Here is a 111,598-nt window from a genome sequence, read left to right as displayed (position 1 = left end):
ACCAGCCGCACGCGAACCTGCTTCCCGACAATATCCAGATCGAGGACGAGGTGCGCCGCTACCAGGCCCTGTTCCAGGGGCCGCAGCAGGCCGCGCGCCTCAAGCGCTTGCGCCGCGCCGCGCTCGAGGTGATGGACGAGCTGGCCGAGTTCCGGCCCTACCTCACTGGCGCGGTGCTCAACGGCACTGCCGGCGAGTATGACGACATCCGCCTGCAACTGTTCGCCGACAGCGCCAAGGAAGTCGAGATCTTCCTATTAAATAGAAACGTCAATATAGAGATCTCCGAAATGCCCCACTTCAAGGGCGCCCGGCATGACCCGGTTGAAACGGTGAGCTTCCTGTGGCATAACGAGGCCGTGCACGCGGAGCTATACGAAATGAATGACCTGCGCGGTGCGCTCAAGCCGCGCTCGGACGGGCGGCTGCAGCGCGTGGACGCGGCCGGCCTGCGCGCCCTGATGACGACTGACGAAACACTGGAACAAGACGAATGAGCAAGAAGAATGTACTCGGGTACGCGCTGATCGCCCTCGCCTTCGGCGCGATGGGCGCGCTCGTGGGGTTCAACCAGAAAGACGGGGCCGGGCCGATCACCACCGCCTACGCCGCGACCGACGGCCGGCCGCACACCGCGGTCACCAACCTGTTCGCGCAATCGTTCAACGACGCCGGCGGCAAGCCGCAGGCATTGTCGCAATGGCAAGGAAAGCCCTTGCTGGTCAATTTCTGGGCGCCATGGTGTGCACCCTGCGTGCGCGAGATGCCCGAGCTGGACGCCCTGGCCCGGGAAATGAAGGCCAAGCAGGTGAACGTGATCGGGATCGGCATCGACAGCCCGGCCAATATCGCGGCTTTTGCGGGGCGTTTGAAGATTTCTTATCCGCTGTACGTGGCAGGCATGGGCGGCACCGACCTGGCGCGCGAGTTCGGCAACGAAGCGGGCGGGTTGCCGTACACGGTGCTGATCGGGGCCGACGGGCAAGTCAAGAAAACCTACCTTGGTTCGCTCAAGTTCGACCAGCTGCGGGCCGACCTGGCCAAGCTCTGATTTGTAGGGTGGGCGGGTCTCCCGCCCACGCGTACAAGCGGCGCGGGCACTGACTGAACGCGTGGGCGGGGAACCCGCCCACCCTACGGGAAACGCCGCATTTCGTTCCGCACGAACGGTCGTTCACTTATTTATCTGCCTATACAAAGCATTACAATATCGCTTGCCAATAGGAGATGTTGGCGTCAAAATGCCTGACTTTCGGGCAACCAGACCTTCAACATGGCGAAAAAGCTCCTGCTGCTCAACGGCCCCAACCTGAATCTCTTGGGGACACGAGAGCCTGCGGTGTACGGCACCACGACGCTCGCCGACATCGAGCAAGCCGCACAAGCCCAGGCAGCCGCGGCCGGCGCAACGCTCGCTTGCTTCCAGAGTAACCATGAAGGGGCGCTGATTGACCGCGTCCATGCCGCGCGCCTCGAAGGGGTCGATGCGATCATCATCAACCCGGGCGGACTGACCCACACCAGCGTGGCCTTGCGTGATGCGCTGGCCGGGGTCGCCATCCCGTTCGTGGAAGTCCATCTCTCTAATATTTACCAGCGAGAGGAGTTCCGCCACCATTCGTACCTGTCTGCCATCGCGCGCGGCACGATCTGCGGGCTGGGCGCCGATGGATATAGGTTTGCCATCGACTTCGCGCTTAAATAGCGTTAATCTACGTCAACTTCACGCATTCTGTGTGCTTCGCGGCGCCGCCGTAGGGCATACTCAACAACACCAATAATTCCAAGGGGTTTCACATGGATCTACGAAAACTCAAGACTTTGATCGATCTCGTCGCAGAGTCCGACATCGCTGAACTCGAAGTGACCGAGGGCGAAAGCAAAGTTCGCATCGTCAAATCCTCCGGGATCCCGCAGAACCAGGTCCTGATGATGCCGCCGGCCGGCGTGCAGCAATACAGTGCCCCGGCAGCTGCACCGCAGGTGGCCGCCCCTGCCGCCGCACCCGCAGCCGCAGCCCCGGCCGCCGAAACCGGCCACGTGGTCAAGTCGCCGATGGTCGGCACCTTCTACCGTTCGTCCGCCCCGGGCGCCCCGGCCTTCGTCGAGGTCGGCGCCACCGTGAAGGAAGGCGACACCCTGTGCATCATCGAAGCGATGAAGCTGCTGAACGAAATCGACGCCGACATCTCCGGCACCGTCACCAAGATCCTGGTGGAGAATGGCCAGCCGGTCGAATTCGGCCAGCCGCTGTTCGTGATCGGCTAATACGCCCGCAAGCGGCGCGGGCCCGCCCAGGCCCTTTCGACTGTCGTACCCGGCCGCGCAAGGCCGGCCTTCACAGAACTACCTGAACCATGTTTGAAAAAATCCTCATCGCCAATCGTGGTGAAATCGCGCTGCGTATCCAGCGCGCGTGCCGCGAATTGGGCATCAAGACCGTCGTCGTGCACTCCGAGGCGGACAAGGACGCCAAATACGTGAAGCTGGCGGACGAGTCGGTGTGCATCGGCCCGGCGCAGTCGGCACTGAGCTACCTGAACATGCCGGCGATCATCAGCGCGGCCGAAGTGACCGACGCCGAGGCGATCCACCCGGGCTACGGCTTCCTGTCGGAGAACGCCGACTTTGCCGAGCGCGTCGAGAAATCGGGCTTCGTGTTCATCGGCCCGCGTTCCGACTCGATCCGGCTGATGGGCGACAAGGTCTCGGCCAAGCAGGCGATGATCAAGGCCGGCGTGCCCTGCGTGCCCGGCTCGGATGGCGCCCTGAGCGACGACCCGAAGGAAATCATCCAGACCGCGCGCAAGATCGGCTACCCGGTCATCATCAAGGCGGCCGGCGGCGGTGGTGGGCGCGGCATGCGCGTGGTGCACACCGAGGCGGCACTGCTGAACGCGGTGGCGATGACCAAGGCAGAGGCCGGCACGGCATTCGGCAACCCCGAGGTCTACATGGAAAAGTTCCTGGAGAATCCGCGCCACGTGGAAATCCAGGTGCTGGCTGACGAACACCGGAACGCCGTCTGGCTGGGCGAGCGCGACTGCTCGATGCAGCGCCGCCACCAGAAGGTGATCGAGGAAGCGCCCGCACCCGGCATCAACCGCAAGCTGATCGAGAAGATCGGCGACCGCTGCGCCGAAGCCTGCCGCAAGATCGGCTACCGCGGCGCGGGCACCTTCGAGTTCCTGTACGAGAATGGCGAGTTCTACTTCATCGAGATGAACACCCGCGTGCAGGTCGAGCACCCGGTGACCGAAATGATCACCGGCATCGACATCGTGCAGGAGCAGATCCGCATCGCCTGCGGCGAAAAGCTGCGCTTCAAGCAGCGCGACATCATGCTGTCGGGCCACGCGATCGAGTGCCGCATCAACGCCGAAGACCCGTTCAAGTTCATCCCGTCGCCGGGCCGCATCATCAACTGGCACGCGCCGGGCGGCCCTGGCATCCGCGTCGATTCGCACGCCTACAACGGTTACTACGTGCCGCCGCACTACGATTCGATGGTCGGCAAGGTGATCGCCTATGGCGCCACCCGCGAGCAGGCGATCCGCCGCATGCAGATTGCGCTTTCGGAAATGGTGGTTGAGGGTATCATGACGAATATCCCGCTGCACCGCGAGCTGATGGTGGACGCGCGCTTCATCGAAGGCGGCACCAACATCCACTACCTCGAGCACAAGCTGGCCCACAAGCCGGACCTGGAGAAGGAAGGCGCCCTCGGCGCCAAATCGGAGACCAAGGCAGAAGCATGAGCTGGACCGAAGTAGTCATCGAGATCGATCGTGAACATGCCGAGGCGCTGTCCGACGCCTTGATGGAGGCTGGCGCGCTGTCGGTCTCGGTGGAGGACGCGGACGAAGGCACGGCGCAGGAAAAGCCGCTGTTCGGCGAGCCGGGATTGACCCCGTCCGAAGCCGCGTGGGACCGCTCGCGCGTGGTGGCCCTGACCGACGTGGATGCCGACCAGGGCGCCATCGTGGCCGAGGCGGCCGACGCCATCAACCTGGCCAAGGCGCCCGCCTTCACCACCCGCGCGGTGGACGACGCCGACTGGGTGCGCCTGACGCAGTCGCAGTTCGAGCCTATCCACATCGGCAAGAACATCTGGGTGGTGCCAAGCTGGCACGACGCCCCGGACCCGAGCGCGCTCGTGCTCGAACTCGACCCGGGCCTGGCGTTTGGCACCGGCAGCCACCCCACCACCCGCCTGTGCATGGAATGGCTGGAAGCGCATCCGGCGCCGGGCAAGACCGTGCTCGATTACGGCTGCGGCTCCGGCATCCTGGCGATGGTCGCCAAGAAGCTGGGCGCGGGCGAAGTGAACGGCGTGGACATCGACCCGCAGGCGATCGAGTCGGCGCACGCGAACGCCGAGCGCAACGGCTGCGCGATCGACTACTTCCTGCCGGACCAATTCGCTGCATCGAGCCATGCGCAGCAACGCTACGACACCGTCGTGGCCAACATCCTGTCGAGCCCATTGAAGCTGATGGCGCCGATGCTGTCCGGCCGCGTGGCGCCGGGCGGATCGCTGGTTCTCTCGGGCGTGCTGGAACGCCAGGCCGAGGAAGTGGCCGCGGCGTACGCTCCTTTCATCAAGCTGGGCGTCTGGGCCTCGCAGGACGGCTGGGTCGCCCTTCATGGGCAGCTCGGCAGCGACACAGCACCGCCGCCGCGCATGCCCCGCGCGGAGTAAAGGCCCATGGCGCTTGCCACTCGATGCCCCCACTGTAAGACTACTTTCCGGGTCGCCCAGGACCAGTTGAAACTGCGTGGGGGCATAGTGCGCTGTGGCGCCTGCCACGAAATCTTCGACGGCAACGCCAGCCTGGTCGATCTGGATGCCAAACCGGCCGTCGAACCAGAAGTAACCGCCGAAGCCCCTGCGGACGAGCAGGAGGTGCCGGTCTACACCATCGAACTGGACAAGACCCTCGACCCGCTGGGCATCCTGCCCGAACCCGAACCCGAGAACGAGCCGGAGCCGGAGCCGCAGCCGCAGGCCGTACCGCACGAGCCGCACGACGAAGTGGTGGAGAGCACCGAGGAAGCCGAGGGCTTCGCGTCGGGCGACTCTGAATTCTTTGAAGCCGAAACCCCAGTTGCCAACACCGTGGCCGACACCACCTGGCACGAACCGGAGAGCGCCACCGTCGAGGGCGGTGCAGACGAACAGGCACAGGTTCCCGTCGAGCCGGCATTCGCGGCCGAGAGCACGCTCGCCGAGCCCGCATTCGAAGCGCACGCGCCGCAAGCCACAGGCCGCGTCGAGCCCACCTTCGACCTGCCGGTCGAAGAAGAACTGGTGGCTGCCGCCCTGCCCGATCACCACGACGAGCCTACGCTGCAGGCCCACGCCGACATGGCGCATCATTTCGCCGGCACCGAGCACGCGCCGCTGCCGATGCGCGAGTCGGCCGCCGACACCCACGTCCCGCCGCCCGCTCCCGCTGCCAAGCCGGCGCGTGCGCGCCTGGGCAATCGCCGTTCCAAGCTCAGCCCAACCAAGATCCCGCCGCCCAAGCTGCGCGTGCCCGAGATCGACGAGCCCGATTTCGTCAAGCGCGGCCGCCAGCAGGAGCAATCGGGCAAGCGGCGCCGCATCCTGATGGCTGTCGGCTCGGTGGTGCTCGCGCTGCTGCTGGTGGCGCAGGCGATGACGGTCTTGCGCAACGACCTCGCCGCGCGCGTGCCGGCGATGAAACCGGCGCTGGCCGCCGTGTGCGCGGCGCTGCGCTGCCGCGTGGAGCTGCCGGCGCGGATCGACAACCTGGCCATCGAAACAGGCGAACTGCAAACGCTCGCCCCCGACACCTACGTGCTCACCACCCTGCTGCACAACCAGGGCGGCAGCGCACAGGCGTGGCCCGCCATTGAACTGGCGCTCACCGACGCCAACGACAAACCGCTGGTGCGCCGTGTGTTCGCGCCCGCGGAATACCTGCCACACGGCGTTGCGGCGACGGCCGGCTTCGGCCCGCACGCGGAGCAGCCGGTCAAGCTCTACTTCAAGCTTGACCAGCTCAAGCCCTCCGGCTACCACATCGCCGTTTTCTACCCATAAGGCTTCACATGACCAAGACCTCGCTGATCTGCGGATCGCTCGCATTCGACAAGATCATGCAGTACCACGGCCGCTTCGGCGAAACCCTGCTGGCCGACCAGCTGCACCGCGTGAACGTATCGTTCCTGGTGCCCACGCTGCGCACCGAGTACGGCGGCTGCGCGGCCAACATCGCCTACAACCTCAAGCTGCTGGGCGGCGACCCGCTCATCATGGCGACCATCGGCCAGGACGGCGGCGAGTACCTGCAGCGCTTCGACAAGCTGGGGATCTCCACGCGCGCGATCCGCACCATCGGCCACGCCTACACCGCGCAGTGCTTCGTCACCGCGGACCTGGACAACAACCAGATCAACGCCTTCCACCCGGGCGCCATGCAGTTCGCGCACGAGAACAACGTGGCCGACTGCGGACCGCTGGCGGTGGCGATCATCGCCCCGGACGGACGCGAGGGCATGCTCAAGCACGCGCGCGACTGCGCGGCGCTGGGCGTGCCGTTCATGTTCGACCCGGGCCAGCAGCTGCCGATGTTCTCCGGCGAGGAGCTGATCACCTTCATCGACCAGGCCACCTACCTGGCCGCGAACGACTACGAGTTCGAGATGGTGATGGACCGCACCGGCCTGACGCTGGGCGACATCGCCAAGCGGCTGGACGCGCTGATCATCACGCGCGGCGACAAGGGTTCGGAGATCCACGCCGGCGGCGAGCGCCACGACATCCCGGCGGTGCCGGCGGAAAAGGTGGTGGACCCGACCGGCTGCGGCGACGCCTACCGCGCCGGCCTCTTGTACGGGATCACCAACGGCTTCGACTGGCCCACGACCGGGCGCCTGGCAAGCCTGCTCGGCTCGATCAAGATCGCGCACCAGGGCGGCCAGAACCACAGCTTCACGGCAGAAGAGATCGCGACGACGTTCGAGCGCGCATTCGGCTACCGCTTCTGAATCTACCGTCGTCCCGGCGCACGCCGGGACGACGTGCTCGGGTAATCGGCCTAAGCAGGCAGCAACACCTTTGCCACGTCGGCAGGCGTCAGCGATGTGGAACGGACCTCCACCAGCTTGCGCTTGTTGGTCTGACCATGGGTGATGGTGACGGCGCTCTTGGGCACCTTCAGCGCGCCGGCGAGGAACTTGATGAGCGCCTCGTTGGCCTTCCCTTCGATCGGCTGCGCCGCCAGCTTGAGCTTGAGCGCGTCGTCCAGCACGCCGATCACCTCGGTCTTTTTCGCATTCGGGGTGATCTGCACCGCGATGCGCACCCCGCCGGCGATGGCGGAGCACCACTTCGATTCGATCGTCAAAAGAACAGGCGCCCCAACACAATCTGTACCACCTGCAGCAAGAGCAGCGCGACGAGTACCGACAGGTCGATACCGCCGATCAGCGGCACCACGCGGCGGATCGGGCGCAGCAAGGGGTAGTTCAGCGCGCTAATGAAGGGCGCCAGCGGGGCGTTCGGGTTCACCCAGCTGAACACCGCATCGATGATGAGCAGCGCCATGAAGCCGTAGATGATCCAGTTGAGGAACCGGAACACGGCCATCAGGAAGACCACCTCGCCGCTCGCGCCCTGGAGCAGCAGGACCGAGGTCGCCAGCACCACCACCAGGAACGCGCCGATCAGGCTGGCCCAGTCGTAGCCGCCCATGCCTGGCACGATGCGGCGCAAGGGGCGCACCAGCCAGTCCGACAGCGTGAACGTGAACTGCGCAACCGGGGCCGGCGGGCGCACGCGCGTGACCTGCATCCAGAAACGCAGCAGCAGCACGCCACCGAGCACACTGGCTGCCGCATCGACGATCAACTGAAGAATACTGAGCACGGCCACTCCTTGAAAAACGTGTTGTGCGAACGATGGTCGGAGAACTATACGCACAAAAAAAAACCGCCGTGTGAACTGATCACACAGCGGTATTGTGCCTGATCCAGGCAGAGCTGGCTATTACGGGCGACTGCTGGTCGGGAACGGCCATGCTGCGGCCGGAGCCAGCACGGTCTTGGCCGGAGCGGCGGTCGGCGCCGGAGCTGCTGCTGCCGGTGCTGCCGGTGCTGCCGGTTTTGCTTCAGCGGCCGGTGCTGCCGGTTTGGCTGCCGGAGCTGCCTTCTTGGCGGCCGGCTTCTTCGCTGCCGGCTTCTTGGCGGCTGCCGGTTTGGCTGCGACTGCCGGCTTGGCTGCTGCCGGTTTTGCTGCAGCTGCCGGTTTGGCGGCGGCTTTCTTCGCTACCGGCTTGGTAGCTGCTGCCTTTGCTGCCGGCTTGGCAGCGACTTTCTTGGCGGCCGGCTTGGCGGCCGGTTTCGCTGCAGCCTTTTTAGCGGCCGGCTTGGCCGCGGCTTTTTTTGCTGCAGGCTTCGCAGCGGCTTTCTTGGCGGCCGGTTTAGCTGCCGGCTTGGCGGCGGCTTTCTTGGCTACCGGCTTGGCAGCAGCTTTCTTGGCTGCCGGCTTGGCCGCGGCTTTGGTGGCGGCTGCTTTTTTAGCTGCCGGTTTTGCGGCGGCTTTCTTTGCGGCCGGCTTTGCTGCGGCTTTCTTGGCTACCGGCTTGGCGGCGGCTTTCTTGGCTGCCGGCTTCGCGGCGGCTTTCTTGGCTACCGGTTTTGCGGCTGCCTTGCTTGCGGTTGCTTTCTTGGCTGCCGGTTTTGCGGCGGCTTTCTTTGCTACCGGCTTGGCTGCTGCTTTCTTTGCTGCCGGTTTAGCGGCGGCTTTGGTTGCGGCTGCCTTTTTAGCTACCGGCTTGGCTGCTGCTTTCTTTGCTGCCGGTTTTGCAGCTGCTTTGGTGGCGGTTGCTTTTTTGGCGACCGGCTTGGCTGCTGCCTTCTTGGCTGCCGGCTTGGCGGCGGCTTTGGTGGCGGTTGCTTTCTTCGCTGCCGGTTTAGCGGCTGCTTTTGCTGCCGGCTTGGCGGCGGCCTTGGCTGCCGGTTTGGCGGCGGCGGCTTTCTTGACCGGCTTCTCGGCGGCGGCCTTGGCGGCCGGTTTAGCGGCGGCTTTTGCGGCCGGCTTCTTTGCTGCGGGTTTCTTAGCGGCTGTTGCCATTTTTGTTCTCCTTCATCTGCGATGAGAAAATACGCTACAAGGTTTAAACCCGTCCGGCCTCCCGGCCAGGCGAATTATTCATCGGCACAAACGCTACACGTTGTTTATGCTAATGAATTCGGCACCAGCTGAACTGCTGCAACTCCTCACGATTGCAGCACTTCAGCCGTCGCCGCCAGCCTTTCGACCGGCGACACTGGTACTTCAAGTTACGCTGTCCACATCGCAGCCCGCAGACGGGCACGAAAAGAAAAAGCCGCCATGCCTGAACTAATCAGGCAGTGCGGCTTGTTCTTTTCATTAAGCTTACGTGCATACTGATGAGGTCAGCGTCCCATTTTTTGATCGGTTTTTTGTCCAGATCCCGCGCAAAATTTTTTGCGTGTTCACCTTTTGACAAATTCAATCACGTAAAGTACACGAAAACCTTGTCAGTGCGCAACTGGCGCACATAATTTTCAGTCACTTTTGCAATCGGATCATCGCGCGTGCGGCGGGTTTTGAATCCGGCAGCGGTGTTGAAGGCACCAGATACCACCCGCCAAACGGACAGATGCGCGTGCGACCGGAAACGAAGCAGTATCGATAAACACTGGATGTTTGCAAAATTGGCTCATCAATAAGGCCGCGAAAATCTCACCGGCACCGGCAGATGAAAAACGATCGGTGCGCGCTGCGGCAGTGTGCGCAGATTTGCATGCTCAATGTCGCAAACACGCGACTACTTTGAAGCGCACGCGCGCGAAAACATGGTGGCCGCATCGATGCGCAGAGGCTTCGCTAGCCGATCCGCCGCACCGACTCGCGCACCTCAAGGCTCAGCTGGGGAAGATCGATGTCCGGCTTTTCGTGCCGGATCATCGCGAGGATCGCCTGGCCGAGGCAGCGGCCGACTTCAAACAAAGGCTGGCGCACGGTGGTGAGCGGCGGCGTGGTGCACATCGAACTGTGCAAGTCGTCGAAGCCGACAATCGAGATATCTTCCGGCACGCGGATGCCGCGCCGGTACAGCGCCAGCCGCGCGCCGTAGGCGGTCAGGTCGTTGCCGGCAAAAATAGCCGTGAAGCGTTCGCCCGATTCCAGCAAGCGCTCGACCGCCAGCAAGCCGCCAGTCTCGAGAAAATCGCCCGCCTCGATCAACCTGGGGTTGCGCTGGATTTTGTGTTTGGCCAGCGTATCGCGATAGCCTTTCAGCCGCGCCTGCGCATCCTCGTGGTCCGGAGGGCCGGCGATAAATGCGATGTTCCGGTGCCCCTGCATGATCAGGTATTCAACCGCATCGCACACCGCCTTGTAGTTGTCCAGGCTGAAGCCATAGGCGTGCTTGCCCTCCAGCTGGCGGCCGAACGCCACAATGGGCACCCGGTTCGACAGCTTGAGGATCTGGCTGTCCTTGAGCCTGCCGGACAGGATGACCACGCCATCGACCCGCCGCGCGATCAGCAACTCCATGCGCTCGGCTTCCTCCTGCGCGCGCCAGTGGCCGGACACGATCAGGGGCGCGTACCCGGCGCCCTGCAACGCATCGTCGATACCGGCCATGGCGTCGGCAAAGTACCCCGACATCAGCGACTGGGTGAGCACGCCGATGGTGCGCGTGCTGCCGCTCTTGAGGTTTTGGGCCAGCACGTTGGGCTTGTAGTTGAGGCGCTCGATCACGCTTTCGATGGCCTTGCGCTTTTCATCGGACACCTTGGCCGTGCCGTTCAGGAAGCGGGAAACCGTGGCCGCTGACACGCCGGCGACGCGTGCGACCTCATGAACCGTGACCATTGGCGTGCTGCTGGAGTCTTTCATCATTGGGCGTGCGTTGGATTGACGTGGGCGGCGCTTGCCGCGGCCGCCCGAGTATAACAGCGAGAAACCGATTTCAGAAACGCTTTCACGTCACCGGCACGCGCCGAGCGTGTACCAGTCCGGCCTGCGCTAGCCCATCACGCCGCAACACTCCCTCTACAAAAGGCGAATTGACTGGCGCCTGTGGCTCGTCAAACCACCGTTCAAAATTTCGTTTGACTTTCCTTTCGATCAACAATAACATGAAATCGATTTCATAAACATCATGAAATCGGCAGCACCGGACACTAAGACAGGGAAACCCTGCACCGTACATAACCACAATAGTTAGGAGACAGTATGAAAAAATCTGCCCTTCGGGGTGTGCGTGCCAGCTCGCCTATCCAGCTTGCGATCCTGGTCCTGCTCACCGGCATGAACGCATCGCATGCACAGACGACCCCGTCCGACAGCGCGCCGGAAGCCCCGGCGGCGGACGGCGCCAAGATGGCCGAAGTGATCATCACCGCCACCAAGCGTTCGACCTCGCTGCAAAAGACGCCGGTCGCGGTCACCGCCCTGAACGCGGCCAGCCTCGAAGACAACCACGTGCAGACCCTGATCGACGTGGTGAACCTGGTGCCGGGCTTCCAGGCCACCGGACAGGGCGACCACGGCGTGATCACCATGACCATGCGCGGCGTGGGCAACGACAGCGCCAAGACCGAGTACGCCGACCCGGAGGTGGCCACCTTTGTCGATGGCATCTACTCCCCGCGCCCGGAAGGCGCCACCAGCCTGCTGTTCGACCTTGACGCGATCGAGGTGCTGCGCGGCCCGCAAGGCACGCTGTGGGGCCGCAACTCGACGGTCGGCGCGGTCAACATGCAGACCGCCAAACCGGTGCTGGGCCAGACCAGCGGCACGGTGGAAGCCGGCGTTGGCGACTACGGCCGGCTCGGCGCGCGCGGCGCCGTCAATGTGCCGCTCGGCGACACGGCAGCCATGCGCATCGCGTTCGTGCACGAACAGCACGACGGCTACGTGGACTACCAGAAGCTGCCGGTTCCCTCGCAGGAAAGCCAGCGTGCGGCCTGGCTGGCCAGCGGCGGCAGCGCCTCGGCCTTCCTGCCGATCAACCCGAACCAGTTCGTCGTGGGCGGGCCGAAATACTACGCGCAGGACCAGAGCGCGGTGCGCCTGTCGCTGCTGTGGCAGCCATCGCGGTCGTGGAAGTGGAACGTGGCCTACGAGCGCTTTGCCGACCGTGGCACCCCGGCGATGAACTTGATGCAGGCCCCGCGCGCCGGCCAGGACCGCTGGTCGGCCCTGATCGACACCGCTCCCTCGCTGCATCGCGACACCAGCTCGCTGCGCAGCCGTGTCGAATACACCGTCAACGATGCGATGGCGCTGTCGTACATTGCCGGCTATTCGAAGTTCGACGGCTCCTCCACCTTCGACCAGGACGGCGGCGTGAGCGTGCCGACCAGCTTTGGCACCGGCGCCACCTACCAGGCCAACAACACCGTCTCGTCGCACTACACCAACTACAGCCACGAGCTGGAGCTGCAATCGACCGGCAAGCGCGAGCTGGACTGGCAACTTGGCCTGTACTACGCGGCGGAAGAAAACAGCATCCGCTTCGATATCCCGGTCTTCAACGGCACCCAGCAGGGCACGGTTGCGTGGCAGGGCTCGTTCATCCAACCGAAAGAGACGGTGAAATCCTCGGCCGCGTTCGGCCAGGCCACCTGGAACATCGGCGACAGCCTGCACCTGACCGGCGGCGCACGCTACACCCACGACCGTCGCACCAACGAGGGCGGCAACGGCTACACCTGGAACTACGACGCCAGCGTGCCACAGGTGCCGGTCTCGCCGTCGATCGACCCGCGCCTGCCCGGCCAGGGCTACAGCCCGGGCGTGCCGTCCAACGACGGGGTCTATACCGGCCAGAAGGTGACCGGCCTGGCGCGGCTGGCCTATGACATCGACCGAAACAACATGGTCTATGCCAGCGTCTCGACCGGCTACAAGTCGGGCGGCCTGCAAGACGGCGGCAAGACCTATGGCGCCGAGACCCTGACCAACTACGAGATCGGCACCAAGAGCTCGCTGCTGGGCGGCGCCCTGCAGATCAATAACGCCCTGTTCTACGAGAAGTTCAAGGACTTCCAGTTCAGCGCGCCGGTGACCAACCCGGACGGCACCCGTGGCCTGGCCACCAACAACGCCGAGGGCGCAAAAATCTACGGTCTGGAATCGGAAATCACCGCCCGCTTCGGCCGCGACGACCGCCTGCAGATGGCGCTGGCCTACACGCCCCACGCCAAGCTCGGCCACCTGATCGGCGGCTCGAACGACTACGCCCTGCCCAAGTGCGCCGTGCCCGGCATTAGTACCTGCCTGGACGTGACCGGCAACGAGATGCCGCACACGCCCAAATTCGCGGCGCAGGTGCAGTACCAGCACGTGTTCCGCCTGGCCGACGGCGCCATGCTGACGCCGCGCCTGAGCACCCACTACGAAACGGCATCGTGGCTGTCGGTGTTCAACCTGGGTGAAGGCGACCGCCAGAAAGCCTACACCCGCAGCGACATTGGCCTGCGCTACGCGCACGACAAGTGGTGGATCGATGCCTTCGTGCGCAATGTGGGCGACGTCAACGTCAAGACCAGCGCCATGAACGGCTTCGGCGCCTGGGTCGCACAGTACCTGCCGCCGCGCACCATCGGCATCAACGCCGGCCTGGAGTTCTGAGCCGCCGGCCACGGTCCCCGGCCGGTGCCGGGGACCGCGCCAACCTTCGACATCATCCAACACCTGCACCATGACCGATCCAATTCAATTCCCGCCCGATTTCACCTGGGGGGTCGCCACCAGCGCCTTCCAGATCGAGGGCGCGGCGACACTCGACGGCAAAGGCCCGTCGATCTGGGACACCTTCTGCCGCAACCCGGCCAACATCAAGGACGCCAGCAACGGCGACATCGCCTGCGACCACTATCACCGCTACCGGGATGACGTGGCGCTGATGGCGTCGCTGGGCGTGGACGCCTACCGCTTCTCGATGGCCTGGACGCGCGTGCAGCCCGAGGGCAAGGGTGCATGGAACGAGCGGGGATTCGACTTCTATGCGCGCCTGCTCGACGCGCTCGATGAGCATGGCATCGCCCCGCACCTGACGCTGTATCACTGGGACCTGCCGCAAGCGCTGCAGGACGAAGGCGGCTGGCTCTCGCGCGACACCGCGCACCGGTTTGCGGACTATGCGTGGGAGGTGGCTCGCCGCTTTGGCTCGCGCGTGAAAACCATCGCCACCCACAACGAGCCGTGGTGCACCGCCAACCTTGGACACGGCAACGCCCAGTTCGCGCCCGGCGTGGCCGACCGCAAGTCGGCAATCCAGGTATCGCACCATCTGCTGCTGTCGCACGGGCTGGCCATGCAGGCCATGCGCGCGGTGGGCGCGCCCGCCCGCCTGGGGATCGTTTTGAACCAGTGGACCGCCGACCCTGCCACGGACTCGCAGGCCGACCGCGACCTGGCGAACCTGGAATATGCCCGCTCGGTGCAGTGGTTCATGGACCCGATCTTCAAGGGCCGCTATCCCGAGCTGGCCCTGCGCGCGCACGGCGCCGACGCGCCGGTGGTCCACGAGGGCGACTTCAAGGCCATCCGCGAGCCGCTCGACTTTTTGGGCGTGAACTATTACACCCGCGCCTACTGCAGTGCCGAAGAGCCGCCGCGCCAGCCCGACAGCGCGCTTGGCGCCACCGACATGGGCTGGGAGATTTACCCCCAGGGCCTGACCGAACTGCTGCTCAAGCTCAAAGCCGAATACGACCTGCCGCCGATCTACATCACCGAAAACGGCATGGCCAATGCCGACCGCCTCGAGCACGGCCAGGTGGATGACCGGGCCCGCATCGACTACGTTGCGCGCCACCTGGCCGCGCTGCGTGCGGCGATGGCGCAAGGTGTGCAGGTGGATGGCTACTTCTTATGGAGCCTGCTCGACAACTTCGAATGGAATTCGGGCTACGCCAAACGCTTCGGCATCGTGTATGTAGATTATGCTACCCAGCAGCGCACGCGCAAAGCCAGCGCCCTGTGGTACCGCGACTTCATTGCGGCGCAGCGCCAGGGCCGGCTCGCCGCCTCGACTATGTGACAAGGAAGACTGCCATGGAAGCTGATCGCTACCGCAATGGTGCGCGCCTGCTGGCCGACATCGGCGGCACCAACGCGCGCTTTGCCATCGAACGCGCGGCCGGGAGCATCGAGGCCATCGCCACCCTGCCGTGCTCCGGCCATGCAAGCCTGGCCGACGCCGCCCGCGCCTACCTGTCCCGGCACCCGGGCCTGGACGTGCGGCACGCGGCCATCGCCATCGCCAATCCGGTCGAAGGCGACTTCGTCAAGATGACCAACCACGACTGGCAGTTCTCGATCGCCGAGACACGCGATGCCCTCGGGCTGGATACGCTCTTGGTGGTGAACGACTTCGCCGCGCTGGCAGCGGCCGTGCCGGGGCTGGGCGCTGCCGACGTCATGGCCGTGGGCCCGGGCCAGGTGCGCGGCGATGGCGTCATCGGCCTGCTCGGCGCCGGCACCGGGCTTGGCATGGCGGGCCTGATCCCCTCAAACGACGGCTGGACCGTGCTGCAGAGCGAGGGCGGCCACGTCGCGTTTTCGCCGTCGGACGAGCGCGAACAGGCGATCCTCGATTTCTGCTGGACGCGCTTTTCCCATGTGTCCGCCGAACGCCTGATGTCCGGTCCCGGCCTGTCGCTGATTCTCGAGGCGCTGGCCGCATGGCGCGGGCTGCCCGTGCCGGCACCGCTGGCGCCGGCGGACATCGTCGAGCGCGGCCTGACGGGCACCGATCCCTTGTGCACCGAGGTACTCGAATGCTTCTGCGGCATGCTGGGCACCGCGGCAGCCAACCTAGCGGTGACGCTGTGCGCGCGCGGCGGCATCTACATTGGCGGTGGCATCGTTCCGCGGCTGGGCGACTGGTTCGCCCGCTCACCCTTCCGCCAGCGCTTCGAGGCCAAGGGACGGTTCAGCACCTTCACAAGCAGAATTCCCACGCTGGTAATCACCGCGCCCTACCCCGCCCTGGCGGGCGCTGCCACCATGCTGGACCGGCATCTGGCCAGTTCCCATGCACCGGCACGTTTGCACTACGCCCAACCCAATACGGAGCCGCGCCATGCCGCCATCTAGCACCGCTCGCTCTCCCCTGCTGTGGGTGCCCACCGGGTACTTCACGATGGCGCTGGGGTACACCATGCTGTGCAGCGTGACGGCCATCATGTTCAAGAACATGGGCATGGACAACGGCAGGGCTGCCGCGTATTCGAGCATGCTGATCCTTGCCTACACGATCAAGCCGCTGTTCGCGCCGCTCGTCGAGATGTACCGCACCAAGAAGTTCTTCGTGTTGTGCACCCAGGTGCTGATGGGGCTGGGCTTTGCCGGCGCCGCACTGGCCATGTCGCTGCCGGACTTCATGGTGGTGCTCATGCCCATGTTCTGGCTGATGTCCTTCATCGGCGCGACCCAGGACATCGCCAGCGACGGCGTCTACGTCACCTCGCTCGACACCCGCACGCAGTCGCTGTACTGCGGGGTGCAGAGCCTGTCGTGGAATATCGGGCCGATCGTCGCCTCGGGCTTTCTGGTCTACCTGAGCGGCAAGCTGCACACAACGGTGTTCGGCCACGATGCGGCGACCTTCGGGCCGCAGTGGATGCAGGCGTGGCAGGTCGTGTTCTTCATCGTGGCCGGCATCACGCTGCTGATGGCCTTCTGGCACCTGCGCTTCATGCCGGAAGGCGCGCGCGCAGAAAACACACCCACCAGCGTGGGCGGCGCGTGGACGATCCTGCGCGACGCCTTCGTCACCTTCTTCCGCAAGCCGGGCGTGTGGCGAATGGTGGCATTCGCCTTCCTGTTCCGGCTCAGTATCGGGCTGCTGGAGAAGATCGGGCCGTTCTTCATGGTCGATTCGGCCGCCAGGGGCGGGCTTGGGCTGTCCAACGAACGGCTGGGGATCATCTACGGCACCTATGGCCTGGCGGCGGTGCTGCTTGGCTCGGTGTTGGGCGGGCTGTTCGTGGCAAGGCGCGGCCTGCAGCGCACGCTGTTCCTGCTGTGCTGCGCGGTGAACATCCCGAACGTCACCTTCCTCGTCATGAGCATCTACCTGCCGGCGAATCTGCTTGCGATCGGCGCGGGCGTCATCATCGAAAAGTTCTTCTTCGGCTTCGGCTCGGTCGGCTTCATGATCTACCTGATGCAGCAGCTCGCGCCAGGCAGGTACGCCACCACGCACTATGCGTTTGGCACGGGGCTCATGGGCCTGTGCGGCATGGTCACCGGCGTGGTCAGCGGCCACCTGCAGGAGGCGCTTGGGTATGTGAGCTACTTCGCTCTGGTGATGGTGGCGACCATTCCATCGTTCCTGGCGTGCTGGTTTGCGCCGTTCCCGCATGGCGAGGGAGAGCAGCTGGAGGAGAGCGCCGGCAAGGAGCAAGCAGTGCAGCAGGCCTGACCGCCGTCAGGGCTCAGGGAAAGGCTCGTGCTCTGGATCCCATCCTTGGGTGTCCACGCCCACCCCGACGTCGATGAGAAACTTGTAAGGCGGCTCGCGCGTCCAGCAGCCCTCGGCGCATTTGAGCCTGAAGGTCATGCCGTACCGCTTTGGAATGCGCAAGCTCGCCTCTTGCGCATATCCCGGCTCAAACATCCGCGCATACAGTCGCTTCTTCCCTTCAGGAGTCAGGTCGAACCAGTCGCTGTCGTCGCCTTTGTAAGGTTCCCAGCCGCCTGCCTTGAACTGGTTCTGCAGGTTCTCCAGCACAGCGATAGCTTCGTCGAAGGGCAACTTTTTCAGCATGGGTGAGGTGGAGAGCGTGGCGGCGACATTGTGGTCGAACCCAAGTGCGGCAAAGTTGGTTGGCGGCAGCGTGAATCCATGTTGAGGGTCGGCGAACCGAATGATGACGGCCGGTTCTGTCACCCACGTCTCGCCAAATTGCCCGCCGCCGGGATCGTCGGCAGGCAAATTGGATCGTTCCATCACAGGATAGGTTGAGTTCCTCGCCACCTCCTCGAAGCTCTGCCCAAGGCGGAAAGACAGGACTGTCGGCTCCGGGGTGCGGTAATGCCAGTAGGCCGCAACCACCGCGAGCCCGGCCAACACGAAAAGTGAGCGGTAATGTCCCCTCACGCTACGCCCCCGCCAGCCGCTATCGTTCGAATGGATTCCTCCACCCGGAAACGTTGGGAACCGTTCAAGAGTTTGTTGAACTCGTCAGCGGCGCGACGTACGAACCGCATGCGTTGCTCTGCTACCCATAACTTTGCGTGCTTGTCCCTTGAGAAGGGCAAGGTGAACCCTTCCTTGGCTTTGCACTGCGCCGACAGGGTCAGCTCCACCTTCTCGGCGTCGCCGGTCGGAATGCCGGTCACCACGGCGTACTGGTTGGCGTCAAGCAGCTGCTGCATGACGCGATCGTTATACATAATCGCCTGAAGAATGTTCACCTGTTCATGCCGAGCCAATGAATTGACACTGTCAGCCAAGTTGCCAGCTTCAACGCGGCCAAAGCCATCACGGATTTCCTGGAACGGCGTACCGAACGGCAAGACGCTCCTGTCCACGTTCCAGTACACCGGATACTTCTTGTTCTGCCGCTTGGGCAGGTAATCGCTGAATTCCTTCCAGCCCCGCTCCATGAAAAAGCGATGCAACGGGTAGATGTCGAGGAACAGATGTTCGTTCCCGAAGCCGAGCCTGTCATGCGCGTAAGCCGCCCCCGCCTCGGTTCCAGCCTGCACACCAGCGGCAGCCTCTGCCCCGGGAAATGCGGCGGCAAACGATAGTTCAAGATTCTCCCGCTCGCGGCGGTTTTTGACGATCGTCTGCTTGGCGTGGAGGATCGTGCAGCCCACTTGTTTGGACGCGAACGCGGCCAGCCCGGCCCACTGGAAGCGATTGTCGGCCAGCCACAGCTTGGCATAGGCGGCGTTGATGCGCCTGTTCCGCTCCTGCCAGTGTCCGTCCATCGAACCGTTCACCCTGATCAGATCCTCCGCCTCAGTCTGGAAGGTGGCCCACAAATGCTCAGGAGTCAGGACGTAGGCGGCGACGGCCTTCTCAACCGTGGCGGCAGGGCCCACGTAGTGATGCGACCTGCATTCCTCGATGCGCTGGTAGTTGCCGTAAACTGGGACGCCGTAGAACTTGTGCTTGGGGAAAAAAGCATCAGGTTTGCCTGGAACGAATACGGTTGGCATACGGTGTTCCTCAAGGACGCAGACGGATGGCGCCAGTCATCACGCGCCTGCGATCTCGTCCTCGACCTGCCACCGAACAATTGCTGCACGTTCGGCAAGCGTGAGGGGTTTCGTCACGCCGTTCTGGTCAGTCGTCCCCTCGATGACCTTGTCCTTGAAGCTCAGCTTGTAGCGCCGGTTTCGGTAGGGTTCCTCTGTTTTCGGATCGAGCAAAACGAGCGGGACACCATCGGACTTGGTGGCCGCGCTGTTCCCGGCGTTGAGCTTCGCCACTGTCTCGGCCGCCGCACCCGCTTTGGCGGCGGCCCATTCCCCATCGATAATTTGTTTCAAAACGGTCTGGTTGGCGACCAGGCGAGGCGGTGGGTTGCACTTGCAGCGACAGATGTCGTCACTTAAGGCAACCTGCCTGCCATTCAAACTCTCGTTGATGCGCGGGCCATCTGGCTCGATGACGCCTTGGGCATTGCACCTCGGGCAGGACACGGAATCGCCCGCATAGGCGACCTTGATACCGTTGAGCGTCCGGTCTGACGCGGCAGAAGTGACCTTGCCGCCAGCCGTGGTGCTCGCGCCGAGCGTGATGTGATAGCGCTCCATCCGTATCCCTTTGTTCTCGGTTGGTAAGTCACTCATGACTATCAAGCCAATCTAACTAGGGATGAGGCTGGTGGCTTTGCGCGGCCGCAAGCCGGTTGAACACGGGTGTTATCCTAGGGCGAGCGCATCTTTCGGACAATGCGAGCGCCTCAATGGAAAAGAGCCTCCGAAGAGACTCTTCGTATCCAGCGGGACTCCGATTTAGTCCCAGTTCAGCGCGCCGCCGGTCTACTGCGGCTAGGCGACCGCAGGTTTCATCACGACACTAGATGACGGAGATGTGCTGCCAGACATCAAGCAAAAACGGGGCCCATCCACCGCGAGCGAAAAGCTGGGCGAGCAAGCGCCTCAAAAAAAGGCTGCCAAAGACGGGCTTGGGCCCGTCTAATGATTGCAGAGTAATCAGGGTCTGCTCGTAGATGATGCCATACGGTCCCATCATGCTGTCCTATCGCGAAGTCGATAGCGAGAATCGGGCAATGAGGCGCTACGGGGATGCGTGGTCCCGGCGATTGCATCAGGCCTCGCCAAAGCGCACCTCTCACCTCGGGCATTTTAGTGCTCGGCACATACCAATCATTTCCAGCGAAACGATCTTGTGCATGACCGCCTCGTTGGAAATGAAAATATGGATGAGGCTCCCTCGCCTCTTCCAAGGGGAAAAGATGACTGTCAACTCGCCAGTGGTCTTCCAGTTCGACGTAGCAGTTCTCACCTTCTAATATGCCAGCAACTTTCACCTGAAAGTCTGCTTGTCTCGGGATCGAGTTCGCTTCGAAGTCGCCGAGTTCAAATACGAAACAGATCATAGCGCTTTCAGCCTTGCATAGCGCAGGATGCATAGCCTTATTGCGTGGTGGAGGAATCTCGATCCCAGCTTCACCGCTACTAATGCGGTTGTTCGCATGCCATGAGGCCTGCGCAAATCCGCTAATCAGACGAAGGGAGTTCGACGTGGCCGCTGTGGCGTCGAGCACGTCAAGGACTTCCGCTAGCTCTTGAAAGTCATCTAGATAGTCTTTCCACATGGTCTCACGCCCGATGTTTCCTGCGCATCCGCTCCAGGTCTTTCTGATTGAGTCTGGCGTCGTTCCTGGCGCGAAGTGCCAGCCTCAGTGATGCCACGGGTGGATCAATCCATGCTGGGAAATCAGCTTGCGGCGTCAGCCTCACAGAATCGGTAGGGTCTACAGGAAGGAACTCCGCCGGTTCACTCTCGAGTCCGAGCCTGCAAAAGCGCCAAGGTCGAAATTCTGACGACGGCGCTGATCCCGCCAGCGGTTCTAGCCCTGGTGTTGTAGTCCGGTTAGCGAGCAAGTCCACTCGCTCGGCAACCGTCCTACTAGCGAGGGGCGTAATCGAATCGATATTCTTGAACCACCACTCCTCGAGCCCACGAGCCCACCATCGTTCGAACCGCGTTCGAGCGACCCCTCCGTACTTGGCGTCACCCAACTTCCCAAGTAGGGTTGCCCAGGCCGCTCCACTTTTTTCCACGTCAACGCCCAACCTTAACGCCAATAATTTCTCGTCGATGAGCAGGCCCGACGGTATTAAAAAAAGACGGCAGAACGCATTTGCCGCGACATGGCTTGAATGCATTGCTCCTGCCAGTACTTTTGCGACCAGGCCCTCATGACCCCAGCCACTAAACTTTACAGCGTCGATTCCAAAAATCGCATCTAACTCAGCGGACCATCCGCCCGGACTTGCCTCGAGCTTATCCAGCGCTTCATATACCTCCGTAAGCCCGAGCAAATGAAGGACAATCTGATCGCGCTTGTGTCGCACCTCATTTTTTAAGATCTTTAATTCGAACAGATCATCGCTGGATGGATCTCCGAGAACATTTCTGTGCACGGGCTCGGCTGCCGAAAACCGCACAATTGGGAACTCCTGTGCTAACCCTGCCTTTTGCTTTGTGCGAATGTCTTGGGCTATCCCTGGTCCGGTCCCTAGCTCATCGGCGATCGATGACAGATCAACATCCATAAGTACACCAGCTGGTTTTCTTCGCGCCAGCAATAGCTGCTGTCGCGCTTCAGTAGGACTCAACACCTCTATTTTGATTTGTCCGCTTCGCTCAAATTCCGCTGCGAATGCGCGCGCTTCTTCACGCCTATCGTCCACGAAAATCCAGACGCCGTCATTTGGCATTGTCGTTTTCCTCCGGAAGTAGCATTTCGAAGCAAGTAGAAAACCCTGTTGGGGGCTCGGTCACAACAATTTCGCCACCAGCATTATTGACAATCTGACTGACGATCCAAAGCCCCAAGCCGGTTCCCTTAGCGTGATCGACATCTGACGCCGAACCCGGAGGTGAAACACGGGTGGTGAAGAATGCATCGAATATCTTTTCGCGATTTTGCTCAGGAACCCCATCCCCGCTATCCATAAAACGTAGTCGAACCATCGAGTTTTCTTCGGCTCGATCCGCAATCACGGCAATAACCCGCTCGTCGCCGCGACGCTTGACTGCCTTGACTGCATTCGTATATAGATTGAGCAATATTGACGCGATCTCTGCTTCATGCATAGGTCGTGTGTAAAGCGGATCGTAATTGGGGACGACCACCCTTAAGTCAACTGACTGTGTCTTCGCTTGGAGACGGATCCCTTTTTCAAAATCCTCAACGACTTTAGCTAGACTAACCGGTTGGACATCCCTGCTAGATCGTGAACTAGCGAGAGTATTTAGATAAGATGTGAGCGCATCCAGCCTTGCTAGCATAGCTTGGGCGCGTACCGCCTTCTCTAAGAAATCCGAGTCATTTTGTTTCGCGTCGACTGCAGTTCTGAAGACTTCTTGGAAATCAAAGCGAAACGCATCAAATGTCATTCCGGTTTCATGACTAAACTCAGCAGTTGTCATGCCTAACGTCGCAAGCAGGCGTAACATTGCGGTTTCGTCTGCGAGCGCGGATCGGGCCTCCTCAACGCTCTGCTCGATTTCGTCGGCAATCGCCTTCACGGCTTCAATAGCTGGAGCGGTAACCGTTGGAACACTGAACAACGGCTCCGGCCCCGTATTTGTTGAGACGGGAGCACTACCTGACGAAAGCAGATTATCGACGGCCGACTTCAGCTTTTTGATTGGATCCTGGCTCTGAGTTGGCTTATCGCTCGCACGCGTCTTCTTACCCCTGGCATCAGAAATTGCCCCAACTGCGGTCACAATCACAGCAGATGCCAAATGTTTTAATTCAGCGAAAGCTGATGTTTCTAGCAGCCCCTCCCTGGATGTGTGCTCCTCAAACATTTGCCCGTCGGGATCACTCACCTCTACAACACCAAAAAAATTTCGGTTGCTGATTGGTGCCAGGAACGTGCGCTTCGCATACAACTCATCGAAACCCAGCCAGTCATTGTCGGGGTCCCCGTACGGTACGACTCTGAAGCCGTTTCGATAAAGCCTTACGCCGCCTAGACTTGCCAACTCGTCCCGAACCCGCGTGAACACCATCGTTGGTAATAGTTCAGCCAACAAAATGACGTAGTGCGTACGCATCCAAGTGTTTCTCAAATACTTGTATGGTCCAGGCTTTGGATCATCTGGCGTATAACTATTGATCTTCTGCCAATCGGTTGAGGGCGCAAACCTATTTTTCACCATCCTCCAGCTGGCAAATCCAAGGTCATCGACTTTGAACTCAATTACTGCATGCATATGGTCGAGAATTTCTGTCTGAAGATCCGCGACCACAGTCTCATCTTTCAGAAGAGAATTCTCTCTAGTAAACCTTACGACAAAGCCAGGGTCAACCGACGGCTTTTCTTCAACAGGTGCGACGGGATAAGGCTGCTGTAGTCTAAGGACGTTTCTCCAACAACGTTTGATCGCTGCTTCCGACCACTCGTCGAAAAGATGCTCAATGCGTATTGTCGTGCCCGGTTCAGAGACCTCGATTTCGCTGATGGTGACGGGGATAGCGGAGAGTTCTGCGCCCCTTGCAAAATCCGCCCAATTTACGTCAAGTCTCCAACCCACCGCTTCCGATGCGTGACGTGTGGTCAGCACTAACCTATCACCTAGCCTGTGTGCTGAGAAACGTCCGATACCCTTTCGTCCGGCACGGCGACGCTTATATCTCGGCGACAACGGCTCAGACACTTTTTTATCGCTCGCAAGTCGCAGAAACCCGAGAACAAGGTCTGTTTTTGTCATTCCGGACCCGTTATCAACGATTTCTAAAGTCGGCACTGGCTGTTCGGTCATGAACTTGACGACGACTTCGGTGGCATCGGCATCGTAACTATTTTTCACTAACTCAATTAATGCAGTCTCCTGCTTTGCCACTAGCTCGCGCCCCAACCGCGCAATTATGGCGGCGTCCGCGGCAAAAAAATGTTCGGTCGTTGTAGCCATACTAGCGGTCCTTTCCCTTCTTTCGCCTTGCAGCTCTGAGGGTGTCAAGTTCATATATAAGTGTGCGTTGCGCATCGCGCCATGATGCCCCGAATAACTGAGGCATAAATGCCTCGTCAACTGTCTGCGCGGCCTGAACGATGTCGTTATTCCTCAACATACCATCGACTTTTGAAAGCAAGGACTCGTTAAAGGATGGCGAGATAACTATCGGCAAATTCCGTGCTTCCCTGAGCTCGAACTTAAGCACGCCCCCGCTATACGCTCGTCCGATCTTCTCGGCTGCCACCTGTCCGAATGTTGAGATCGGCGAAAGTAACGCAGAATACTTCGCTTGCTCGGATGTCGACGGCTTAAACTCAAGTTTGTGGAGAGTGTTAGTGCACACAATTCCAGGCTCTAACCGTACTACTCGCGGACCAGCATCATTCATATAGGTGAAGACCGCATCGTACCGTGAAGCCACCTGGACCTTCCACCAAGGGGATCTCTTTTTAAACCATACGACCTTGGCACGGTCACTTTCCGGTATCTTGGAGAGGTGGTTTGAAACAGCACGTGTTAGCTTTCGAGGATAGAGCAACCAGGTCTTTTGGCCGTCAGATGCCATCTGGTTTAGATCCTCCAAGCTCAATGTTATACCTGAAATCTGCCGGCGCCGAGACACCGCCGGTCGCAAGTCGTCATATGGTATACCTGATTTCTTCCTATCGTGTTCAGATAGTAAAAAAACTTCATTCCTGCCTGTTACCGCGCCTATCGATATGGAAGATATCTCTCCCAAACTCTTGCAATTTTTCGCAATTTCTTCAAAAGCTTCGGATGGAGCGGTCGATGAAACCGTCGTCGAACCATCATTCCCGAGCGATCCTCGCTCGTAGCTCGAACAGCTGCTAACCAAATAATCTTCTGCGAGAACTACAGCGCCCGCTTCTTCAGCATGGCTGCTCCAACTAGGCTTGCTAGCCAGCTCATACACCCCCACAAAACCAAAGCATTTGCAAAGGCGTCTTAAGAAGGAATCGCCGTAGTTAGTGAAGAGAATCGACCGCGGCACAACGGAAGCTAGCCTTCCGCCAACCGTTAGAAAGGCGAGCGAATGAAGTAGGATGTACACCCAAAGGCCGGCAGGCCCTTTCGTCTGAAATCGCTTACGCAGGTAGTCTCGTTGCGCGTCTGCGAGCGCGTGGTTACGAGTGAATGGCGGATTCGCCAAGACCAAATCGAATTTTTTATGCGGGTTGGGGTGTACCGTCAAAAAATCTGCCTGTTGCACGATTAGCCCATCAAGCATCAGGAGATTTAGATTTCTGATCGCATGTGCATCAATGTCGTACGCTGTCGCTCTCCAAGGTAACGCGTGTCCTAGGTGCCTCGCTCGCGCATGAGCCGCGGTCAGAAGCGCCCCCCCTCCAGCCGTAGGTTCGAGGATGTTCTCACTTCCAGTGCGAACAGCCCAGGTAGCAACTGCCGTCGCGATTGCGTCCGGAGTATAGTAGGCGCCAAGCGCGCGAACCCTCTCTGCGGCACCTAAGTCCAGCTCAAGCACACTGAAATTGTCATCAATTTTCATTCGTCAACATTCATCGAACTTCCCTCAACAATTGTCCTTTACATCCCACTTGCAGAGCAATCGATCCGTCACCATTTTTTGATACAAGAACAACATCTCGTACTTGATACAGACTACGACGGCTCAGGACGGGTGGGTGAGAACTTGAAAAGGAAAGCCGAACAGCAAAAGCACAAAGGCCCGTCCTCGGGCCTTTGTGCTTATTAACTTCTGATGCTACGCTGAGAGCACGATCAATCCCAGTTCAACGCGCCGCCGGTCTGGTACTCGGTCACACGCGTCTCGAAGAAGTTGCGCTCCTTCTTCAGGTCGATCATCTCGCTCATCCACGGGAACGGGTTCTCTTCGTTCGGGAACAGCGGGTCCAGGCCGATCTGCACGGCGCGGCGGTTGGCGATGAAGCGCAGGTAGCTCTTGAACATCGGCGCGTTCAGGCCCAGCACGCCGCGCGGCATGGTGTCCTCGGCGTAGGCGTACTCGAGGTCCACGGCCTTCAGGAACAGCTGCTTGAGCTCTTCGCGGAACTCGGCGGTCCACAGCTGCGGGTTTTCCATCTTGATCGAGTTGATCAGGTCGATGCCGAAGTTGCAGTGCATCGACTCGTCGCGCAGGATGTACTGGTACTGCTCGGCCGCGCCGGTCATCTTGTTCTGGCGGCCCAGCGCCAGGATCTGGGTGAAGCCGACGTAGAAGAACAGGCCTTCCATCAGGCAGGCGAACACGATCACCGACTTGAGCAGCTTCTGGTCGTTCTCGATGGTGCCGGTCTTGAACTCGGGGTCGGTCAGCGTCTCGATGAACGGGATCAGGAACTGGTCCTTGTCGCGGATCGCCGGGATCTCGTTGTACGCGTTGAAGATCTCGCGCTCGTCCAGGCCCAGCGACTCAACGATGTACTGGTAGGCGTGGGTGTGGATCGCCTCTTCGAAGGCCTGGCGCAGCAGGTACTGGCGGCACTCGGGCGCGGTGATGTGGCGGTAGGTGCCCAGCACGATGTTGTTGGCGGCCAGCGAGTCGGCGGTCACGAAGAAGCCGAGGTTGCGCTTGACGATGCGGCGCTCGTCTTCGGTCAGGCCGTTCGGGTTCTTCCACAGCTCGATGTCGCGCTGCATGTTCACTTCCTGCGGCATCCAGTGGTTGGCGCAGCCGGCCAGGTATTTGTCCCACGCCCACTTGTACTTGAACGGGACCAGCTGGTTGACGTCGGTCTTGCCGTTGATGATGCGCTTGTCGTCGGCGTTCACGCGCTTGGCGATATCGGCCGCGCTGACGGCCACGTCGCCGGATGCCTGCGGTTGTTGTTCGGTGCTCGGTTCATCGTCCCAGGACAACGACATAATTCAGTTCCTTTCTTGTTAGCTTACGAACGTCGTCCCCGCGCAGGCGGGGACCCATGCTGAGCGTGCATTCACGCGGTCCATGGGTTCCCGCCTTCGCGGGAACGACGTGCTCAAATACGCAATCCTTACTGGCAGGCTTCGCACTCATCGAAGCCCGGGTCGCCCGGACGCAGGTAGCAGGCCGCGCCCTCGACCACGCCAGAGGCATCCGCTGCCGGTGCAGCCGGAGCTGCCGGTGCGCTTGGCGCCGCCGCTGCCGGCAGGCCGCCCGAGACCGGAACCGCGTTCAGCGCGCCGGTACGCACGGTGGACTTCTCCATGTGCGTGGCCGCAATGGTACGCAGGTAGTAGGTGGTCTTCAGGCCGCGCAGCCAGGCCAGCTTGTAGGTCTCGTCCAGCTTCTTGCCCGAAGCGCCTGCCATGTAGATGTTCAGCGACTGGGCCTGGTCGATCCACTTCTGGCGGCGCGATGCGGCTTCCACCAGCCACTTCGGCTCGATTTCGAACGCGGTGGCGTACAGGTCGCGCAGGTCGTCCGGCACGCGGTCGATCTTGGACAGGGTGCCGTCGAAGTACTTCAGGTCGGCGATCATCACCTCGTCCCACAGGCCACGCGCCTTCAGGTCGCGCACCAGGTGGGCGTTGATCTCGGTGAACTCGCCCGACAGGTTCGACTTCACGTACAGGTTCTGGAAGGTCGGCTCGATGCAAGCCGACACGCCGATGATGTTCGAGATCGTCGCGGTCGGAGCGATCGCCACGCAGTTCGAGTTGCGCATGCCGTACTTCTTGACGCGCTCGCGCACCATGTTCCAGTTCATGGTCTCGCTGGTGTCCTGCTCCAGGTACCCGCCGCGTTCTTCGGCCAGCAGCTTGATCGAGTCCTGCGGCAGGATGCCGCGGTCCCACAGCGAACCTTCGTACGACTGGTAGCGGCCGCGCTCTTCGGCCAGCTCGGTCGAGGCCAGGTAGGCGTAGTAGCAGACGGCTTCCATCGAACGGTCAGCAAACTCCACCGCTTTGTCCGATGCGAACGGCACGCGCATCATGTGCAGGCAGTCCTGGTGGCCCATGATACCCAGGCCGACCGGACGGTGGCGCAGGTTCGAGTTGCGGGCCTTGTCGACGGCGTAGTAGTTGATGTCGATGACGTTGTCCAGCATGCGCATCGCGGTGCGCACGGTCTTTTGCAGCTTGAGCAGGTCCAACCCGTCGCCCTTCATGTGGGCCGGCAGGTTGACCGAACCCAGGTTGCAGACCGCGATCTCGTCCGCGCTGGTGTTCAGCGTGATCTCGGTGCACAGGTTCGACGAGTGCACCACGCCCACGTGCTGCTGGGGCGAGCGGATGTTGCACGGGTCCTTGAACGTGATCCACGGGTGGCCGGTCTCGAACAGCATCGAGAGCATCTTGCGCCACAGGTCCATCGCCTGGATCTTCTTGAACACGCGGATTTCGCCGCGCGCGGCCTTGGCTTCGTAGGCGGTGTATGCGTCTTCGAAGGCCTTGCCGACCTTGTCGTGCAGGTCCGGGCACTCCGACGGCGTGAACAGGGTCCACTCGCCCTTTTCCATCACGCGCTTCATGAACAGGTCCGGAATCCAGTTCGCGGTGTTCATGTCGTGGGTGCGGCGGCGGTCGTCGCCGGTGTTCTTGCGCAGGTCGAGGAATTCCTCGATGTCCATGTGCCAGGTCTCAAGGTAGGCGCAGACCGCGCCCTTGCGCTTGCCGCCCTGGTTGACCGCCACGGCGGTGTCGTTGACCACTTTCAGGAACGGCACCACGCCTTGCGACTTGCCGTTGGTGCCCTTGATGCGCGAGCCCAGCGCGCGCACCGGGGTCCAGTCGTTGCCCAGGCCGCCGGCAAATTTCGACAGCAGCGCGTTTTCCTTGATCGCGTCGTAGATGCCTTCCAGGTCGTCCGACACGGTCGTCAGGTAGCACGACGACAGCTGCGAGCGGCGGGTACCCGAGTTGAACAGGGTCGGGGTCGAGCTCATGAAGTCGAAGGTCGACAGCAGGTTGTAGAACTCGATCGCGCGCGCTTCGCGGTCTTCCTCGCGCAGGGCCAGGCCCATCGCCACGCGCATGTAGAACGCCTGCGGCATCTCGATGCGCACGTCGCGGATATGCAGGAAGTAGCGGTCGTACAGGGTCTGCAGGCCAATGTAACCGAACTGCAGGTCACGGTCTGCCACCAGGGCCTTGGCCAGGCGCTCCAGGTCGAACTTGCCCAGCTCTTCGTCCAGCAGCTCGGCATCGATGCCCTTGGCGATGTACTTCGGGAAGTAGCTCACGTATTCGGCGGCTGCCTCGGCCTGCGCCACTTCCTTGCCGAAGATCTCCTTGCGGATCGAGTGCAGCAGGATGCGCGCGGTGACCTGGCTGTAAGCCGGGTCCTTTTCCATCAGCGCGCGCGCGGCCAGCACGGCCGACTTGTGCAACTCTTCGACCGGCACGCCGTCGTACAGGTTCTTCAGGGTCTCGGTCAGGATCGCCTCGGCGTCCACGTGCTTTTCCAGGCCGGCGCAGGCCGCGCCGATCAGGCCGGTGACCGCGTTCATGTCCAGCGGCTTCTTCACACCGCCGTCGATCACGTGGATCTGCGGCGCGGCGGGCGCGGCGGTGCCGGCCGCTTCCTTGGCCAGGCGGCGCTCTTCGATGCGCTTGGCGCGGTACAGCACGTACTCGCGCGCGACTTCATGCTCGCCCGAGCGCATCAGCGACAGTTCGACCTGGTCCTGCACGTCTTCGATGTGGAAGGTGCCGCCGTTCGGCTGGCGGCGCACCAGGGCGGCGACCACGTTGTGGGTGAGCTGCTCGACCAGGTCGCGCACGCGCGCCGACACCTGGCCCTGCTCGGGACCCACGGCCAGGAAGGCCTTGGTCATCGCGACCGAAATCTTGGACGGCTCGAACGCCACCACGGCGCCATTGCGGCGGATGATGCGGTAGTCGCCGCTGGCCACGAGCGCCGCGGCGCTGGTGCCCTGGACGTTCTGGGAATTGGTCGAAATGTCTTGTGTTTGCATTGAGCCTCCAGCAAGGGCAAGCAGGTCGCCTGCCGCCATTTGTTGTTCAGGTGAACCGCCCTGCTAGCCGCGGTCCGTCACAAATAAAAAAGCAAAAAAATAGCCAGCCAACCGCAAAAAGCATGGTTAGCAAAATGACACTACTGTGGATTTTTCCGGCAAGCTCGCGTCAAGTCCAGGCCGCCCATCCCGCTGTCAGAAACGTTTCCGGCGTCTAGTCCTTGTTGCTGCTCGTTCTACTATATCTAGTGAGGAGATTGATGTTGAGACTAATTGTAGTGCCTGACCGGTGGCCCCGCAAGAGAATAAATTCCTGAAGTTCAACTCTTTTTTTTCGTGCTCGGGCTTGACATTTATTAAGCCGGGCACGATGCCGAATCGGCGGTAAGTGAGCACTAACATTCCGCACGAGCCTACGTATGCATGGCTCCCCAAACAGCCCGTGGCCGCTTCGCTGCGCTGGCGAAAAGACAACATTTTCAGGCATGCATTCGGCGCGCAAAACGGGGCAGCGGGCGCGCGGCCAGGTCAGCCTTCCGGCGCCTGGATGCCCAGCTTCTGGATCTGGTAGCGCAGCTGGCGCACGCTGATGCCCAGGAGCGCCGCCGCCTGGGCGCGGTTGAACTGGGTCTGGGTCAGCGCGCGCACGATGATGTCGCGCTCGACCTGGGTCAGGTAGTCGGGCAAATTGCTCGGCAGCGGTGCGTCGTCGGGCGCCAGCGAGGGTGGCGGCGCCGGCGCTACCGTTCCCTGCCCGGGCTGCGGCGCCGGCCCGGCCGGGCGCGCGGCCTTGAGCGACAGGTCGCCCACTTCAATCACGCCATCGTCCGAAAACGCGAGCGCGCGCTCGAGCACATTCTCCAGTTCGCGCACGTTGCCAGGGAACGGGTACTCGCCCAGCGCCTCCAGCACGCCCGGGCCCAGGCTCACTTTCAGGCCGGGTGCCGAGAGCCGCGCGAGGATGGCTTCGCACAGGAGCGGCAGGTCTTCGATCCGCTCGCGCAGCGGCGGCAGGCGCAGTTCGATCACGTTCAGGCGGTAGAACAGGTCCTGCCTGAAGGTGCCCGTTTCGACGCAGCGCGCCAGATCCTGGTGGGTGGCGCTGATGATGCGCACGTCCACCGCCTCTTCGCTGGTGGCGCCGATCTTGCGCACCCGGCGCTCCTGGATCGCGCGCAGCAGTTTGACCTGCATCGGCAGCGGCAGGTCGGCCACCTCGTCGAGCATCAAGGTGCCGCCATTGGCGGCCTGGAAGAAGCCCTCGCGCTCTTCGGCGGCGCCAGTGAACGCGCCCTTGCGGTAGCCGAAGAACTCGGCCTCCATCAGCGTTTCGGGGATCGCGCCGCAGTTCACGGCCACGAAGGGTTTGGCGGCGCGCGTGCTTTGCGCGTGGATCTCGCGCGCGGCCAGCTCCTTGCCGCTGCCGGATTCGCCGGTGATCGAAATCGGCGCGTTGGAACGCGCAAGGCGGGCGATCTGCGCGCGCAGCGACTGCATCGCCGGCGACTCGCCGATCAGGCGCGAGCCTTGGGAGGCCTGCTGCGCGGCCGGCTCTTGCACCGGCTCGGACAGGCGCAGCGCGGAGCGCACCATGATGCGCAGGTCTTCCAGCACCACCGGCTTGGTCACGTAGTCGAACGCGCCGGCCTTGAGCGCGACCACCGCATTTTCGGCGCTGCCATAGGCGGTGACCACGGCGATGGGCGTGCATTTATAGGCGGCGGTCACTTCGCGCACCAGCTCCAGCCCCAGCCCGTCGGGCAGGCGCATGTCGGTCAGCACCAGCGCGTAGGCATGGCGGGCCAGCAGCGCGCGCGCTTCGCCCAGCGTTGCCGCACTGTCCACGTCCAGCCCCATCTTGAGCAGCGTAATCTCGAGCAGCTCGCGCAGGTCCGCTTCGTCGTCAACCACCAATATGCGGGGTGAACTCATTGAACTGCCTCTCCGTTGGCTGCGTTTGCGCGCCGGGCTGCCGGCAGCGCGAAGGTGATGACAAAACGGCCAGTGGCGCGGCGCGGACCGAGCGCGCTGTTTTCGAACCGGTATTCGTAGTCGAGCATGGCCTCGTTGTTCAGGCACAGCTCGCGCGCCAGGTACAGGCCGAGGCCCGTGCCCTTGCTCGAGGTGGTGTAGAACGGCTCGAACAGGTGGTCGCGCACCTCGGGCGTGATGCCGGGGCCGTCGTCCTGCACGTGAAGCTCGCGCCGCCCGACCGGATCGAGCGCGGTGGACAGCCGGATCGAGCCCGGCTTGCCGCTGGCGTAGCGCACCGCGTTGTTCAGCAGGTTGAGCAGCACTTCGCGCAGGTGCAGCGGGTCGAAACGCACGGCTGCGTCGCCGCTCTGGCCGATCGACACTATATCATCGGCGAGCCCGTGCGTTTCGGAGAATTCGGCCTTCAGCTCGGCCAGGAACGCGGCCAGCGGCACCGGCTCGCCGCTCGGCTGCGCCTTGCGCGACAGCTGCAGGATATCCTCGACCATGCGGTTCACGCGCGTGACGTTGTCGCCAATGATCTTCAAGAGGCGCACCTCGGCCGGGCCGGACAGATCCTCGGCCAAGAGCGCGGTCGCGTGGCCGATGGCCGACAGCGGGTTGCGCACCTCGTGCGCGATGCTGGCGGTCAGGCGCCCCATCGAGGCCAGCTTGAGCTGCTGGGCCTGGTTTTCGATCGCGGAGACGTCCTGCAGGAACACGACGCTGCGCCCCGCCGCCTGCTCGTCCGTATCCACGCGCGCAAAGCGCAGCTTCAGGTGCGAGGCCCGGCCCAGCCGGCCACGCGGGGCCGGGGCGCCCTCCTCGTTCCACGGCTTGACGTTGACGAACACGGCGTCCTGCGCTGCACCCGCCGGCGCGGTCAGCCATGCCGAGAACGCCTGCGCCAGCGGCTCGAGCGCGGCCACGTCGCCAAGCCGGAAATCGAGTGCGGCCTCGTCCAGCCCAAGCATGCGCCGCGCCGCCGGGTTGCCGGCAAAGACCCGGCCGTCGCGCCCCACCACCAGGATGCCGTCGCCGACGTCGGCAATCACGATCTGGTTGATCGCCTGCTGGATCTTCAGGTCGGCGCCGCGCTGGGCCGCCAGTTCCTCTTGCCGGATCAGGCGCGCCGCCAGCCGGCTCACCAGCAGCACCACGGCGAAAAAGCCGGCACCGTACATGCCGGCCTGGCGCACCCACGATTCGCCGTCCTGCGTGATGACCTGCCAGATCGAGTGGCCCAGCATGAACAGGGTCGCCACCGATGCCGAGAACAGCGCCAGCACCAGCGGCGCCAGGATCGCTGCGCCGGCAAGCGGGAACAGATACAGGATGCCCAGGCCGCTCTTGGCGCCACCGGCGGCAAGGTAGAGCACCGAGATGGCGGCCAGGTCGGCCGCGATCTGGACCGACAGCTGGGCCAGGAAGCGCTGCTTCCAGTAGCTGCCGACGGCGGTGAACGCCAGCGCCGCCGCAAGGTAGGCAATGCAGGTCTGGGCGTAGAGGGCGCCGTTGGCGTTGATGGCGCCGGAAGGCGCCAGGCCAAGGTAGGCCAGCAGCACCACCGCGATCACCACGCGGGTCACGCACAGGGTCTGCAGCGAGCGCCAGAAGGTGGCGCGCGATTCCGGGGACAGCGCCTGCCAGCGGCCCATCGGCAATCAGGAGGCGCTGTGGCGGGCGTGGGCCGGGCAGCAGTACTCGCGGCCGCCCGCGCGCACCGCTTCGGACGCCGGGAAGTACACCCCGCAATGGGCGCAGTTCACCATGGGTTCGGACTGTCCGGCCACGGGCCGCGCCGGCTCGGGCGAACGCGGCGCCTGCGGCGGCGGTGCGGCCTGGCGCAGCTTGGTACGGATGGCCATCACCACCAGGATGGCAAGCGCGAGCCAGAACAACAAGCGCGTCATGCCAGGCTCCTGTGCAGCACCACCTCGAGCACGAAACGGCTGCCGACGTAAGCCAGCGCCAGCGTGGCGAAACCGGCAAGGGTAAAGCGCAGCGCGGTCTTGCCGCGCCAACCGCGCCAGCGGCGGCCCGCCAGCAGCGACGCGAACAGGAGCCAGGACAGGAGCGCGAACACGCTCTTGTGGTCGAACCGCAGCGCGCGGCCGAACAGCTCTTCGGAGAACACGATCCCCGACAGCACCGTGAGGCTGAGCAGGATGAAGCCGATCCAGATCATCCGGAACAGCAGCTTTTCCATCGTCAGCAGCGCCGGCAGCTGGTCGAGCGCGCCGCCCAGCCAGCCGGAACTGCTGCTTCTCGTGTGCAGGCGCGATTCCTGCAGCGCCATCAGCACGGCGTGGAACGCGGCGATCGTCATGGTGCTGTAGGCCAGCACCGCCACCGCGATGTGCCAGCCGAAGGCGGCGGACTGTTGCTGCACCGGCATCACGCTACCGGGAAACAGCACCGGCAGCAGCGCCCCCGCAAACGCCGACGGCATCACCATGCGGCGCAGGCCGTCGAGCGAGAAATTGCGGTTTTCGAGCCAGTAGGCGGCCACCGAGATCCACATCGCCGCCGATAACATGATGGCAAAGCCGACGCGCAGGCCGCTGGGCGTGGCCATGTCCAGCCACATTGCGGCGCCGTGGACGAGCCAGGCGAGCGCGGTCACGCCTGAGACGAGCGCGCCGCGCCGCGACGGCAGCACGGTGCACAGCGCGTACAGCAGGGCCGCGGCAAAGAATAGAGAGGTCTGCATAGACGCCAAGTCTACACCAACATCGGCCGGTGCAGTCCAGCCGGCGGCAGGGCCAGCCTCACAACGCGCGCGCCGCGGAAATCACCTTGCGCAGGGCGCCGCCGATGGCCTTTTGCTCGGCCGCGGACAGGTGGGCGTCGAACAGCTCGTGGATCGCCGCCGAATAGGTCGTCCACATCTTCTTGCGCATGACCAGGCCAGCGGGCTCCAGCACCGCGTAGGCGCCGCGCTTGTCCTCGGGGTCGCTCTCGCGCCGCAGCAGGCCCGCCGTTTCCAGCCGGTCCACCAGCCGCGTCAGGTTGCTGCGCGTGAGGACCACGTAGTCGGCCAGTTCATGCATGCGCTGGCGGTGCTGCGGCGCGCGCTCGAGCGCCCATAGCACGTCGTACCAGGCCAGCGGCGGCAGGGCGGCATCGGCCAGGCGGCGTTCGATCATGCCGGTCAGGACCGCGTGCCCGGTGAGCAGCAGCGGCCAGGCGGAAGGGTTGTCGTCTTTCTTGGTCATGCGGTGATTTTAGTTGCAATTGCAACGACCAGCAACTACACTGCGATTTAGTTGCACTTGCAACGACTTTACGAAAGGACGAGATGATGCAAACCGCATACGCATTCACGCTGCTGCGCGTCGCCCTCGGGGTCATGTGGCTGGCCCACGCGCTGCTCAAGATCGTGGTGTTCACCCTGCCCGGCGCCGACCAGTTCTTTGTGGCGCACGGATTCCCGGCCCACTCCGCCTATGTGGTGGTGGCGGCCGAACTGGCCGGCGGGTTGATGATCCTGCTTGGTTTTCATGGCCGCGCCGCTTCGCTGGCGCTGCTGCCGGTGCTGGCCGGCGCGGCCAGCGTGCACCTGCCCAACGGCTGGGTGTTCACCGCCAACGGCGGCGGCTGGGAGTACCCGGCATTCCTGATGATCGCGTCGGTGGTGCACGCGCTGGGCGGCGACGGCGCGCTGGCGCTGCGGCCGGCGGGAGCGCAGCCATGACCGCCCGGCTGGAACTGGTGAGCCACAAGCTGTGCCCGTACGTGCAGCGCGCGGCGATCACCCTGGCCGAAAAAGGCGCCGCGTTCGAGCGCAGCTGGGTGGACCTGGGCAACCGGCCGGCCTGGTTCACCGCGATTTCGCCGCTGGGCAAGGTGCCGCTCTTGAAGGTGGATGGCGAGGTGCTGTTCGAGTCGGCGGTGATCTGCGACTACCTGGACGAGACGCTCGGGCCAAGGCTGCATCCGGCAGACCCGCTGCTGCGGGCGAAGCACCGGGCGTGGGTGGAGTTTGGGTCCAGCGTGCTGACGGCCATCGGGACGTTCTACAACGCGCCGGATGCGGCGGCATTCGAACGCGCGGCCGACAGCCTGGAAGGGAAATTCGCGACCATCGAGCAGGTGCTGGGCGACGGGCCGTGGTTCGCGGGCGCGCGCTTTTCGCTGGTGGACGCGGCGTTCGGGCCGGTGTTCCGGTATTTCGACGTGTTCGACCGGATCGGCCGGTTCGGCATCCTGGACGGCAAGCCGAAGGTGCAGGCGTGGCGCGCGGCGCTGGCCGCGCGGCCGTCCGTGGCGGGGGCGGTGACGCCGGAGTATCCGGAACTGCTGCTCGATTTCGTGCGCCGCCGCGGCTCGCACCTGGCGGCGCTGGCGGTAGATGTTACGTAGGGTGGGCTCTTGAGCCCACGCGGGAACGCTCGGCGAGCGCCAAGGGAAGTTTGCACGGCCGCGTATCACCGCGTGGGCACAATGTGCCCACCCTACGAATCACGACTAATCCACCGCCGCCATGCGCAGCTCGTCGCTGTGGTGGCGCTGCTGTTCTTCCATGACCAGCAAGCCCAGCTCGCGCTTGAGCGCATTGAACTCCGGCGCCGCCGGGTCGCGCGGGCGCGCCAGGTCCACCAGTATGTCGCGCTTGATCGTGCCCGGCCGGTAGGTCATCACCACGATGCGGTCGGCCAGGTAGATCGCTTCCTCGATCGAGTGGGTCACGAACAGGATCGTCTTCTTCAGTTCCGCCCAGATGCGCAGCAGCTCGTCCTGCAGGTTGCGCCGGGTGAGCGCGTCGAGCGCGCCGAACGGCTCGTCCATCAGCATGATCGGCGAGTCCAGCGCCAGCACGCGCGCGATCGCCACGCGCTGGCGCATGCCACCCGACAGGTCCTTGGGAAAGCGCTGGCGAAAGTCCGACAGCGACAGGAGCTTGAGCAGCTCGGTGACGCGGCGCTTGATCTCGTCGCGCGGCACGCCCTTGATCTCGAGCCCGAAGCCGATGTTCTGCTCCACGGTCATCCACGGGAACAGCGCGTATTCCTGGAACACCATGCCGCGGTCCGGCCCCGGCCCGGTGACCGGCTGGCCATCGGCGGTGATGCTGCCCGCAGTCGGCGGTGCAAAGCCGGCCACCGCATTGAGCAGCGTCGATTTGCCGCAGCCGGAAGGCCCGAGCAGGCAGGTGAACTGGCCGCGCGGGATGTCCAGGTTGATGTCCTTGAGCGCCACCACGTCGCGCCCGCCTGCGGTGAACACCTTCCCCACGTGCTCGATAACGATGTGCGATCCGCTCATCTCAGTGCTCCAGGCCGCGGTGCCAGCGCAGCAGATGGTTGTTCAGGCGCGTCATGCCCACGTCGATCGCCAGGCCCAACATACCAATGGTGATCATGCCGGCGATGATCTTGGCCGACCAGAAGTACTCGCGCCCTTCGAGGATGCGGTAGCCCAGGCCGTTGTTCACCGCGATCATCTCGGCCACGATCACCACGATGAAGGCGGTGCCGATGCCGATCCTTACCCCGGCCAGGATGTACGGCACCGACGCCGGCAGGATCACCCGCAAAAACAGCGTGGCGCCGCCCGCGCCCAGGTTGCGCGCGGCGCGCAGGTAGATCGAGTCGACCTGGCGCACGCCGGCGATGGTGTTCATCAGCACCGGGAAAAACGCGCCCAGCGCGATCAGGAACACGGCCGGCGGATTGCCCAGCCCGAACCACAGGATCGACAGCGGGATGTAGGCGATCGGCGGGATCGGGCGCAGCACCTGCACCAGCGGGTTGAACCAGGCATAGGCCGCCCGGCTCGCGCCCATCGCCAGGCCCAGCGGCAGTGCCAGCCCGGCCCCGACCAAAAAGCCCACCACCACCCGGTACATGCTGCCGAGCGAATCGACGATCAGCTCGCCGGAGAATGCCCAGGCCCACCAGCTGGCGCCCGGGTTCTCTTGCTGGAACTCGGCGAAGGGCTTGAGCGGCAGCAGGTAGGCCACCCACTTCTCGGCCACCTCCTGCGGCGAAGGCAGGATCTTCTCGTCCACCCAACCCTGCTTGACCACCCATTGCCACAGTGCGATCGCGACCAGCGGCACCACCAGCCCGAGCCCGATCTCCCGCCAGTTTCGCTTGCCCATCGGCGCCTCCGCCTTATTTGATGTTCAGGCTTTTCTTGGCCTCGTCCAGCAAATCGGTCTTGACCCATTCCTTGGCCACCGGCGGCTTGGCCATCTTGCCAACGCCCGTCTTGACCATCATGTCGGTCGTGGCCTGGATGTGCTCGGGCGTCACGTCATACGAGAACATCGAGTTGCCCAGCGCGTCCTTGTAGTCGTCGGCGCTGATCTGGCCCTTGAACACCACCTCGCGCACATACTTCTCGGCCAGCGCCGGGTTGTCGAGGAAGGTCTTGGTCGACTGCACGAAGCACTTCATGAACTTTTCGGCCACGGGGCGATGGGTGGTGTAGAACTTCTCCGTCATGACCATGGTGCGCACCGGTTCGCCGATCGGGGTGTCGTACGGCTTGAGCACTTCCACGCCGAAGCCCTTGTTGATCGCCTGCGACGACTGCGGCTCGGACTGCATCATGGCGTCGATGTTCTTGCCCAGCAGCGCCTGGTTCAGGTCGGCATAGGCCAGGTACACCAGCTGCACGTCCTTGCCCGGCACCGTGTCGGACGACAGGCCGGCCTTGTGCAGCTCGGCCATCAGCAGCACTTCCTGGATGCCGCCGCGCGTCACGCCCACCCTCTTGCCCTTCAGGTCGGCCACGCTCTTGATCGGCAGGCCCTGGCGCGCCACCAGCCGCGCGCCGCCCTTGGCAAAGCCCGCCACCACATAGATCGGGGCGCCGGCGGCGCGGCCGGAGATGGCGGCCTCGGAGGCGGTGGTGGCCACGTCCAGCTCGCCCGCGATCACGGCCTGCATGGCGTCCAGCCCTTTCGCAAAGACCTTCTCCTCCACCTTGATGCCGCACTTGGGCGCGATTTCCTTGATATACGAGACGGCGCCGTAATGCGCGAACTTGAGATTGCCGAGTCGCACCACCTCTTGGGCCTGCGCGCTTGTGGCGGCCAGCAGCGATGCGATGAGGAGGGTCTTGCCGAACACTTTTGCTTTCATGACTTCTCTTCTCCGTTAGGTCGTAAGGTCAATCGATGAGCTGCGGTATGGCCGGGCGGCTTGGCGTGCGCCGTCTTCTTAATACCCGCTGGAAAGGTATACCGCTGGGCAAGATGTTGTCAAACTATTCAACACAACAGTGTGCAAGGGTGCGCCGGGATGCCGCGGCCGGCGCCGCGCTCGTCGGTAAGAACGCCCGTCTTATCGGGTAAAATGACGGTTTCGTCCGGACTGCCCTGGCGGCAACGTCCGACTCAACCATCTGAATAGTAGATAGCCATGCTGGATAACCTTACCCAACGCCTTGCCAAGGTCGTCAAGACGATGCGCGGCGAGGCGCGCCTGACTGAATCGAACACCGCCGAGATGCTGCGCGAAGTGCGCCTGGCGCTGCTCGAGGCCGACGTGGCGCTGCCGGCCGTGCGCGAGTTCATCGGCAAGGTCAAGGAAAAAGCGCTGGGCGAGGAAGTGATCGGTTCGCTGTCGCCGGGCCAGGCGCTGGTGGGCGTGGTGCAGCGCGAGCTGGCCGCGCTGATGGGCGCCGACCTCGGCCCCGAAGCCTCGCAGCTGTCGTTCGCGCAGCAGCCGCCCGCGATCATCCTGATGGCCGGCCTGCAGGGCGCGGGTAAAACCACCACCACCGGCAAGCTGGCCAAGTACCTCAAGGAAGAAAAGAAGAAAAAGGTGCTGACGGTTTCGGCCGACGTGTACCGCCCTGCTGCAATCGCCCAGCTCGAGGCCGTGACCAAACAGGTCGGCGCCGACTTCTTCCCGACCACCACCACCGACAAGCCGGTGGACATCGCCAGGAACGCGCTGGACTGGGCGCGCAAGCACTACCACGACGTGCTGATCATCGACACTGCCGGCCGCCTGGGTATCGACGAAGCGATGATGAAAGAGATCGCCGAGGTGCACGCGGCGGTCAAGCCGATCGAGACCCTGTTCGTGGTCGACGCCATGCTCGGCCAGGACGCGATCAACACGGCCAAGGCCTTCAACGACGCGCTGCCGCTGACCGGCGTGGTGCTGACCAAGCTCGATGGCGACTCGCGCGGCGGTGCGGCGCTGTCGGTGCGCCACGTGACCGGCAAGCCGATCAAGTTTGCCGGCGTGTCCGAAAAGCTCGACGGCCTGGAGCCGTTCGATCCGGCGCGCATGGCCAACCGCATCCTGGGCATGGGCGACATCCTGGCCCTGGTCGAAGAAGCGCGCAAGGGCGTGGACATGAAGGCGGCCGCGGACCTGGCCACCAAGATCAAGTCCGGCGCCCGGTTCGACATGAACGACTTCAAGGCGCAGCTGGCGCAGATGAAGAAAATGGGCGGCATGGCCGGCCTGATCGACAAGCTGCCGGCGCAGTTCCAGCAGGCCGCCGGCAATGCCAACATGGACCAGGCCGAAAAGCAGGTGCGCCGGATGGTGGGTATCATCGATTCGATGACCCCGGCCGAACGCGCCAAGCCCGAGCTCATCAAGGCCAATCGCAAGCGCCGCATCGCAGCCGGCGCCGGGGTGCAGGTGCAGGACGTGAACCGCATGCTGTCGCAGTACGAGCAGATGAACGCGATGATGAAGAAGCTCAAGGGCGGTGGCCTGATGAAGATGATGCGCGGAATGAAGGGGATGATGCCGGGGCTGCGGTAAGCGCCGAACCAGCGTCATTACCGGCAGTCGCAAACCCAAGAACGTCGTTCCCGCACCAGGCGGGAACCCATAGACCGCGTGAACGCACGCTCAGCATGGGTCCCCGCCTCCGCGGGGACGACGTGTTGAAGCCAACTTGAAAGAGCCGTGGAAGGGCAGCCTTCCACGGCTTTTTTTCACGCATTCTCACTCTGGAAACCCGCTTTTTGCGACGAACCCCATACTCTAAGCTTGTTTAATCGAAAAAATTTCGAAAAAGACTTGCACGAACACTAAAACGACACCAATATAGGCCGGTGCGTCAATTGCGCATTTTTCTAATGTGTTCGTTTAGGAGGCTCGAAGATGGCAACAGCCAAAAAATCCGCCGCAGCGCCAGCCAAGAAAGCAGCAGCCAAGCCTGCGGCAAAACCGGCCGCCAAGCCGGCAGCAAAAAAAGCAGCTCCCGCCAAGGCAGCACCGAAAGCCGCAGCAGCCAAGAAACCCGCAGCAGCCCGCAAGCCGAACGCCGCTTTCATGAAAGCGATGACGCCGTCGGCCCAGCTGTCCGCCGTGGTCGGCTCGTCGCCGCTGCCGCGCACTGAAGTGACCAAGAAAGTCTGGGACTACATCAAGAAGCAGAACCTCCAGGACGCAGCGAACCGCCGCATGATCAATGCCGACGACAAGCTCAAGCCGGTCTTCGGCGGCAAGAGCCAGGTGTCGATGTTCGAAATGACCAAGCTCATTTCGGATCACCTGAAATAAGCAATCGCCCGGCTGTCCTAAGCCAACGAAACAGAAAAGCCCTGGCCGCGTGCCAGGGCTTTTTGTTTTCAAACGTTGGGCGGCCAACTGCGCGCTTATCACCCGCTTCTTATGAACCGTCATCCCGGCGCAGGCCGGGATCCATAGACCGCTTGCGCGGCCGCACCCGATGCACCGGCCGCGTGGCAATATGCTCAGTATGGGTCCCGGCTTTCGCCGGGACGACGTGCTAACACTAGCGGTATGGGTAGCTATATATCAGTCCAGCCGGACTTCGGGCAAACGATCCGGTATTTCAACCTGTATTGGACGCGTGGGCGGGAAACCCGCCCACCCTACGTTCAGCGCGTGGCGCTGAACTGCCACTTCTTCCACGCCGACAGCACCGCGTTGGGATACTCCGGCCGGCCGCGGCTGCCGTTGTAGCGGCCCAGCGCCAGGAACAGGTTGCCGCCTTCCATGTCGATGTACATGCGCAGGATCGAGCAGCCGTAGCGCAGGTTGGTCTGCATGTCGAACAGCGCGCGCCGGTTGTTGTCGCCGATGATGCGCGTCCAGAACGGCATCACCTGCATGTAGCCGCGCGCGCCGGCCAGCGAAATCGCATACTTGCGGTACGCCGACTCGACCTGGATCAGGCCCAGCACCAGCCCCGGATCGAGCCCGGCGCGGGTTGCCTCGTACCACGCGGATTCAAGGAATTCGCGCCGCGTCAGCTCGTCCGGCAGGCGCCGCTTGAGCCGGTCCGACATCTCCGCGTACCACGCCTGGTAGCGCGCGCGCGCGGCCTCGTCGCGAAACACCGGCTTGGGCGGCCGGTTGTCGTGGATCGCGCGCGTGAGGGCCACGCGCACCGAGTCGGCCAGCGCCTCTTCCTTCTGGTTGCCCGCATGCGCAGCCGAACCCATGCCCAGGCCCGCGACCAGCAGCAGGCGTCCAAGCCAGGCCGCTACCGCCCGGCCTTGTGCCCAGCCTGGCCTCACTTGCCCAGTTTGGCCTTGATGAAGCCGATCATCTCGGCTGCCGGCACGGCGGTGGCGGCCTCGTCGCGGCGGCCCTGGTATTCGAGGTTGCCCTCTTTCAGGCCACGCTCGCCGATCACCACGCGGTGCGGCACGCCGATCAGCTCCCAGTCCGCGAACATTGCGCCAGGACGCAGGCCGCGGTCGTCGAGGATGACGTCCACGCCGGCTGCCAGCAGCTCGGCCAGCAGGCGGTCGGCTTCCGCCTTGACCATCTCGCTGCGCTCGTACCCCATCGGCGCCAGCACCACCTCGAACGGCGCGATCGCGTCCGGCCAGATGATGCCCTTGTCGTCGTAGTTCTGCTCGATCGCCGCGCCCAGGATGCGGGTCACGCCGATGCCGTAGCAGCCCATCTGCAGCGGCGCCGGCTTGCCGGCTTCGTCCAGGTACACCGCCTCCATCTTGGCCGAGTAGGCGGTGCCGAGCTGGAAGACGTGACCCACTTCGATGCCGCGCTCGATCGCGAGCACGCCCTTGCCGTCCGGCGAAGCGTCGCCCTCGACCACGTTGCGCAGGTCGGCCACCATCGGCTCGGGGCAGTCGCGGCCCCAGTTGGCGCCGGTGAAGTGGTAACCCGCTTCGTTCGCGCCGCACACGAAGTCGGCCATGTTGGCCACGGTGCGGTCAGCCACGACCTTGACCGGCTGCCTGGTATTGATCGGACCCAGGTAGCCCGGCACGGCGCCGTAGGCGTCCACGATCTCGGCTTCGCTGGCAAAGCGGAAGGCCGACAGGCCCGGCACCTTGTTGACCTTGACCTCGTTGAGCTCGTGGTCGCCGCGCAGCAGCAGCAGCCAGTTTTCCTTGACCTGGCGGCCGTTCTCTTCCTTCTCGACGGTGAGCGCGAGGCTCTTGACGGTTTGCGACAGCTGCAGGCCCAGCATCTGGGCGACCTGCTCGCACTTGGTGGTGTCCGGGGTGGCCGCCTTGACCAGTTGCTGCGACGCGGCCGGACGCTCGCTCGACAGGGCCAGCGCTTCGGCCGCTTCCATGTTGGCGGCGTAGTCGGAGCTCGGGCAGTACACCAGCGCGTCCTCGCCGGTCTGGGCGATCACGTGGAACTCGTGCGAGTAGTTGCCGCCGATGGCGCCGGTGTCGGCCGCGACCGCGCGGAACTTCAGGCCAAAGCGGGTGAAGATCCGGGTGTAGGCGTCGAACATGGAGGCGTACGACTTTTGCATGCCTTCCACGTCCTTGTCGAACGAGTAGGCGTCTTTCATGACGAACTCGCGGCCGCGCATCAGGCCGAAGCGGGGGCGGCGCTCGTCGCGGAACTTGGTCTGGACCTGGTAGAAGTTGACCGGCAGCTGGCGGTAGCTCTTGAGCTCGCTGCGCACCACGTCGGTGACCACTTCTTCCGAGGTCGGCTGGATCGCGTAGTCGCGGCCGTGGCGGTCCTTGACGCGCATCATTTCCGGACCCATCTTGTCCCAGCGGCCGGTTTCCTGCCACAGCTCGGCCGGTTGCACGATCGGCATCGACAGTTCGATGGCGCCGGCCCGGTTCATTTCTTCACGGACGATCGCCTCGACCTTGCGGATCACCTTCAGGCCCATGGGCATGTAGGTGTAGATGCCCGAGCCGAGGCGCTTGATCATACCGGCGCGCATCATCAGCTTGTGGCTGACGATCTCGGCATCGGAGGGCGCTTCCTTGAGCGTGGAAATAAAAAAACGTGAGGCACGCATAACGATGAATTCTTTTTAAAAAGAGAGGGTTATAATCGACCTAATTTTAAAGGATTAGCTGGCTGATGCGTCCAATCTTTGCACAAATGGGTCCGATTCAAGCGCTGCGCGCCGTTCTCGCCCAGGGGAAGACCAGGGCAGACGTGGATTTATAGGTAAAAAACAAGAAGCTTCAGCCGCAGAAAGTTTCGAGGTGCACTATGCTCGATCGTGAAGGGTTCCGCCCCAACGTCGGCATCATCCTGCTCAACGCCAACAACGAGGTGTGGTGGGGCAAGCGCGTGCGCGAGCACTCGTGGCAGTTCCCGCAAGGGGGGATCAAATACGGCGAAACGCCGGAACAGGCCATGTTCCGTGAGCTGGAGGAAGAAATCGGCCTGCGCGCGGAACACGTCAAGATCGTGGGCCGTACGCGCGACTGGCTGCGCTATGAAGTGCCCGACCACTTCATCAAGCGCGAGATCCGCGGCCACTACCGCGGCCAGAAGCAGATCTGGTTCCTGCTGCGCATGGTCGCGCGCGACAACGAAGTCAACCTGCGCCTGACCGACCACCCCGAGTTCGACGCCTGGCGCTGGCATGACTACTGGGTGCCGCTGGACACGGTGATCGAATTCAAGCGCGACGTCTACCAGCGCGCGCTGCAGGAGCTGTCGCGCTTCCTGTCGCCGCAGCACGAAAGGCGGCACAACGCGCGCTACCTGCGCCAGCCGCGCGCGCCAGGCGCAAACGCCGCATCCGCCAAGCCGGCGGTGGAGGTGGAAACGGCCGCTTCCGGTCCGGAACTGGTGGCGTTGAACAAGAAGTAGTCGCAGGTACACAACAAAAAGGAGGCAGGGTGCATACCCTCGCCTCCTTTTGCTTTTTTGCTTGCCATATTTACAAGAGCGCGCGGTAGAATCGTTCTAATGTACACCTCTACTTTCTCGCGCGGCCTCGCTTTGCTGGCTGCCCTCCTGTGCGCCAGCGCCGCCAGCGCGGACGACAATCCCCCCAAGTGCCAGTACGTGATGGTGGGCGAACTGCCGTTGCGCTACAGCGGTCCCGGGTTGGCGCTCACCACCGAAGGCCGCGTCAATGGCACGCCGGCCACAGTGCTGATCAACACTGGCGGCTCCGACAATTTCCTGACACGCACGCTGACCGAGCGGCTCGACCTGCCGTTATCCATGACCGGAAAGCACGCGCTCGGCATTGGCGGCTATTCGCGCCTCTACCAGACGCGGCTGAGCGAATTTGCCGTCGGGCCCGCCCGGGCCGGGAAGGGCCACTTCATGGTGCTGGGCGACACGGGCGCGCCACCGCCCTATGACGCCACGGTTGGCGCGCCTTTCCTGCTGCAGGCGGACATGGAGGTTTCGCTGGCCGAGAAGAAGCTGCGCTTTTTCCGTCCGCGCGACTGCGGCTCGACCTTCCTCGGCTACTGGAGCCAAGACGTCTTTACCCTCCCCTACGTGAACCACTTCGGGAGCAATCCCAACCCACACTTCATGATCGAGGTGAACGGCAAGGAGATGACCGCCCAGATCAGCACAGGTGCGGCGAGCACGGCGATCATGTCGAGTGCGGCGCGGAAGGCCGGCCTGAGGCTTGATTCGCCAAACTCCGCGCGCATGTCGGATGTGACAGGTGTGGGGACCGACCGGGTAGGCCGCTGGAGCACGACGCTGGACACCCTCAAGATCGGCGCCGAGGTGGTGCGCAACGCCGAGATCGAAGTGCTCGACACGAGCGATCCGTCGAACGCCGATGTGCTGCTGGGCGACGACTTCCTGCGCGCGCACCGGGTACTGTTCGCGATGAGCCAGGGGAAGTTGTACATCTCCTACCTTGGCGGCGAGCCGTTCAAGCTGCACCGCGGCCTGGAGCCATGGGTCGTGCAGGAAGCGGAATCGGGCAACCCGGACGCCCAGCTGGTGATGGCCGGGGTGTATCGCGCCGGACGGGCGGTGCCGAGAGACGACAAACAGGCCGATGCGTGGCTGGAGAAGGCTGCGGCGCTCGGCCATCCTCAAGCGAACCTGCAACTGGGCCGCAGGCTGATGGCGCAGCACCGCTACGCCGACGCAGCCGGCCACCTGCGCCGCGCGCTCGATGCCCAGCCGGCGAGCCGTGCCAGCGCGCTCTGGCTGTACATCGCCCGCCTACGAAACGGCCAGCCCGATCTGGCGAAGCAGGAACTGGAGGCTGCCTTCTCGCGCGGCGAGCGTGGCGACTGGCCCAGTCCCATCGCCGACTTCTACCTTGGAAAAATCGACGCTGCCGCCCTGCTGGACGCGGCCGGCAAGGAATCGGACCTGTCCAAGGCGCGCACCTGCGCCGCCACTTTGTTCATGTCCGAGTTATACGGCGCGCGCGATGACACGGCGCAGGCCGAGGCCACGCTGGCATCGTGGCGCGCCCACTGTGCTCCGGCCGCGCAAACGGCGTCGGCAAAATGAAGCTTGTCGCAACCCGGCACGGCAAGGCCGACAAATACGACAGCCTGCGCTGCATCCGGCGCGACGGCAGCGAAGCGTCGGCGCAAATGCCGCGCCAGGGTATCCTGCCGCATGACCTGATCCATTACGTGGTCGAGTCGGCGCTGGGCACCCGGCACGGGTTCCTCGGGCTGGTGGCTGCCGGGCAGGACATCGCCTTTTTGATGGAGTACCTGCACGACCCGCACAACCGCGCCGCGGCCGACGAGGCCATCCAGGTCGAGGCGCTGGTCGAGAGCCTGCAGGCGCAGCTATGGAGCGGAACGTTCGACGAGGCGATGTTCGCCGAAGGCCTGCAGGGCGCCTGCGCCGCGCGTGGCCGCGCCGTGCCGGACCTGTCGGGCGTGGACGTGCAGCGCGCGCTGTACGAGCGTGTGCTCGAACTGAACGCGCGCTGGCAGCAGGTGCCGTTCCACGGCAGCCTGGAACTCACGCTGGAACACGCGTAAGGCACGGCGCGAGGGGGCGCGCTACAATGGCGCCTCGCTCCACTTTCCCGCTTGCGCATCATGTTCACGCCCTCTTCCCACGACGTTCGCCGCTTCTTCTGCGAAGCCTACCGCAAGCACCGCGCCGGCGAGGTGCTCACGCCGATGGACGCCATTGCCGCCGACTGGATCGCCCAGCACCCGGAATACCACGAGGCGCTGTCGGACGCCGAGGAGGCGGTCGCGCGCGACTACTCGGTGGAGGGCGGGCAGCCGAACCCGTTCCTGCACCTGTCGATGCATTTGTCGATCAGCGAGCAGGTGTCGATCGACCAGCCGCGTGGCATCAAGGCGGCGCACGACCTGCTCGCCGCGCGCGTGGGCGAGCACGAGGCGCATCACGAGATCATGGAGTGCCTGGGCGAGATGATCTGGACGTCGCAGAGGTCCGGGCTGCCGCCGGACCAGGAGGCGTACATCGATTGCGTGCGCCGGCGCGCGAGCCGATGACCGTAGATACCCCAGACCGTCGTTCCGGCGAAGGCCGGAACCCATAACCCGCTCGCGCCACCGCGCATTCGTTGAGGCCGCAGGGCCGGGACACTCAGCATGGGTCCCGGCTTTCGCCGGGACGACGGGTTGGGCCTGACGATGAAAAAAGCCACGCGACGCGTGGCTTTTCGTTTTTACGCAGCCGAGTAAATCAACGGTGCGACGTCAGGTTCGACGGCAGGCTCGCGAGGTAAGCCGCGATGTCGGCCTTGTCCTTGTCCGACAGCGGCGCGGCCATGCCGGCCATGATCGGGTTGTTGCGGCCGAAGGCCTTGCCGCCGCGCTGGTAGGCGGTCAGCGCGTGCGTCAGGTAGTCGGCGTGCTGGCCGGCCAGCTTGGGATAGCTCGGGTCGATCGGGCTCTTGAAGTCGGCGCCGTGGCACGAGGCGCAGTTGTACTTCTTGGCCAGCGCTTCGCCGTTGGCGGCGTCGGCCGCGTACACGTTCATCGAGATGGCGCCGAAGATCAGCGCGGTGATCAGTTTTTTCATGGCGCTGTCCTTATTTGCCGGGCTGTTGTTGGGAGTAGAACGCTGCGACGTCCGCAATGTCCTGGTCGGACAGGGCGCCGGCGATGCCGTTCATCGAAGGATGCTTGCGGTCCCCCTTTTTGTAAGCATGCAGGGCGGCTTCGATGTACTTGGCAGACTGCCCGCCGATCTTGGGCACGCTGTAGACCTCCGGGAAGCTGGATTTGTAGTCGGGAATGCCGTGGCAGCCGATGCAGTTTTCTACCTTGCCCTTTCCGGCGTTGGCGTTTCCGACGACATCAGCTCCGAAGGCGGCCTGGGCACAGCCAGCGAGCACGAGTACTGCTAAAAGTTTTTTCATGGTGGGCAATCGGTTAAGGGGGTGAATCGATACCGCAAACGTTAAAAAAGTTAGCATTTGTACTACCAGCGCCCGATTCTATCCGAAGACTTTGTTATCGTCTATAAACGGTGCAACATCGACAGCGATGGCCTCGGAACTGGCTTATACTCGAATAATTCATTCTTTTTTGTTGACGCGTATGCAAGCACCTCATCGCTTCGAAGGCACCGACAGCTACGTCGCCACCGACGACCTGAAGCTGGCCGTAAACGCCGCCCTGACATTGGCACGCCCGCTCCTGATCAAGGGCGAACCGGGCACCGGCAAGACCATGCTGGCCGAGGAAGTGGCGGCCGCATTGAACCGCCCGCTGCTGCAGTGGCACGTCAAGTCCACCACCAAGGCGCAACAGGGCCTGTACGAGTACGACGCTGTGTCGCGGCTGCGCGATTCGCAGCTGGGCGACGAGCGCGTGCGTGACATTCATAACTACATCGTCAAGGGCGTGCTGTGGCAGGCCTTCGCGTCCGACGAGCCCGTGGTGCTGCTGATCGACGAAATCGACAAGGCCGACATCGAGTTCCCCAACGACCTGCTGCGCGAGCTGGACCGGATGGAGTTCTACGTCTACGAGACGCGCCAGATGGTGGTGGCCAAGCACCGGCCGCTGGTCATCATCACCTCCAACAATGAAAAGGAACTGCCGGACGCCTTCCTGCGCCGCTGCTTCTTCCACTACATCAAATTCCCGGACAAGGAGACGATGGCCGACATCGTCAAGGTCCACTTCCCGCACCTGAAGCAGGACCTGCTGGCCGCCAGCCTGCAAAGCTTTTACGAGCTGCGCGACGTGCCGGGGCTGAAGAAGAAGCCGTCCACGTCCGAGCTGCTGGACTGGCTCAAGCTCCTGCTGGCCGAGGACATTCCTCCGGACGCGCTGCGCAGCCAGGACGCGAAAGCGATCGTGCCGCCGCTGGCCGGCGCGCTGCTCAAGAACGAGCAGGACGTGCACCTGTTCGAGCGGCTGGTGTACATGTCGAGGACCAACCGATGATCGAGGTGAAGCCGGTCACCCTGGAGTTCAACGGCGTGCGGCTCGAGCCGCTGGCGCCGCACCACGCCGACGGCCTGCGCGCCGCCGCCGCGGACGGCGAGCTGTGGAACCTGCGCATCACTTCGGTGCCGGAGCCGCACAACGTGGAACAGTACATCCGCGACGGGCTCGAGATGCGCGACCGGCTGCCGTTCGCGGTCGTCGACGCCTCGACTGGCGCGGTGATCGGCACCACCAGCTACCACGACATCGTGCCGCGCATCGACCGCGTGGAAATCGGCTGGACCTGGTACGCGAAAAGCCGCCAGCGCAGCCATGTGAACACGAGCTGCAAGCTGCTCCTGCTGTCGCACGCGTTCGATACGCTCGGCTGCGCGGTCGTGGGCCTGCGCACCGACATCTTCAACCACGCGTCGCAGCAGGCCATCGAGCGGCTGGGCGCGAAGAAGGACGGCGTGATCCGCCACCACCACCCGCGCCGCGACGGCACGGTCCGCGACACGGTCATGTACAGCATCCTGCGCGGCGAATGGCCAGAGATCAAATCGCAGCTGCACTACAAGCTGGCGCAGCACGCGCGCGGCTGATGGCACCATGCTGATCGACTTCTTCTTCACGCTGCGCGACGCCAAGGTCCCGGTCACCATCCGCGAGTTCCTGACGCTGCTGGACGCCTTGCAGAAGAACGTGATCGCCCCGTCGCTGGACGAGTTCTACTACCTCGCGCGCCTGACGCTGGTGAAGGACGAGGCCCACTTCGACAAGTTCGACCGCGCGTTCGGCGCCTACTTCAAGGGCATCGACGCGGTGTTCGACACCAAGGCCGACATCCCGCTCGACTGGCTGATCAAAAGGCTGGAGCGCGAGCTCACGCCGGAGCAGATCGCGCAGATCGAAAAGCTCGGCTACGACAAGCTGATGGAACGCCTGAACCAGCTGCTCAAGGAGCAGAAGGAGCGGCACGAAGGCGGCAGCAAATGGATCGGCACCGGCGGCACCTCGCCGTTCGGGAACGGCGGCGCCAACCCGGAAGGCATTCGCATCGGCGGCAAGGGCGGCAGGCGCAGCGCGGTCAAGGTGTGGGAGCAGCGCAGCTACCGCGACTATGACGGCGAGCGCGAACTGGGCATCCGCAACATCAAGGTGGCGCTGCGCCGGCTGCGCCGCTTTGCGCGCCAGGGCGCGGCCGAGGAACTGGCGCTGGACGAGACCATTCGCGCGACCGCCAGCAACGCGGGCTACCTCGACATCCGCATGCAGCCCGAGCGCAAGAACCGCATCAAGGTGCTGATGCTGCTGGACGTGGGCGGCACGATGGACGACCACATCGAACGCACCGAGGAACTGTTCTCGGCCGCGCGCACCGAATTCAAGAACATGGAGTTCTACTACTTCCACAACTGCGTGTATGACTACCTGTGGAAGCACAACCGCCGCCGCCACGCCGAGCGCTTTCCCACCTGGGACGTGCTGCGCAAGTACCCGCCCGACACGCGCCTGATCTTCGTTGGCGACGCGACCATGAGCCCGTACGAGATTTTGCAGCCGGGCGGCTCGGTCGAGTACAACAACGAGGAAGCCGGGGCCGAATGGCTGGCGCGCTTTTGCAATGCCTTCCCCAAGTTCGCGTGGCTCAATCCGGAACCCGAGAACCTGTGGCAGTACCGGCAGTCGATCGCGATCATCCGGCAGATCGTGAATAACCGGATGTTCCCGGTGACGATCGATGGGCTGGAGCGGGCCATGCGGACGTTGAGCCGGTAGGGTCGGCGGGTTTCCCGCCCACGCGTTCAAGCGGCTCGTGTTATATCGCGGCGCCATTGGGGCCGGTTGAACGCGTGGGCAGAATCTGCCCACCCTACGCCTTGCTCAATCGTGCGCGCCCTCCCCTCTTGTAGAATCGGCAAACCGAATTGCTAAGAGGATAAGGATGCCCAGCCTGCTCTCGATCCTGACCAGCCTTGCGTGGCCCATTGCGATCACGATCGCGTGGCTGGTGGGCGAGTTCGGGCAGCGCTGGACCGGGCTGCCCCGCATCAGCTTCTATGGCGTGGCCGGCTTCGCGCTGGCCTCCACCCAGCTCGGCGTGCTGCCGGCGCCGGGCACCGACGACACCATGGCGCTGCTCGCGGACGTGGCGTTCGGCCTCATCCTGTTCGAACTGGGCTACCGCATCAACCTGCACTGGCTGCGCATCAATCCGTGGATCGGTGTGGCGGGGCTGGTGGAAGCGCTGGCCACGTTCGCCGCCGTGTACTTCGTGGCCGTGCGCTTCGGCACACCGCAGCTCACCGCGCTGATGCTGGCCGCGCTGTCGATGGCCACCTCGCCCGCCACCGTGGTCCGCGTCATCAACGAACAGGCCAGCTCCGGCCAGGTCACCGAGCGCGCCCTGCACCTGTCGGCGCTCAACTGCGTGCTGGCCGTGTTCGCGTTCAACGCGGTGCTCGGGTTCTGGATCTTCCGCACCTCGGAAGACCTGGGCGACGCCATCTGGAGCAGCCTGGTGGTGCTGGTCGTGTCCGCGCTGGCGGGGGCGCTGCTGGGCGTGGCGGTGCCGGCCCTGCTGCGCGCGATCGGCAACGTGCGCCAGGACGCCACCGTCGCGTTTGCGCTGGCAGTGATCCTGCTGGTGGCAGTCACCTACACGGTGCGGCTGTCGCCGGTGGTGGCCACGCTCGCGTTCGGCCTCGCCGCGCGGCACCGGCGCGTGGCCTTCAGCCAGGCGCAGCGCAATTTCGGCGCGCTGGGCGAGATCCTCACCGTGCTGCTGTTCGTGTTCGCCGCCTCCACGCTGGACTGGCGCAAGGTGGTCGCGGGCGCGGCGCTCGCGCTCACGCTGGTGGCGGCGCGGCTGGTCACCAAGACCGTTGGCGTGATGCTGTTCGCGCACCTGTCCGGCGTCTCGTGGCGCAAGGGTGCGCTCACGGGGCTGGCGCTGGCGCCGCTGTCGGTGTTCGTGATCATGCTGCTCGAGCATGCGCGCCACACGGGCCTGCGGGTGGTGGACGAGCTGCTGGCCATGGCGGCCGTGACCATGCTGCTCGAGGTGTTCGGCCCGATCATCATCCAGCGCGCCCTGGTGTGGGCGCGCGAGGCACCGGAGAAGAGCCATGCCCCTTGAACCATTCGCCGCATCGCAGCCGCTCACGTTTGGCGTGGAGCTGGAACTGCAGCTGGTGAGCCTGTCCGACTTCAACCTGACCGCGGCCAGCCCCGACCTGCTGCATCTGCTGGAACGCAAACCGTTCCCGGGCAACGTCACGCCCGAGATCACCGAGAGCATGATCGAGATTAACTCGAGCGTGCACTCGCAGCACGCGCCGCTGCTGGCCCAATTGCAGGAGATCCGCGACACGCTGGTCACCGCCGGCGACACGCTCAACATCGGCATCTGCGGCGGCGGCACGCACCCGTTCCAGCACTGGTCGGAGCAGAAGATCTTTTCCAAGCCGCGGTTCCAGCACTTGTCGTCCCTGTACGGCTACCTGGCCAAGCAGTTCACGGTGTTCGGCCAGCACGTGCACATTGGCTGCGCCAGCGGCGACGACGCGCTGTACCTGCTGCATGCGCTGTCGCGCTACATCCCGCACTTCATCGCGCTGTCGGCCTCGTCGCCTTTTGTGCAGGGGCACGACAGCCTGTTCGACTCGGCCCGGCTCAATTCCGTGTTCGCCTTCCCGATGAGCGGGCGCGCGCCGTTCGTGCTGCGCTGGGCGGAATTCGAGGACGTGTACTTCGCCAAGATGGAACGCACCGGCATCATCAAGAGCATGAAGGACTTCTACTGGGACATCCGCCCCAAGCCCGAGTACGGCACCATCGAGCTGCGCGTGTGCGACACGCCGCTCACGGTGGAGCGGGCCGCCGCGCTGGCCGGCTACCTGCAGGCCCTGTGCCGGCACCTGCTGCTGCGCGAAGACCCGGCCCCGCTCGAGGACGACTACCTCGTGTACAACTACAACCGCTTCCAGGCCTGCCGCTTTGGCCTGGACGGCACGGTCACGCATCCCAAGACCTACGAGACGATGTCGCTGCGCGAGGACATTTTGCACACGCTGCGGCTGATGGAACCGCATGCGGACGCGCTGGGCAGTTACGACGCGCTGCGCGAGCTGGCCGACGTTGCGCGCGCGAACAACGACGCCACCTACCTGCGCCAGCAGGTGGAAACGCAGGGCAGCGCCGAAGGCATGGTCAACGCGGCCATCCAGCGCTTTCGGGTGGGCGAGCAGGCTTTCTGACTGGGCCTGTACTTTTCTTATGCTTCAGCTAAGATCGAAGCATGAAGGACGGACCAAACATCACGACCATCGCCGCACTGATCGGCGACCACGCGCGCGCCGAAGTGCTGACCGTGCTCATGTCCGGCATGGCGCTGACCGCGACCGAGCTGGCCGATGCTGCCGGCGTGACCCGGCAGACGATCAGCGCCCACCTGGGCCGGCTGCACGACGCCGGGCTGCTGGCAATGGAAGCGCAGGGACGGCACCGCTACTTCCGGCTGGCCAGCGACGAGGTAGCGCAGCTGCTGGAGTCACTGATGGGCGTGGCGTTCGGCACCGGCGCAGTGCGCGTGCGCTCCAGCCCGCGCGAGCCGGCTCTGCGCCGCGCACGGGTGTGCTACGACCACCTGGCTGGCGAACTGGGCGTGATGGTGTATGACGCACTGGCGCGGCGGGGAGCGTTTGCGATCGATGGCGATGGGATCGGGCTCACCAGCCAAGGCCATGCACTGGTCGGCGCGCTGGGCATTGACGTGGCTGCGCTCAATCCCGGGCGGCGGGCGCTGTGCCGGACGTGCCTGGACTGGAGCGAGCGGCGGCATCACCTGGCTGGAATGCTGGCCACCACGATGCTGAAGCGTTTCGAAGACCTGGGGTGGGGCAGACGCGTTCCCGAGTCGCGTGTGTTTGCGTTCACGGATTCCGGCGAAGCTGCGCTGCGAGCCTGGCTCGCAGCTTGACTGCCGACCAACACTCTTCTCACGTCGTTCCCGCGAAGGCGGGAACCCATAGACCGCATGAACGGACGCTCAGCATGGGTCCCCGCCTCCGCGGGGATGACGGTCTTGGGGCTGACGATACTCTTTAAAACCGCGTCTCCCGCGCCGCGCGCAGGAACTCGTCAAGCACCGGCGTGCAGTCGAGCAGTTCGGTGCCCTTGGCCCGGTGGAACTCCGGATGCCACTGCAGCCCCACCACGAAGTCCGCGCGCTGGTAACGGATCGCCTCCACCACCCCGTCCGGCTCGGACAATGCCTCCACCCGGATGTCGCGGCCCAGCTCCTTGACCGCCTGGTGGTGGATGGAGTTGACCACCGCGCGCGGCACGCCCGGGAACATCTGCGCCAGCGACGACCCCGGCGGGAACACGATCGAGTGCCGGTGCGCGTCGTAGTCGTCGTTCACGTGCGCCTGCGCGTCCGGCAGGTTGGTCGCCACGTCCTGGTACAGCGAGCCGCCGAAAGCCACGTTGATGAGCTGGCAACCGCGGCAAATGCCGAGCACGGGTTTGCCCGCGTCGATGAATTCATGCACCAGCTCCAGCTCGTACAGGTCACGCGCGCGGTCGCCGCCCCATTCCGGCCGCGTGGGCGTCTCTGAATAGGTCATTGGGGAAACGTCGGCCCCGCCCTGCAGCACCAGGCCGTCCAGGTGGCGCGCGTAGTGGCGCAAGGTGATATTGCTCGGGTGCAGCAGCCCATTGGTGTTAACCGTCGGAATCATCAGCACCAGCACGTCGCGGGACATCACCCACTGCGCGATCGATTCCTCCAGGTACTGCAGGTTCTTGCTGCGCAGGCCAGTTGCGCCGGGCTCGGGGTGGAAGATGCGCGCGGAGACGCCGATGCGCAGCGTGCGGCGCATGAAGTCGCGGCTGACACGGTCGCGCAGGGCGCGCCAGCGCGCCGCCAGCACGCGGCCGGCCAGTGCGAACGGGGTGTCGCCGTGGCGCTGGTAGCGCGGCGGGCCTTCGGGCGAGCGCCGGTCCGGAATGCGCTTGGGGCCGGGACCGCCGGGCCGCGGCGGGCCCGCGTTGTCGCCGAGCGTGTCCTTGTCGTCAGCCATGCCCCACTATAGCTTGTGCACGGCTGCGCACGATTCGGAGGATGTAACAAATCCTGCATCGCTTACGACAGCCTTCGACGGCGAATAGCTAGGGCAGCGAGAGCAGCTTGTGCAGCGCCGCCACCAGGTGCCGGTCCGCCACCGGCTTGTCGAGCAGGCCGCGCACGCCCGCGTCGCGCGCGCGCAAGCTGTCGTAGTGGAAGTTGCGGCTGACGAGGAAGATCACGGCCGTACGCACCGCCCCGCCCTGCGCCTTGATCTGGCTGCACAGCGCATACGGGTCGATGCCGGGCGTGGAGGTATTGATCATCACGAGCGACACCGGCGTCTCGTCGCACAGCCGCACCGCCGTGGGCGCGCTGTCGGTCCACTCGACCGGCTGCTTGCGCGCGCCCAGCACCTCGGCCACGTGGTCGCGGAAGGCGCCGCCCTTGTCGATGATGAGCACGGCGCCGCTGGGCGGCGGCTGGCGCCGGCTGTAGAACGCATCGACCGGCTGGTCGGCTTCAAGACGCGCGTGGCGCCGGCGGTCGGTGGACAGTGGCCGGGGCGGCGCCGCCAGCTGGCCAAGCGCCTGCTCGCGCCGGGTCATCAGCTGGGCCAGCACGCCGTGCAGGCGCGCGTCGTCCAGCGGAACGGACAGGCAGGGCCAGTGCAGCTGGTCCGGCACGCCGCCCACCACCACCGCCGGCTGCAGCGGCCCGGGCCGCGCGGACTCGAGCCGCGCCAGCGCCTGCGGGTCCGCGCCGTTGGCCACAAACAGGTCCGGCTCTTGCAAACTCTCGTCCAAGAGGCAAAAATAGCCCGGCCCCGACGCCGGCGAGCGCGTCAACGCGGCTGCCAGCCGCGCGCCCTCATCCTGGGCGAACCCGATCAGGCGTACCGCAAACGGGGGTTTTGGTGCATGCATGGCGTGGACCCAAACGAGCGTCCCCAAAACGTCCAATCTAGTCGCGATTGGGCAAAGTGACAAGGGCCGGACTGGCCCCGACTCCTTATTTTCCTACCGACAAGCTAGAATGCGCAGGCATCCGTATAAATGAAGATCCAGCATGGCGACTAAAAAACCGGCAACCGACTACAGCGAATCATCCATCCGGGTCCTGAAGGGACTCGAACCGGTCAAGCAGCGGCCGGGCATGTACACCCGCACCGAGAACCCGCTGCACATCATCCAGGAAGTGATCGACAACGCCTCGGACGAGGCGCTGGGCGGCCACTGCAAGCATATCGCCGTGACCGTCAATGGCGACGGCTCGGTGACGGTGGAGGACGACGGCCGCGGCATTCCGGTCGGCCTGCACCCGGAAGAGCATGTGCCGACCGTGGAGATCGTTTTCACGCGCCTGCACGCCGGTGGCAAATTCGACAAGGGCGCGGGCGGCGCGTACGCGTTCTCCGGCGGCCTGCACGGCGTGGGCGTGTCGGTCACCAACGCACTGTCCACCCGACTGAAGATCGAGGTGTGGCGCCGCGACGACGCCGGCAATGGCTTCCACGAGATGGCGTTCGCGGACGGCGACGTGGTCGAGCCGCTGGCCTCGCGCCCGGCCCCGCGCGACGGCAAGAAGTCCGGCACGCGCGTGACCGCCTGGCCGAACCCGAAGTATTTTGACTCGCCCAACATCCCCATGGCCGAGATGCAGCGCCTGCTGCGCTCGAAGGCCGTGCTGCTGCCGGGCGTGACCGTCACGCTCACCAACGCCAAGACCGGCGACACCCAGACCTGGCGCTACGACGAGGGCCTGCTCGGCTACCTGAACGAGGCGCTGGCACAGGTATCGAATGGCCAGCCGGTGATTCCGGTGTTCGAAGGCGCCCAGTTCGCGCCGCCCGGCGACGAAGGCTTTGCCGAAGGCGAAGGCGCGGCGTGGGTGGTGGCCTGGACCGAAGAAGGCCAGGTGGTGCGCGAGTCGTACGTGAACCTGATCCCCACGCCGTCCGGCGGCACGCACGAGTCGGGCCTGCGCGAAGGCCTGTTCGGCGCGGTGAAGAGCTTTGTGGAGCTGCACTCGCTGCTGCCCAAGGGCGTCAAGCTGCTGCCGGAAGACGTGTTCGCGCGCGTTTCGTTCGTGCTGTCGGCCAAGGTGCTCGACCCGCAATTCCAGGGCCAGACCAAGGAACGCCTGAACTCGCGCGACGCGGTGCGGCTGGTGTCCACCTTTACCAAGCCGCCGCTGGAGCTGTGGCTGAACGAGCATGTCGAGTATGGCAAGAAGCTGGCCGACCTCGTCATCAAGCAGGCGCAGTCGCGCATGCGTTCGGCGCAGAAGGTCGAGAAGAGGAAGTCGTCGGGCGTGGCTGTTTTGCCGGGCAAGCTGACCGACTGCGAGTCGAGCGACATCACGCGCAACGAGCTGTTCCTGGTCGAGGGCGACTCGGCGGGCGGCTCGGCCAAGATGGGCCGCGACAAGGAATTCCAGGCGATCCTGCCGCTGCGCGGCAAGGTGCTCAACTCGTGGGAGACCGAGCGCGACCGCCTGTTTGCGAACAACGAGATCCATGACATCGCGGTGGCGATCGGCGTCGATCCGCACGGCGAGGGCGACAGCCCGGACCTGTCGGGCCTGCGCTACGGGAAGATTTGCATCCTGTCCGATGCGGACGTGGACGGCTCGCACATCCAGGTGCTGCTGCTCACGCTCTTCTTCAAGCACTTCCCGGCCCTGTTCAACCACGGCCACATCTGCATCGCGCGCCCGCCGCTGTACCGCGTGGACGTGCCGGCGCGCGGCAAGAAGCCGATCCAGAAGCTGTACGCGCTCGACGACGGCGAGCTGCTCGCGATCGAGGACAAGCTGAAGAAGGAAGGGCTGAAGGAAGGCTCGTGGGCGATCTCGCGCTTCAAGGGCCTGGGCGAGATGAATGCCGAGCAGCTGTGGGAGACCACCATGAACCCGGACACGCGGCGCCTGCTGCCGGTGGCGCTGGGCGACTTCGGCGTGGCCGAGTCGGCCGCGCGCTTCAATATGCTGATGGGTAAAGGCGAAGCGGCCGCACGCCGCGCGTGGATCGAGGAGCACGGGAACGAGACGGAGGCGGATATCTGATCTGCTGTGCAGCTGCGCCAGCGTTCCATGGGTTCCCGCCTGCGCGGGAACGACGGTGTTTTTGGGTTAGCTCCAAAACGTCGTCCCCGCGAAGGCGGGGACCCATAGAAAATACGCCGCAGAGTTAGCCCGAACACTGACCGAATACTGATTATGTCTATCCAAGCAAACCTCTTTGAACAGCAAAACGAACCGAACGACAACGGCGAAGCGCTGATCCTGTCCACGTTCGCCGAACGCGCCTACCTCGACTACGCGGTCTCGGTGGTCAAGGGCCGCGCCCTGCCCGACGTTGCGGACGGCCAGAAGCCGGTGCAACGCCGCATCCTGTACGCGATGAACGAACTAGGCCTGGGCCCCACCGCCAAACCGCGCAAATCCGCGGCCGTGGTGGGCGACGTGCTGGGCAAGCTGCACCCGCACGGCGACCAGTCGGTGTACGACGCGCTGGTGCGCATGGCGCAGGACTTCTCGCTGCGCTACCCGCTGATCGACGGCCAGGGCAACTTCGGCTCGCGCGACGGCGACGGCGCCGCGGCAATGCGCTACACCGAAGCGCGCCTGACCCCGATCTCCCGCCTGCTGCTGGACGAGATCGACATGGGCACGGTGGACTTCCAGCCCAACTACGACGGTTCGACGCAGGAGCCGCGCACCCTGCCCGCGCGCCTGCCGATGGTGCTGCTCAACGGCGCGTCCGGCATCGCCGTGGGCCTGGCCACCGAGATCCCGTCGCACAACCTGCGCGAGGTGGCCGACGCCACGGTCGCGATGATCAAGAACCCGAAGATCACGCATGCGGAACTGATGACCTACGTGCCGGGCCCGGACTACCCCGGCGGCGGCCAGATCATCACCCCGGCCTCGACGATCGCGGACATGTACGCGACTGGCCGCGGCTCGCTCAAGGTGCGCGCGCGCTGGAAGATCGAAGAACTGGCGCGCGGCCAGTGGCAGGCGGTGGTGACCGAACTGCCGCCGGGTACCTCGGCCCAGCGCGTGCTGGAAGAGATCGAGGAACTGACCAACCCGAAGGTCAAGCTCGGCAAGAAGACGCTCACGCCGGAACAGCAGGCGCTCAAGCAAACCATCCTGTCGGTGCTCGACACCGTGCGCGACGAAGCCGGGCGCGACGCGCCGGTGCGCCTGGTGTTCGAGCCGAAGTCGAAGAACCAGGACCAGGCAGAGTTCATGAACATCCTGCTGGCGCACACGTCGCTGGAGAACTCGAGCCCGATCAACCTGGTGATGATCGGCGGCGACGGCCGCCCGCGCCAGAAGGGGCTGTCCGAGATCCTGCAGGAGTGGATCGACTACCGCTTCATCACCGTGCGCCGCCGCACCGAGTTCAGGCTGGGCAAGGTCAACGACCGCATCCACATCCTCGAAGGCCGCGAGACCGTCCTGCTCAACATTGACGAGGTGATCCACATCATCCGCAATTCGGACGACCCGAAGGAGGCGCTGATGGCGCGCTTCAGGCTCACCGAGCGCCAGGCCGAGGACATCCTGGAAATCCGCCTGCGCCAGCTGGCGCGGCTGGAAGCGATCAAGATCCAGCAGGAGCTGGCCGAACTGCGCAGCGAAAAGGAAAAGCTGCAGGACATACTGGACAACCCGAACTCGATGAAGCGCCTGATCATCAAGGAGATCGAACAGGATGCCAAGCAGTTCGGCGACGCGCGCCGCACGCTGATCGAGGAAGCGCAAAAGGCGGTGGCCGAGCAGAAGATCATCGACGAGCCGGTCACCGTGATCATCTCGGAAAAAGGCTGGGTGCGCGCGCGCACCGGCATCGGCCACGATCCGTCGCAGTTCACGTTCAAGGCGGGCGACTCGCTGTACGGCGCATTCGAGTGCCGCACGGTGGACACGCTGCTGGGCTTTGGCGACAACGGCAAGGTGTATTCGGTGCCGGTGTCGGCGCTGCCGGGTGCGCGCGGGGATGGCGTGCCCATCTCCACGCTGGTGGACCTGTCGGGCGGCGTGCGCATCCTCCACTACTTTGCCGGCAAGGCCGATACGCGCCTGGTCATGGCGAGCTCGAACGGCTTTGGCTTCATCACCAAGGCCGGCGACATGGTCAGCCGCCTGAAAGGTGGTAAATCGTTTATCACCCTGGACGAAGGCGCCGTGCCGCTGTTCCCGCGCGTGGTGCAGGACAATGCCGGCGCGATCGCCTGCCTGTCCGAAAAGGGCCGCGTGCTGGTGTTCGGCATCGACGAGATGAAGACGCTGACCAACGGTGGCCGTGGCGTGATCCTGATGGAGCTGGAACCGAAGGAGAAGCTGCTGGCCGTGCAGCCGATCAGCCCGCGCGGCGTGAACGTGCTGGGCACCTGGGCCGGCTCCAAGCCGCGCATCGTGGAGCTGTTCGGCACCGTGCTCGAGCCGCACTTCGGCAAGCGCGCACGCAAGGGCAAGCCGCTGGTCCAGAAGATCAAGGCGCAGGACCTGGCGCCGCGCTACACCGAAGGCGACGTGGCCAAGGCGCAGGCCGAGTAAAGCAGCCCCGTCGTCCCGGCGCAAGCCGGGACCCATGCTGAGTTTGCGGCTACGCGGCCTGTCTATGGGTCCCGGCCTTCGCCGGGACGACGTTGTCGTGGGCGTGAACCAAAAAAAGGGCGCCATCAAGGCGCCCAATCTCCTACTTGGATCGGAGTACGGACCGGCAGCGTACGATCGGCTGTTCCTGTGTTGGCGACAAAGGCCAGCCGGGCGTTGCTGCCGCCCCGTGGTAAAGCTTACTTCGCCGCGCTCTTGTGCAGGTCGGCTGCTGCCTCGCCGCGCTTCTCTTCGGTCTTGGCGTGTGCCTTGGCCTTGTCGGCACTGGTCTCGGCCTTCACCTTGTTGAGCTTCTCGTCGGCCTTGATCATCTTCTTCTGCGCGTCGTAGTTGGCGTCGGCGATCTTCTTCTCAGCCTTCGCCTCTGCCTTGGCGCGGTCTTCCGGATCGGCCTTCGACACCTTCTCGGTGGCGTCAGCCTGCTTCTTCGCTGCCTTTTCCTGTGCCTTGGCTTTCTTCTTGTCGGCCTTGGCGGCTGCCTTGTTCAGCTTCTTGTCAGCCTTGGCATCGGCCTTGGCTTCCTTCTCTTCGGCCTTGGCCACGTCCTTGTCGGCTTCGGACTGGGCCTTGGCCATGTCGTGGCTGGTGGTCGTGGTGGTGGTCGTGCTGGAGCCGGTCGCGCTGGTGGTGCCAGCGGTGCTGCCTGCCGCGCCCATTGCGCCGTTCTGGTTGACGGCGCCGCTGTTGGCGGCCGGGTCAACGGTGGTGGACTGGGTTGCCGGCGTGGTCGAGTTCAGCGGCGGCGTGGTGCGGGTCGGCTGGGTGGCCTGGGTGCCGGTCTGGGCATAGGCCGAGGCGGCGAGCAGGCCGCCGATCAGGCTAGCGAGCAGTTTGTTCATCATGTGTCCTCTTTCCGTTTCGATGGTTGGGCAAACGCCGGTCATTGCGCCGGCGTCGTAGCTTTTTGTCATGCTGAGTTCCAGCATAGGACGCGGAAAAAGACAGGTCTGTTCGCCAGCTCACACAACCGAACCCGGCAGTTCCGGCCGCTCAGCGATGGCCGGCGTACAGGTCGATGATCTCGCTGATGCCGTCCTGGCAGACGGGGCAGAACCGCTCGCTGCGGTCGAACATGATGCATTGCATTGCGGGTCGGAAATACCCGCTGGCTTCGTAGTTCGCGCCTTCGAATGCGCCCACCACGCCGTAGTACTTCTGCCGCGCGAACAGGGCATTGGTGTGCGCCAGGTCTTCGCGGAACAGCGCATCCATCTGCGACTCCGGCGCGTTCGCGGCCCGCAGCGCGGCACGCTTTTTCTGATAGGCGCGCGAATACTCTTCATATTCGGCTTTCGGCCACGGCGTGGGCAGCGGCGTGCCGGGCTTCACGTGCTGGCGCCATTTCAGCCTGGCGGGGTCGCGCAGCGCGGTCACGTTCGGCTCCCACGGCTCGGGCCGCGCGCTGCTGGACTGGTACGCGACCGGCGAGGTGTAGTACTCGTCGGCCAGCCCGGCGAAATGGTGCGCGAACTCATGCACGAACAGGTAGTTGGCCCAGCTGTTGCTGGCGGCCGCGGTGCTGAACTGGCCAAAGATCCCGCCACCACCGTAGGTTTCGTTGTTGACCAAAATTTCGATGAACTCGTACGGCGCGTACTGGGCAATGTCGCGCAGCGCGCGGTTGTCCAGCGCCAGCACGTAGCGCTCGCTGCCGAACACGTCGTACCGCGTGCCAAGCGCGGACGCGTGATAGACGCCGGTGGAAGGCCGCGACACGCCCGACTCCTGCGTGGGCACCGCCATCGCCCACACGTTGAAGTCGCCGGCGCGATCCTTGAAGGGCGAAACCGCGAACAGGTGCTGCGACAGCCGTTTGGCGTCCGCTTCGAACTTGGGCATGTCGGCCTGCGTGTAGCCGTCGCCAAGAATCAAGAGGTCCACCTTTTGCGGCGACGGCCCGCTGACCTTAATCGGAATCGGTTTGGCCGGCGCCGGTGGCTGCTTGCGGATCACGTCCTGCGCGTCGGTGTCCACCTCAACGCTCCACGCCACCGAGAACGCGTTGCGCTCGTCGCGCTTGAGGACGCGCACGCGCACCGGGCGGTCCGGCTTGGGAAAGCGCACGGACTCGTGGAACGCGCGGCTGATGCGCGCGGCTTCCTCGGTGGTGCTCCACTCGGCGAACACGGTAGAGAAGTCGCGCGAGTAAAGCATGTCGCCGGTTTTCGCGTCCACGACTTCGACGCGGTTCTGGCCCCGGTTGGTGTCGTCGAACGGCCGCGCCGGGTCGCCCGGCCAGGGCAGCGGCTCGATCAGCACCCGTTCCAGCGCGTACTGGTCGGACAGGGCATTGCCGCTGTGCGTGTAGTCGACGCGGACCGTGGCGGGCGACTGGGCCACAGCGGTGCCGGCCGCCAGCGCCAGCGCTGCCGCAAGCAAGCGAATTGCGAATCGATGCATGAGCGTTCCTTGCGAAGTATTGAATGCGGCTGTGCGCTGCCGGGCCGTCACGGCATTCCAACCGGCGAGCGCTCAAAGCCAGGGAGCACCTGGAACTTCTCGCTGCCATTACGCTCGTCGGCAACTACCACTTTGGCGCGCACTTCCGCCAGCGTGCGGACGACCTTCTCGCGTTGGCGCGCTTGCTTCAGGCTTGCCGGCAGCCGGCTCAACCAGTGCCTGTTCGGGCCGTACCCAGCGCCACGCTTGGCGGAAAGCTGGCGGCTCGTGGGCAAAGGTTTGGTGCCCAGCACGGCGATCACGTGATCCAGCTGTGCCGGGGAGCTGAACGCCAGCGTGGTGTCGCCGAACTCCACATGCAGGAAAACATAGCCCCTGTGCGGCACCGGTTCGGGCGCCGGCGGATCGGTGTCGGTGCCCGAACCTGCGACCGGCACGTGGACCCAGTAGGCCACGTGCGACCAGTGCCAGTCCTGCTGGAAGGTGAAGTAGTAGCGGGCGGTCATTGCCCTGCGCTTGGCGTGAAGTCCCGCAAATGGGCCACGGTCTTTTCGTCGAGCTGCATGAGCATCGCCACCACCAGCTCCACCATCTGGTCGAAGTCCTGGCGATTGACCACGCCGTTGTGCGCGTGCGTGTAACGTACCGGCACCACCAGGTTGATGGTTGGCGTGCCGCCGTTATTGAGCTGCATTTCGGCCGAGTCGTCGCCATAGCCTTGAACCAGGTCGGCTTGCAGCGGCAGGTTCTTTGCCGCCGCCGTCTTGCGCGTGAAAGCCACCAGCTTGCGGTTCGGCAGCGTGCTGGAGTCGTACAGGAACATGCCCGGCCCCGCGCCCAGCCTGGCCTGGGTTTCTTCCGGCTTTGATCCCGGCGTGTCGCCGCTGATGCCGCCTTCGATGGCGATGCCGATGTCCGGCTTGACCGTTTGCGTGGCGGTGCGTGCGCCGCGCAAGCCGATTTCCTCCTGCGTGGTGGCGACGTAGAACAGCTGGTTGGGGTGGGCCATGGTGGCGGTGCGGCGCATCGCTTCGACCAGCACGGCGCAGCCGATGCGGTCGTCCCAGCCTTTGCCGAGATAGTTCTTGCTGCCGTTCAGGACCATGAAGGGCGAATCGGGCACCACCGGGTCGCCCGGCGACAGGCCCAGGTCGGCCACTTCCTTCGCATTCTTGGCGCCCACGTCGAGGAAAATGCCGTCGCGCGGGTAGACCTTGGTGCGCTCGTCGGCCGGCACGATGTGAATGTCGCGAATGCCCGTCACCGCGTGCACCGGCCCCTTGGAGCCGATGATGATCCAGCGCTGGTTGACCAAGGCCTGGTCGAGCCAGCCGCCGAGCATTTGCATGGTGACGAAGCCGTCCGGGGTGACGCGCCGCACCATGCCGCCCAGCTCGTCCATGTGGGCGTCGATCATGATGCGCGGCCCGGTCTTGCCCTGCTGGGCGATGACGGAACCGAGGCCGTCGTAGCGGATCGGCTCGCTGGCGTAGGGCTTCATCTCGCTCACCATGATCGCCCGCACGGCTTCCTCGGCGCCCGGGGGGCCTGCCGCGTTCGACAGCTTTTCAAGCAGGAGTTCGACCCGGTCGGCCGCTTTGGCATCGATTGTTTGAACCGTCAGCGCCAGCATGGCGACGCAAGCCGATTGACCGATCAGGCGAATAGCTTTCAGCACGAGAGAACTCCGAGGTAACAAGGCGCGATGAACATCCCGGCGCGCTGCTGCCGAGACAGATCATGGCAATATAGCACTAATGTTGCCTCGCCTCACGCACCTCGGCGCGGGTTCACTTGTACTGGTACAGCGGCCTGCGGATCAGGATGGGACGGATGTCCAGGCGGACGTTGTAGACGGAATACGCGTCGGTGGTGGAGGACTGGTAGCCGACGCTGTCGCTGGTGCGCGAGAACTTGAACTCGAAGCCCAGGTCGGGCTGCACGCCGTGCGGGCTGCCGAGCGTGAGGCCGATCGCGTCCTGCTGGTCGCTGTCGATCAGCTTGGCCATCAGGTCCACCACGGTACTGTTGCCCAGGATGTCGGCCGAGAACAGCGGCTCGCGGTAGTAGGGCTTGGCCGGATCGAGCTTGCCGTCGGCCTTGTCCGGCGACGGGGTGAAACTGCGGGTGGCGATGTTGAAGCGGTCGCCGTTGTCCAGGTAGCTCAGGCGCACGTTGGCCACGTTGAACGGCCCGTCCTGCGCGCTGGCGTTGGCCAGGTCGATCAGGAGCGCGCCTTTGTAGCCGACCACTTCGACGTCGCGGTTGGGGCTGACCACCATGGCCGTGTTCTCGTCGATGCCCAGCCCGAGCTTGTAGCCCTTCTTGAGCATGGCCGGCAGCATGCGCGCAAAGCGCCCGCGCACCAGCAGGTGCTGGTCGACGAACACGTCGTCGCCGATGAAGCCCAGGCCCGGCGTGATCTCGTGGCCGTCCGCCACGCCCAGCTTGAGCGTGGCCAGCACCGGCTTGGGAGCGCCGAACATGGTGCTGCTCATGATGGCGGCGCCGGCGCTGGAACCGGCGATCACGCCGCCGCGCCGGTACATGTCCCACAGCGCGTCCAGCACCAGCGTGTTGCTGCCGTCCGGGTGCTTGAGCGCGCGCGTGATGCGCTCCTGGTCGCCGCCGGCGAAATAGGCGCCGCCGGCGCCGCGCACCGCCGCCGCGACCTCGGGGTCGTCGGCCATGGCCTTGTAATCCACGCCCGCGAGCTTGACGGCGACTGGCACGAAGAAGGCATCGGCGCCGTACTTGTCGAGCCGCTCGACATTGCTCATGCCGGTGGTCTCGGGGTAGGCCGAGGCGGAGGCGAAAACGGCGATGCGCGCGCCCTTGCCGCCGGCGAGCTGCACAATGCGCTCCCAGACGGCAGCGTTATCGGCCCGCAGGTTGCCGCCGATGATGACCAGCGAGCCCTTGATGGCCAAGGCCTCGGCGGCCTGGATGCCAGCGCCGCTCAACATGGAAAGCGCTAACGCGACACGAACAGCGAATCGAAACATGCGACTCCCTCCTCCTGGCCGGACAATCGTAAGCCTGATTCCAGAAGGGTGTCGCCGTGTTGAGCGCGGTCAGGAGAGGTAAATATTCGGGAAATACCGTTCCATCAGTGTCTCGGGCTTGGCCGGCGCGGTGAAGCCGAAACGGGTGTACAGCCCGTGCGCGTCGCTGGTGGCGAGCATGAAGCGGCGCAGGCGCTGCAGGCTGGGATGATCGATGATCGCCTGCATCAGCCATTTTGAATAACCGCGGCCGCGGTATTCGGGCAGTACGAACACGTCCACCAGGTTCGCGAAGGTGGCGTAATCGGTGATCACACGGGCGAACGCCACCTGGCGGCCATCGACATAGCCGCCGAAACACAGCGAGTTCTCGATCGAGCGCTCGACGACATCGCGCGAGATGCCGATCGCCCAGGTAGATTGCTCGCTCAGGAAGCGGTAGATCATCGCGACATCGAGCCGCGTGCGGTCAGTGCTGATCTGGAAGTTGGAATCGTTGAGCATGTCATGCAATCCGGCTGAAAAGGCCATTCTAGCGCTGATTGGCGAAACGCCAACGTCCTGTGCGAACGCCAACCAGCGATGCCAAATCGTTACTGCTTTTTCAGGTAACGCTCGGGCAGCTTGAGGTTGGCGTCCTCGCCGCGCCACAGCACGCTGACGATGTGCCAGCGCTTGCCGTCGTTGTACAGCTGGATGCTGTTGATCCCGCGCGCGAACGGCTGCGCGTCCGAACTGGCATGCTTGGACTGGTAGGTGGAGAACACCTGGGCCACCTGGCCGAACACTTCGGTCGTGCGCGCCACTTCGCTCTCGAAGAAGCCATTGGACGCAAAATGCGGGCTGTTGCGGGTGATGTAGTCGTCAACAGTCATCGTACGGATGACGAACGCCCCGTCCTTGGGCACCACCGCGCGCAGCGTGCCGTCGGCCACGAACAGCGAACGCATGCGGTTCCAGTCGCGCTCCTTGCCGGCCGGGCCAGAGATCACGTCGTACAGTGCGGCGACGATGCCGTCGATGGATTCCACGTCCTTTGCCTGCGCCTGGACCGCCGGGGCGGCGCTTTGGCCCTGCTGCGCGAAGGCGCTGCCGGTGAACGGGCCGAGTGCGAGAACCGCCGCCAGGCCGAGCTGTGCGAATCGCTTCATGTTGTCTCCTGTTGTTATTTAATGAATTAATAGACTGCTAATTGCGGATTCTAACCGTCTTTTCAACCCGCCGCTTCCCCTGCCCCTGGCCCGGCGCAGTTTATAATCGTGTAAATCAAACCGGACCATTCCCCCATGACTGATCAATTTTCCAAGAAGGCCGAAGCCTGGTCGGCCCGCTTTTCCGAACCCGTGTCGGACCTCGTCAAACGTTATACCGCCTCCGTCTTTTTCGACAAGCGCCTGGCCCTGTTCGACATCCAGGGCTCGCTCGCCCATGCCGAAATGCTGGCCGCACAGGGCATCATCAGCCAGCAGGACCGCGCCGAGATCGAGCGCGGCATGGCGCAGATCCGCGGCGAGATCGAGGCCGGCAGCTTTGAATGGCTGCTCGACCTGGAAGACGTGCACCTGAATATCGAGAAGCGCCTGACCGAACTGGTTGGCGACGCCGGTAAGCGCCTGCACACGGGCCGCTCGCGCAACGACCAGGTGGCCACCGATATCCGCCTGTACGTTCGCGCTGCCATCGACGACGTGCTGGCCCTGCTGGCGGGCCTGCGCGGTGCGCTGGTCGACCTGGCCGAGCGCCACTACGACACCATCCTGCCGGGCTTTACGCACCTGCAGGTGGCGCAGCCGATCACCTTCGGCCACCACATGCTGGCTTACGTGGAGATGTTCGGCCGCGACGCCGAGCGCTTCGTGGATGCCCGCCGCCGCGTCAACCGCCTGCCTCTGGGCGCGGCCGCCCTGGCCGGCACCACCTTCCCGATCGACCGCCTGCGCGTGGCCAAGACGCTCGGCTTCGAGGACGTGTGCCACAACTCGCTGGACGCCGTGTCCGACCGTGACTTCGCGATCGAATTCACCTCGGCCGCGTCAGTGTTGATGATGCACGTGTCGCGCATGTCGGAAGAGCTGATCCTGTGGATGAGCCCGCGCGTGGGCTTTATCGACATCGCCGACCGCTTCTGCACCGGCTCGTCGATCATGCCGCAGAAGAAAAACCCGGACGTGCCGGAACTCGCGCGCGGCAAGACCGGCCGCGTGTACGGCCACCTGATGGGCCTCTTGACCCTGATGAAGGGCCAGCCGCTGGCCTACAACAAGGACAACCAGGAAGACAAGGAGCCGCTGTTCGACACCGTGGACACGGTGCTGGACACGCTGCGCATCTTCACCGACATGGCCGGCGGGATCACCGTCAAGCCGGATGCGATGCGCGCGGCCGCCCTGCAGGGCTACGCCACGGCGACCGACCTGGCCGACTACCTGGTCAAGAAGGGCCTGCCGTTCCGCGACGCGCACGAAGCCGTGGCGCGCGCCGTACGTGCGTGCGACGACGCGAAGTGCGACCTGTCCGAGATGTCGCTGGAGCGCCTGCGCGAGTTCTCGCCGCTGATCGAGCAGGACGTGTTCGCCGTGCTGACGCTGGAAGGTTCGGTGGCGGCACGCGACCACGTTGGCGGCACGGCGCCCAACCAGGTGCGTGCGGCCATTGCACGGGTGCGCAAGCAGCTGGAAGGCTGACCGTAGGGTGGGCTCTCGAGCCCACGCGTTCGCACGCGGCTCGTGAGCACGGCGTGGGCACAAGTGCCCACCCTACGGCGGCGCTCAGTACGGCGTACCGTCCTTGTGGTGGTAGCCGTCGCGCCCCGGGTGGCAGACCATGTCGATGTCCGGATACTCGGCACGGTCCTGCTGCGGGTTGCGCGTGCCCACTTCGAGGCAGACCGCGACCTTGTCGCTGCGATTGACCAGGTGGTGGCCGTTGGGAACGCCAGCCGGGAAGCCGGCGCAGTCTCCGGCACGCATGACCTGCTCGCCCTCGTCCGTGACCAGCACCACTTCACCGGAAACGATATAAACGAATTCGTCCTCGTGCGAATGCCAGTGGCGCTGGGCGGACCAGCTGCCCGGCGATAGCTGCAGCAGGTTGACGCCGAATTGCGTGAGGCCGGCGGCGTCGCCCAGGCGCTGGCGGATGCGGTCCTTCATCGGGCCGGCGAACTGTTCGGGGTAGTTGGTGCCCTTGCGTTGTTCGATGTTGTTCAGGTCGAGCTTTGGCATGCTTCCTCCTTGTCCGCTCATTCAGACTGTAGTTGGACGCGTGGGCAGCCGAGCTGCCCACCCTACCGTGACGGTTCTGTAGGGTGGGCGGGTCTCCCGCCCACGCGTTCAACGCTCGGTTGATCAGCCGCGCTTTTGCACCAGCGTGAGGATGTCGTAGCTGGCCACCAGCTCGTCGTTCTGGTTGGTCACCTGCACGTCCCACGCCACAACGCCCTGCCCGCGGCCCTGCTCGTCGGTGCGGTTGCGGTCCACCTTGCGCTTGCAGGTCAGGCGCGCGCGGATGGTGTCGCCAATGGCCACCGGGGCCACGAAGCGCAGGTTGTCCAGGCCATAGTTGGCCAGCACCGGCCCCGGCGCTGGCGAAACGAACAGGCCCGCCGCCGCCGACAGCACGAAATAGCCGTGCGCGATGCGCTTGCCGAACTGCGTGTCCTTGGCCGCGATCTCGTCGAAGTGCATATAGAAGTAGTCGCCCGAGACGCCGCCAAAGTTGACGATGTCCGCCTCGCTCACAGTGCGGCGGTGCGTGAGCAGCGAATGGCCGATCTCCAGGTCCTCGAAGTAGCGGCGGAACGGATGGATGTCGCTTTCCTTGACGGCGCCGCCGCGTACGTATTCACCGGTGACGGCGGTGAGCATCGTCGGCGATCCCTGCACCGCCGCGCGCTGCAGGAAGTGCTTGACGGCGCGGATGCCGCCCAGCTCCTCGCCGCCGCCTGCACGGCCCGGGCCGCCGTGCTTGAGCTGCGGCAGCGGCGAGCCGTGGCCGGTGGAATCGACAGACGCTTCGCGGTCGAGGATATGCACGCGGCCGTGCGAGGCGGCGGCGATGGGCACGGCGTGCGCGGCGATCGCCGGATCCTTGGTCACCAGCGTGGTCACCAGGCTGCCCTTGCCGCGTGCGGCCAGTTCCAGCGCCTCGTCGATGTCGGTGTAGGTCATCATGGTGCTCACCGGGCCAAAGGCTTCGATGTCGTGCACCGCGTCGTTGATCATGGCGTTGCGGCACAGGAGGAGCGTGGGGCTGAAGAAGGCGCCTTTTTCGGCGCCCTCGCCCAGCGGCGTGAAGCCGTCGCGGCTTGAAAACAGCACCTCGTTGCCGCGCGCGAGCTTCTCCACGCGCTCGGACACGTCGCGGTGCTGGTCCAGGGAGGCCAGCGCGCCCATGCGCACGCCTTCCATCTTCGGGTTGCCGACGACGACCTTGGCAAGGCGCTCACGCAAGCGCTGGCCGAGCGCCTCGGCGCGGTTTTCGGGCACGATGATGCGGCGGATCGCAGTGCACTTCTGGCCGGCCTTGCCGGTCATTTCACGCACCACTTCTTTCACGAACAGGTCGAACTCAGGATCATCGGGGGTGACGTCCGGCGCCAGGATCGCGGCATTGAGCGAATCCGCCTCGGCGGTGAACGGCACGGCCTGCGCGATCAGGTTGGGGTTGGCGCGCAGCTTGGCGGCGGTGTCGGCCGATCCGGTGAAGGTCACGGCATCGAACCCGGTCAGGCGGTCGAGCAGGTCGCCGGTGCCGCCGATGACGAGCTGCAGCGAGCCCTCGGGCAGGAGCTTCGATTCCATCATCATCTTGACCACCGCGTGCGTCAGGTAGCTGGTGGCGGTGGCGGGTTTGCCGATGCAGGACATGGCTGCCAAAAAGCTCGGCGCGAATTTTTCGAGCAGGCCCCAGATCGGAAAGTTGAAGGCGTTGATGTGCACCGCCACGCCGCCGCGCGGCACCAGGATGTGAGTGCCCGAAAAGCCGCCGCGCTTGCCCAGCGCCATGGCCGGGCCTTCGTGCAGCACATTCGACGACGGCAGTTCGCGGCTGCCCATGCTGGCGTAGGCGAACAGGGTGCCGATGCCGCCTTCCACGTCCACCCAGCTGTCGGGGCGCGTGGCGCCGGTGAGGTGCGAGATCTCGTACAGCTCTTCCTTGCGCTCCATGAGGTACAGCGCCAGGGCCTTCAGGCGCTGGGCGCGCTTCTGGAAGTCGAGCTTCATCAGCTCGGGGACGCCGGTCTTGCGGGCGTAGTGGACCGCTTCGGCGAAGTCGATTTTTTCAGCGTGTGTCTGGTAGATCGGCTTGTTGTCGAGCGCGCTGTGCAGCAGGGTGTGCGCTTCCTGGCCAAGCCAGCGGCCGCCGATGAAGCTTTGCAGGGTCGAGAGGTTGCCCATTTTTTTCGTCTCCGTCAGTTGCCGTCGTTCCCGCGCAGGCGGGAACCCATGCTGAGCGTGCGGTCACGCGGCCTATGGGTCCCCGCCTGCGCGGGGACGACGTTGGTTTATTTCTTCGGCTTGTGCAAATCCGGGCCGAAATCGATACCACGGCGGCCGGGCTCCGGTTCGGTGAACGCTTCCACTTCGCGCATGGTTTGCAGCGAGCGTACGTTCAGGTCGTGGTACTGCTTCGTGCCCCGCATCTTCCACTTCACGTCGTCATCGGTGAGCGCGCGCACGATGCGCGCCGGTGTGCCCATCACGAGCGAGCGCGGGGGAATGATCATCCTCGCCTTCACGAAGCTGGAGGCGGCCACGATCGATTCCTCGCCCACGACTGCGCCATCCATCACCACCGCGTTCATGCCCACCATGGCGTTACGCTTGACCTGGCACCCGTGCAGCACCGCGCCATGGCCGATGTGGCCGTCCACTTCGACGATGGTCACTTCGCCCGGAAAGCCGTGCATCACGCAGGTATCCTGCAGGTTGGCGCCCTCTTCCAGCACCAGCCGGCCGAAGTCGCCGCGCATCGACGCCAGAGGCCCGATGTAGCAGCGCGGACCGACGATCACGTCGCCGATCAGCACCGCGCTCGGATGCACGTAGGCGGTCGGATGCACCACCGGGCGCACACCATTGATTTCGTAAACCTTGACCATGTCAGACCCGCTCGATGATGAGTGCAATGCCCTGGCCCACGCCGATGCACATCGTGCACAACGCGTAGCGGCCACCGGTGCGGTGCAGCTGGTTGACGGCGGTCGTGACCAGACGCGCGCCCGAAGCGCCGAGCGGGTGGCCGATGGCAATCGCACCGCCGTTCGGGTTCACGTGCTCCGCGCCGTCCGGCAGGCCCAGGTCGCGCGTGACGGCCAGCCCTTGCGCGGCGAACGCCTCGTTCAGTTCGATCACGTCCATCTGGCCGATGGACAAGCCCGTCTGCGCCAGCACTTTTTTCGAAGCGGGCGACGGGCCAAAGCCCATGATCCGCGGCGGCAGGCCGGCGGTGGCCATGCCGAGCACGCGGGCGCGCGGCTTCAGGCCAAAGCGGTCGAGCGCGGCGCCGGACGCCAGCAGCAGCGCACAGGCGCCGTCGTTCACGCCCGATGCGTTACCGGCGGTGACGGTGCCGTCCGGCGTGACCACGCCCTTCAGTTTGGCGAGCGCTTCGATGGTGGTGTCCGGGCGCGGGTGCTCGTCGGTGTCGAACACGCGCGACTCGCCTTTCTTTCCGTGGATCGTCACCGGCACGATCTCGTCCTTGAAGAATCCCGCCGCATGCGCCTTGGCCCAGCGCTGCTGGCTGCGCAGCGCAAATGCGTCCTGGTCGGCGCGGTTGACGTTGAACTCGCGCGCGACGTTTTCGGCGGTTTCGGGCATGGAGTCGATGCCGTACTTCGCCTTCATCAGCGGGTTCACGAAGCGCCAGCCGATGGTGGTGTCCTCGATCTTTGCCGCGCGCGAAAAGGCGCTGTCGGCCTTGCCCATCACGAAAGGCGCGCGCGTCATGCTCTCGACGCCGCCGGCGATGATGAGATTCGCTTCGCCGGCACGGATCGCGCGCGCAGCCGTGCCCACGGCGTCCAGGCTCGATCCGCACAAGCGGTTGATGGTATTGCCCGGCACCTCAGGCGGCAGGCCAGCCAACAGGCCCGCCATGTGGCCAACGTTGCGGTTGTCCTCGCCCGCCTGGTTGGCGCAGCCGTAGAACAGGTCGTCCAGCATGGTCCAGTCCACGCCCTTGTTGCGCTCGATGAGCGCGGCGATCGGCAGCGCTGCCAGGTCGTCCGCGCGCACCGAGGCGAGCGCGCCGCCGTAGCGGCCGAACGGGGTGCGGATGGCATCGACGATGAATGCATCGGTCACTTGAATCTCCTTGTGTTCACTGTTTGTGGCGCTTGTCCACGACGCGCCGGGCCTTGCCCGTGAGCGTGCGCTCGATGCCCTGCGAGGGCAGCAAGGTCACGCGCGTCGTCACGCCAATGTTGGTCTTGATGCGGTACTGCAGTTCGCGCGCGAGCCGGTCCACTGCCTCGTGGCCCAGGTCCTCGCGCAGCTCGGCCAGCACCTCGAGCGTATCCAGGTGGCCGTCGCGCGCCAGCACCAGCTGGTACTGCGGCGCCAGCGCCGGCATCTTGAGGATCAGCTCCTCGATCTGGCTGGGGAAGACGTTCACGCCGCGGATGATGAGCATGTCGTCCGAACGGCCGGTGACCTTGCCCATGCGCCGCATCGAGCGCGAGGTGGGCGGCAGCAGGCGCGTGAGGTCGCGCGTGCGGTAGCGGATCACCGGCAGCGCTTCCTTGGTCAGCGAGGTGAACACGAGTTCGCCCTCTTCCCCTTCCGGCAGTACCTCGCCGGTCTCGGGATCGACGATCTCCGGGTAGAAGTGGTCTTCCCACACCACCGGGCCGTCCTTGCTCTCCACGCACTCGCTGGCCACGCCCGGACCCATGACTTCGGACAGGCCGTAGATGTCCACCGCATCGATGCCGGCACGCTCTTCGATCTCGGCGCGCATCGCCTCGGTCCACGGCTCCGCGCCGAAGATCCCGACACGCAGCGAGGAGGCCGCCGGGTCGAGCCCCTGGCGCACGAATTCCTCGATCAGGGTCAGCATGTACGACGGCGTGACCATGATGACCGAAGGCTTGAAGTCGTTGATCAGCTGGACCTGCTTTTCGGTCTGCCCGCCGGACATCGGCACCACCGTGCAGCCAAGCCGTTCGGCCCCGTAGTGCGCGCCCAGCCCGCCGGTGAACAGCCCGTAGCCGTAGGCCACATGGATCATGTCGCCCGGCCTGCCGCCGGCCGCGCGGATCGAGCGCGCAACCAGGCCGGCCCAGTTGTCGATGTCCTGCTGAGTGTAGCCGACCACCGTGGCCTTGCCGGTGGTGCCGGACGAGGCGTGGATGCGCACCACTTGCTCGCGCGGCACGGCGAACAGCCCGAACGGGTAGTTGTCGCGCAGGGTCTTCTTGTCGGTGAAGGGGAACCTGGCCAGGTCGGCCAGGGTCTTGAGGTCGTCCGGGTGCACGCCGGCCGCATCGAACGAGGCGCGGTAGTGCGGGACGTTGTCGTACGCATGGCGCAGCGACCACTTCAGGCGCTGCAGTTGCAGGGCCTGCAGCTCGTCGCGGCTGGCGCACTCGATCGGGTCCAGCGCGCCGGGGTCGGCGGTACTCTTGACCATGCTGCCTCCTTCGTCAGGTGGGGACGTCAACCACGTGGCCGCTGACGCGGTGCGACTTGCCGCGGAAGAGCGCGATCTTGCGGCCTTCCTGGTTGGTCACTACGATGTCGTACACGCCGGTCTTGCCGGTCACGGCCTGTTCCACAGCTTCGGCCGTGAGCGTATCGCCTTCGCGCCCCGGGGCCAGGTAGTCGATGCTGCAGGCCGCACCCACGGCAGCCAGGTTATGCGAGTTGCATGCGAACGCAAACGCACTGTCGGCCAGCGTGAAGATGAAACCGCCGTGGCAGGTGCCGTGGCCGTTGAGCATATCACCGCGCACCGCCATCGACATGCGCGCGTAGCCCGGACGGATCTCGTCGAGCGTCATGCCGAGCGCCTTGCTGGCCGGGTCGCGCTCGTACATCGTTTTGCCGGCCAGTTCGGCCAGCGCTTGTGGATCCCTATGCATGAAACCTTGCTCCTGCGGACAGCTTACGGCGCAGCAGCGGCGAGACGCGATAGCGGTCTTCGCCATAACTGGCTGCGAGATTGGAAAGAACGATGACGATCTGCTCGATGCCGACCGAATCGGCCCAGGCCAGCGGGCCGCGCGGGTAGTTCACGCCCTTGCGCATCGCGGTGTCCACGGCGGCGGCGCTGCACACGCCCTGGTTGACCGCATCCGCAGCCTCGTTGGCGAGCATGGCGACGGTGCGCATCACGGCCATGCCGGGCACGTCGTCGATGCGCGTGACGGCGAAGCCGGCTGCCTGGAACAGTCCCACTGCGCCGTTGTAGGCTGCATCGCTGCACTGGTCGGCGCGGGCCAGCGCAATGCGCGTGGCGCCCGCGGGGTCGAGCAGCAGGTCGTACAGCACGGTATCGCGCACTTCGCTTTCGCTGGCGCGCTCGGTGGCGGTGCGCCCGTCGGTCAGGTGGATTGCCGTGTTCTGCAAGTGAAAGCGCGCTTCGCTGCGTTCGGCGTCGGCAATCACCTGCACGCCAGCGGCCCTCAGGCGCTGCGCGATGGCGTCGGACATGGCATCTTCCGCGCCCGGGCCAAAGCTCACCTGCGCGGGTGCCGGCCGGTGCGGCTCCAGCTGCGGCTCGGGCTTGGCGGCGTCATCACCGTAGCGATAGAAGCCGCGCCCCGATTTGCGGCCCAGGAAGCCGGCGTTGACCAGCTCCTGCTGCAGCACCGACGGCGTGAAGCGCGGGTCGGAGAAGTAGGCGTTGAAGACCGATTGCGTGACCGAGAAGTTGACGTCATGGCCGATCAGGTCCATGAGCTCGAACGGCCCCATGCGAAAGCCGCCGCAATCGCGCATGATGGCGTCGAGCGTGGCCGGATCGGCGGCGCGCTCGAGCAGCAGGCGCAGCGCCTCGGCGTAGTATGGGCGAGCCACGCGGTTGACGATGAAGCCGGGCGTGGACTTGGCATGCACCGGGTCCTTGCCCCATGCTTGAGCCGTCGCGTACACGATCCCGGCCACCTCGCGGCTGGTGGCCAGGCCGCTGATCACCTCGACCAGCGCCATCAACGGAACCGGGTTAAAGAAGTGCATGCCAACCAGGCGCTCGGGCCGGCGCAGCGGCGCGGCGATCGACGTGATCGAGATCGACGAGGTGTTGGTGGCGAGGATGCAGCGCTCGCCGACGACCGCTTCGAGGTCCGCAAACAGCTTGCGTTTGACGTCCAGGTTCTCGACGATGGCCTCGACCACGATGGCGGCGTCGGCCAGTTCTTCCAGCGAGCCGGCCGCGCAGAGGCGCTCGCGGGCGAGGTTGGCTTCGGCGCTGCTCATGCGGTCCTTTTCGACCAGGCGCGCGTAGGCCTTGCCGATGTCCGCAATCGCCTTTGCCACCGCTTGCGGGCGGGAGTCGTACAGCCGCACCGGGTAGCCAGCGGCGGCGGCCACCTGCGCAATGCCGGAACCCATGGCGCCGCTGCCGACGACCGCGACAATGCTGCCTTTCGGGAGAGCGTTCTCCATCTTATTCGCCCTTGAATTGCGGGGCGCGCTTGGCCATGAACGCGGCCACGCCTTCGCGGTAGTCGTGGCTGTAGCCCAGTTCGCGCATCATCTCCGCTTCCAGCTGCAGCTGCTGCGGCAGGGTGTTGGCGTAGCTGGCCTGCAGCGCCTTCTTGGTGAACGCCAAGCCTTTGGTGGGCGCGCTGGCAAAGTGCGTAGCCATCTTCATCGCCTCTTCCATCAGCGACTCGTCCGGCACGGCGCGCCAGATCAGGCCCCATTCCTCGGCCTTTTCGGCCGGGAGCTTCTCGCCCAGCATGGCCAGGCCCATGGCGCGCGCCATGCCGACAGTGCGCGGCAGGTGCCAGGTGCCGCCGGTGTCGGGGATCAGGCCCAGCTTGCAGAACGCTTCGATGAAGCTGGCCGATTTGGCGGCCAGGACGATGTCGCAGGCCAGCGCGAGGTTGGCGCCGGCGCCGGCGGCCACGCCGTTGACCGCGCAGATCACGGGCATGGGGAGCGAGCGCAGTGACATGACCAGCGGGGCGTAGAATTTTTCGACCGATTCGCCCAGGTCCACGCCCGGCGAACCCGGCTCGACGGCGCGGTCTGACAGGTCCTGGCCCGCGCAGAAGCCGCGGCCGGCGCCGGTGAGCACCAGCACCCGCACCGAGCGGTCGGACTGCACCTGCTCCAGCGCGTGGCGCACTTCCAGGTGCATCGCCTGGGTGAAGCTGTTCAGCTTGTCCGGGCGGTTCAGGGTCAGTACGGCGATGCCGTTGTCGATCTTGAAGTGGATCGATTCGTAATTCATTTTCGTCCTTTCCTCTGGCACGTCGTTCCCGCGAAGGCGGGAACCCATGGACAGCGTATGCTGCGGCACACTTAGCATGGGTCCCGGCGTTCGCCGGGACGACGTGGTGATTGTATTCGTGCTTTACCGTGCTGCAGGCGCTCCATGGGTCCCCGCCTGCGCGGGGACGACGGTGCTGATGTACCTGTTCATTCCGCGATGTCGAAGTCGAGCACCACCTTGTCCGTGAGCGGGAAGCTCTGGCAGCTCAGCACGAAGCCGCGCGCCACTTCGTAGTCTTCCAGCGCGTAGTTCACGTCCATCTCGACTTGCCCCTCCATGACCTTGCAGCGGCAGGTCGAGCATACACCGCCTTTGCACGAGTAGCGCATGTCCAGGCCGGCGCGCAGGCCCGCGTCCAGCACCGACTCCTTGTCCTTGTCCATGCTGAAGCTGGTCGCGTTGCCGTCCATGATGACCGTCACCTCGGTCTGGTGCTGCACGCCCGCTTCCACCTTGCGTGGCCGATGCTCGTGTTTCGGAATGCTGGCCGCGAACAGTTCGATGCGGATGCACTCCTTCGGCAGCCCGGCCTTCTCCAGCGCGGCCGATACGCCATGCATCATCTCTTCCGGCCCGCAGATGAAGGCCATGTCGATCTCGTCGATGTCGATCCAGTGCTTCAGGAACTGGGCGCACTTGTTGCCGGTGATGCGGCCGTTGAACAGGTCGATGTCCTGCTGCTCGCGGCTCATGACATACACCAGCCGCAGGCGTTCGAGGTAGCTGTCCTTCAGGTCGGTCAGCTCGTCCCGGAAAATCACCGACGAGGTGGCGCGGTTGCCGTACACGAGGGTGAAGCGGCTCCCCGGTTCGGCCAGCAGCGTGGTCTTGATGATCGAAAGGATGGGCGTGATGCCGCTGCCGGCGGCGAAGGCGAGGTAATGCTTTTCGTTGCCCGGGTCGAGTGGCACGTTGAAGTGGCCCATCGGCGGCATCACGTCAAGCGTCATGCCCGGCTTGAGGCTTTCGTTGGCCCAGCTCGAGAACACTCCGCCCGGCGTGCGCTTGATGGCCACGCGCAGCAGCTTGTCCTGCACAGCCGAGCAGATCGAATACGAACGGCGCACGTCCTCGCCGTCGATGGTCGCGCGCAGCGTCAGGTGCTGGCCCTGCTGGTACGCGAAGGTCTCCTTCAACTCGGCCGGCACGTCGAAGGTGACGGCGATGGCGTCGCGCGTTTCATGCCGCACGCTGGCCACGGTCAGTGGATAGAATTTGCTCATGTTCGGCCTTAATGGCTCTTGAAATAATCGAAGGGCTCGCGGCAGTCCAGGCACTTGTAGAGCGCCTTGCAGGCCGTCGAGCCGAACTGGCTGACCAGCGCGGTGTGCATCGACCCGCAATGCGGGCATGCCACGTCGGGCTCGGGCGCCAGCCTGCGCGACAGGCCGCTGATGTCGATGGCCTGCTGCGCCGGCGGCGCAATGCCGTAGCGCTTGAGCGCGGCCTTGCCGGCGTCGCTCATCCAGTCGGTAGTCCATGCGGGCGCGAGCCGCGTGGCCAGGCGCACCTTCGCGATGCCGTGCTTGTTCAGCTGCGCGGTCACCGATTCGGCGATCACCTGCATGGCCGGGCAGCCCGAGTAGGTGGGCGTGATGGTGACGACGCATTCGTCGCCATCGAACGCCACATCGCGCACGATGCCCAGATCCACCACCGAGATCACGGGGATCTCGGGGTCGGCCACTTCGTCGAGCCAGGCCATCACCTGCTCGCGCGTTGCGTGCCCCGCCTGCATTACCATTCCACGCCCGGATAGGCGCGCTGCAGGAACTGCATCTCGGCCAGGATGTAGCCGAGGCGCTCGGTGTGGCGGCCCTGCTTGCCGCCGCGCTGCATGTAGGTGTCCAGCGGCGGTACGGTGAGCGTCGCTTCGTCGAAGATCTCGGCCACGTGCTGCAGGAAGGCCGCGCGCAGCACTTGCGACGCCGGGGCCACGCCTTGTTTGACCATCGCCTCGTCCACCGCGTCGTAGATGAACATCTCGCCGGTGAAGCGCCACAGCTCGTCGGCGGCCGCCTGCATGCGCGCATGGCTCTCTTCGGTGCCGTCGCCCAGGCGCACCACGAGGTCGCTGCTGCGGCGCAGGTGGTAGGTCACTTCCTTGAGCGACTTGGCGGCGATCTCGGCGATGCGCTCGTCGCGCGAATTGGCCAGGCCTTCGATCAGGAAGTAGTGCCACACGTCGAAGTAGAACTGGCGCATCAGCGTGTCGGCGTAGCTGCCGTTGGGCTGCTCGAGCAGCAGGCAGTTGCGGTAGGCGCCGGCGTCGCGCAGGAAGGCAAGCTTGTCCTCGTCGCGCCCCTGGCCTTCGACCTCGGCGGCGTAGGTGAGCCACATGCGAGTCTGGCCGAGCAGGTCGAGCGCAATGTTCGACAGCGCCATGTCCTCTTCCAGCGCGGGGCCCTTGCCGGTCCACTGGCACAGCTGCTGCGCGAGGATGAGCGCGTTGTCGCCCTGGCGCAGCAGGTATTCGAACTTCTCGTTCATGGCCGCGCTCACAGGTTCTTCACTTCTTCCGGCATGGGGAAGAAGGTCGGGTGGCGGTACACCTTGTTGTTGGACGGCTCGAACAGCGCCTCCTTGTCGGCCGGGCTGGAGGCGACGATGTCCTGCGCCTTGACGACCCAGATCGAGACGCCTTCGTTGCGGCGGGTGTACACGTCGCGCGCGTTATTGATCGCCATTTCGGCGTCCGGCGCGTGCAGGCTGCCCACGTGCTTGTGTGCCAGGCCGTGCTGGCTGCGGATGAATACTTCCCACAGCGGCCATTCTTTGCTCATGTTTGTCTCCCTGTTTTTTCGACGTAGGGTGGGCTCTCGAGCCCACGCGGGAATCACGCGGCGCGTGCGCACGCGTGGGCACAAGTGCCCACCCTACGCTGCTTGTTTTGCGGCTTTTTTCTCGGCGTGCGCCACCAGCGCTTCGCGGAACCACTGGCCGTCCTCGTACGCCTTCACGCGCGTGGCGAGGCGCTCCTTGTTGCACGGGCCGTTGCCCTTCAGGACGTTGTGGAACTCGCTCCAGTCGATCTCGCCAAAGTCGTAGTGGCCGCGCTCCGCGTTCCACTTGAGCTTGGGGTCGGGGATCGTGAGGCCCAGGTATTCGGCCTGCGGCACGGTCTGGTCCACCATGCGCTGGCGCAGCTCGTCGTTCGAGAACAGCTTGATGCGCCAGTTCATCGACTGCTGGCTGTTGACCGAGTCCGCGTCCGGCGGGCCGAACATCATGAGCGACGGCCACCACCAGCGGTTCAGCGCATCCTGCGCCATGGCTTTTTGCTCGGGCGAGCCCTGCGCCAGCTTCATCATGATGTCGTAGCCCTGGCGCGCGTGGAAGGCCTCTTCCTTGCAGACGCGGATCATCGCGCGCGAGTACGGCCCGTACGAGCAGCGGCACAGCGGGATCTGGTTGGTGATGGCCGCGCCATCGACCAGCCAGCCGATGGCCCCCATGTCGGCCCAGCTGAGCGTGGGATAATTGAAGATGCTGGAGTACTTGGCGCGGCCGCTGTGCAGCGCGTCGAGCAGCTCGTCGCGCGAGACGCCCAGCGTTTCGGCGGCGCTGTACAGGTACAGGCCATGGCCCGCTTCGTCCTGGATCTTGGCCAGCAAAATGGCCTTGCGCTTGAGTGTGGGCGCGCGCGTGACCCAGTTGCCCTCGGGGAGCTGACCCACGATTTCGGAGTGCGCGTGCTGCGAGATCTGGCGCACCAGCGTCTTGCGGTAGGCCTCGGGCATCCAGTCCTTGGGCTCGATCTTGACGCCGGCGCCGATCCGGGCCTGGAACGCCTGCTCCTGCGCGCTCATATCTTCGACGGACTGGACCTTCTTCAGGCCAGTGTCGACCATTTGTGCGTACATCGTTGTCTCCGTTGCATTCGTTATAAATCCATAATACGATACAAAATTCGCGATGTATAGCGGAATTTTGAATCATATTGAGCCCCCACAGGCCGCCCCCGCCACCATGAATCTTGCCACCAGCAGCGCGTGGATCGACCGCTTCCTGAGCGCCGAACCGCCCCGTTCCAAATCCCTTGTGATGACCGTGCTGGGTGACGCGATTGCGCCGCACGGCGGGGCCGTGTGGCTGGGCAGCCTGATCGAGCTGGTGGCGCCGCTGGCGGTGACCGACCGGCTCACACGCACCAGCGTGTTCCGCCTCGTGAACGAAGGCTGGCTGATCGCAAGCCGCGAGGGGCGGCGCAGCCGCTACCTGCTCTCGCCGCAGGCGCTGCCGCGGGTGGCGCGCGCCAACCGCCGCATCTATTCCAAGCCGGGGCTGCACTGGGACGGCCGCTGGGTGCTGCTGCTCACGCCGAACGGCTCGCTCGACGCCGACCAGCGCAGCGCGCTGCGCCGCGAACTGCAGTGGGATGGCTTTGCCATGCTCGCCGCCGGCGTGCTGGCCCATCCGGCACCGGACCTCACCAGCCTGGGCGAGATCCTGCGCCGCAACGGCGCCGAAGGGCGGCTGTTTGCCTGCACCGCCACCGAGCTGCCGGGCGTGGCATCGCGGCCGCTGCCCGAGCTGGTGGCGGAAGGCTGGGACCTGTCGGGCGTGGCCGCGCAATACCGCCATTTCATCGACACCTTCGCGCAGCTGGAGACGCTGCTGCCAGGGGACGACATCGCGCCGCAAACCGCCTTCATGGTGCGCACGCTGCTGGTGCATGCCTACCGCCGCCTGCAGCTGCACGACCCGATGCTGCCGCTGGAACTGCTGCCCGCGCAGTGGCCCGGCACCCAGGCATACGAGCTGGCGCGTTCGATCTACCTGCGCACCTTTGCGCGGGCCGAGGAACACGTACTGGAAGTGCTGCGGCGCGAAGACCCGCAGGCGCCCGGCGCCGACACCGGGTTCTACGAACGCTTTGGCGGCCTGCCCAAGGACGGCTAGCAGTTGAACACGTCGCGCTTGCGGCGCGAGACCAGCGGGTTGCGCAGCGCCTGCAAGGGAAGGTCGATGTGCAGCAGCGGCCAGTACAGGCGCGCGCCCAGGCACTCGACCTGGCACACCTGCGCGATGCTGGCATGCTCGAACTCGGGGAACTCCAGGAACGGCAAATACAGTTCCTCGCCACGCAGCTCGAGCCAGATGCCGCGGCGGTTGATGATGGTGACTTCTGGATGCGTAACACAGATGGCCATGCTTGCCGTTCCCCCATGACGTGGCGCGGAAAGCTTCCAAGTTAACAAATCGCGGCCGGCCCGGTTTGAGCCGCCGCAGGACAAAGCCCGGTTTCGGGCGCGCGAAAAAACGGTATCATCTCGGCTTTCTGCCATCCACAACAGGGAACACCCATGCCCATCAAGATCAGCAGCCAGTTCGATGCTGGCGCCATCGAGATCGTGAACGCCACAAGCGCCAGCGCCATCGATCTGAACATCCGCAAGGATTCGCACGCGGACATCATCCAGTGGTTCTACTTCCGCCTGCAGGGCGCGCAGGGCGAAGCCTGCACCATCCGCCTGCTCAACGCCGGCAAGGCCGCCTACCCGGCCGGGTGGGAAGGCTACCAGGCGATGGCGAGCTATGACCGCATCAACTGGTTCCGCGTGCCGACCACTTTCGACGGCAGCGTGCTGACCATCGAGCACACCCCGGGCATGGACAGCGTGTACTACGCCTATTTCGAGCCGTACTCGTGGGAGCGCCACCTTGAGCTGCTCGACCGCGCGCAGATGTCCGAGCACGTGCGCATGCTGGACCTGGGCTCGACCATCGACGGCCGCGACCTGAACATGCTGGTGATCGGCGAGCCGGCCGCGAACAAGAAAAAGGTGTGGGTGATCGCACGCCAGCACCCGGGCGAGACGATGGCCGAATGGTTCGTCGAAGGCATGCTCGACGCGCTGCTCGACCCGGCCAACCCGTTCGGCCGCCAGCTGCTGAACGAAACGGTGTTCTATGTGGTGCCGAACATGAACCCGGACGGCTCGGTGCGCGGCAACCTGCGCACCAACGCGGCGGGCGCGAACCTGAACCGCGAATGGATGAACCCGACCATGGAGCGCAGCCCCGAGGTCTACCTGGTGCTCGAAAAGATGAAGGAAACCGGCGTGGACATGTGCCTGGACGTGCACGGCGACGAGGGCCTGCCCTACGTGTTCATCGCCGGCAGCGAGGAGCTGCCGAACTTCACGGCCGAACAGGCGGCATGGCAGAAGAAGTTCTCGGACGACTTCATGATCGCTAGCCCCGACTTCCAGGACCAGCACGGCTACCCGAAAGGGAACTTCAGCGACGAGACGCTGACCATGGGTTCGCCGCACATCACGCACCGCTTTGGCTGCCTGTCGCTCACGCTCGAACTGCCGTTCAAGGACAACGCCAACGACCCCGACCCGCAGGTGGGCTGGGACGGCGCCCGCAGCGCGCGCCTGGGCGCGGCGGTGCTGCAGCCGGTGCTGAACCATGTGCGTTCGCTGAAGTAAGCGCGAACCGATGGCAAACGCGCGCAAGGGATGGCTGTGGGCGGCGGCGGCCGGCGCCGGGCTGGGTGTGGCGGCGTGGCTGGGCCACCAGCGCCAGCAGCGCGCCAGCGCCACGCTGCGCGATGCCCTGCTCGGCCATGACGCAGCAGCACCTGCGCCTGCCGCGCGCGTTCGCTTTGAACAGCTGGACGCGCTGCCCGGGCCGGTGCAGCGCTACTTCAGGCGTGTGCTGGCCGACGGCCAGCCCCTGATCCTGGACGCGCAACTGCAGCAGGAAGGCAGCATGCGCGCCAGCCTGGACACAGAGCGCTGGATGACTTTCAGCGCGACCCATCTGGTGCGCCCGGCGGCGCCCGGATTCGTGTGGAACGCGCGCGTGCAGGTCGCGCCGCTGGTCCACCTGCGCGTGCTGGACGCATACGCCGCTGGCCACGGCGCCAGCGAGCTGTTTGCGATGTCGGCGCTACGGGTTGGCGCGGCCACGCCCGGCCCCGAACTCGATGCCGGCGCGCTGCACCGCTACCTGGCAGAAGGGGTGTGGTACCCGTCCGCCCTGCTGCCTGGCGAGCACCTGGCCTGGACGCCGATCGACGAGCACCGGGCCCTGGCCACCCTGACTGACCGCGGCACGACGGTGTCGCTGGAATTCCGCTTTAACGCGATGGGGGAAGTCACCTCGGTCTACACGCCGGCGCGCTGGTGCACCTTTGGCAGCGGCTACCAGCAGCGCGGCTGGGAAGGCCGGGTGTTCGACTACATCGAGCAAGATGGCATGCGCGTGCCTTCGCGCGCCGAGGTGGGCTGGTACGACGACGCCGGCCAGTGGCAGTGCGTGTGGCAAGGCCAGGTCACCGGCCTGCGCTACACGATGCAGCCCGGCGAATAAACAAGCTGCCCGGCCAGGCCGCACGCGGCGGCCCGGCCGGGCGCTGACGGTCAGTAGCGCGCGTCAGCCGGCTTCTTGTCCTTCGGCCAGTCCTTCACCTTGTCCGGGAAGTCCGGCCGCGGCTGGTGCGAGAAATACTCGGCCACGTCGACCGCCTCCTGGTCGCTCAGGCCGCCCTGCCCCAGCGGGAACTTCTCGTGGAAGCCGACCGGCATATTGCGCTTGACGAAGGCCGCAGCCGTGTAGGTACGCGCCATGCCCGCCCCGATGTTGAACGACTGGTCGCCCCACAGCGGCGGATAGATCATCGTCCCGTCCGCGCGCTTGAGCCCTTCGCCATTGCTGCCGTGGCAAACCGCGCACTGCTGCGTATAGACCTTGCGGCCATTGTCGACATTCGGCTTGATCGACTGGTCGATCTTGCCCACGCCGCGCCCGGCCACCTTGTCGCCCGGCTTGGTCTCGCGCTTCATCCAGTCGAAGTAGGCCACCATCGCCTTCATGTCGGCCGAATCGACCGGCAGCGGCTTGCCGTTCATCGAACGCCGGAAGCAGCCGTTGATGCGGTCCTCGAGCGTGATCTCGCGCCCGGCACGCGGCGCGTAGCTCGGGAAGAAGGCGGAGACGCCGACGAACGGCGAGCCGTCGGCCACGGTGCCGGCGTTCAGGTGGCAGCTGGTGCAATTGAGCTGGTTGCCCACGTTTTTCGGCAGCAGCGCCTTGGTGTTCAGGTGCAGCTGCATGCCGCGCACCAGCTGGGCCGAGTTGGGCGCATCCAGCATGTTGGCCATGCGCGGGGTATCGAACTTGCTCGAGTCGGTGGTGGCCGGGTTCAGCGCGGCGCGCGCCTTGGCCACTGCCGATGCCTGGACCGGGCCGGCCTTGTTGCCCCAGCTTTGGCGCACGAAGCTCAGGATATCGGCGATCTCGCTGTCGGCCAGCCGGGCAAAGCCGGGCATCGTGTACACCCGCGGGTGGGCCGATGTCTGCACCGTCTTCCAGCCGGTCAGCGTGATGTGCAGCAGGGTGGCGGGATCGGCGCTGGTCACGCTCTGGTTGCCGGCGAGCGCCGGGAACACGCCCGGCACGCCGCCGCCGTCGTGGCGGTGGCAATCGATGCAGAACTGGGCATAGCCAAGGCCGCCGCGGGTCGTGTACAGCGTGGCCGGCGGCGCAGCCGGTGCGCGCGGTGTGGACGGCATCGGCAATTCGCCCTTGGCCGGCGGCAGCGATTTCAGGTAGGTGGCAATCGCCACCAGGTCGGCGTCGCTGAAGTACTGGGTACTGTGGTGGATCACGTCCGCCATGTTGCCCGACACGGTGGCAAAGCGGTTCTGGCCGGTCCTGAGCAGTTCGACCGTGTCCTGCACCGACCACAGGTTGCGCAGGCTCAGCGCGCGCCATCCCTCCACGGTCTCGCCGGCGAGGAAGGCCGAGCCGTTCGAACCGGTGTCGTCCATGGCCTTTTCCTGGAACGCGATGCCGCGCGGCGTGTGGCAGGCGCCGCAGTGGCCGAGCGACTGCACCAGGTAGGCGCCACGGTTCCAGTTGGTGTCACGCGACGGATTCGGGCGGAACGGCTTGTCGTCCAGGAAGACGCCATTCCAGAGCGACATGCCCCAGCGCATGCTGTACGGCCAGCGCATGGCCGACGGGCGGTTGGGCTGGCGCACCGGCTGCACTCCGCGTTGCAGGTAGGTGTAGAGCGCGGCCATGTCGTCCTTGCTCATCCTGGCATAGGACGGATAAGGCATGGCCGGATACAGGTTGTGACCGTCGGCCGTCACGCCCTTGCGCATCACGCGGTCGAACTGCTCGTAGGTGTATTTGCCGATGCCGGTGTCGCGGTCGGGCGTGATGTTGGTGGAGTAGATGACGCCCATCGGCGTCTTCAGTTCAAGGCCGCCGGCCATCGCCTTGCCGCCGGCGGCGGTGTGGCAGGCCACGCAATCGCCCAGGCGGGCGACGTAACGGCCACGCTCGATCAGCTGGGCGTCCAGCGCAGACTGGGCAAAAGCATGGGGAGCCTGGGCCAGGAACACGGCGCCAAGCGCGGCAAACAGGTGGGGAAATCGCATACCGTTCCTTACGGATGAAATCCGTCGCGCATCGAATGGCGCGGGGCCGGACGGCAGTGCGACGGATGCGACAGGCAAATCGACGCACCACTGCCGCTGTCGCCCGGCAGCAGTGCAGGGGCAAGGCGCCAGATCAGGCCGGCGTGCTGAACTCCTTGAATGCTGCGATCGCGTTAGCCGAATACATCAGCGACGGACCGCCGCCCATGTACACCGCCATCGCGAGGGTTTCTTCCACTTCGCGCAAGGTAGCGCCCAGGCGCACCAGCGCCTTGGTGTGAAAACCCAGGCAAGCATCACAGCGCACGGCCACGCCCAGCGCCAGCGCGATCAGCTCCTTGGTCTTCTCGTCCAGCTCGCCGGCTGCGGTGGCAGCGCGCGCCAGGTCGTTAAAGCCCTTCATCACGTCCGGCAGGTCGGTGCGCAAGGTGGCGAGGTTCTTCGACACCTCCCGGGTCAGCTCCTGGTAATTCGGAATCGCGGCCATGTCTTACTCCTTCCTGGTGCTGCAGCTACGAAAGCCGAACGGCAGGTAGGCCGGGCAGAAGCCGATCACGCCGGTTGCCGCAACGGCCAGGCCGAGCCATCCCCAGGCGCCGATGGCGCCGGCCAGCGTGGCGCCCACCAATCCCAGGCCCACGACGATGCGCAGTGCGCGATCGATACCACCAACATTTGTTTTCATTGTTTTTCCCCTTTCAGTGAACGAGATTGCGGGCGCCGGCCCTCTGCCGGCTGGATAAACGACTGGCTGGCGCGCGAGGCGTGGTCGAACCGGCGCGCGATACTGCCGCAGACCAGGTCGCACAAGGCGTGCACCGCCGGGTCGGCGATGCGGTAGAAGGCGCTGGTGCCGCGCGCGGTGCGGGCGACCAGGTGATGGGCGCTGAGCACGGCCAGGTGGCGCGAGATGTTGGCGGAGGTGCAGCCGCAGCGCTCGGCCAGGTCGCCCACGCTGAGCTCTTCCTGCTGCAGCATGCTCAGGATCTGCAGGCGGGTTGGCTCGGCCAGCGCCTTGAAATAGTCGGCGACGTGCTCCAGCGCTTCCCTCGACAGCTGTCCCATGCCTGTTCCCCCAGCTCAACCATTTAACTATATGCGTATTTAATCAAATACTCACATAGAAAACCTTAACCCAGGCTAAGAAAATGGGGGCCAAAAAGCAAACGCCCCGGGCGGGCCGGGGCGTTTGCTTTGCTGCGGGGACCGCGTCAGATGGTGATGACCGGGATATCCACCACCAGGCCGGTGCCGATCAGGGCCACGCTCTGCTGCACGTTCTCGGGGCTGTCGCTGATCGCGGCCAGCACCTGGGCGTTGGTCGCCGCGTGGCTGTCGAGCACGCCGGCCCAGAAATCGATGCCGGCCTTTTCGCCGGTGCGGTGCAGGATGTGCTCGTAGTACTTGCCCACCAGCTCGGCATTGGTGAGCCCGCTGCCATACAGCTTCTGGTATTCGGCCGACTTGATGAACTCCTGCGCGATGTTTTCGACCTTGTACAAGCCCCGCTCCATCTGCGCCTCCCAGTAGTTCATGCCGTCCGCATCGGGCTTGCGGTCGAGCGCAGCCTGGTACAGCCGGAACAGCTGGCCGCTGGCGCCGGTCACGTCCACCGGCAGGAAAATCTTGTCGCCGAACTGGACGCGCTCGACGTTCACCAGCGTGTCGGTGCCGGAATCGCCTTTCAGGTCCGTGACCGAGACGCCGCCGGTGGTGCGCTCGATCTTGTAGTCGGCGATCGCGCCGGTGTAGCGCACCGTGTCGATCTCGATGCCGCCGTCGATCGTGTCGTTGCCGGGCCCGCCGATGATGATGTCATTGCCCATGCCAGCCTGGATCGTGTCGTCGCCGGCGTAGCCGTACAGCTGGTCGTTGTAGTTGGTGCCCTTGATGGTGTCGTTGCCGCCCAGCAGATAGGCAAAGGTCTGGCGCGAATCGGTCACGTTGTCGATCAGGTTGGTCAGCATGGCAGCGGAGAGCTCCAGCCCGGTGACCTTGAACACCTCGGTGCTGGCCTGCAGGAAGCTGACCTCGGTGACCCTGCCGCTTGGCATCGTGTCGGCCGTGACCACGAACTCGCCGGTCAGGACGATTTTTTGCGCGCCGTTGGTGTAGGTGATGCTGGTCGAGGTGGCGGCGGCCGGCGCCCAGTTCCAGTCAGGCAGGGCGTCGAACGAGAGGAAGGGATTCGAAAGCGTCAGGTTTGCCATGGGATTCTCCGCATTAGTAAGTGATGACCGGCGCGTCGAACACCAGCCCATTGCCGATCAGCTGCACGCTGAGGGCCACGTTTTCCGGGCTCTCGCTGATGGCGGCGAGCACCTGGGCGTTGGTCGCCTTGTGGCCGTCGAGGACGCCAGCCCAGAAGTCCAGGCCGCCCTGCTCGGGCGCCCGGTGCAGGATGTGCTCGTAATACTTGGCCACCAGGTCGCGGTTGGACTGGACCGAGCCATACAGCTGCTGGTATTCGGCCGATTGGATGAACGAGCCGGCCAGCGCTTCCAGCTTGACGCCATGGCCCTCGACCTGCGCCTGCCAGTAGGTCAGCCCCGGCTCGTCCGGCAGGCGGCCCAGCGCCGCCTGGTACAGCCGCACCAGCTGGCCGCCCGTGCTGTCCGGCGTGACGAGTGCGACGCTCTTGTCGTTGAACCAGGCGCGTTCGACGTTGGTCAGCGTGTCGGTGCCACCGTTGCCCTTGAGGTCGGTGATCGTGTAGCCGCTCGCGGTGCGCTCGACCTTGTAGTTCGCGAACACGCCCTGGAACACCGCGACGTCGAAGCCGGCGCCGCCATCCACGCTGTCATTGCCCGCGCTGGCGCCGATGCGGTCGTCGCCGGCGCCGGCACGGATGGTGTCGTTGCCGCCGAAACCCTGGATTGCGCCGTGCAAGGTGGAGCCGGTGATGGTGTCGTCGCCGCTGAACAGGAAGGCATACACGTCGGCATCGTATTTGGCGCCCTGGATCACGTCCACCAGCTTGGCCGCGTCAACGGAAAGATCGGTCGCGCGCAGCACCTGGGCGCCGTTGAAGCCCCTCGAGTACACGTTCACGCCCGTCGTGGTGCCCGACACCTGGCCGCCGGCACCGATGGTGAAGTTTCCGTAGATGGCCAGGTCCAGGAACTGGCTGGTGTACACGACGTGGTCCGACGCGGCGGTAACGACCGTCCATTGGGCTGCGGTAGCGCCCATCAGGTCCACATAGGGTCCCAGAATGTCCAGCTTTGCCATCATGCTCTCCTGCGATTTGACGAAAAGTCAGGATAGCATCGGTAACAAGGGGTATCTACAAGCGGTTGTCCGGAAATTGTCTGCAAATCGTATCGAATGCAGGCATGGCGACGACAGGCGCGGCGCTAGAGCCCGGCCGGGGGCATGCTCAGGAAGCCGTTTCCGATCAGGGTCACGCTCAGGTCCACGTTCTCGCGGCTCTCGCTGATCGAGGCCAGCACCTGTGCGGCGGAGGCGGCGTGGTGGTCGAGTGCGCCGGACCAGAAATCCAGCCCCGCCGGGTCGGGCGCGCGGTGCAGGATGTTCTGGTAGTACCTGGCCACCAGTTCGTGGCTGGACAAGCCGCTGCCGTACATCTTCTGGTACTCGCCCGACATGGAGAACGCACCGGCCACGGCTTCCAGGCTCACGCCCTGCTCCATGCGGCCCTTCCAGTAGTCCAGGCCTGCCAGGTCGGGCTCGCGGTCGAACACTGCCCGGTACAGGCGAAAGACCATGCCGCTGATGCCGTGCACCTCCACCGGCGCGGCGACCGTGTCGTCGAACACGATCCGCTCGACATTGATGAGCTTGTCCGTGGCGCCGCCCGCCAGCGCGGTGACGGTGACCAGGCTGCCGCTGTTGTCGATGCGGTAGTCGGCCAGCTTGCCGGCGTAGCGGACCGTGTCCATGCCCGAGCCGCCATCGACCGTGTCGTTGCCGGGGCCATCGACGATGGTGTCGTCGCCCGGGCCGGCAACCAGCGTGTCGTTGCCGGCGTAGCCCTGCAGCACGTCGTTGCCGTCGCCGCCGTACACGATGTCGTCCGCGCCGAACAGCATCTGGACGAAGGCCTGCGGATTGTCGTCGTCGTCCACGGCCTTCACCAGCGCCGCGGCATCGAGCGACAGGCCGCTGGCCTGCCACAGGTCGGCCGGGCCGGCGGACAGGCTGGCGCCGGTCACGGTGCCGGTCACGTCATTGTGGCTGTCGAGCGCAAAAGAGCCCGTGAACACGAGCTTGCGCACACCGGACTCGAAGGTCAGCGTGGAGGACGTGACCCTGGTCGCCGTCCAGTACCACGGCTGGGCGGACGTGAAATCGACTGCGTTGGAAAGGCGGAAGGTAGCCATGCTGTTTCACCTGTCGTCGTGGGCGGGGCGCGCCGGCACACCGGCGCATGTCGCTGGACAGTATGGAACAACGCGGAAAACGGGCGCGCACTGTTGAGCTCGCCCGTCGCGTCAACCCCAGGGCAGGTACTCGAAACCGTTGCCGATCACCGCGGCGGTGCCGTCGATGTTTTCCTTGCTTTCGCTGATCCCGGCCAGCACCTCGGCCATGCTGGCCGCCTTGCCGTCGAGGGCGCCGGACCAGAAATCGAGCCCGCCTTGCTCGGGCGCGCGGTGCAAGATGTTCTGGTAATACTTGGACACGAGATCGCGGCTGGACAAGCCAGGTGCATAGGTGTCCTGGTATTCCTTCGACTGGATGAAACCTTGCGCGATCGACACCAGGCTGGCTCCCTGGTCGAGCGAGTGCATCCAGAAACTGAGGCCGGGCGTATCCGGCGTGCGGTTGAACGCGGCCTGGTACAGCCGGTAGGCCTTGCCGCCCAGGCCATCGGCGCCAACGTCCAGCGCCAAGCCCGACAGGTTGCCGACCAAATCGCTGAAGATGATGCGCTCGACGTTGACCAGGGTGTCCGTGCCCTCCGCCCCGGTCTTGTCGGTCACCGTGAAACCGGCGTCGGTGCGCGCCACGCTGAAGTTGGCGCGCGCACCGACGAACAGCACGCTGTCCAGCCCAAGGCCGCCATCGATCTGGTCGTTGCCTGACAGGCCGGCGAGATTGTCGTTGCCGGCGCCGGCCCGGATGGTGTCGTTGCCCGCGTAGCCGATGAGGCCGTCGTTGCCCGCGCTGCCGGTGATCGTGTCGTTGCCGGAGAGCAGGTATGCATAGGTTGCCTGCGCATCGGCATTGAGCACCGCCTTGATGGAAAGGGTGATGATGTCGTGCGCCAGCCCGGTGATGCGATAGACCTCGGCGTTATTGTTGAAGTAGGAGGTGGCCGAAATGGTGCCGGCATAGGTCAACGGGGTCGGGTAGGTGAAGCTGCCCGACAGGGTTTGCTTCTGGATGCCGCTCTCGATGGTGATCAGGCCCGCCGTACCTTGCGTGACGTACCAGTTCCAGCTCTGGTCGGCGCCAAAGTCGAAGGCGGAAAAGAGCGTGAGGTTGGCCATCGCGAACACCCGGAAAGTGAAAGAATTGCAAAAATATCATTGTAAATTTGCAACGTCAAACTTTCCGCGTGTCGTGCTTGCCCCTGCTTCAGCTCCCCGCCACCACCATTTTCTCGATCAGGATCGAGCCGGTCGACTTGTTGCCACGCGTGAGCACGTCATTGCCGATGCCGACGATGTCGCGGAACATGTCCTTCATGTTGCCGGCGATGGTGATTTCCTCGACCGGGTACTGGATCACGCCGTTCTCGACCCAGTAGCCGGAGGCGCCGCGCGAATAATCGCCGGTGACGTAGTTCACGCCCTGTCCCATCAGCTCGGTGACCAGGAGGCCCGTGCCCATCTTGCGCAGCATGCCGTCGAAATCGTCGGCCAGTTTGGTGTCCTTCGACACGATCTCGAGGTTGTGCGAACCGCCGGCATTGCCGGTGGTTTGCATGCCCAGCTTGCGCGCCGAGTAGGACGACAGGAAATAGCCCTGCAGCACGCCGTCGCTGACCACCTTGCGCGCGACGGTGCGCACGCCTTCCTCGTCGAACGGGGACGAGCCCATGCCGCCGACCAGGTGCGGGTCCTCGACCACCTGCACGTGGCCGGGGAAGACCTGCTGGCCCAGCGCATCGAGAAGGAAGCTCGACTTGCGGTACAGCGCACCGCCGGAGGTGGCCTGCACGAAGGCGCCGAGCAGGCCGGCGGCCAGCGGCGCCTCGAACAGCACCGGGCAGGTGCGGGTGTCGAGCTTGCGGGCGTTCAGGCGCGCCAGCGCGCGCTCGGCGGCGTAGCGGCCCACCTTTTCGGGGTCGACCAGCTTTTTAGGATCACGCGCGCTGGTGTACCAGTCGTCGCGCTGCATCTTCGAGCCCTTGCCCGCGATCGGCGCGACCGAGATGGTGTGGCGCGAGAACGGGTAGCCGGCGCAAAAGCCCAGCGAGTTGGCCGAGACGAAATGGGTCTGCTGCACGTACACGCTGGCGCCCTCGCTGTTGGTCACGCGCGGATCGACCGCGAACGCGGCATCCTCGCAGCGGCGGGCGATGTCCACCGCCTCTTCGGCCGGAATCATCCACGGGTAGCACAGGCGCAGGTCGCGCGGGTTCATCTCGAGCAGCTCGGCGTCGGGCAGGCCGGCGCACGGGTCCTCGGCGGTGAAGCGAGCGATGTTGTAGGCCGCTTCGACGGTCGCGCGCAGCGACTCGGGCGCGAAATCGGACGTGTTGGCGTGGCCGCGGCGCTTGCCGCAATAGACGGTGACGCCGATGCCCTTGTCCTTGTTCTTTTCGATGGTCTCGACCTGGCCCTTGCGCACCGTGACCGCGAGCCCGCCGCCCTCGCTGACCTCGACCTGGGCATTGCTGGCGCCCTGTTCCCGGGCATAACCCAGCATGTCCTGGGCCAGTTGCTTGAGCTGATCTTGGGAGTAGGTGAAGACGGACTCGTTCATGTGTGTTTTCGTAGCGGGCTTTAAAACAGTTATCATAGCAGCCGTTTATTGTTTTTACTGATCGGCCGCGCGCCAATCGGATCTCCATCATGCCAAACCCAAATCGCGGCTCATGCGGCTTCCAGTCCAACGAGTTCGAACAGGAATACGACCGCCCCTCCAAGTCCGCCATGAAGCGGCAGATGACCGAGCTGCAAAAGCTCGGCGAGCAGCTCGTCGCCGAGCCGCGCGACCGCGTCAAGCGGGTGCCCATGCCGGAAGAGGTGCGCGATGCCATCCTGATGTGCCAGACCATCACCAACCATGAAGGCCGCCGCCGCCAGCTGCAGTACGTGGGCAAGATGATGCGTACGCTGGACGAGGAAGAGGTGGCGGTGATCCAGCGCACCATCGACAGCTGGAAGGGCACCTCCAAGGCCGAGGCGGCTGCGCTGCACGCGCTCGAGCGCCGCCGCGACAAGCTGCTGGCCGACGACAAGGCGCTCACCGAACTGTTGGCCGAGCATCCGGAACTGGACGTGCAGCACCTGCGCACGCTGATCCGCAACGCCCGCAAGGAGCAGGCCGAGAACAAGCCGCCCAAGGCCTACCGCGAGATCTTCCAGATCCTGAAGGAGCTGGGCAAGACGCAGGGCGCGGCCACCGACGACGAGGAGCCAGGCGAGGATGAATCCGACGAATAACGAGCTGGTGGTCGGGCTGGTGTCGGTCTCGGACCGCGCCAGCGGCGGCGTGTACGAGGACAAGGGCATCCCTGCCCTGACGGACTGGCTGGCGTCGGCCTTGAGCACGCCGTACCGCATCGAGTCGCGCCTGATCGCGGACGAGCGCGCGCAGATCGAAGCCACGCTCACCGAGCTGGTGGACGTGCAGCGCTGCCACCTGGTGCTGACTACCGGCGGCACCGGCCCCGCGCGGCGCGACGTGACACCCGAGGCGACGCTGGCTGTGGGCACCAAGGAGATGCCGGGCTTCGGCGAGCAGATGCGCCAGATCAGCCTGCGCTTCGTGCCCACCGCGATCCTGTCGCGCCAGGTGGCCGTGATCCGCGAAACGCCGGACCATGCGGCGCTCATCATGAATCTGCCGGGCCAGCCCAAGTCGATCAAGGAAACGCTCGAGGGGCTCAAGGACGAACAGGGCAAGGTGGTGGTGAACGGCATCTTTGCGGCCATCCCCTACTGCATCGACCTGATCAAAGGCCCCTACATCGAAACCAATCCCGCCGTGACGGCCGCGTGGCGTCCCAAGAACGCGCAGCGTCCCTCGCAGCCCAAGGAGTAATCCATGACCCAGCTACTCGAACACATCCAGATCGACACCGGCCCCGAGCCGCAGGCATCGATCATCTGGATGCACGGCCTGGGCGCCGACGGCAACGACTTCGTGCCGCTGGTGCAAGAGCTCGACTACACCGGGCTGCCGGCGATCCGCTTCGTGTTCCCGCATGCGAAGACGATGCCGGTCACGATCAACGGCGGCTACGTGATGCGTGCCTGGTACGACATCACCGGCGCGGAACTGACGCGGCGCGAGGACGAAAACGGGCTGCGCGCGTCGCAGCGCGACGTCGAGGCGCTGATCGCGCGCGAGAAGGAACGTGGCGTGCCGGCGTCGAAAATCGTGCTGGCCGGCTTTTCGCAGGGCTGCGCGATGACGCTGCAGACGGGCCTGCGCCATCCGGAGACGCTGGCCGGCATGCTGTGCCTGTCCGGTTACCTGCCGCTGGCGGACAAGGCGGCGGCCGAGCGCACGCCGGAAAGCCTGGCCACGCGGATCTTCATGGCGCACGGCCGCCAGGACCCGGTGGTGCCGTTCATGCGCGCCGAGCAGTCGCGCGAGGCGCTCAAGGCGCTGGGCTACCAGGTCGAGTGGCACGAATACATGATGCAGCACTCGCTGTGCATCGAAGAGGTACGGGACATCAACGCGTGGCTGCGTAAAGTCCTGGCCTGAGATTAACGGGTAGGGTCACGCGTCCAGGCGGCGCCTGCTCAGCATGGGTCCCGGCCTTCGCCGGGACGACGCTGGCTTGGGATGCAGGTTATTCCGGCATTGGCGGCATGGTGGACGGCGGCACGGCCGTGCGCGCCGTGTTCATCACCATTGCCAGGAAGGTGTAGTAGCCGTTCAGTCCCATCAGGTCCACCACGCCCTGCTCGCCGAACAGCGCCAGCGCTTCGCCGTACGTGTGGTCGGACACCTGCTTGTCGCGGTGCAGCTCCACGCAAAAGTCGTACACCACCGCCTCGTCCACCAGCATGCCCTGCGGCCGTTCGCGCCGCGCGATGGCGCCGATGACGCCCGGAGGAATGCCCACCTGCGCGGCGATCGGCGCGTGGATCGCCCACTCGACCTGCTGGTTCCATGCGCGCGCGGTCACCAGGATCGCGAGCTCCGACAGGCGCACGCCGATCGCGCTGCGGTAGCGCAGGTACTCACCCATGCGCTGCGCATACTCCATCAGTTCGGGGCTGCGCAAGAGCGGGATGAAGGGGCCGTACACGGCGCCGCGCGGGCCTGCGATGATGGCCTGCGCCGCGGCGCGCTGGGCGTCGCTCATTTGCTCCGGGGGGATCGGGCCTAGCCGGTCAGTCATGGTTCGGGGCGCGGAGCGCCAAGTGTCTGGGCGGAAAAATATTCGCACAGCTTCCAGCAAAAATCAAAAGAAACGGTGGTGTTCAAGCTTATTGTCAATCGTCAACCTGAACCGGGAGGGACGAGCAATGAGCCACATCATCCACCGCAGCTTGCGCCAGGTTCCGCCGGTGGCGGTCAGCGCCAAGGGCATCTTCATCCGCGACACCGAGGGCAATACCTACATCGACGCGAGCGGCGGCGCGGCCGTCTCGTCGCTGGGGCACGGGCACCCGGACGTGCTGGCGGCCATGCACCGCCAGATCGACCACTGCGCCTACGCGCACACCTCGTTCTTCACCACCGAGGTGGCCGAGGCGCTGGCGGACACGCTGGTATCGAAGGCGCCGCAGGGCATCAGCCAGGTGTACTTCGTGTCCGGCGGCTCGGAGGCGATGGAGACCGCGCTCAAGCTGGCGCGCCAGTACTTTGTGGAGGCGGGCGAGGAACAGCGCACCATGTTCATCTCGCGCCGCCAGAGCTACCACGGGAACACGCTGGGCGCGCTGGCCGTCGGCGGCAACGAGTGGCGCAGGAAGCCGTTCGCGCCGCTCCTGATGGAGGTGCCGCGCGTGTCGCCCTGCTACGAGTACCGCGGGCGCGGCGAGGACCAGACGGTCGAGGAGTACACCCAGGCGCTGCTGGACGAGCTGGAGGACGCGATCCGCCTCACCGGGCCGGAAAAGGTGATCGGCTTTTGCGCCGAGCCGGTGGTAGGCGCGACCGGCGGGGCGATCCCGCCCACGCCGGGCTATTTTCGGGGCGTGCGCAAGCTGTGCGACCAGTACGGGATCCTGTTCATCGCGGACGAGGTCATGTGCGGCATGGGCCGCACCGGCACCATGTTCGCGATCGAGCAGGACGAAGTGGCGCCGGACCTCATCACCGTGGCCAAGGGGCTGGGCGCGGGCTACCAGCCGATCGGCGCGGTGCTGGCACAGGGCGCGATCGTGGAGCGGCTACGCCACGGCAGCGGCGCCTTCCTGCACGGGCATACCTACATCGGGCACCCGGTGGCGTGCGCCGCCGCGCTGGCGGTGCAGCAGGTGATCGAGCGCGACAACCTGCTCGCGCAAGTGGTCAAGCGCGGATCGAGCCTGCGGCGCATGCTGGGCGAGGCGTTCGGCAACCACCCGCATGTGGGCGACATCCGCGGGCGCGGGCTGTTCATGGCGATCGAGCTGGTGCACGACCGCCCGACCAGGAACCCGTTCCCGGCGTCGCGCAAGCTGCACGCCAAGATCAAGGCCGAGGCCATGACGCGCGGGCTGATGGTGTATCCGATGGGGGGGACGATCGACGGGCGGCGCGGCGACCATGTGCTGATCGCGCCGCCGTTCATTGCCTCCACCGGGGACCTGGCGGAGATCGTGGGCAGGCTGGCCGAGTCGGTGGATGCGGCGCTGCGGTTGAAGTGAGCGTAGACGGTAGGGTGGGCTCTCGAGCCCACGCGGTTGCACGTGGTGCGTATCCCCGCGTGGGCACAAGTGCCCACCCTACGTGAATTTACGCTTTGGGGTAGGCCACCACTTCCTGCTGCTGCTCGCCCAGGCCGGCGATCCCCAGGCGCAGCTTGTCGCCCTTTTTCAGGAAGCGCTGCGGCGTGCGGCCCAGGCCCACGCCCGGCGGGGTGCCGGTGCAGATGATGTCGCCCGGCTCGAGCGTCATGAAGCGCGATACGTAGCTGACGATCTGCGCCACCGTGAACACCATGTTCTTCGTGTTCCCGGTCTGCATGCGCTTGCCGTTCAGCTCCAGGTACAGGTCCAGGTCCTGCACATCGAAGATCTCGTCCCTGGTTACCAGGAAGGGACCGACCGGGCCGAAGGTGTCGCAGCCCTTGCCCTTGTCCCACTGCGAGCCGCGCTCGAACTGGAACTCGCGCTCGGACACGTCGTTGACTACGCAGTAGCCGGCCACGTACTTGAGCGCGTCGGCCTCGTCCACGTACTGCGCGCGCGTGCCGATGACCACGCCCAGCTCCACTTCCCAGTCGGTCTTCTTTGAGCCCTTGGGCAGCACGATCGGGTCGTCCGGGCCGGACAGGCAGGTGATCGCCTTCATGAAGAAGATGGGTTCCTTCGGCACCGGTGCGCCGGTTTCTGCGGCGTGGTCGGCGTAGTTCATGCCGATGCCGATGAATTTGCCGGAGCCCTTGACCGGTACGCCGAAACGGCGCTCGCCGCGTACCAGCGGCAGCGTCTTGTAGTCGATCTTGGCGATCTTGCGCAGCGCGCGGTCCGACAGGACGGATGCATCGATGTCCGCAATCACGCCGGACAGGTCGCGCAGCCGTCCTTCTTCGTCGAACAGCCCTGGTTTTTCCTTACCGGGACGACCGTAACGTACCAATCTCATATTCTTCCTTCGTTGCGAGCAAAACAGCCTCGCATTGTACCGGACGGCGTCGAAGGAAGTAGCGCACCAGGCCGGGCAGCTGGACCAGCACCAGCACGCCGAACGCGACCCGGTAGGCGGTGGCCGGATAGTGGCCCAGCGGGCCGGGCTGCCAGGCGCCGATGATCTGCCCGAAGCCTGCCTGCACCAGGAACGCGCCGATAAAGATGAGCAGGTTCAGGCAGGTCGAAGCGCGCCCGGTCAGTTCGCGCGGCATGGCCGCGGCAACGATGGTGTACTCGATCCCGGTGATCGAGCCGACCAGCGTGAACAGCGTGGACACGAGCTGGAAGCTGGGCGCGTAGTTGAAAATCGGGACTGCCTGCACCAGCACGAAGAGCGCCACGCCGCAGGCAGCCACGTCGAGCGGCTTGATGCCGCGGCGCGCGGCCCATTCGGTGATCATGCCGGTGCCGATGGCGCCAAAAATCACGGCCGCCATGCCGAGGTAGAGCAGCCAGGCCACCGCGCTGTCGGAAAAGCGCGCGGCATCGGACAGCCAGCGCCCGATCCACAGGCCCTGGATGCCGAAGAACACCATGTGCGGCACCAGCACCAGCGAGGCGACCTCGCCGAACGCGGGATGGCGGTAAACCTCGAGCAGCGAGCGCAGGGTCGGCGGGCTGCGTTTGGCGGGCAGCTCGGCCTTCGGGTACAGCAGCAGGATCAGCAGCCCGGCGCAGGCGATGAAGCCGCCCAGCAGCAGGAACAGGTGGCGCCAGTCGGTGAACTGCAGCGCGAGCCGCACCGGCGTGGTGCCGGTGGCCGCGCCAAGGCCGCCGGCGGCGATCAGGTAGCCGTTGATCGACGGGAGCTTCTCGGCCGAGATCCAGGTGGCGATCGCCTTCATGGCCGACATGAAGCAGCCGCCCAGGCCCAGGCCCATGATGAAGCGCGCCAGCACCAGGTCGCCGAAGCTGCGGCCGGCCGCGAACAGCAGCACCCCCAGCGCGGCCAGCAGCATGAGTGCCGGCTGCACCCGGCGCGGGCCGTAGCGGTCGAGCGCGATCCCGACCGGCAGCTGCACCAGCGCGAACGAGAAGAACAGTGCACTCGTGAGCAGCCCCAGTTGGCCGGGCGTCAGGCGCAGCGAATCGACCAGCCACGGGGCCAGCACCGCGTTCACGTTGCGCATCAGGCAGGACAGGTAGTGCCCGAGCGCGAACGGCAGGAACACGCAGAAAAAAACCGCCGCGCCGGTCAGGCGTGGCGGCTGGGTGGGCGAGTCCATGGGGACCTTTCGCGAGCGTTCAGGCGGCGGTGGGCTGGGTGTCGCTGGCGCGCTGGTTGTGCTGGCGCGGCGTGCTCGCGATCGGGATCACGCGCCCGGCCGGGAGGTGGAAGTCGGCCTTGCCGCCCTCTTCCTCGAAGAAGAATTTCTGGCGCCCGAAGGCCGGCTTGAGGTGGTCGAGCCAGGTGGCCTGCGGGTCGTACCTGGCGAAGAAGGGCTTCCTCACCCAGTCCGGGTTGCGCGCTTGGAGGAACTGCAGCGCGAACAGCTTTTCGCCATTGACCTGGACCACGCCGTCGATCACCACCTTGCCCGGGAACGCGCTCATCGACGGCCCGCGCACGGTGCGCGCCAGGCCCGAGACCTGCTGGTAGGCCTGCTGGAACACCTCGTGCGCGCGCGCCAGCGGCAGCGCGAAGTAGTCGCGCGGACCGGTGTCGCGCTCGACGAACATGTAGTACGGGATCGCGCCCAGGCGCACGCCGGTGGTCCACAGCTCGGCCCAGCTGTCCGGGTCCTCGTTGATGTGGCGGATCAGGGGGCCCTGCATGCGCAGCGTGGCGCCGGTGCCGACGATGCGCTTGACGGCCTGCTGGGCGACCCGGCTCCTGAGCTCGACCGCGTGGTTGTAGTGCCCCATGATGGCCATGTTCTTGCCGCTGGCGACCACCTTCTCGAACAGGCGCAGCAGGTCGTCGGCGTCCTTGTCCGACACGTAGCGCTGCGGCCAGTAGGCCACCGACTTGGTGCCGATGCGGATGTTCTGGATGTGCGCCAGCTCGGGCGCGAGCAGCGGCTCGATGAACTCGGTGAGCGAGCGGGTATTCATGATCATCGGGTCGCCGCCGGTGATCAGGACGTCGGTCACGTCGGGGTGCGTCTTCAGGTACTGAACCAGTTCGCTGCACTCGCGCGCGTCGAACTTGAGGTCGTCCATGCCCACGAACTGCGGCCAGCGGAAGCAGAAGGTGCAGTAGGCGTGGCAGGTCTGGCCCGAGCTCGGGAAGAACAGCACGGTCTCCTTGTACTTGTGCTGCAGGCCGCGCAGCGGCGCATCGTTCACGCGCGGCACGTTGTGGGTCAGCTGGCCGGCCGGGTGCGGGTTCATGCGCATGCGGATCCGGTGCACCAGCGCGTTGATCGCGCCCTCGTCCTTCTTGTGCAGCACCAGGTCGCGCAGCTGTTCGTACTCGGCGGCGGGCAGCATGTCGCGGTGCGGGAAGGTCAGGCGGTAGATCGGGTCATCCGGGATGTTGCTCCAGTCGATCAGCTGGTCCATCACGTACTCGTTGGTGCGAAACGGCAGCACGTGCGATACCACCTGCACGGCCTCCTGCAGTTCGGGGCTCATCCATTGCCACTGGCGCGCGTTGACGATGGTCTGGCGCGTGTACGGTTTGAACTTGGCGGGCGCGGCGGCATCGGGCTGGGTCACGGCATTCTCCTGATAAGGAAAGATGGTGGGGCGGCATTCTTGGCAACAAGAATTGCCGAACGGGAATTTCATGGTAGGCCCGGGCTATGCGTATCGAATTGCCGCGAATCAATTGATTCAAAGGAAGATTTCCGTACGGCACAAACTTCATGCGTGCCGGACCGCAACTTCGGCGCTTGCTGATTGCGCCTGCGCAAATTGCGCTATGGCAGGACGCGTACAGTCGTGAATGCATCTAGGCAACACCAGACCCCCATTGGAATTTTGCGAAAGGATGTTCACCATGAAGCTGACCGCCACCGCCACCGCCCTGTGCCTGAGCCTTGCCTGCGCCGGCGCCCTGGCCAACGAACCGACCGATAAAGACGCGATCGCCATGGCCGAGCGCGGCGCCGCGTTCTTCAAGGCCCACGGCAAGGAAGAGCTGATGAAGAAGATCTCGGCCAAGGATCCGGATTTTTCGCAGGGCTCGCTGTACATCGATATGCGCGACATCAAGACCGGCATCGTGCTGGCGCACCCGCACAACCCGTCGATCGTGGGCAAGGACCTGACCGACGTGCCGGACGCCAACGGCAAGAAATACCGCCGCGAGATCATCGAACTGGCCGCCGCCAAGGGCAAGGGCTGGGTCGACTACATGTACAAGAACCCGGTCTCGGGCAAGATCGAGCCGAAGACCACCTACATCCTGAAGGTGGACGATTTCGTGCTGGAGGCCGGCCTGTACAAGAAGTGATCGACTGGTACGCGGGCGGCGTGCTGCCGCCCTTTTTCGTTTTCGCCGGGAGGCAAGCATGTTGAAGAAACTGCGAATCGGCCCCAAGCTGCTGCTGGCGCCGGGCCTGGTCCTGTTGCTGCTGACCCTGCTGTCGGGGGCGTCGTATTACGGCATGGTGCGCCAGAACGCCTCGCTCGAGAACATGGTGCAGGTGCGCGCCGCCCACCTGAAGAGCGCGGCCGACGTCGCCGGCGAGGCCAAGGGCGCGCACGCCAACATCTACCAGCTGCTGGCCTGGGTGAACGGCAGCTTCGCCAAGAACCGGCTCGACGCGCTGGTGGCCACGATCAACCAGAAGCACGCCGCCATCGGCGCCCAGCTCGACGCGCTGGCCAAGGTCTCCAGCGTGGACGAGCGCAAGCTGGTCGATGCCTCGGCGCGCGCGCTGGCGTCCTACCGCAAGAGCGTGGCCGAGACCATCGAGATGGCCCAGGTGGACGTGTCGATCGCTGCGAACTCGATGCAGAAGGCGGAGGCGCAATTCGTCACCCTCAACGGCCAGCTGGCCCAGCTGTCGGCGCTGGAAAAGACGCTCAGCGAAACGGCTTACGCCAGCGCGCGCGCCGAGTTCCGCTCGCTGGGCGTGACGATGGCGGTGCTGGTGCTGCTGTCGATCGCGCTGTCGCTGGTGGTCACGATGCTGGTGCGGCGCGCCATGCTGGGCGATATCCGCGCCATTGCCGACGTGGTGGCCGAGCTGGCCGAAGGGCGGCTGGTCGCGTGCCGCCGCAACGAGGGCCGCGACGAGATCGCCGACACCTCGCGCGCGCTCGACCACACCATCGCCAACCTGAACGCGGCGCTGCGCAAGATCCTGTGCTCGGTGGCGTCGATCGACACCGCCTCGCGCGAGATCGCCACCGGCAACCTGGACCTGTCCACCCGCACCGAGATGCAGGCCGGCTCGCTGCAGCAGACCGCCAGCGCCATGCAGACGCTGACCACGGCGGTCAAGGACAACGCCACCAACGCGCGCCAGGCCACCGAGCTGGCGGCCGAGGCGGCGCGGCTGGCTTCCGATGGCGGCGATGCGGTCAACCGCGCGGTCAAGACCATGGAGTCGATCAAGGCCAGCTCGCGCAAGATCGTCGAGATCATCGGCGTGATCGACGGGATCTCGTTCCAGACCAACATCCTGGCATTGAACGCGGCAGTGGAAGCGGCGCGCGCCGGCGAGCAGGGGCGCGGCTTTGCGGTGGTGGCGGCCGAGGTGCGCACGCTGGCGCAGCGCTCGGCCGCGGCAGCCAAGGAGATCAAGGCGCTGATCGCCAGCTCAGTGGCGGTGATCGACAGCGGCAGCGACTCGGTCAACCAGGCCGGCGCCAGCATGGGCAACATCGTCGCCTCGGTCCGGCAGGTCAACGAGATCATCGAGCGCATCAGCGCGGCCAGCACCGAGCAGGCCGACGGCATTGCCGAAGTCAACCGGGCGGTCGGGCAGATGGACGACATGACCCAGCAGAACGCGGCGCTGGTCGAACAGGCCGCGGCGGCGGCCGAAAGCCTGCACGAGCAGTCGGTCAATTTGTCCGAGGCGGTGGCGATCTTCAAGATCGACGGCGCCCCGGCAGCTGCGCCGCCCGCAGCCGAGCCGGAAAGCGAGTTCCGCGAGCCGCGGTACGAGCGCCGCGCGCCGGACAGCCCGATGCGCGCTGGCGGCCGGCGCGCCCTGCCCGACCCGGCCCGCAGCCGCAAGCGCGGCTAGCGCCGCGGAAACGGCCGGCTCACGTAGCGCGAGCCGGCCAGCCCGAAGCGCCAGGGCACCTCCATCGCCTTGGAGATGCCGATGCGCGGACCGGTGATGACCTCGATCCCGGCCGGCGCGGGCAGCAGTTCGAACGGCGGCTTCCACAGCGAGCTGCCGTTCAGTTCCCGCGTCACGCCCAGCGCCTGGCACAGCTTGCCGGGGCCGGAGCACAGCAGGTAGTCGTTGTCGGTGTGGCGCCGCGCCCGCATCGCGGCGATGCCGGCCACGGGTTCGAGCGCGCGGATCAGCACCCCGGCCCCGTGACCCTCCTCGCGGCAGACGAAGTTCAGGCACCAGTGGATTCCGTACGATCGGTACACGTAGGCGTGCGCCGGCGGCCCGAACATGGCCGCGTTGCGCTCGGTCGGGCCGGAATAGGCGTGCGAGGCCGGGTCCTCGCGGTCGTAGGCCTCGGTTTCGACGATGCGCCCGCCCACGCCATCGACCAGCAGCGTCACGCCGATCAGCTGGCGCGCGACCAGGTGGGACGGTTCCTCGAAATCGATTCCGGCAAGCAGGGCTTTGAGCATGCCGCGATTCTATAACGCCCCCGCGGACGAGGTCGCGCTGTCCGTTTCGCCACAGTTTTGATGGTTTTGCTGCAACGCATTGCGCTCTGGTTTATAGTGGCGGTTCCGCGTTTCTTTGCGGAAACCAATGGAATCGCCTTGATGAGCAACCTAGCAGCCCACGCCCCCGCAGATTCGGTCGACGCCCTGATCAAGTCGATCCGCATTCCTCCCCGTCCGAGCCTGCTGGCGGACCTGCAGCGCGAGCTGGCCGCGCACGAGCCCTCGCCCGAGGCGATCGCGCGCATTGCGGCGCGCGACGTGGGCATGGCCGCGGCGCTGCTCAAGCTGGCCAATTCCTCGTTCTACGGCGGCAAGCGCAAGGCCAAGTCGGTCGAGCAGGCGATCCTGTTCCTCGGGATTAACCAGGTGGCGTCCCTGATGACCGGGCTGCTGGCGCGCCAGGCGATCACTGCCGACAGCGCCGCACTGGCCACGTTCTGGGACATCTCGACCCGCCGCGCGCACGCCATGGTCTACCTGTCGCGCCGCCTGCGCATAGGCGAAACCGATGTGGCGCACACCTTTGGGCTGTTCTGCGACACCGGCGTGCCGCTGATGATGGATCGTTTTCCCGGCTATGCCGCCACTTACGGCGCGGCGGCGCTGGACGAGGCGCGCGCGTTCACCGCGCTCGAGGACGAGCGTCACCACGCCAACCACGCGGCCGTGGGCTGCCTGTTGGCGCGCAACTGGGGCCTGTCGGCCGACGTCGGGTGGGCCATCCTGCACCACCACGACCATGCGGTGCTCGACGATGCTGCCACGCCCGATTCGGTGCGCTCGCTGGTGGCGCTGTCGCTGCTGGCAGAGCGCGCAATCCGCAAATACCAGGGCGACGGCGACTGCCCGGAATGGAACAAGGGCGGCGCGCGCGCCTGCGCCTACCTTGGCCTGTCGGACGACGAAACCGGCGACCTGCTCGACGCGCTGCACGAGGCGCTGCACGACGACGCCTGACCTTTGACATGCCGTCCACGTCGGAAGATACTGGTTCGATGGAGCGAGGGAGGGTGTCATGAAAATTGCGGCGGTCCTGCTGTCAGCGCTGCTGGCCGGCTGTGCCAGCGCGCCGCCCCCTGCCCTGCCGCCCGGCTCTTCGCTGTTTGACGACGGCGCGTTCGGCGCGTCGTCCGAACCGGTGGATACCAGCGCGCTGTTCGCGCTCAGCCCCGAAATGCGGGCCTACCTGCACAGCCCCGGCTTCTCGATCCGGGTGCGCGAGAAAGGCGCGGTGGCCGGGCTGCTCGATGCGCTCTACGACAAGGGCGAACTGAAGCTCGAATACGAATCGAGCACCACCCGCACCGCCGCGCAAACCTTCGCCGCCAAGTCCGGCAACTGCCTGTCGCTGGTGATCATGACGGCCGCGTTTGCGTATCAGCTGGGCATGAAAGTGCAATTCCAGAGCGTGGACGTGGACGAGACCTGGAGCCGCACCTCCGGCCTGTACCTGGTCAGCTCGCACGTGAACCTGTCGCTGAGCACGCGCAACAAGGAAGGGCTGCGCATCGGGGATCTCGACCATCCGGTCACGGTGGACTTTTTGCCGCCGCCGGAAGCGGCGCGCTTTCGCACCCGCGCGCTGGAAGAGGACGACATCGTCACGCTCTACATGAACAACCGCGCGGCCGAAGCGCTGGTGCAGAACCGCATCGACGACGCCTACTGGTGGGCGCGCACGGCGGTGGCGCGGCCGAACGCGCCGGTGATGGCGTTTAACACGCTGGGTGTGGTGTATCAGAAGCGCGGCGACGGCGAGCACGCCGAACGCGTGTTTCGCGCCGCGCTAGAGCGTGAACCAGACAACCTGGTCGTGATGCAGAATCTGGTGCCGGTGCTGGCCGCGAACGGCAAGCCGGCCGAATCGGCCGCACTGGCGGCGCGCCTGGCCAAGCTGGACCCGGACCCGCCGTTCCGCTTTTTTGACGAGGGCATGAAGGCGTTCAACCGCGGCGACTACGCGGCGGCCAAACGGCTGTTCGAGCGCGAGGTCGAGCGCGCGCCCTACAACGACGAGTTCCACTTCTGGCTGGCGCTGGCCTGCCTGCGCCTGGGGGAACCGGCACGCGCGCGCGAGCAGCTGTCGATCGCGATCGACACCACCACCCGGCGCGAAACGCGCGCGCTGTACTCGGCCAAGCTGGCGCACCTGCGCAGCCTGGTGCCGCAGGCGCCGGCGCGCTAACGCGTCAGCGGCGGCGCGGGTAGCGCTGCTGGGGCGTGGCGGAACGCGTTTCGATATGGCGGAACACGATCCTGCCCTTGTTCAGGTCGTAAGGGGACAGTTCCAGGGTCACCTTGTCACCGGCGAGAATGCGGATGTGGTTCTTCTTCATCTTGCCGGAAGTGTAGGCAACCAGTTTGTGGCCGTTGTCGAGGTCAACGCGAAAGCGCATTTCCGGCAGAATTTCGGTCACCATACCGCTCATTTCGATCAGTTCTTCCTTTGCCATGCGTAGGTCCTTTAAAAATAAAATGAATAGCAACGCCGACGCAAGGATGCACGACGCCTGTGTGCCGCGCTGCTCGAGGCGCGCGAACGGGAATGCGGGGTGAAGATGTAAGAGTGGCAGCATTGCGCTCGCCACCGGGTGAATGAGGAAGGGCTTGGAAAAGCCGGCCTTTCATCGGGCTTTGCTTCAGTGTATCACGTACCTCGATATCGCGTCCGGAAGCGGGTCTCTTGCGGCGCAGGGCAGCAGGTGCTACCTTGGTGACACCATCGCCAACTCGCGCAAACACTCATCATGTCGACCACGACCCTCAAACTTCCCGATGAAGTCAAGCAACGAGCAGTCAAGGCAGCCCAGGAACTAGGTGTCAGTCCACATGCGTTCATGGTCGACGCCATCCGTCAAGCAGCCGATGCAGTAGAACTACGCACGCAATTTGTTGCTCAGGCACTGGCGGCACGCAATGAGATGCGCCAGAGCGGACACGGGCATGACGCGGACGAGGTACGCACGTATCTGCGCACACGCATCGGCGACAAACAGACGCCCAGGCCTAGCACCAAGACATGGCGGAAATAAGCTATTCCAGCCAGGCCCTTGCCGACCTTGAGCACATCAGCGACTTTTTAGCAGGGCAAGGTGTCAGCGTACAACTCGAAGCGCTCGACCTGATTGATGATGCGGTAAGTGTACTCGCTCGCCACCCCTTGATCGGCCGACCGGCCGAGTCCGGGCTCAGGGAGCTCGTCATCTCACAGGGCAGAACCGGCTATGTCGCACTCTACAGCTATGAAGCCAACGACGATGCCGTTCTTATACTCGCGATACGGCACCAGCGCGAAGCCGGATTCTTCCATACTGATGCAAGGCCTCGGAATCCGTGAGCTCTAAATGCTGGGCGAAACTGTCACCTCCCCAGTCAGCTGGGTAACTTGCACTCGCGCTTGAACTCGCCGCCGTCAACACCCCAGATTAATCACACTCACTTCTTGGCCTGAATCGCGAACTCCAGCAGAGCGACAATTCTGTCCATTTTTAGCGTCATTTGGGCCGCGCCTATCGATTGGAAATAAAAGGCCAACAGCAAAGGAGCGAAAAAACTTGCCCACGAGGTCGAACCCGGTACCTTCAGCAAATTTGACACCAACAGGACGAGGCCGGCGAGTGCTGGGAATATTCCGACTTTATCGATGGCCCCGCCCAGCATTCCTGAACGGCGTTCGTATCCGTTGCGCGCTTGTCGGTACTGGACAAGCACGTATTGCATTGCCTCTTTCGAACACTTGCTCAGTTCGCTAACGAACGCCAGGTCATGTTGTGCTGACAAGCGTACAAGGTCCATGAACTGTCCGTACGGTGATCTTATTGTCTGAAACAGAAACGGCGCGCTACTGACAATGCCCACTACGGACATGACGATGACGAGCAGCTGCGAGAGTATGCCGAGGACAAGCGTCGTGTCTGTCAGTGGCCTCGAGTCAAAATACACCGCGAGCGCAGCCGTGAAAACCATCACCATGGACGCATGGACGGCGTGCGCCAAAAAGCGCCGTTCAAGCGATGCCAGCCGCTGCTCCCAAGGGCTCAACGGGAACATTGGTCGCTTCGCGGTCGTTGCCTTCGTGATTATTGCAATCACTTGCTGGATAGCCTCGTCCGAGGGGATCGCGGAATCCTCAGTTGCACTGAACTTGTCGAGTCTTGTCATGTTGCCTTCGCTTGCAAGTTATGTAGAAGCCATTAATCGACAAATCGGATTTGCGATAACAGCGTTAAGTTCTGCCCGCCTGATCAATTCAGCGCCAGCCATGCTTCCAGCTTGCGCTCATAGCTCATGCTTGCATGGGCGGGTGAGGACGAGGGCAGCACTACGGTGCGAAAGCCCGCCTGCGCGAACTGCGGCGCGAATTTGCCCGATGCCTGGCCGTTGAAGCCGATCGTCTCCAGCTGGGGGCAACGCTCGCGCAGCAGTGCAAAGTCGTTGGCCCGCGCATTGCGGATGCTGGCGTCCAGGCTGCCCTTGCGTTCGCACGCGCCCAGCACGTCCCACAGGCCGATCCGATGGGCGAGCAGACGCGGCAACCTTTCGGCATAAGGCAATGCGGCCAGGTCTTCCCCGGTCACGGCGGAGATGAGGCGCCAGAACTGGTTGCGCGGGTGCGCGTAATACTGGCCGGCGGCGAGCGATGCGGCGCCCGGAAAGCTGCCGAGCACGATCACGCGGATCGCCGGCGAAATGACGGGCGCAAGGCCCGCAAGCGAGGTGTTTGAACTGTCTGGAGTGGAAGCCATGGCAGCGATTCTAGCCGGTGTAGAATTCCCGCATAAAACCGAACACGAGGGGACGACCATGGAACAGGCCGCACAACCGCGCACCATCGACGCGCTGCTCGCGCAATATGCCGAGAGCCACCGCAACCCGACCAACGAGCTGATCCACATCGTGTGCGTGCCGGTGATCGTGTTCACGCTGCTGGGCATGCTGTGGGCGATCAACCCGCTGGTGGCGCTGATCGTGGCCGAGGGCTCGCTGTGGTACTACGCCAAGCTGTCGCGCCGGTTCGCGGCGGGCATGTTCGTGATGACCACGCTGATGCTCGGCCTGCTCCTTTTCATGCCGCCGATGACCGTGCTGCCGATGTCGGTGGCGCTGTTCGTGCTGGCCTGGGTCGGCCAGTTCATCGGCCACAAGATCGAGGGCAAGAAGCCGTCGTTCTTCGACGACCTGCGGTTTTTGCTGATCGGGCCGCTGTTCGTGCTCGGCTTTTTGTACCGCCGGCTGAACCTGGCTTATTGAGCGCGTTACATACAGATACCTTTTGCCGCTGGCAGTACGCCAAAGCGACGCGTAAGCTGTCTTCGACCGGACCTCGTTCCGACCGGAGGCTGCCATGAAACTTGTCCCCGTCCTTGTGCTTGCCAGCGTGCTGGCCGGCTGCGCCACGCCGCCGCAATCGTCCAGCGTGTACAACTACTACCAGACGCAGAACGAACAGTTCGTGCGTACCGGCACGGTCGAATCGATCCGCAACGTCAGCATCGTCAATCCCGAGCGGGGCGTGGGCACCGTGGGCGGCGCCGCGCTCGGCGGGCTGGCCGGCTCCAACATCGGTGGCGGCAAGGGCGAGGCGGCCGGGGCGATCGTCGGTGCGCTGGCCGGCGGCTTGCTCGGCCAGCGGATCGAGCAGTCGGCCAACACCAAGCCCGGCATCGAGATCACGGTGCGCCTGGACACGGGCGAACTGGTGGCGATCACGCAAACAGCCGACGAGCAGTTCCGGCCGGGCGAGCGTGTGCGCCTGCTGAGCAACGGGACGACGACCCGCGTGTCGCACTGAGCGCGGCGGCTGCGAGCCGGTGCGGCGCCGCGTGGCGCCGCGTATCACGCGTGGGCACACGGTGCCCACCTACGGGCTTGAGTGTCGGCCGGGATCACTTGTGCTGTACGCACCCGCTGCCCCGTCCCGCCGTCGAGGCGGCCAGCCATATTCATGCCAACAAGAAACTGCGAAAGCACGTATACTTTCGCGATGCCTTCTTCCGCGCTCTTTGCCATCGCCTCCATCATCTGGGGCTCCACTTTCTGGGCCATCACCCTTGAACTGGGTGAAGTGCCGCCGGCCATCTCGGTGGTCTATCGCTTTGGACTGGCGTCGAGCGCGCTGTTCGCAACCTGCCTGCTGCGCGGCGGCAAACTGATGCTGCCTTGGCGCGCGCAAAAGTGGATGATGTTGCAGGGCCTGCTGACCTTCTGCGTATCCTACGTCTGCACCTACAACGCAGAGCAGCACGTGGTCTCGGCGCTGGTGGCCGTGCTGTTTGCGCTGATGGTGTTCTGGACGCCGGTGTGCGCGCGCATTGGCCTGGGTACCCCGCTGTCGCCACGCACCTTCACCGCGGG

At 64.9% G+C, this 111,598-nt stretch carries 110 protein-coding genes (2 of these 110 cut by a window edge); 46 read left to right on the top strand and 64 right to left on the bottom strand.

Going from position 1 to position 111,598, the window contains the following annotated elements:
- The 8 genes from NX774_RS17860 to NX774_RS17825 all read left to right on the top strand — a co-directional run.
- On the top strand, positions 1-497 hold the 3' portion of the coding sequence (locus NX774_RS17860) for a hypothetical protein (protein ID WP_258823615.1). 136 nt of this gene lie to the left of the window's left edge; 497 of the gene's 633 nt are visible here — the last part of the coding sequence; the start codon falls outside the window, past its left edge; its stop codon occupies positions 495-497.
- Positions 494-1,051, top strand: coding sequence for a TlpA family protein disulfide reductase (locus NX774_RS17855; RefSeq protein WP_258823614.1), 558 nt, complete (start codon positions 494-496; stop codon positions 1,049-1,051). Before NX774_RS17860 ends, NX774_RS17855 begins: the two co-directional genes overlap by 4 nt.
- A gap of 222 nt (positions 1,052-1,273) precedes the next feature.
- A complete protein-coding gene (gene aroQ, locus NX774_RS17850) occupies positions 1,274-1,705 on the top strand; it encodes a type II 3-dehydroquinate dehydratase (protein ID WP_258823613.1) in 432 nt (143 codons plus the stop codon).
- A gap of 92 nt (positions 1,706-1,797) precedes the next feature.
- Entirely contained in the window at positions 1,798-2,268 is a 471-nt protein-coding gene (gene accB, locus NX774_RS17845; protein WP_258823612.1) for an acetyl-CoA carboxylase biotin carboxyl carrier protein, read from the top strand.
- Positions 2,269-2,357: 89 nt separating this feature from the next.
- On the top strand, positions 2,358-3,758 hold the full coding sequence (gene accC / locus NX774_RS17840) for an acetyl-CoA carboxylase biotin carboxylase subunit (protein WP_258823611.1): 1,401 nt from the start codon (positions 2,358-2,360) through the stop codon (positions 3,756-3,758).
- The gene (gene prmA, locus NX774_RS17835) at positions 3,755-4,702 is read left to right on the top strand and encodes a 50S ribosomal protein L11 methyltransferase (protein WP_258823610.1); all 948 of its coding nucleotides are present in this window, start codon (positions 3,755-3,757) and stop codon (positions 4,700-4,702) included. Before accC ends, prmA begins: the two co-directional genes overlap by 4 nt.
- A gap of 6 nt (positions 4,703-4,708) precedes the next feature.
- Positions 4,709-6,070 carry a zinc-ribbon and DUF3426 domain-containing protein gene (locus NX774_RS17830; protein ID WP_258823609.1) on the top strand — a complete coding sequence of 454 codons (1,362 nt, stop codon included), beginning with the start codon at positions 4,709-4,711 and terminating at the stop codon, positions 6,068-6,070.
- Positions 6,071-6,078: 8 nt separating this feature from the next.
- On the top strand, positions 6,079-7,017 hold the full coding sequence (locus NX774_RS17825; RefSeq protein WP_258823608.1) for a carbohydrate kinase family protein: 939 nt from the start codon (positions 6,079-6,081) through the stop codon (positions 7,015-7,017).
- A gap of 50 nt (positions 7,018-7,067) precedes the next feature.
- Here the strand turns inward: NX774_RS17825 and NX774_RS17820 are convergent, their stop codons facing one another.
- Both NX774_RS17820 and NX774_RS17815 read right to left on the bottom strand, forming a co-directional pair.
- Positions 7,068-7,376 carry a DUF167 domain-containing protein gene (locus NX774_RS17820; RefSeq protein ID WP_307731331.1) on the bottom strand — a complete coding sequence of 103 codons (309 nt, stop codon included), beginning with the start codon at positions 7,374-7,376 and terminating at the stop codon, positions 7,068-7,070.
- Positions 7,373-7,897 (bottom strand): YggT family protein, encoded by a 525-nt coding sequence (locus NX774_RS17815; protein ID WP_258823607.1) that lies wholly within the window; start codon positions 7,895-7,897, stop codon positions 7,373-7,375. Before NX774_RS17815 ends, NX774_RS17820 begins: the two co-directional genes overlap by 4 nt.
- 283 nt (positions 7,898-8,180) lie before the next feature.
- Between NX774_RS17815 and NX774_RS17810 the strand changes: the two genes are divergently transcribed.
- A complete protein-coding gene (locus tag NX774_RS17810; RefSeq protein WP_258823606.1) occupies positions 8,181-9,128 on the top strand; it encodes a hypothetical protein in 948 nt (315 codons plus the stop codon).
- A 755-nt stretch (positions 9,129-9,883) separates the two neighbouring features.
- Here the strand turns inward: NX774_RS17810 and NX774_RS17805 are convergent.
- A complete protein-coding gene (locus NX774_RS17805) occupies positions 9,884-10,876 on the bottom strand; it encodes a LacI family DNA-binding transcriptional regulator (protein ID WP_258823605.1) in 993 nt (330 codons plus the stop codon).
- 363 nt (positions 10,877-11,239) lie between these two features.
- On the opposite strand from NX774_RS17805, the gene NX774_RS17800 reads away from it, so the two are divergent.
- From NX774_RS17800 to NX774_RS17785, 4 genes are all read left to right on the top strand, one after another.
- Positions 11,240-13,642 carry a TonB-dependent receptor gene (locus NX774_RS17800; protein ID WP_258823604.1) on the top strand — a complete coding sequence of 801 codons (2,403 nt, stop codon included), beginning with the start codon at positions 11,240-11,242 and terminating at the stop codon, positions 13,640-13,642.
- Positions 13,643-13,712: 70 nt separating this feature from the next.
- Positions 13,713-15,056 (top strand): GH1 family beta-glucosidase, encoded by a 1,344-nt coding sequence (locus NX774_RS17795; protein ID WP_258823603.1) that lies wholly within the window; start codon positions 13,713-13,715, stop codon positions 15,054-15,056.
- Positions 15,057-15,070: 14 nt separating this feature from the next.
- Positions 15,071-16,114 (top strand): glucokinase, encoded by a 1,044-nt coding sequence (locus NX774_RS17790; protein WP_258823602.1) that lies wholly within the window; start codon positions 15,071-15,073, stop codon positions 16,112-16,114.
- Entirely contained in the window at positions 16,101-17,444 is a 1,344-nt protein-coding gene (locus NX774_RS17785) for an MFS transporter (protein ID WP_258823601.1), read from the top strand. The genes NX774_RS17790 and NX774_RS17785 overlap by 14 nt, the downstream gene beginning before the upstream one ends.
- Before the next feature lie 6 nt (positions 17,445-17,450).
- On the opposite strand, the gene NX774_RS17780 is transcribed toward NX774_RS17785, so the two are convergent.
- The 14 genes from NX774_RS17780 to NX774_RS17715 form a co-directional block, all read right to left on the bottom strand.
- Positions 17,451-18,122 (bottom strand): hypothetical protein, encoded by a 672-nt coding sequence (locus NX774_RS17780; RefSeq protein WP_258823600.1) that lies wholly within the window; start codon positions 18,120-18,122, stop codon positions 17,451-17,453.
- The gene (locus tag NX774_RS17775) at positions 18,119-19,192 is read right to left on the bottom strand and encodes a DUF2515 family protein (RefSeq protein ID WP_258823599.1); all 1,074 of its coding nucleotides are present in this window, start codon (positions 19,190-19,192) and stop codon (positions 18,119-18,121) included. The genes NX774_RS17780 and NX774_RS17775 overlap by 4 nt, the downstream gene beginning before the upstream one ends.
- Positions 19,193-19,231: 39 nt before the next feature.
- Entirely contained in the window at positions 19,232-19,828 is a 597-nt protein-coding gene (locus NX774_RS17770) for a PAAR domain-containing protein (RefSeq protein WP_258823598.1), read from the bottom strand.
- A gap of 257 nt (positions 19,829-20,085) precedes the next feature.
- Entirely contained in the window at positions 20,086-20,820 is a 735-nt protein-coding gene (locus tag NX774_RS17765) for a hypothetical protein (RefSeq protein WP_258823597.1), read from the bottom strand.
- Positions 20,821-20,824: 4 nt separating this feature from the next.
- Entirely contained in the window at positions 20,825-21,949 is a 1,125-nt protein-coding gene (locus NX774_RS17760) for a hypothetical protein (RefSeq protein ID WP_258823596.1), read from the bottom strand.
- Complete coding sequence (locus NX774_RS17755; RefSeq protein ID WP_258823595.1) at positions 21,939-24,158, bottom strand: sensor histidine kinase; 2,220 nt, start codon at positions 24,156-24,158, stop codon at positions 21,939-21,941. The genes NX774_RS17760 and NX774_RS17755 overlap by 11 nt, the downstream gene beginning before the upstream one ends.
- A gap of 1 nt (position 24,159) precedes the next feature.
- The gene (locus NX774_RS17750; protein ID WP_258823594.1) at positions 24,160-25,731 is read right to left on the bottom strand and encodes an HsdM family class I SAM-dependent methyltransferase; all 1,572 of its coding nucleotides are present in this window, start codon (positions 25,729-25,731) and stop codon (positions 24,160-24,162) included.
- Between the two features lie 233 nt (positions 25,732-25,964).
- On the bottom strand, positions 25,965-27,068 hold the full coding sequence (locus tag NX774_RS17745; protein ID WP_258823593.1) for a ribonucleotide-diphosphate reductase subunit beta: 1,104 nt from the start codon (positions 27,066-27,068) through the stop codon (positions 25,965-25,967).
- A 128-nt stretch (positions 27,069-27,196) separates the two neighbouring features.
- The gene (locus tag NX774_RS17740) at positions 27,197-30,103 is read right to left on the bottom strand and encodes a ribonucleoside-diphosphate reductase subunit alpha (protein WP_258823592.1); all 2,907 of its coding nucleotides are present in this window, start codon (positions 30,101-30,103) and stop codon (positions 27,197-27,199) included.
- Between the two features lie 528 nt (positions 30,104-30,631).
- Positions 30,632-32,035 (bottom strand): sigma-54-dependent transcriptional regulator, encoded by a 1,404-nt coding sequence (locus tag NX774_RS17735; RefSeq protein ID WP_258823591.1) that lies wholly within the window; start codon positions 32,033-32,035, stop codon positions 30,632-30,634.
- Positions 32,032-33,735 (bottom strand): sensor histidine kinase, encoded by a 1,704-nt coding sequence (locus NX774_RS17730; protein ID WP_258823590.1) that lies wholly within the window; start codon positions 33,733-33,735, stop codon positions 32,032-32,034. Before NX774_RS17730 ends, NX774_RS17735 begins: the two co-directional genes overlap by 4 nt.
- A 6-nt stretch (positions 33,736-33,741) precedes the next feature.
- Positions 33,742-33,990 carry a PP0621 family protein gene (locus NX774_RS17725; RefSeq protein ID WP_258823589.1) on the bottom strand — a complete coding sequence of 83 codons (249 nt, stop codon included), beginning with the start codon at positions 33,988-33,990 and terminating at the stop codon, positions 33,742-33,744.
- Positions 33,987-34,790, bottom strand: coding sequence for a cytochrome C assembly family protein (locus NX774_RS17720; RefSeq protein WP_258823588.1), 804 nt, complete (start codon positions 34,788-34,790; stop codon positions 33,987-33,989). The genes NX774_RS17725 and NX774_RS17720 overlap by 4 nt, the downstream gene beginning before the upstream one ends.
- Positions 34,791-34,848: 58 nt before the next feature.
- On the bottom strand, positions 34,849-35,295 hold the full coding sequence (locus tag NX774_RS17715) for a MarR family winged helix-turn-helix transcriptional regulator (protein WP_258823587.1): 447 nt from the start codon (positions 35,293-35,295) through the stop codon (positions 34,849-34,851).
- A gap of 83 nt (positions 35,296-35,378) precedes the next feature.
- Between NX774_RS17715 and NX774_RS17710 the strand changes: the two genes are divergently transcribed.
- Positions 35,379-35,774 (top strand): DoxX family protein, encoded by a 396-nt coding sequence (locus NX774_RS17710; RefSeq protein ID WP_258823586.1) that lies wholly within the window; start codon positions 35,379-35,381, stop codon positions 35,772-35,774.
- Entirely contained in the window at positions 35,771-36,442 is a 672-nt protein-coding gene (locus NX774_RS17705) for a glutathione S-transferase family protein (RefSeq protein WP_258823585.1), read from the top strand. Before NX774_RS17710 ends, NX774_RS17705 begins: the two co-directional genes overlap by 4 nt.
- 105 nt (positions 36,443-36,547) lie before the next feature.
- Here NX774_RS17705 and NX774_RS17700 read toward each other — a convergent pair whose 3' ends face one another.
- The 3 genes from NX774_RS17700 to NX774_RS17690 are packed head-to-tail and all read right to left on the bottom strand — an operon-like array spanning position 36,548 to position 39,171.
- Positions 36,548-37,345, bottom strand: coding sequence for an ABC transporter ATP-binding protein (locus tag NX774_RS17700; protein ID WP_258823584.1), 798 nt, complete (start codon positions 37,343-37,345; stop codon positions 36,548-36,550).
- Position 37,346: 1 nt separating this feature from the next.
- Positions 37,347-38,183, bottom strand: a complete 837-nt coding sequence (locus tag NX774_RS17695) for an ABC transporter permease (RefSeq protein ID WP_258823583.1) — start codon at positions 38,181-38,183, stop codon at positions 37,347-37,349.
- Positions 38,184-38,196: 13 nt separating this feature from the next.
- Positions 38,197-39,171, bottom strand: a complete 975-nt coding sequence (locus NX774_RS17690) for an ABC transporter substrate-binding protein (protein ID WP_258823582.1) — start codon at positions 39,169-39,171, stop codon at positions 38,197-38,199.
- A 279-nt stretch (positions 39,172-39,450) separates the two neighbouring features.
- Between NX774_RS17690 and ffh the strand changes: the two genes are divergently transcribed.
- Both ffh and NX774_RS17680 read left to right on the top strand, forming a co-directional pair.
- The gene (gene ffh / locus NX774_RS17685; protein ID WP_258823581.1) at positions 39,451-40,818 is read left to right on the top strand and encodes a signal recognition particle protein; all 1,368 of its coding nucleotides are present in this window, start codon (positions 39,451-39,453) and stop codon (positions 40,816-40,818) included.
- Between the two features lie 345 nt (positions 40,819-41,163).
- The gene (locus tag NX774_RS17680; protein WP_258823580.1) at positions 41,164-41,565 is read left to right on the top strand and encodes an SWIB/MDM2 domain-containing protein; all 402 of its coding nucleotides are present in this window, start codon (positions 41,164-41,166) and stop codon (positions 41,563-41,565) included.
- Positions 41,566-41,906: 341 nt separating this feature from the next.
- On the opposite strand, the gene NX774_RS17675 is transcribed toward NX774_RS17680, so the two are convergent.
- Both NX774_RS17675 and NX774_RS17670 read right to left on the bottom strand, forming a co-directional pair.
- Positions 41,907-42,473: a lytic transglycosylase domain-containing protein gene (locus NX774_RS17675; protein WP_258823776.1), complete on the bottom strand. Its 567-nt coding sequence runs from the start codon at positions 42,471-42,473 to the stop codon at positions 41,907-41,909.
- A gap of 71 nt (positions 42,474-42,544) precedes the next feature.
- Positions 42,545-44,278: a proline--tRNA ligase gene (locus tag NX774_RS17670; RefSeq protein WP_258823579.1), complete on the bottom strand. Its 1,734-nt coding sequence runs from the start codon at positions 44,276-44,278 to the stop codon at positions 42,545-42,547.
- Between the two features lie 200 nt (positions 44,279-44,478).
- On the opposite strand from NX774_RS17670, the gene NX774_RS17665 reads away from it, so the two are divergent.
- The 4 genes from NX774_RS17665 to NX774_RS17650 all read left to right on the top strand — a co-directional run bounded on the left by NX774_RS17665 (position 44,479) and on the right by NX774_RS17650 (position 47,696).
- Positions 44,479-45,087 carry an RNA pyrophosphohydrolase gene (locus tag NX774_RS17665; protein ID WP_258823578.1) on the top strand — a complete coding sequence of 203 codons (609 nt, stop codon included), beginning with the start codon at positions 44,479-44,481 and terminating at the stop codon, positions 45,085-45,087.
- Between the two features lie 99 nt (positions 45,088-45,186).
- A complete protein-coding gene (locus NX774_RS17660) occupies positions 45,187-46,719 on the top strand; it encodes a retroviral-like aspartic protease family protein (RefSeq protein WP_258823577.1) in 1,533 nt (510 codons plus the stop codon).
- Positions 46,716-47,207 (top strand): hypothetical protein, encoded by a 492-nt coding sequence (locus tag NX774_RS17655; protein ID WP_258823576.1) that lies wholly within the window; start codon positions 46,716-46,718, stop codon positions 47,205-47,207. Before NX774_RS17660 ends, NX774_RS17655 begins: the two co-directional genes overlap by 4 nt.
- 60 nt (positions 47,208-47,267) lie before the next feature.
- Positions 47,268-47,696 carry a DUF1841 family protein gene (locus NX774_RS17650; RefSeq protein ID WP_258823575.1) on the top strand — a complete coding sequence of 143 codons (429 nt, stop codon included), beginning with the start codon at positions 47,268-47,270 and terminating at the stop codon, positions 47,694-47,696.
- A 193-nt stretch (positions 47,697-47,889) separates the two neighbouring features.
- Here NX774_RS17650 and NX774_RS17645 read toward each other — a convergent pair whose 3' ends face one another.
- Both NX774_RS17645 and NX774_RS17640 read right to left on the bottom strand, forming a co-directional pair.
- The gene (locus NX774_RS17645; protein WP_258823574.1) at positions 47,890-48,228 is read right to left on the bottom strand and encodes a c-type cytochrome; all 339 of its coding nucleotides are present in this window, start codon (positions 48,226-48,228) and stop codon (positions 47,890-47,892) included.
- A gap of 10 nt (positions 48,229-48,238) precedes the next feature.
- A complete protein-coding gene (locus tag NX774_RS17640; RefSeq protein ID WP_258823573.1) occupies positions 48,239-48,568 on the bottom strand; it encodes a c-type cytochrome in 330 nt (109 codons plus the stop codon).
- Positions 48,569-48,749: 181 nt separating this feature from the next.
- Between NX774_RS17640 and NX774_RS17635 the strand changes: the two genes are divergently transcribed.
- From NX774_RS17635 to NX774_RS17610, 6 genes are all read left to right on the top strand, one after another.
- The gene (locus tag NX774_RS17635; RefSeq protein ID WP_258823572.1) at positions 48,750-49,604 is read left to right on the top strand and encodes an AAA family ATPase; all 855 of its coding nucleotides are present in this window, start codon (positions 48,750-48,752) and stop codon (positions 49,602-49,604) included.
- Complete coding sequence (locus tag NX774_RS17630; RefSeq protein WP_258823571.1) at positions 49,601-50,191, top strand: GNAT family N-acetyltransferase; 591 nt, start codon at positions 49,601-49,603, stop codon at positions 50,189-50,191. The genes NX774_RS17635 and NX774_RS17630 overlap by 4 nt, the downstream gene beginning before the upstream one ends.
- A gap of 7 nt (positions 50,192-50,198) precedes the next feature.
- Positions 50,199-51,368, top strand: a complete 1,170-nt coding sequence (locus NX774_RS17625) for a vWA domain-containing protein (RefSeq protein ID WP_258823570.1) — start codon at positions 50,199-50,201, stop codon at positions 51,366-51,368.
- A 166-nt stretch (positions 51,369-51,534) separates the two neighbouring features.
- Complete coding sequence (locus NX774_RS17620) at positions 51,535-52,728, top strand: cation:proton antiporter (RefSeq protein ID WP_258823569.1); 1,194 nt, start codon at positions 51,535-51,537, stop codon at positions 52,726-52,728.
- Positions 52,718-53,848 carry a YbdK family carboxylate-amine ligase gene (locus NX774_RS17615; protein WP_258823568.1) on the top strand — a complete coding sequence of 377 codons (1,131 nt, stop codon included), beginning with the start codon at positions 52,718-52,720 and terminating at the stop codon, positions 53,846-53,848. Before NX774_RS17620 ends, NX774_RS17615 begins: the two co-directional genes overlap by 11 nt.
- 41 nt (positions 53,849-53,889) lie before the next feature.
- Positions 53,890-54,570, top strand: a complete 681-nt coding sequence (locus NX774_RS17610) for an ArsR/SmtB family transcription factor (protein WP_258823567.1) — start codon at positions 53,890-53,892, stop codon at positions 54,568-54,570.
- 124 nt (positions 54,571-54,694) lie between these two features.
- Here NX774_RS17610 and NX774_RS17605 read toward each other — a convergent pair whose 3' ends face one another.
- Together NX774_RS17605 and NX774_RS17600 are read right to left on the bottom strand one after the other, a co-directional pair.
- Positions 54,695-55,675 carry a gamma-glutamyl-gamma-aminobutyrate hydrolase family protein gene (locus NX774_RS17605; protein WP_258823566.1) on the bottom strand — a complete coding sequence of 327 codons (981 nt, stop codon included), beginning with the start codon at positions 55,673-55,675 and terminating at the stop codon, positions 54,695-54,697.
- Between the two features lie 88 nt (positions 55,676-55,763).
- Entirely contained in the window at positions 55,764-56,585 is an 822-nt protein-coding gene (locus NX774_RS17600; RefSeq protein ID WP_258823565.1) for a response regulator, read from the bottom strand.
- Between the two features lie 142 nt (positions 56,586-56,727).
- Between NX774_RS17600 and NX774_RS17595 the strand changes: the two genes are divergently transcribed.
- Both NX774_RS17595 and parC read left to right on the top strand, forming a co-directional pair.
- Complete coding sequence (locus NX774_RS17595) at positions 56,728-58,725, top strand: DNA topoisomerase IV subunit B (protein WP_258823564.1); 1,998 nt, start codon at positions 56,728-56,730, stop codon at positions 58,723-58,725.
- Positions 58,726-58,878: 153 nt separating this feature from the next.
- A complete protein-coding gene (parC, locus tag NX774_RS17590; RefSeq protein ID WP_258823563.1) occupies positions 58,879-61,230 on the top strand; it encodes a DNA topoisomerase IV subunit A in 2,352 nt (783 codons plus the stop codon).
- A 239-nt stretch (positions 61,231-61,469) separates the two neighbouring features.
- On the opposite strand, the gene NX774_RS17585 is transcribed toward parC, so the two are convergent.
- The 7 genes from NX774_RS17585 to NX774_RS17555 form a co-directional block, all read right to left on the bottom strand.
- Positions 61,470-62,132, bottom strand: coding sequence for a hypothetical protein (locus NX774_RS17585; RefSeq protein ID WP_258823562.1), 663 nt, complete (start codon positions 62,130-62,132; stop codon positions 61,470-61,472).
- A gap of 148 nt (positions 62,133-62,280) precedes the next feature.
- The gene (locus NX774_RS17580) at positions 62,281-63,690 is read right to left on the bottom strand and encodes an IgA Peptidase M64 (RefSeq protein WP_258823561.1); all 1,410 of its coding nucleotides are present in this window, start codon (positions 63,688-63,690) and stop codon (positions 62,281-62,283) included.
- Between the two features lie 47 nt (positions 63,691-63,737).
- On the bottom strand, positions 63,738-64,196 hold the full coding sequence (locus NX774_RS17575) for a hypothetical protein (protein ID WP_258823560.1): 459 nt from the start codon (positions 64,194-64,196) through the stop codon (positions 63,738-63,740).
- Entirely contained in the window at positions 64,193-65,368 is a 1,176-nt protein-coding gene (locus NX774_RS17570; protein WP_258823559.1) for a M42 family metallopeptidase, read from the bottom strand. The genes NX774_RS17575 and NX774_RS17570 overlap by 4 nt, the downstream gene beginning before the upstream one ends.
- 112 nt (positions 65,369-65,480) lie before the next feature.
- A complete protein-coding gene (locus NX774_RS17565; protein ID WP_258823558.1) occupies positions 65,481-66,656 on the bottom strand; it encodes a cyanophycinase in 1,176 nt (391 codons plus the stop codon).
- A gap of 108 nt (positions 66,657-66,764) precedes the next feature.
- Positions 66,765-67,199 carry a GNAT family N-acetyltransferase gene (locus NX774_RS17560; protein WP_258823557.1) on the bottom strand — a complete coding sequence of 145 codons (435 nt, stop codon included), beginning with the start codon at positions 67,197-67,199 and terminating at the stop codon, positions 66,765-66,767.
- An 89-nt stretch (positions 67,200-67,288) separates the two neighbouring features.
- A complete protein-coding gene (locus tag NX774_RS17555) occupies positions 67,289-67,846 on the bottom strand; it encodes a hypothetical protein (protein WP_258823556.1) in 558 nt (185 codons plus the stop codon).
- Positions 67,847-67,981: 135 nt separating this feature from the next.
- Between NX774_RS17555 and argH the strand changes: the two genes are divergently transcribed.
- Positions 67,982-69,379 carry an argininosuccinate lyase gene (gene argH / locus NX774_RS17550; protein ID WP_258823555.1) on the top strand — a complete coding sequence of 466 codons (1,398 nt, stop codon included), beginning with the start codon at positions 67,982-67,984 and terminating at the stop codon, positions 69,377-69,379.
- 84 nt (positions 69,380-69,463) lie between these two features.
- Here argH and NX774_RS17545 read toward each other — a convergent pair whose 3' ends face one another.
- The 13 genes from NX774_RS17545 to paaA all read right to left on the bottom strand — a co-directional run bounded on the left by NX774_RS17545 (position 69,464) and on the right by paaA (position 82,006).
- Positions 69,464-69,919, bottom strand: coding sequence for a cupin domain-containing protein (locus NX774_RS17545; RefSeq protein ID WP_258823554.1), 456 nt, complete (start codon positions 69,917-69,919; stop codon positions 69,464-69,466).
- A 123-nt stretch (positions 69,920-70,042) separates the two neighbouring features.
- Positions 70,043-72,094 carry a phenylacetic acid degradation bifunctional protein PaaZ gene (gene paaZ / locus NX774_RS17540; protein ID WP_258823553.1) on the bottom strand — a complete coding sequence of 684 codons (2,052 nt, stop codon included), beginning with the start codon at positions 72,092-72,094 and terminating at the stop codon, positions 70,043-70,045.
- A 107-nt stretch (positions 72,095-72,201) separates the two neighbouring features.
- The gene (locus tag NX774_RS17535; protein ID WP_258823552.1) at positions 72,202-72,798 is read right to left on the bottom strand and encodes a phenylacetic acid degradation protein PaaY; all 597 of its coding nucleotides are present in this window, start codon (positions 72,796-72,798) and stop codon (positions 72,202-72,204) included.
- A 1-nt stretch (position 72,799) separates the two neighbouring features.
- Entirely contained in the window at positions 72,800-74,005 is a 1,206-nt protein-coding gene (gene pcaF / locus NX774_RS17530; protein ID WP_258823551.1) for a 3-oxoadipyl-CoA thiolase, read from the bottom strand.
- Positions 74,006-74,021: 16 nt separating this feature from the next.
- Positions 74,022-75,332, bottom strand: a complete 1,311-nt coding sequence (gene paaK / locus NX774_RS17525) for a phenylacetate--CoA ligase PaaK (protein WP_258823550.1) — start codon at positions 75,330-75,332, stop codon at positions 74,022-74,024.
- 13 nt (positions 75,333-75,345) lie between these two features.
- Positions 75,346-75,783, bottom strand: coding sequence for a hydroxyphenylacetyl-CoA thioesterase PaaI (paaI, locus tag NX774_RS17520; RefSeq protein ID WP_258823549.1), 438 nt, complete (start codon positions 75,781-75,783; stop codon positions 75,346-75,348).
- Positions 75,776-77,308 carry a 3-hydroxyacyl-CoA dehydrogenase PaaH gene (paaH, locus tag NX774_RS17515; protein WP_258823548.1) on the bottom strand — a complete coding sequence of 511 codons (1,533 nt, stop codon included), beginning with the start codon at positions 77,306-77,308 and terminating at the stop codon, positions 75,776-75,778. The genes paaI and paaH overlap by 8 nt, the downstream gene beginning before the upstream one ends.
- A gap of 1 nt (position 77,309) precedes the next feature.
- Positions 77,310-78,101 (bottom strand): 2-(1,2-epoxy-1,2-dihydrophenyl)acetyl-CoA isomerase PaaG, encoded by a 792-nt coding sequence (gene paaG, locus NX774_RS17510; RefSeq protein WP_258823547.1) that lies wholly within the window; start codon positions 78,099-78,101, stop codon positions 77,310-77,312.
- A gap of 188 nt (positions 78,102-78,289) precedes the next feature.
- Positions 78,290-79,366, bottom strand: coding sequence for a 1,2-phenylacetyl-CoA epoxidase subunit PaaE (gene paaE / locus NX774_RS17505; RefSeq protein ID WP_258823546.1), 1,077 nt, complete (start codon positions 79,364-79,366; stop codon positions 78,290-78,292).
- 8 nt (positions 79,367-79,374) lie between these two features.
- Positions 79,375-79,881, bottom strand: coding sequence for a 1,2-phenylacetyl-CoA epoxidase subunit PaaD (gene paaD / locus NX774_RS17500; protein WP_258823545.1), 507 nt, complete (start codon positions 79,879-79,881; stop codon positions 79,375-79,377).
- The gene (paaC, locus tag NX774_RS17495; protein WP_258823544.1) at positions 79,881-80,633 is read right to left on the bottom strand and encodes a 1,2-phenylacetyl-CoA epoxidase subunit PaaC; all 753 of its coding nucleotides are present in this window, start codon (positions 80,631-80,633) and stop codon (positions 79,881-79,883) included. Before paaC ends, paaD begins: the two co-directional genes overlap by 1 nt.
- 8 nt (positions 80,634-80,641) lie before the next feature.
- On the bottom strand, positions 80,642-80,926 hold the full coding sequence (gene paaB / locus NX774_RS17490) for a 1,2-phenylacetyl-CoA epoxidase subunit PaaB (protein WP_258823543.1): 285 nt from the start codon (positions 80,924-80,926) through the stop codon (positions 80,642-80,644).
- Positions 80,927-81,019: 93 nt separating this feature from the next.
- Positions 81,020-82,006: a 1,2-phenylacetyl-CoA epoxidase subunit PaaA gene (gene paaA / locus NX774_RS17485; protein WP_258823542.1), complete on the bottom strand. Its 987-nt coding sequence runs from the start codon at positions 82,004-82,006 to the stop codon at positions 81,020-81,022.
- 106 nt (positions 82,007-82,112) lie between these two features.
- Between paaA and paaX the strand changes: the two genes are divergently transcribed.
- Positions 82,113-83,045, top strand: coding sequence for a phenylacetic acid degradation operon negative regulatory protein PaaX (paaX, locus tag NX774_RS17480; protein WP_258823541.1), 933 nt, complete (start codon positions 82,113-82,115; stop codon positions 83,043-83,045).
- Here paaX and NX774_RS17475 read toward each other — a convergent pair.
- The gene (locus NX774_RS17475; protein ID WP_258823540.1) at positions 83,042-83,296 is read right to left on the bottom strand and encodes a DUF2442 domain-containing protein; all 255 of its coding nucleotides are present in this window, start codon (positions 83,294-83,296) and stop codon (positions 83,042-83,044) included. The two genes, paaX and NX774_RS17475, sit on opposite strands and share 4 nt — an antisense overlap.
- Positions 83,297-83,449: 153 nt before the next feature.
- Here NX774_RS17475 and NX774_RS17470 point away from each other — a divergent pair, with 153 nt between their 5' ends.
- Both NX774_RS17470 and NX774_RS17465 read left to right on the top strand, forming a co-directional pair.
- Positions 83,450-84,583 (top strand): M14 family metallopeptidase, encoded by a 1,134-nt coding sequence (locus NX774_RS17470; protein WP_258823539.1) that lies wholly within the window; start codon positions 83,450-83,452, stop codon positions 84,581-84,583.
- A 10-nt stretch (positions 84,584-84,593) separates the two neighbouring features.
- The gene (locus NX774_RS17465; RefSeq protein ID WP_258823538.1) at positions 84,594-85,469 is read left to right on the top strand and encodes a DUF6544 family protein; all 876 of its coding nucleotides are present in this window, start codon (positions 84,594-84,596) and stop codon (positions 85,467-85,469) included.
- A gap of 50 nt (positions 85,470-85,519) precedes the next feature.
- On the opposite strand, the gene NX774_RS17460 is transcribed toward NX774_RS17465, so the two are convergent.
- The 9 genes from NX774_RS17460 to pmbA form a co-directional block, all read right to left on the bottom strand.
- Positions 85,520-87,547: a c-type cytochrome gene (locus NX774_RS17460; protein WP_258823537.1), complete on the bottom strand. Its 2,028-nt coding sequence runs from the start codon at positions 87,545-87,547 to the stop codon at positions 85,520-85,522.
- Between the two features lie 133 nt (positions 87,548-87,680).
- Positions 87,681-88,034, bottom strand: coding sequence for a carboxymuconolactone decarboxylase family protein (locus tag NX774_RS17455; protein WP_258823536.1), 354 nt, complete (start codon positions 88,032-88,034; stop codon positions 87,681-87,683).
- A gap of 3 nt (positions 88,035-88,037) precedes the next feature.
- Positions 88,038-88,232, bottom strand: coding sequence for a YgaP family membrane protein (locus NX774_RS17450; protein WP_258823535.1), 195 nt, complete (start codon positions 88,230-88,232; stop codon positions 88,038-88,040).
- On the bottom strand, positions 88,229-88,612 hold the full coding sequence (locus NX774_RS17445; RefSeq protein WP_258823534.1) for an ArsR/SmtB family transcription factor: 384 nt from the start codon (positions 88,610-88,612) through the stop codon (positions 88,229-88,231). Before NX774_RS17445 ends, NX774_RS17450 begins: the two co-directional genes overlap by 4 nt.
- Before the next feature lie 146 nt (positions 88,613-88,758).
- Positions 88,759-89,757, bottom strand: coding sequence for a DUF4214 domain-containing protein (locus NX774_RS17440; RefSeq protein WP_258823533.1), 999 nt, complete (start codon positions 89,755-89,757; stop codon positions 88,759-88,761).
- A 13-nt stretch (positions 89,758-89,770) separates the two neighbouring features.
- Positions 89,771-90,778 (bottom strand): DUF4214 domain-containing protein, encoded by a 1,008-nt coding sequence (locus tag NX774_RS17435; RefSeq protein WP_258823532.1) that lies wholly within the window; start codon positions 90,776-90,778, stop codon positions 89,771-89,773.
- A 125-nt stretch (positions 90,779-90,903) separates the two neighbouring features.
- A complete protein-coding gene (locus NX774_RS17430) occupies positions 90,904-91,890 on the bottom strand; it encodes a DUF4214 domain-containing protein (RefSeq protein WP_258823531.1) in 987 nt (328 codons plus the stop codon).
- A gap of 111 nt (positions 91,891-92,001) precedes the next feature.
- On the bottom strand, positions 92,002-93,003 hold the full coding sequence (locus NX774_RS17425) for a DUF4214 domain-containing protein (protein ID WP_258823530.1): 1,002 nt from the start codon (positions 93,001-93,003) through the stop codon (positions 92,002-92,004).
- An 88-nt stretch (positions 93,004-93,091) separates the two neighbouring features.
- On the bottom strand, positions 93,092-94,444 hold the full coding sequence (pmbA, locus tag NX774_RS17420) for a metalloprotease PmbA (protein WP_258823529.1): 1,353 nt from the start codon (positions 94,442-94,444) through the stop codon (positions 93,092-93,094).
- An 89-nt stretch (positions 94,445-94,533) separates the two neighbouring features.
- Here pmbA and yjgA point away from each other — a divergent pair, with 89 nt between their 5' ends.
- From yjgA to NX774_RS17405, 3 genes are read left to right on the top strand one after another with little or no spacing between them, the layout of a single operon-like run.
- Complete coding sequence (gene yjgA, locus NX774_RS17415; protein ID WP_258823528.1) at positions 94,534-95,127, top strand: ribosome biogenesis factor YjgA; 594 nt, start codon at positions 94,534-94,536, stop codon at positions 95,125-95,127.
- Positions 95,111-95,728 (top strand): molybdopterin adenylyltransferase, encoded by a 618-nt coding sequence (gene mog, locus NX774_RS17410; RefSeq protein ID WP_258823527.1) that lies wholly within the window; start codon positions 95,111-95,113, stop codon positions 95,726-95,728. The genes yjgA and mog overlap by 17 nt, the downstream gene beginning before the upstream one ends.
- A 3-nt stretch (positions 95,729-95,731) precedes the next feature.
- Positions 95,732-96,400, top strand: a complete 669-nt coding sequence (locus NX774_RS17405) for an alpha/beta hydrolase (protein WP_258823526.1) — start codon at positions 95,732-95,734, stop codon at positions 96,398-96,400.
- An 88-nt stretch (positions 96,401-96,488) separates the two neighbouring features.
- Here NX774_RS17405 and NX774_RS17400 read toward each other — a convergent pair whose 3' ends face one another.
- Positions 96,489-97,043, bottom strand: a complete 555-nt coding sequence (locus NX774_RS17400) for a carboxymuconolactone decarboxylase family protein (protein WP_258823525.1) — start codon at positions 97,041-97,043, stop codon at positions 96,489-96,491.
- 127 nt (positions 97,044-97,170) lie between these two features.
- On the opposite strand from NX774_RS17400, the gene NX774_RS17395 reads away from it, so the two are divergent.
- Positions 97,171-98,499: an aspartate aminotransferase family protein gene (locus NX774_RS17395; RefSeq protein WP_258823524.1), complete on the top strand. Its 1,329-nt coding sequence runs from the start codon at positions 97,171-97,173 to the stop codon at positions 98,497-98,499.
- Between the two features lie 88 nt (positions 98,500-98,587).
- Here NX774_RS17395 and NX774_RS17390 read toward each other — a convergent pair whose 3' ends face one another.
- From NX774_RS17390 to NX774_RS17380, 3 genes are read right to left on the bottom strand one after another with little or no spacing between them, the layout of a single operon-like run.
- Positions 98,588-99,439, bottom strand: a complete 852-nt coding sequence (locus tag NX774_RS17390) for a fumarylacetoacetate hydrolase family protein (RefSeq protein ID WP_258823523.1) — start codon at positions 99,437-99,439, stop codon at positions 98,588-98,590.
- Entirely contained in the window at positions 99,408-100,709 is a 1,302-nt protein-coding gene (locus NX774_RS17385) for an MFS transporter (protein WP_258823522.1), read from the bottom strand. Before NX774_RS17385 ends, NX774_RS17390 begins: the two co-directional genes overlap by 32 nt.
- Positions 100,710-100,728: 19 nt before the next feature.
- On the bottom strand, positions 100,729-102,144 hold the full coding sequence (locus tag NX774_RS17380; protein ID WP_258823521.1) for a KamA family radical SAM protein: 1,416 nt from the start codon (positions 102,142-102,144) through the stop codon (positions 100,729-100,731).
- Between the two features lie 283 nt (positions 102,145-102,427).
- Between NX774_RS17380 and NX774_RS17375 the strand changes: the two genes are divergently transcribed.
- Together NX774_RS17375 and NX774_RS17370 are read left to right on the top strand one after the other, a co-directional pair.
- On the top strand, positions 102,428-102,883 hold the full coding sequence (locus NX774_RS17375) for a cache domain-containing protein (protein WP_258823520.1): 456 nt from the start codon (positions 102,428-102,430) through the stop codon (positions 102,881-102,883).
- Between the two features lie 58 nt (positions 102,884-102,941).
- Positions 102,942-104,630: a methyl-accepting chemotaxis protein gene (locus NX774_RS17370; protein WP_258823519.1), complete on the top strand. Its 1,689-nt coding sequence runs from the start codon at positions 102,942-102,944 to the stop codon at positions 104,628-104,630.
- Here NX774_RS17370 and NX774_RS17365 read toward each other — a convergent pair.
- Positions 104,627-105,202 carry a DNA-3-methyladenine glycosylase gene (locus NX774_RS17365; protein WP_258823518.1) on the bottom strand — a complete coding sequence of 192 codons (576 nt, stop codon included), beginning with the start codon at positions 105,200-105,202 and terminating at the stop codon, positions 104,627-104,629. The two genes, NX774_RS17370 and NX774_RS17365, sit on opposite strands and share 4 nt — an antisense overlap.
- Before the next feature lie 141 nt (positions 105,203-105,343).
- Between NX774_RS17365 and NX774_RS17360 the strand changes: the two genes are divergently transcribed.
- Positions 105,344-106,201 carry an HDOD domain-containing protein gene (locus NX774_RS17360; protein WP_258823517.1) on the top strand — a complete coding sequence of 286 codons (858 nt, stop codon included), beginning with the start codon at positions 105,344-105,346 and terminating at the stop codon, positions 106,199-106,201.
- A gap of 58 nt (positions 106,202-106,259) precedes the next feature.
- On the top strand, positions 106,260-107,429 hold the full coding sequence (locus NX774_RS17355; RefSeq protein ID WP_258823516.1) for a tetratricopeptide repeat protein: 1,170 nt from the start codon (positions 106,260-106,262) through the stop codon (positions 107,427-107,429).
- Positions 107,430-107,433: 4 nt separating this feature from the next.
- Here the strand turns inward: NX774_RS17355 and infA are convergent, their stop codons facing one another.
- A complete protein-coding gene (infA, locus tag NX774_RS17350; protein WP_258823515.1) occupies positions 107,434-107,697 on the bottom strand; it encodes a translation initiation factor IF-1 in 264 nt (87 codons plus the stop codon).
- 294 nt (positions 107,698-107,991) lie between these two features.
- Between infA and NX774_RS17345 the strand changes: the two genes are divergently transcribed.
- Both NX774_RS17345 and NX774_RS17340 read left to right on the top strand, forming a co-directional pair.
- Positions 107,992-108,276, top strand: a complete 285-nt coding sequence (locus NX774_RS17345; protein ID WP_258823514.1) for a CopG family ribbon-helix-helix protein — start codon at positions 107,992-107,994, stop codon at positions 108,274-108,276.
- Positions 108,264-108,581, top strand: a complete 318-nt coding sequence (locus tag NX774_RS17340) for a type II toxin-antitoxin system RelE/ParE family toxin (RefSeq protein ID WP_258823513.1) — start codon at positions 108,264-108,266, stop codon at positions 108,579-108,581. Before NX774_RS17345 ends, NX774_RS17340 begins: the two co-directional genes overlap by 13 nt.
- A 98-nt stretch (positions 108,582-108,679) precedes the next feature.
- Here NX774_RS17340 and NX774_RS17335 read toward each other — a convergent pair whose 3' ends face one another.
- Together NX774_RS17335 and NX774_RS17330 are read right to left on the bottom strand one after the other, a co-directional pair.
- On the bottom strand, positions 108,680-109,405 hold the full coding sequence (locus NX774_RS17335; protein ID WP_258823512.1) for a hypothetical protein: 726 nt from the start codon (positions 109,403-109,405) through the stop codon (positions 108,680-108,682).
- A gap of 83 nt (positions 109,406-109,488) precedes the next feature.
- The gene (locus NX774_RS17330) at positions 109,489-109,989 is read right to left on the bottom strand and encodes a DNA-deoxyinosine glycosylase (RefSeq protein ID WP_258823511.1); all 501 of its coding nucleotides are present in this window, start codon (positions 109,987-109,989) and stop codon (positions 109,489-109,491) included.
- A gap of 58 nt (positions 109,990-110,047) precedes the next feature.
- Here NX774_RS17330 and NX774_RS17325 point away from each other — a divergent pair, with 58 nt between their 5' ends.
- From NX774_RS17325 to NX774_RS17310, 3 genes are all read left to right on the top strand, one after another.
- Positions 110,048-110,494 carry an Mpo1 family 2-hydroxy fatty acid dioxygenase gene (locus NX774_RS17325; protein ID WP_258823775.1) on the top strand — a complete coding sequence of 149 codons (447 nt, stop codon included), beginning with the start codon at positions 110,048-110,050 and terminating at the stop codon, positions 110,492-110,494.
- Between the two features lie 94 nt (positions 110,495-110,588).
- A complete protein-coding gene (locus NX774_RS23415) occupies positions 110,589-111,035 on the top strand; it encodes an outer membrane lipoprotein (RefSeq protein WP_307731328.1) in 447 nt (148 codons plus the stop codon).
- Positions 111,036-111,227: 192 nt separating this feature from the next.
- A protein-coding gene (locus tag NX774_RS17310; protein WP_258823510.1) for a DMT family transporter crosses the window boundary here: on the top strand, positions 111,228-111,598 show its beginning. It continues 568 nt past the right edge of the window; the window shows 371 of its 939 coding nt (coding positions 1-371); it begins with the start codon at positions 111,228-111,230; its stop codon lies off the right edge, out of view.

This window comes from Massilia agilis (genome assembly GCF_024756255.1).
Lineage (GTDB): Bacteria > Pseudomonadota > Gammaproteobacteria > Burkholderiales > Burkholderiaceae_D > Telluria > Telluria agilis.
Note: the sequence above shows the minus strand (reverse complement) of the source record. Positions and strands in the feature narration are given on the sequence as shown.

Coding starts and splice junctions, on each gene's coding strand:
- NX774_RS17775 (WP_258823599.1), bottom strand. CDS start 19,192: ATGCCAACCGTATTCGTTCCAGGCAAACCTGATGCTTTTTTCCCCAAG.
- NX774_RS17605 (WP_258823566.1), bottom strand. CDS start 55,675: ATGGCTGACGACAAGGACACGCTCGGCGACAACGCGGGCCCGCCGCGG.
- NX774_RS17830 (WP_258823609.1), top strand. CDS start 4,709: ATGGCGCTTGCCACTCGATGCCCCCACTGTAAGACTACTTTCCGGGTC.
- paaE (WP_258823546.1), bottom strand. CDS start 79,366: ATGAGCAAATTCTATCCACTGACCGTGGCCAGCGTGCGGCATGAAACG.
- NX774_RS17535 (WP_258823552.1), bottom strand. CDS start 72,798: ATGGTCAAGGTTTACGAAATCAATGGTGTGCGCCCGGTGGTGCATCCG.
- NX774_RS17745 (WP_258823593.1), bottom strand. CDS start 27,068: ATGTCGTTGTCCTGGGACGATGAACCGAGCACCGAACAACAACCGCAG.
- NX774_RS17565 (WP_258823558.1), bottom strand. CDS start 66,656: ATGTTGAGCGGCGCTGGCATCCAGGCCGCCGAGGCCTTGGCCATCAAG.
- NX774_RS17700 (WP_258823584.1), bottom strand. CDS start 37,345: ATGAGCGGATCGCACATCGTTATCGAGCACGTGGGGAAGGTGTTCACC.
- NX774_RS17595 (WP_258823564.1), top strand. CDS start 56,728: ATGGCGACTAAAAAACCGGCAACCGACTACAGCGAATCATCCATCCGG.
- mog (WP_258823527.1), top strand. CDS start 95,111: ATGAATCCGACGAATAACGAGCTGGTGGTCGGGCTGGTGTCGGTCTCG.
- NX774_RS17800 (WP_258823604.1), top strand. CDS start 11,240: ATGAAAAAATCTGCCCTTCGGGGTGTGCGTGCCAGCTCGCCTATCCAG.
- accC (WP_258823611.1), top strand. CDS start 2,358: ATGTTTGAAAAAATCCTCATCGCCAATCGTGGTGAAATCGCGCTGCGT.
- NX774_RS17635 (WP_258823572.1), top strand. CDS start 48,750: ATGCAAGCACCTCATCGCTTCGAAGGCACCGACAGCTACGTCGCCACC.
- NX774_RS17620 (WP_258823569.1), top strand. CDS start 51,535: ATGCCCAGCCTGCTCTCGATCCTGACCAGCCTTGCGTGGCCCATTGCG.
- prmA (WP_258823610.1), top strand. CDS start 3,755: ATGAGCTGGACCGAAGTAGTCATCGAGATCGATCGTGAACATGCCGAG.
- NX774_RS17400 (WP_258823525.1), bottom strand. CDS start 97,043: ATGACTGACCGGCTAGGCCCGATCCCCCCGGAGCAAATGAGCGACGCC.
- NX774_RS17375 (WP_258823520.1), top strand. CDS start 102,428: ATGAAGCTGACCGCCACCGCCACCGCCCTGTGCCTGAGCCTTGCCTGC.
- NX774_RS17365 (WP_258823518.1), bottom strand. CDS start 105,202: ATGCTCAAAGCCCTGCTTGCCGGAATCGATTTCGAGGAACCGTCCCAC.
- aroQ (WP_258823613.1), top strand. CDS start 1,274: ATGGCGAAAAAGCTCCTGCTGCTCAACGGCCCCAACCTGAATCTCTTG.
- NX774_RS17470 (WP_258823539.1), top strand. CDS start 83,450: ATGCCCATCAAGATCAGCAGCCAGTTCGATGCTGGCGCCATCGAGATC.
- NX774_RS17340 (WP_258823513.1), top strand. CDS start 108,264: ATGGCGGAAATAAGCTATTCCAGCCAGGCCCTTGCCGACCTTGAGCAC.
- NX774_RS17440 (WP_258823533.1), bottom strand. CDS start 89,757: ATGGCAAACCTGACGCTTTCGAATCCCTTCCTCTCGTTCGACGCCCTG.
- NX774_RS17450 (WP_258823535.1), bottom strand. CDS start 88,232: ATGAAAACAAATGTTGGTGGTATCGATCGCGCACTGCGCATCGTCGTG.
- paaK (WP_258823550.1), bottom strand. CDS start 75,332: ATGGTCAAGAGTACCGCCGACCCCGGCGCGCTGGACCCGATCGAGTGC.
- NX774_RS17325 (WP_258823775.1), top strand. CDS start 110,048: ATGGAACAGGCCGCACAACCGCGCACCATCGACGCGCTGCTCGCGCAA.
- paaC (WP_258823544.1), bottom strand. CDS start 80,633: ATGAACGAGAAGTTCGAATACCTGCTGCGCCAGGGCGACAACGCGCTC.
- NX774_RS17600 (WP_258823565.1), bottom strand. CDS start 56,585: ATGCATGCACCAAAACCCCCGTTTGCGGTACGCCTGATCGGGTTCGCC.
- NX774_RS17795 (WP_258823603.1), top strand. CDS start 13,713: ATGACCGATCCAATTCAATTCCCGCCCGATTTCACCTGGGGGGTCGCC.
- paaX (WP_258823541.1), top strand. CDS start 82,113: ATGAATCTTGCCACCAGCAGCGCGTGGATCGACCGCTTCCTGAGCGCC.
- paaD (WP_258823545.1), bottom strand. CDS start 79,881: ATGCAGGCGGGGCACGCAACGCGCGAGCAGGTGATGGCCTGGCTCGAC.
- NX774_RS17560 (WP_258823557.1), bottom strand. CDS start 67,199: ATGCTCAACGATTCCAACTTCCAGATCAGCACTGACCGCACGCGGCTC.
- NX774_RS17610 (WP_258823567.1), top strand. CDS start 53,890: ATGAAGGACGGACCAAACATCACGACCATCGCCGCACTGATCGGCGAC.
- NX774_RS17735 (WP_258823591.1), bottom strand. CDS start 32,035: ATGAGTTCACCCCGCATATTGGTGGTTGACGACGAAGCGGACCTGCGC.
- paaA (WP_258823542.1), bottom strand. CDS start 82,006: ATGTACGCACAAATGGTCGACACTGGCCTGAAGAAGGTCCAGTCCGTC.
- NX774_RS17725 (WP_258823589.1), bottom strand. CDS start 33,990: ATGACGCGCTTGTTGTTCTGGCTCGCGCTTGCCATCCTGGTGGTGATG.
- NX774_RS17675 (WP_258823776.1), bottom strand. CDS start 42,473: ATGGGTTCGGCTGCGCATGCGGGCAACCAGAAGGAAGAGGCGCTGGCC.
- NX774_RS17655 (WP_258823576.1), top strand. CDS start 46,716: ATGAAGCTTGTCGCAACCCGGCACGGCAAGGCCGACAAATACGACAGC.
- NX774_RS17585 (WP_258823562.1), bottom strand. CDS start 62,132: ATGATGAACAAACTGCTCGCTAGCCTGATCGGCGGCCTGCTCGCCGCC.
- NX774_RS17740 (WP_258823592.1), bottom strand. CDS start 30,103: ATGCAAACACAAGACATTTCGACCAATTCCCAGAACGTCCAGGGCACC.
- NX774_RS17555 (WP_258823556.1), bottom strand. CDS start 67,846: ATGAAGCGATTCGCACAGCTCGGCCTGGCGGCGGTTCTCGCACTCGGC.
- NX774_RS17615 (WP_258823568.1), top strand. CDS start 52,718: ATGCCCCTTGAACCATTCGCCGCATCGCAGCCGCTCACGTTTGGCGTG.
- NX774_RS17445 (WP_258823534.1), bottom strand. CDS start 88,612: ATGGGACAGCTGTCGAGGGAAGCGCTGGAGCACGTCGCCGACTATTTC.
- NX774_RS17665 (WP_258823578.1), top strand. CDS start 44,479: ATGCTCGATCGTGAAGGGTTCCGCCCCAACGTCGGCATCATCCTGCTC.
- NX774_RS17750 (WP_258823594.1), bottom strand. CDS start 25,731: ATGAAAATTGATGACAATTTCAGTGTGCTTGAGCTGGACTTAGGTGCC.
- NX774_RS17705 (WP_258823585.1), top strand. CDS start 35,771: ATGACCGCCCGGCTGGAACTGGTGAGCCACAAGCTGTGCCCGTACGTG.
- NX774_RS17755 (WP_258823595.1), bottom strand. CDS start 24,158: ATGGCTACAACGACCGAACATTTTTTTGCCGCGGACGCCGCCATAATT.
- NX774_RS17345 (WP_258823514.1), top strand. CDS start 107,992: ATGTCGACCACGACCCTCAAACTTCCCGATGAAGTCAAGCAACGAGCA.
- NX774_RS17785 (WP_258823601.1), top strand. CDS start 16,101: ATGCCGCCATCTAGCACCGCTCGCTCTCCCCTGCTGTGGGTGCCCACC.
- NX774_RS17575 (WP_258823560.1), bottom strand. CDS start 64,196: ATGACCGCCCGCTACTACTTCACCTTCCAGCAGGACTGGCACTGGTCG.
- infA (WP_258823515.1), bottom strand. CDS start 107,697: ATGGCAAAGGAAGAACTGATCGAAATGAGCGGTATGGTGACCGAAATT.
- NX774_RS17425 (WP_258823530.1), bottom strand. CDS start 93,003: ATGGCCAACCTCACGCTCTTTTCCGCCTTCGACTTTGGCGCCGACCAG.
- NX774_RS17465 (WP_258823538.1), top strand. CDS start 84,594: ATGGCAAACGCGCGCAAGGGATGGCTGTGGGCGGCGGCGGCCGGCGCC.
- NX774_RS17710 (WP_258823586.1), top strand. CDS start 35,379: ATGATGCAAACCGCATACGCATTCACGCTGCTGCGCGTCGCCCTCGGG.
- NX774_RS17630 (WP_258823571.1), top strand. CDS start 49,601: ATGATCGAGGTGAAGCCGGTCACCCTGGAGTTCAACGGCGTGCGGCTC.
- NX774_RS17455 (WP_258823536.1), bottom strand. CDS start 88,034: ATGGCCGCGATTCCGAATTACCAGGAGCTGACCCGGGAGGTGTCGAAG.
- parC (WP_258823563.1), top strand. CDS start 58,879: ATGTCTATCCAAGCAAACCTCTTTGAACAGCAAAACGAACCGAACGAC.
- NX774_RS17645 (WP_258823574.1), bottom strand. CDS start 48,228: ATGAAAAAACTGATCACCGCGCTGATCTTCGGCGCCATCTCGATGAAC.
- NX774_RS17770 (WP_258823598.1), bottom strand. CDS start 19,828: ATGAGTGACTTACCAACCGAGAACAAAGGGATACGGATGGAGCGCTAT.
- pmbA (WP_258823529.1), bottom strand. CDS start 94,444: ATGAACGAGTCCGTCTTCACCTACTCCCAAGATCAGCTCAAGCAACTG.
- paaI (WP_258823549.1), bottom strand. CDS start 75,783: ATGCATAGGGATCCACAAGCGCTGGCCGAACTGGCCGGCAAAACGATG.
- NX774_RS17650 (WP_258823575.1), top strand. CDS start 47,268: ATGTTCACGCCCTCTTCCCACGACGTTCGCCGCTTCTTCTGCGAAGCC.
- NX774_RS17680 (WP_258823580.1), top strand. CDS start 41,164: ATGGCAACAGCCAAAAAATCCGCCGCAGCGCCAGCCAAGAAAGCAGCA.
- NX774_RS17545 (WP_258823554.1), bottom strand. CDS start 69,919: ATGCCAAAGCTCGACCTGAACAACATCGAACAACGCAAGGGCACCAAC.
- NX774_RS17395 (WP_258823524.1), top strand. CDS start 97,171: ATGAGCCACATCATCCACCGCAGCTTGCGCCAGGTTCCGCCGGTGGCG.
- NX774_RS17435 (WP_258823532.1), bottom strand. CDS start 90,778: ATGGCAAAGCTGGACATTCTGGGACCCTATGTGGACCTGATGGGCGCT.
- NX774_RS17670 (WP_258823579.1), bottom strand. CDS start 44,278: ATGCGTGCCTCACGTTTTTTTATTTCCACGCTCAAGGAAGCGCCCTCC.
- NX774_RS17715 (WP_258823587.1), bottom strand. CDS start 35,295: ATGACCAAGAAAGACGACAACCCTTCCGCCTGGCCGCTGCTGCTCACC.
- NX774_RS17690 (WP_258823582.1), bottom strand. CDS start 39,171: ATGAAAGCAAAAGTGTTCGGCAAGACCCTCCTCATCGCATCGCTGCTG.
- NX774_RS17370 (WP_258823519.1), top strand. CDS start 102,942: ATGTTGAAGAAACTGCGAATCGGCCCCAAGCTGCTGCTGGCGCCGGGC.
- NX774_RS23415 (WP_307731328.1), top strand. CDS start 110,589: ATGAAACTTGTCCCCGTCCTTGTGCTTGCCAGCGTGCTGGCCGGCTGC.
- paaB (WP_258823543.1), bottom strand. CDS start 80,926: ATGAGCAAAGAATGGCCGCTGTGGGAAGTATTCATCCGCAGCCAGCAC.
- NX774_RS17460 (WP_258823537.1), bottom strand. CDS start 87,547: ATGCGATTTCCCCACCTGTTTGCCGCGCTTGGCGCCGTGTTCCTGGCC.
- NX774_RS17430 (WP_258823531.1), bottom strand. CDS start 91,890: ATGGCTACCTTCCGCCTTTCCAACGCAGTCGATTTCACGTCCGCCCAG.
- NX774_RS17760 (WP_258823596.1), bottom strand. CDS start 21,949: ATGCCAAATGACGGCGTCTGGATTTTCGTGGACGATAGGCGTGAAGAA.
- NX774_RS17640 (WP_258823573.1), bottom strand. CDS start 48,568: ATGAAAAAACTTTTAGCAGTACTCGTGCTCGCTGGCTGTGCCCAGGCC.
- NX774_RS17580 (WP_258823561.1), bottom strand. CDS start 63,690: ATGCATCGATTCGCAATTCGCTTGCTTGCGGCAGCGCTGGCGCTGGCG.
- paaZ (WP_258823553.1), bottom strand. CDS start 72,094: ATGGGCAACCTCTCGACCCTGCAAAGCTTCATCGGCGGCCGCTGGCTT.
- NX774_RS17405 (WP_258823526.1), top strand. CDS start 95,732: ATGACCCAGCTACTCGAACACATCCAGATCGACACCGGCCCCGAGCCG.
- NX774_RS17825 (WP_258823608.1), top strand. CDS start 6,079: ATGACCAAGACCTCGCTGATCTGCGGATCGCTCGCATTCGACAAGATC.
- NX774_RS17855 (WP_258823614.1), top strand. CDS start 494: ATGAGCAAGAAGAATGTACTCGGGTACGCGCTGATCGCCCTCGCCTTC.
- accB (WP_258823612.1), top strand. CDS start 1,798: ATGGATCTACGAAAACTCAAGACTTTGATCGATCTCGTCGCAGAGTCC.
- yjgA (WP_258823528.1), top strand. CDS start 94,534: ATGCCAAACCCAAATCGCGGCTCATGCGGCTTCCAGTCCAACGAGTTC.
- NX774_RS17805 (WP_258823605.1), bottom strand. CDS start 10,876: ATGGTCACGGTTCATGAGGTCGCACGCGTCGCCGGCGTGTCAGCGGCC.
- NX774_RS17730 (WP_258823590.1), bottom strand. CDS start 33,735: ATGGGCCGCTGGCAGGCGCTGTCCCCGGAATCGCGCGCCACCTTCTGG.
- NX774_RS17720 (WP_258823588.1), bottom strand. CDS start 34,790: ATGCAGACCTCTCTATTCTTTGCCGCGGCCCTGCTGTACGCGCTGTGC.
- NX774_RS17330 (WP_258823511.1), bottom strand. CDS start 109,989: ATGGCTTCCACTCCAGACAGTTCAAACACCTCGCTTGCGGGCCTTGCG.
- NX774_RS17335 (WP_258823512.1), bottom strand. CDS start 109,405: ATGACAAGACTCGACAAGTTCAGTGCAACTGAGGATTCCGCGATCCCC.
- NX774_RS17385 (WP_258823522.1), bottom strand. CDS start 100,709: ATGGACTCGCCCACCCAGCCGCCACGCCTGACCGGCGCGGCGGTTTTT.
- NX774_RS17625 (WP_258823570.1), top strand. CDS start 50,199: ATGCTGATCGACTTCTTCTTCACGCTGCGCGACGCCAAGGTCCCGGTC.
- paaG (WP_258823547.1), bottom strand. CDS start 78,101: ATGAATTACGAATCGATCCACTTCAAGATCGACAACGGCATCGCCGTA.
- NX774_RS17790 (WP_258823602.1), top strand. CDS start 15,071: ATGGAAGCTGATCGCTACCGCAATGGTGCGCGCCTGCTGGCCGACATC.
- NX774_RS17765 (WP_258823597.1), bottom strand. CDS start 20,820: ATGTGGAAAGACTATCTAGATGACTTTCAAGAGCTAGCGGAAGTCCTT.
- NX774_RS17475 (WP_258823540.1), bottom strand. CDS start 83,296: ATGGCCATCTGTGTTACGCATCCAGAAGTCACCATCATCAACCGCCGC.
- NX774_RS17355 (WP_258823516.1), top strand. CDS start 106,260: ATGAAAATTGCGGCGGTCCTGCTGTCAGCGCTGCTGGCCGGCTGTGCC.
- NX774_RS17390 (WP_258823523.1), bottom strand. CDS start 99,439: ATGAGATTGGTACGTTACGGTCGTCCCGGTAAGGAAAAACCAGGGCTG.
- argH (WP_258823555.1), top strand. CDS start 67,982: ATGACTGATCAATTTTCCAAGAAGGCCGAAGCCTGGTCGGCCCGCTTT.
- NX774_RS17360 (WP_258823517.1), top strand. CDS start 105,344: ATGAGCAACCTAGCAGCCCACGCCCCCGCAGATTCGGTCGACGCCCTG.
- NX774_RS17695 (WP_258823583.1), bottom strand. CDS start 38,183: ATGGGCAAGCGAAACTGGCGGGAGATCGGGCTCGGGCTGGTGGTGCCG.
- NX774_RS17660 (WP_258823577.1), top strand. CDS start 45,187: ATGTACACCTCTACTTTCTCGCGCGGCCTCGCTTTGCTGGCTGCCCTC.
- ffh (WP_258823581.1), top strand. CDS start 39,451: ATGCTGGATAACCTTACCCAACGCCTTGCCAAGGTCGTCAAGACGATG.
- paaH (WP_258823548.1), bottom strand. CDS start 77,308: ATGGAGAACGCTCTCCCGAAAGGCAGCATTGTCGCGGTCGTCGGCAGC.